The 114,460-nt window shown below is 72.2% G+C and carries 94 protein-coding genes, 6 tRNA genes, 2 pseudogenes and 1 riboswitch (1 of these 103 running past the window's edge); of the genes and pseudogenes, 58 read left to right on the forward strand and 44 right to left on the reverse strand.

The annotated features are described in order from the left end of the window. The first annotated feature begins 815 nt into the window (after positions 1-815). A complete protein-coding gene (locus AB0G10_RS04740) occupies positions 816-1,265 on the forward strand; it encodes a YdeI/OmpD-associated family protein (RefSeq protein ID WP_360916477.1) in 450 nt (149 codons plus the stop codon). Between the two features lie 4 nt (positions 1,266-1,269). On the opposite strand, the gene AB0G10_RS04745 is transcribed toward AB0G10_RS04740, so the two are convergent. Then, positions 1,270-2,421 carry a hypothetical protein gene (locus AB0G10_RS04745; RefSeq protein ID WP_360916480.1) on the reverse strand — a complete coding sequence of 384 codons (1,152 nt, stop codon included), beginning with the start codon at positions 2,419-2,421 and terminating at the stop codon, positions 1,270-1,272. 153 nt (positions 2,422-2,574) lie between these two features. On the opposite strand from AB0G10_RS04745, the gene AB0G10_RS04750 reads away from it, so the two are divergent. Continuing rightward, positions 2,575-3,279 carry a SemiSWEET transporter gene (locus tag AB0G10_RS04750; RefSeq protein WP_360916482.1) on the forward strand — a complete coding sequence of 235 codons (705 nt, stop codon included), beginning with the start codon at positions 2,575-2,577 and terminating at the stop codon, positions 3,277-3,279. Between the two features lie 47 nt (positions 3,280-3,326). Here AB0G10_RS04750 and AB0G10_RS04755 read toward each other — a convergent pair whose 3' ends face one another. From AB0G10_RS04755 to cbiE, 6 genes are all read right to left on the reverse strand, one after another. Then, a complete protein-coding gene (locus tag AB0G10_RS04755) occupies positions 3,327-3,992 on the reverse strand; it encodes an NAD(P)H-binding protein (protein WP_360916485.1) in 666 nt (221 codons plus the stop codon). 115 nt (positions 3,993-4,107) lie between these two features. Then, entirely contained in the window at positions 4,108-4,644 is a 537-nt protein-coding gene (locus tag AB0G10_RS04760) for a hypothetical protein (RefSeq protein WP_360916488.1), read from the reverse strand. A 36-nt stretch (positions 4,645-4,680) separates the two neighbouring features. Next, positions 4,681-5,286 (reverse strand): hypothetical protein, encoded by a 606-nt coding sequence (locus AB0G10_RS04765; protein ID WP_360916491.1) that lies wholly within the window; start codon positions 5,284-5,286, stop codon positions 4,681-4,683. Positions 5,287-5,379: 93 nt separating this feature from the next. Next, complete coding sequence (locus AB0G10_RS04770; protein WP_360916494.1) at positions 5,380-6,096, reverse strand: cobalt-precorrin-6A reductase; 717 nt, start codon at positions 6,094-6,096, stop codon at positions 5,380-5,382. Positions 6,097-6,121: 25 nt separating this feature from the next. Beyond that, positions 6,122-6,871: a precorrin-4 C(11)-methyltransferase gene (cobM, locus tag AB0G10_RS04775; RefSeq protein WP_360916497.1), complete on the reverse strand. Its 750-nt coding sequence runs from the start codon at positions 6,869-6,871 to the stop codon at positions 6,122-6,124. A 43-nt stretch (positions 6,872-6,914) separates the two neighbouring features. Beyond that, entirely contained in the window at positions 6,915-8,123 is a 1,209-nt protein-coding gene (cbiE, locus tag AB0G10_RS04780) for a precorrin-6y C5,15-methyltransferase (decarboxylating) subunit CbiE (RefSeq protein ID WP_360916500.1), read from the reverse strand. 139 nt (positions 8,124-8,262) lie between these two features. Here cbiE and AB0G10_RS04785 point away from each other — a divergent pair, with 139 nt between their 5' ends. The 4 genes from AB0G10_RS04785 to AB0G10_RS04800 are packed head-to-tail and all read left to right on the forward strand — an operon-like array spanning position 8,263 to position 11,710. Next, entirely contained in the window at positions 8,263-9,888 is a 1,626-nt protein-coding gene (locus AB0G10_RS04785) for a ferric reductase-like transmembrane domain-containing protein (protein ID WP_360916503.1), read from the forward strand. 18 nt (positions 9,889-9,906) lie between these two features. Further along, on the forward strand, positions 9,907-10,464 hold the full coding sequence (locus AB0G10_RS04790) for an FMN-binding protein (protein ID WP_360916506.1): 558 nt from the start codon (positions 9,907-9,909) through the stop codon (positions 10,462-10,464). A gap of 30 nt (positions 10,465-10,494) precedes the next feature. Further along, positions 10,495-11,226, forward strand: coding sequence for an FAD:protein FMN transferase (locus AB0G10_RS04795; RefSeq protein WP_360917963.1), 732 nt, complete (start codon positions 10,495-10,497; stop codon positions 11,224-11,226). 58 nt (positions 11,227-11,284) lie between these two features. After that, positions 11,285-11,710 carry a GNAT family N-acetyltransferase gene (locus tag AB0G10_RS04800; RefSeq protein ID WP_360916509.1) on the forward strand — a complete coding sequence of 142 codons (426 nt, stop codon included), beginning with the start codon at positions 11,285-11,287 and terminating at the stop codon, positions 11,708-11,710. On the opposite strand, the gene AB0G10_RS04805 is transcribed toward AB0G10_RS04800, so the two are convergent. Continuing rightward, positions 11,700-12,272, reverse strand: a complete 573-nt coding sequence (locus AB0G10_RS04805; protein WP_360916512.1) for a GNAT family N-acetyltransferase — start codon at positions 12,270-12,272, stop codon at positions 11,700-11,702. The genes AB0G10_RS04800 and AB0G10_RS04805 overlap by 11 nt on opposite strands. 114 nt (positions 12,273-12,386) lie before the next feature. On the opposite strand from AB0G10_RS04805, the gene AB0G10_RS04810 reads away from it, so the two are divergent. The 3 genes from AB0G10_RS04810 to AB0G10_RS04820 all read left to right on the forward strand — a co-directional run bounded on the left by AB0G10_RS04810 (position 12,387) and on the right by AB0G10_RS04820 (position 12,654). Further along, positions 12,387-12,459: transfer RNA gene (locus AB0G10_RS04810), tRNA-Gly, on the forward strand. Positions 12,460-12,489: 30 nt separating this feature from the next. After that, a tRNA-Cys gene (locus AB0G10_RS04815) sits at positions 12,490-12,560 on the forward strand. 22 nt (positions 12,561-12,582) lie between these two features. Beyond that, positions 12,583-12,654, forward strand: a tRNA-Val gene (locus tag AB0G10_RS04820). A 513-nt stretch (positions 12,655-13,167) separates the two neighbouring features. On the opposite strand, the gene AB0G10_RS04825 is transcribed toward AB0G10_RS04820, so the two are convergent. Both AB0G10_RS04825 and AB0G10_RS04830 read right to left on the reverse strand, forming a co-directional pair. Beyond that, on the reverse strand, positions 13,168-13,581 hold the full coding sequence (locus tag AB0G10_RS04825; RefSeq protein WP_360916515.1) for a PIN domain-containing protein: 414 nt from the start codon (positions 13,579-13,581) through the stop codon (positions 13,168-13,170). Next, positions 13,578-13,799, reverse strand: coding sequence for a type II toxin-antitoxin system VapB family antitoxin (locus tag AB0G10_RS04830; protein ID WP_239164851.1), 222 nt, complete (start codon positions 13,797-13,799; stop codon positions 13,578-13,580). The genes AB0G10_RS04825 and AB0G10_RS04830 overlap by 4 nt, the downstream gene beginning before the upstream one ends. A gap of 256 nt (positions 13,800-14,055) precedes the next feature. Between AB0G10_RS04830 and AB0G10_RS04835 the strand changes: the two genes are divergently transcribed. Genes AB0G10_RS04835 through AB0G10_RS04860 form a run of 6 tightly spaced genes read left to right on the forward strand, consistent with a single transcriptional unit; the run spans position 14,056 to position 19,834 of the window. Continuing rightward, positions 14,056-15,186: a trypsin-like peptidase domain-containing protein gene (locus AB0G10_RS04835; RefSeq protein ID WP_360916519.1), complete on the forward strand. Its 1,131-nt coding sequence runs from the start codon at positions 14,056-14,058 to the stop codon at positions 15,184-15,186. A 26-nt stretch (positions 15,187-15,212) separates the two neighbouring features. Beyond that, positions 15,213-16,535 (forward strand): TetR/AcrR family transcriptional regulator, encoded by a 1,323-nt coding sequence (locus AB0G10_RS04840; RefSeq protein ID WP_360916522.1) that lies wholly within the window; start codon positions 15,213-15,215, stop codon positions 16,533-16,535. After that, on the forward strand, positions 16,535-17,110 hold the full coding sequence (locus AB0G10_RS04845; protein ID WP_360916524.1) for a transcriptional regulator: 576 nt from the start codon (positions 16,535-16,537) through the stop codon (positions 17,108-17,110). Before AB0G10_RS04840 ends, AB0G10_RS04845 begins: the two co-directional genes overlap by 1 nt. Further along, positions 17,107-18,315: a PEP/pyruvate-binding domain-containing protein gene (locus AB0G10_RS04850; protein ID WP_360916527.1), complete on the forward strand. Its 1,209-nt coding sequence runs from the start codon at positions 17,107-17,109 to the stop codon at positions 18,313-18,315. Before AB0G10_RS04845 ends, AB0G10_RS04850 begins: the two co-directional genes overlap by 4 nt. Then, positions 18,312-19,412 carry an oxygenase MpaB family protein gene (locus AB0G10_RS04855; RefSeq protein ID WP_360916530.1) on the forward strand — a complete coding sequence of 367 codons (1,101 nt, stop codon included), beginning with the start codon at positions 18,312-18,314 and terminating at the stop codon, positions 19,410-19,412. The genes AB0G10_RS04850 and AB0G10_RS04855 overlap by 4 nt, the downstream gene beginning before the upstream one ends. A 5-nt stretch (positions 19,413-19,417) precedes the next feature. Next, the gene (locus AB0G10_RS04860) at positions 19,418-19,834 is read left to right on the forward strand and encodes an acyl-CoA thioesterase (RefSeq protein ID WP_360916534.1); all 417 of its coding nucleotides are present in this window, start codon (positions 19,418-19,420) and stop codon (positions 19,832-19,834) included. Between the two features lie 76 nt (positions 19,835-19,910). Here the strand turns inward: AB0G10_RS04860 and AB0G10_RS04865 are convergent, their stop codons facing one another. Beyond that, a complete protein-coding gene (locus AB0G10_RS04865; RefSeq protein ID WP_360916537.1) occupies positions 19,911-20,714 on the reverse strand; it encodes a hypothetical protein in 804 nt (267 codons plus the stop codon). Positions 20,715-20,916: 202 nt separating this feature from the next. Here AB0G10_RS04865 and AB0G10_RS04870 point away from each other — a divergent pair, with 202 nt between their 5' ends. The 4 genes from AB0G10_RS04870 (at position 20,917) to AB0G10_RS04885 (ending at position 21,482) form a co-directional block, all read left to right on the forward strand. Beyond that, complete coding sequence (locus AB0G10_RS04870; RefSeq protein WP_360916541.1) at positions 20,917-21,108, forward strand: hypothetical protein; 192 nt, start codon at positions 20,917-20,919, stop codon at positions 21,106-21,108. A 97-nt stretch (positions 21,109-21,205) separates the two neighbouring features. After that, positions 21,206-21,278: transfer RNA gene (locus AB0G10_RS04875), tRNA-Gly, on the forward strand. Between the two features lie 41 nt (positions 21,279-21,319). Further along, positions 21,320-21,390 (forward strand) — tRNA-Cys (locus AB0G10_RS04880). A 20-nt stretch (positions 21,391-21,410) separates the two neighbouring features. Further along, positions 21,411-21,482 (forward strand) — tRNA-Val (locus AB0G10_RS04885). Between the two features lie 253 nt (positions 21,483-21,735). On the opposite strand, the gene AB0G10_RS04890 is transcribed toward AB0G10_RS04885, so the two are convergent. Beyond that, positions 21,736-22,152 carry a hypothetical protein gene (locus AB0G10_RS04890; RefSeq protein ID WP_360916544.1) on the reverse strand — a complete coding sequence of 139 codons (417 nt, stop codon included), beginning with the start codon at positions 22,150-22,152 and terminating at the stop codon, positions 21,736-21,738. Between the two features lie 396 nt (positions 22,153-22,548). Between AB0G10_RS04890 and AB0G10_RS04895 the strand changes: the two genes are divergently transcribed. The 7 genes from AB0G10_RS04895 to AB0G10_RS04925 all read left to right on the forward strand — a co-directional run bounded on the left by AB0G10_RS04895 (position 22,549) and on the right by AB0G10_RS04925 (position 36,742). After that, positions 22,549-27,243, forward strand: a complete 4,695-nt coding sequence (locus AB0G10_RS04895) for an aminotransferase class I/II-fold pyridoxal phosphate-dependent enzyme (RefSeq protein ID WP_360916547.1) — start codon at positions 22,549-22,551, stop codon at positions 27,241-27,243. A 7-nt stretch (positions 27,244-27,250) separates the two neighbouring features. Then, positions 27,251-29,506 (forward strand): MMPL family transporter, encoded by a 2,256-nt coding sequence (locus AB0G10_RS04900; protein ID WP_360916550.1) that lies wholly within the window; start codon positions 27,251-27,253, stop codon positions 29,504-29,506. A gap of 92 nt (positions 29,507-29,598) precedes the next feature. Continuing rightward, entirely contained in the window at positions 29,599-30,084 is a 486-nt protein-coding gene (locus AB0G10_RS04905; RefSeq protein WP_360916553.1) for a hypothetical protein, read from the forward strand. Then, positions 30,084-31,430 (forward strand): hypothetical protein, encoded by a 1,347-nt coding sequence (locus AB0G10_RS04910; protein ID WP_360916556.1) that lies wholly within the window; start codon positions 30,084-30,086, stop codon positions 31,428-31,430. The genes AB0G10_RS04905 and AB0G10_RS04910 overlap by 1 nt, the downstream gene beginning before the upstream one ends. Then, entirely contained in the window at positions 31,427-32,833 is a 1,407-nt protein-coding gene (locus AB0G10_RS04915; protein ID WP_360916558.1) for a VWA domain-containing protein, read from the forward strand. The genes AB0G10_RS04910 and AB0G10_RS04915 overlap by 4 nt, the downstream gene beginning before the upstream one ends. A 10-nt stretch (positions 32,834-32,843) precedes the next feature. Next, a complete protein-coding gene (locus tag AB0G10_RS04920) occupies positions 32,844-33,956 on the forward strand; it encodes an AAA family ATPase (protein WP_360916560.1) in 1,113 nt (370 codons plus the stop codon). Then, entirely contained in the window at positions 33,953-36,742 is a 2,790-nt protein-coding gene (locus tag AB0G10_RS04925; RefSeq protein WP_360916563.1) for a DUF5682 family protein, read from the forward strand. Before AB0G10_RS04920 ends, AB0G10_RS04925 begins: the two co-directional genes overlap by 4 nt. Positions 36,743-36,962: 220 nt before the next feature. Here the strand turns inward: AB0G10_RS04925 and AB0G10_RS04930 are convergent, their stop codons facing one another. Beyond that, positions 36,963-38,951, reverse strand: a complete 1,989-nt coding sequence (locus tag AB0G10_RS04930) for an endo-1,4-beta-xylanase (protein ID WP_360916566.1) — start codon at positions 38,949-38,951, stop codon at positions 36,963-36,965. A 264-nt stretch (positions 38,952-39,215) separates the two neighbouring features. Here AB0G10_RS04930 and AB0G10_RS04935 point away from each other — a divergent pair, with 264 nt between their 5' ends. From AB0G10_RS04935 to AB0G10_RS04965, 7 genes are all read left to right on the forward strand, one after another. Continuing rightward, complete coding sequence (locus AB0G10_RS04935) at positions 39,216-40,136, forward strand: trypsin-like peptidase domain-containing protein (protein ID WP_360916569.1); 921 nt, start codon at positions 39,216-39,218, stop codon at positions 40,134-40,136. 17 nt (positions 40,137-40,153) lie between these two features. Then, positions 40,154-41,143: a MoxR family ATPase gene (locus AB0G10_RS04940; protein ID WP_360916572.1), complete on the forward strand. Its 990-nt coding sequence runs from the start codon at positions 40,154-40,156 to the stop codon at positions 41,141-41,143. A gap of 3 nt (positions 41,144-41,146) precedes the next feature. Continuing rightward, positions 41,147-42,025 (forward strand): DUF58 domain-containing protein, encoded by an 879-nt coding sequence (locus AB0G10_RS04945; RefSeq protein WP_360916575.1) that lies wholly within the window; start codon positions 41,147-41,149, stop codon positions 42,023-42,025. Then, complete coding sequence (locus AB0G10_RS04950; RefSeq protein ID WP_360916578.1) at positions 42,022-42,975, forward strand: VWA domain-containing protein; 954 nt, start codon at positions 42,022-42,024, stop codon at positions 42,973-42,975. Before AB0G10_RS04945 ends, AB0G10_RS04950 begins: the two co-directional genes overlap by 4 nt. Continuing rightward, the gene (locus AB0G10_RS04955; RefSeq protein ID WP_360916581.1) at positions 42,975-44,063 is read left to right on the forward strand and encodes a VWA domain-containing protein; all 1,089 of its coding nucleotides are present in this window, start codon (positions 42,975-42,977) and stop codon (positions 44,061-44,063) included. Before AB0G10_RS04950 ends, AB0G10_RS04955 begins: the two co-directional genes overlap by 1 nt. Before the next feature lie 507 nt (positions 44,064-44,570). Next, positions 44,571-45,917: a VWA domain-containing protein gene (locus AB0G10_RS04960; RefSeq protein WP_360916584.1), complete on the forward strand. Its 1,347-nt coding sequence runs from the start codon at positions 44,571-44,573 to the stop codon at positions 45,915-45,917. Position 45,918: 1 nt separating this feature from the next. Next, positions 45,919-46,794 (forward strand): peptidase, encoded by an 876-nt coding sequence (locus AB0G10_RS04965; RefSeq protein WP_360916587.1) that lies wholly within the window; start codon positions 45,919-45,921, stop codon positions 46,792-46,794. Positions 46,795-47,037: 243 nt separating this feature from the next. On the opposite strand, the gene AB0G10_RS04970 is transcribed toward AB0G10_RS04965, so the two are convergent. Together AB0G10_RS04970 and AB0G10_RS04975 are read right to left on the reverse strand one after the other, a co-directional pair. After that, positions 47,038-48,423, reverse strand: coding sequence for an Nramp family divalent metal transporter (locus AB0G10_RS04970; protein WP_360916590.1), 1,386 nt, complete (start codon positions 48,421-48,423; stop codon positions 47,038-47,040). Between the two features lie 65 nt (positions 48,424-48,488). Next, a complete protein-coding gene (locus AB0G10_RS04975) occupies positions 48,489-49,301 on the reverse strand; it encodes a shikimate dehydrogenase (RefSeq protein ID WP_360916593.1) in 813 nt (270 codons plus the stop codon). A gap of 92 nt (positions 49,302-49,393) precedes the next feature. On the opposite strand from AB0G10_RS04975, the gene AB0G10_RS04980 reads away from it, so the two are divergent. Together AB0G10_RS04980 and AB0G10_RS04985 are read left to right on the forward strand one after the other, a co-directional pair. After that, complete coding sequence (locus tag AB0G10_RS04980) at positions 49,394-50,050, forward strand: TetR/AcrR family transcriptional regulator (RefSeq protein WP_360916596.1); 657 nt, start codon at positions 49,394-49,396, stop codon at positions 50,048-50,050. 8 nt (positions 50,051-50,058) lie between these two features. Continuing rightward, positions 50,059-51,840 (forward strand): TIM barrel protein, encoded by a 1,782-nt coding sequence (locus AB0G10_RS04985; protein WP_360916599.1) that lies wholly within the window; start codon positions 50,059-50,061, stop codon positions 51,838-51,840. Between the two features lie 279 nt (positions 51,841-52,119). Here AB0G10_RS04985 and AB0G10_RS04990 read toward each other — a convergent pair whose 3' ends face one another. Continuing rightward, entirely contained in the window at positions 52,120-52,809 is a 690-nt protein-coding gene (locus AB0G10_RS04990; RefSeq protein ID WP_360916602.1) for a DUF998 domain-containing protein, read from the reverse strand. 127 nt (positions 52,810-52,936) lie between these two features. Here AB0G10_RS04990 and AB0G10_RS04995 point away from each other — a divergent pair, with 127 nt between their 5' ends. Together AB0G10_RS04995 and AB0G10_RS05000 are read left to right on the forward strand one after the other, a co-directional pair. Next, the gene (locus AB0G10_RS04995) at positions 52,937-53,260 is read left to right on the forward strand and encodes a YciI family protein (RefSeq protein WP_360916605.1); all 324 of its coding nucleotides are present in this window, start codon (positions 52,937-52,939) and stop codon (positions 53,258-53,260) included. Further along, the gene (locus tag AB0G10_RS05000) at positions 53,257-55,245 is read left to right on the forward strand and encodes a DUF6596 domain-containing protein (RefSeq protein WP_360916608.1); all 1,989 of its coding nucleotides are present in this window, start codon (positions 53,257-53,259) and stop codon (positions 55,243-55,245) included. The genes AB0G10_RS04995 and AB0G10_RS05000 overlap by 4 nt, the downstream gene beginning before the upstream one ends. A gap of 27 nt (positions 55,246-55,272) precedes the next feature. Here AB0G10_RS05000 and AB0G10_RS05005 read toward each other — a convergent pair whose 3' ends face one another. Next, positions 55,273-56,433 carry an acyl-CoA dehydrogenase family protein gene (locus AB0G10_RS05005; RefSeq protein ID WP_360916611.1) on the reverse strand — a complete coding sequence of 387 codons (1,161 nt, stop codon included), beginning with the start codon at positions 56,431-56,433 and terminating at the stop codon, positions 55,273-55,275. 76 nt (positions 56,434-56,509) lie between these two features. Here AB0G10_RS05005 and AB0G10_RS05010 point away from each other — a divergent pair, with 76 nt between their 5' ends. Both AB0G10_RS05010 and AB0G10_RS05015 read left to right on the forward strand, forming a co-directional pair. Beyond that, positions 56,510-57,502, forward strand: coding sequence for a polyprenyl synthetase family protein (locus tag AB0G10_RS05010; RefSeq protein ID WP_360916613.1), 993 nt, complete (start codon positions 56,510-56,512; stop codon positions 57,500-57,502). Positions 57,503-57,558: 56 nt separating this feature from the next. Further along, positions 57,559-58,398 (forward strand): MEDS domain-containing protein, encoded by an 840-nt coding sequence (locus tag AB0G10_RS05015; protein WP_360916616.1) that lies wholly within the window; start codon positions 57,559-57,561, stop codon positions 58,396-58,398. On the opposite strand, the gene AB0G10_RS05020 is transcribed toward AB0G10_RS05015, so the two are convergent. Next, positions 58,395-58,634 carry a hypothetical protein gene (locus AB0G10_RS05020; RefSeq protein WP_360916619.1) on the reverse strand — a complete coding sequence of 80 codons (240 nt, stop codon included), beginning with the start codon at positions 58,632-58,634 and terminating at the stop codon, positions 58,395-58,397. The two genes, AB0G10_RS05015 and AB0G10_RS05020, sit on opposite strands and share 4 nt — an antisense overlap. A gap of 379 nt (positions 58,635-59,013) precedes the next feature. Beyond that, a pseudogene (locus AB0G10_RS05025) lies at positions 59,014-59,220 on the reverse strand (alcohol dehydrogenase catalytic domain-containing protein); the annotation flags it as partial. 45 nt (positions 59,221-59,265) lie between these two features. Between AB0G10_RS05025 and AB0G10_RS05030 the strand changes: the two are divergent. Beyond that, on the forward strand, positions 59,266-60,153 hold the full coding sequence (locus AB0G10_RS05030) for a LacI family DNA-binding transcriptional regulator (RefSeq protein WP_360916622.1): 888 nt from the start codon (positions 59,266-59,268) through the stop codon (positions 60,151-60,153). Here AB0G10_RS05030 and AB0G10_RS05035 read toward each other — a convergent pair. The 3 genes from AB0G10_RS05035 to AB0G10_RS05045 form a co-directional block, all read right to left on the reverse strand. Further along, complete coding sequence (locus tag AB0G10_RS05035) at positions 60,150-60,914, reverse strand: hypothetical protein (protein WP_360916625.1); 765 nt, start codon at positions 60,912-60,914, stop codon at positions 60,150-60,152. The genes AB0G10_RS05030 and AB0G10_RS05035 overlap by 4 nt on opposite strands. Then, entirely contained in the window at positions 60,911-61,420 is a 510-nt protein-coding gene (locus AB0G10_RS05040; protein WP_360916628.1) for a SigE family RNA polymerase sigma factor, read from the reverse strand. Before AB0G10_RS05040 ends, AB0G10_RS05035 begins: the two co-directional genes overlap by 4 nt. Positions 61,421-61,544: 124 nt before the next feature. Next, positions 61,545-63,983 (reverse strand): glycogen/starch/alpha-glucan phosphorylase, encoded by a 2,439-nt coding sequence (locus tag AB0G10_RS05045; protein WP_360916631.1) that lies wholly within the window; start codon positions 63,981-63,983, stop codon positions 61,545-61,547. Positions 63,984-64,127: 144 nt separating this feature from the next. Between AB0G10_RS05045 and AB0G10_RS05050 the strand changes: the two genes are divergently transcribed. Further along, positions 64,128-64,757: a 4'-phosphopantetheinyl transferase superfamily protein gene (locus AB0G10_RS05050; RefSeq protein ID WP_360916634.1), complete on the forward strand. Its 630-nt coding sequence runs from the start codon at positions 64,128-64,130 to the stop codon at positions 64,755-64,757. A 5-nt stretch (positions 64,758-64,762) separates the two neighbouring features. Here AB0G10_RS05050 and AB0G10_RS05055 read toward each other — a convergent pair whose 3' ends face one another. Next, the gene (locus AB0G10_RS05055) at positions 64,763-68,824 is read right to left on the reverse strand and encodes an AAA family ATPase (protein ID WP_360916636.1); all 4,062 of its coding nucleotides are present in this window, start codon (positions 68,822-68,824) and stop codon (positions 64,763-64,765) included. 91 nt (positions 68,825-68,915) lie between these two features. On the opposite strand from AB0G10_RS05055, the gene AB0G10_RS05060 reads away from it, so the two are divergent. After that, positions 68,916-70,412 (forward strand): glycosyltransferase family 39 protein, encoded by a 1,497-nt coding sequence (locus AB0G10_RS05060; RefSeq protein ID WP_360916639.1) that lies wholly within the window; start codon positions 68,916-68,918, stop codon positions 70,410-70,412. Positions 70,413-70,417: 5 nt separating this feature from the next. Here AB0G10_RS05060 and AB0G10_RS05065 read toward each other — a convergent pair whose 3' ends face one another. The 4 genes and pseudogenes from AB0G10_RS05065 to AB0G10_RS05080 form a co-directional block, all read right to left on the reverse strand. Further along, positions 70,418-71,608: an MFS transporter gene (locus tag AB0G10_RS05065; protein WP_360916641.1), complete on the reverse strand. Its 1,191-nt coding sequence runs from the start codon at positions 71,606-71,608 to the stop codon at positions 70,418-70,420. Positions 71,609-71,680: 72 nt separating this feature from the next. Then, a complete protein-coding gene (locus AB0G10_RS05070; RefSeq protein ID WP_360916644.1) occupies positions 71,681-72,520 on the reverse strand; it encodes a siderophore-interacting protein in 840 nt (279 codons plus the stop codon). 936 nt (positions 72,521-73,456) lie between these two features. Then, positions 73,457-73,987 (reverse strand): annotated as a pseudogene (locus AB0G10_RS05075) (Pecanex-like protein 1); the annotation flags it as partial. 413 nt (positions 73,988-74,400) lie between these two features. After that, positions 74,401-75,192, reverse strand: a complete 792-nt coding sequence (locus AB0G10_RS05080) for a glycerophosphodiester phosphodiesterase (protein ID WP_360916647.1) — start codon at positions 75,190-75,192, stop codon at positions 74,401-74,403. A 115-nt stretch (positions 75,193-75,307) separates the two neighbouring features. On the opposite strand from AB0G10_RS05080, the gene AB0G10_RS05085 reads away from it, so the two are divergent. The 10 genes from AB0G10_RS05085 to AB0G10_RS05130 all read left to right on the forward strand — a co-directional run bounded on the left by AB0G10_RS05085 (position 75,308) and on the right by AB0G10_RS05130 (position 87,537). Next, positions 75,308-75,451: a hypothetical protein gene (locus tag AB0G10_RS05085; protein WP_360916650.1), complete on the forward strand. Its 144-nt coding sequence runs from the start codon at positions 75,308-75,310 to the stop codon at positions 75,449-75,451. 2 nt (positions 75,452-75,453) lie between these two features. Then, entirely contained in the window at positions 75,454-77,745 is a 2,292-nt protein-coding gene (locus AB0G10_RS05090; protein ID WP_360916653.1) for an FAD-dependent oxidoreductase, read from the forward strand. 102 nt (positions 77,746-77,847) lie between these two features. After that, positions 77,848-78,600, forward strand: a complete 753-nt coding sequence (locus AB0G10_RS05095) for an L-type lectin-domain containing protein (RefSeq protein ID WP_360916656.1) — start codon at positions 77,848-77,850, stop codon at positions 78,598-78,600. Between the two features lie 49 nt (positions 78,601-78,649). Then, on the forward strand, positions 78,650-79,477 hold the full coding sequence (locus AB0G10_RS05100; RefSeq protein WP_360916659.1) for a glycosyltransferase family 2 protein: 828 nt from the start codon (positions 78,650-78,652) through the stop codon (positions 79,475-79,477). Beyond that, the gene (locus tag AB0G10_RS05105; RefSeq protein ID WP_360916662.1) at positions 79,474-80,688 is read left to right on the forward strand and encodes a glycosyltransferase family 4 protein; all 1,215 of its coding nucleotides are present in this window, start codon (positions 79,474-79,476) and stop codon (positions 80,686-80,688) included. The genes AB0G10_RS05100 and AB0G10_RS05105 overlap by 4 nt, the downstream gene beginning before the upstream one ends. Next, the gene (locus tag AB0G10_RS05110; RefSeq protein WP_360916665.1) at positions 80,688-82,613 is read left to right on the forward strand and encodes a hypothetical protein; all 1,926 of its coding nucleotides are present in this window, start codon (positions 80,688-80,690) and stop codon (positions 82,611-82,613) included. Before AB0G10_RS05105 ends, AB0G10_RS05110 begins: the two co-directional genes overlap by 1 nt. Then, on the forward strand, positions 82,610-83,611 hold the full coding sequence (locus tag AB0G10_RS05115; RefSeq protein ID WP_360916668.1) for a hypothetical protein: 1,002 nt from the start codon (positions 82,610-82,612) through the stop codon (positions 83,609-83,611). Before AB0G10_RS05110 ends, AB0G10_RS05115 begins: the two co-directional genes overlap by 4 nt. Continuing rightward, complete coding sequence (locus tag AB0G10_RS05120) at positions 83,605-85,125, forward strand: sugar transporter (protein ID WP_360916671.1); 1,521 nt, start codon at positions 83,605-83,607, stop codon at positions 85,123-85,125. Before AB0G10_RS05115 ends, AB0G10_RS05120 begins: the two co-directional genes overlap by 7 nt. Continuing rightward, positions 85,122-86,357, forward strand: a complete 1,236-nt coding sequence (locus tag AB0G10_RS05125) for a glycosyltransferase family 4 protein (RefSeq protein ID WP_360916674.1) — start codon at positions 85,122-85,124, stop codon at positions 86,355-86,357. The genes AB0G10_RS05120 and AB0G10_RS05125 overlap by 4 nt, the downstream gene beginning before the upstream one ends. After that, positions 86,332-87,537, forward strand: a complete 1,206-nt coding sequence (locus AB0G10_RS05130) for a glycosyltransferase (protein WP_360916676.1) — start codon at positions 86,332-86,334, stop codon at positions 87,535-87,537. The genes AB0G10_RS05125 and AB0G10_RS05130 overlap by 26 nt, the downstream gene beginning before the upstream one ends. Here AB0G10_RS05130 and AB0G10_RS05135 read toward each other — a convergent pair. The 4 genes from AB0G10_RS05135 to AB0G10_RS05150 all read right to left on the reverse strand — a co-directional run bounded on the left by AB0G10_RS05135 (position 87,474) and on the right by AB0G10_RS05150 (position 92,987). Continuing rightward, positions 87,474-89,024 (reverse strand): cellulase family glycosylhydrolase, encoded by a 1,551-nt coding sequence (locus AB0G10_RS05135; RefSeq protein WP_360916679.1) that lies wholly within the window; start codon positions 89,022-89,024, stop codon positions 87,474-87,476. The genes AB0G10_RS05130 and AB0G10_RS05135 overlap by 64 nt on opposite strands. Positions 89,025-89,218: 194 nt before the next feature. Further along, positions 89,219-90,814, reverse strand: a complete 1,596-nt coding sequence (locus AB0G10_RS05140) for a precorrin-2 C(20)-methyltransferase (protein WP_360916682.1) — start codon at positions 90,812-90,814, stop codon at positions 89,219-89,221. Between the two features lie 5 nt (positions 90,815-90,819). Beyond that, positions 90,820-91,440, reverse strand: coding sequence for a precorrin-8X methylmutase (locus AB0G10_RS05145; RefSeq protein ID WP_360916685.1), 621 nt, complete (start codon positions 91,438-91,440; stop codon positions 90,820-90,822). After that, a complete protein-coding gene (locus tag AB0G10_RS05150; RefSeq protein ID WP_360916688.1) occupies positions 91,437-92,987 on the reverse strand; it encodes a precorrin-3B synthase in 1,551 nt (516 codons plus the stop codon). The genes AB0G10_RS05145 and AB0G10_RS05150 overlap by 4 nt, the downstream gene beginning before the upstream one ends. 120 nt (positions 92,988-93,107) lie before the next feature. Further along, positions 93,108-93,180, forward strand: a riboswitch (cobalamin riboswitch). A gap of 56 nt (positions 93,181-93,236) precedes the next feature. On the opposite strand from AB0G10_RS05150, the gene cobN reads away from it, so the two are divergent. Together cobN and AB0G10_RS05160 are read left to right on the forward strand one after the other, a co-directional pair. Next, positions 93,237-96,812 (forward strand): cobaltochelatase subunit CobN, encoded by a 3,576-nt coding sequence (cobN, locus tag AB0G10_RS05155; RefSeq protein ID WP_360916691.1) that lies wholly within the window; start codon positions 93,237-93,239, stop codon positions 96,810-96,812. A gap of 26 nt (positions 96,813-96,838) precedes the next feature. Further along, positions 96,839-97,357, forward strand: a complete 519-nt coding sequence (locus tag AB0G10_RS05160; RefSeq protein WP_360916695.1) for an N-acetyltransferase — start codon at positions 96,839-96,841, stop codon at positions 97,355-97,357. On the opposite strand, the gene cobF is transcribed toward AB0G10_RS05160, so the two are convergent. Together cobF and dinB are read right to left on the reverse strand one after the other, a co-directional pair. Continuing rightward, positions 97,304-98,092 carry a precorrin-6A synthase (deacetylating) gene (cobF, locus tag AB0G10_RS05165; protein WP_360916698.1) on the reverse strand — a complete coding sequence of 263 codons (789 nt, stop codon included), beginning with the start codon at positions 98,090-98,092 and terminating at the stop codon, positions 97,304-97,306. The two genes, AB0G10_RS05160 and cobF, sit on opposite strands and share 54 nt — an antisense overlap. Positions 98,093-98,120: 28 nt before the next feature. Next, positions 98,121-99,299, reverse strand: a complete 1,179-nt coding sequence (gene dinB / locus AB0G10_RS05170; RefSeq protein ID WP_360916701.1) for a DNA polymerase IV — start codon at positions 99,297-99,299, stop codon at positions 98,121-98,123. A gap of 150 nt (positions 99,300-99,449) precedes the next feature. Between dinB and AB0G10_RS05175 the strand changes: the two genes are divergently transcribed. Continuing rightward, positions 99,450-99,821, forward strand: a complete 372-nt coding sequence (locus tag AB0G10_RS05175) for an Hsp20/alpha crystallin family protein (protein ID WP_360916704.1) — start codon at positions 99,450-99,452, stop codon at positions 99,819-99,821. A 638-nt stretch (positions 99,822-100,459) separates the two neighbouring features. Here AB0G10_RS05175 and AB0G10_RS05180 read toward each other — a convergent pair. From AB0G10_RS05180 to AB0G10_RS05215, 8 genes are all read right to left on the reverse strand, one after another. Continuing rightward, a complete protein-coding gene (locus AB0G10_RS05180; protein WP_360916707.1) occupies positions 100,460-101,110 on the reverse strand; it encodes a carbohydrate-binding protein in 651 nt (216 codons plus the stop codon). A gap of 17 nt (positions 101,111-101,127) precedes the next feature. Continuing rightward, positions 101,128-102,012 carry a TIGR03619 family F420-dependent LLM class oxidoreductase gene (locus AB0G10_RS05185; protein WP_360916710.1) on the reverse strand — a complete coding sequence of 295 codons (885 nt, stop codon included), beginning with the start codon at positions 102,010-102,012 and terminating at the stop codon, positions 101,128-101,130. A gap of 9 nt (positions 102,013-102,021) precedes the next feature. Beyond that, positions 102,022-102,750, reverse strand: coding sequence for a hypothetical protein (locus tag AB0G10_RS05190; protein WP_360916712.1), 729 nt, complete (start codon positions 102,748-102,750; stop codon positions 102,022-102,024). 302 nt (positions 102,751-103,052) lie between these two features. Next, positions 103,053-103,493 carry a TIGR03618 family F420-dependent PPOX class oxidoreductase gene (locus tag AB0G10_RS05195; RefSeq protein ID WP_360916715.1) on the reverse strand — a complete coding sequence of 147 codons (441 nt, stop codon included), beginning with the start codon at positions 103,491-103,493 and terminating at the stop codon, positions 103,053-103,055. Between the two features lie 20 nt (positions 103,494-103,513). Next, complete coding sequence (locus tag AB0G10_RS05200; protein WP_360916718.1) at positions 103,514-104,464, reverse strand: SGNH/GDSL hydrolase family protein; 951 nt, start codon at positions 104,462-104,464, stop codon at positions 103,514-103,516. 71 nt (positions 104,465-104,535) lie between these two features. Then, positions 104,536-107,217 carry a bifunctional diguanylate cyclase/phosphodiesterase gene (locus AB0G10_RS05205; RefSeq protein ID WP_360916721.1) on the reverse strand — a complete coding sequence of 894 codons (2,682 nt, stop codon included), beginning with the start codon at positions 107,215-107,217 and terminating at the stop codon, positions 104,536-104,538. 63 nt (positions 107,218-107,280) lie between these two features. Beyond that, the gene (locus AB0G10_RS05210; RefSeq protein WP_360916724.1) at positions 107,281-107,931 is read right to left on the reverse strand and encodes a response regulator transcription factor; all 651 of its coding nucleotides are present in this window, start codon (positions 107,929-107,931) and stop codon (positions 107,281-107,283) included. A 4-nt stretch (positions 107,932-107,935) separates the two neighbouring features. After that, positions 107,936-109,039 carry a histidine kinase gene (locus AB0G10_RS05215; RefSeq protein ID WP_360916727.1) on the reverse strand — a complete coding sequence of 368 codons (1,104 nt, stop codon included), beginning with the start codon at positions 109,037-109,039 and terminating at the stop codon, positions 107,936-107,938. Between the two features lie 124 nt (positions 109,040-109,163). On the opposite strand from AB0G10_RS05215, the gene AB0G10_RS05220 reads away from it, so the two are divergent. After that, the gene (locus AB0G10_RS05220) at positions 109,164-109,688 is read left to right on the forward strand and encodes a hypothetical protein (protein WP_360916730.1); all 525 of its coding nucleotides are present in this window, start codon (positions 109,164-109,166) and stop codon (positions 109,686-109,688) included. Between the two features lie 427 nt (positions 109,689-110,115). On the opposite strand, the gene AB0G10_RS05225 is transcribed toward AB0G10_RS05220, so the two are convergent. Both AB0G10_RS05225 and AB0G10_RS05230 read right to left on the reverse strand, forming a co-directional pair. Next, on the reverse strand, positions 110,116-111,108 hold the full coding sequence (locus tag AB0G10_RS05225) for an ATP-dependent DNA ligase (protein WP_360916733.1): 993 nt from the start codon (positions 111,106-111,108) through the stop codon (positions 110,116-110,118). A gap of 46 nt (positions 111,109-111,154) precedes the next feature. Next, positions 111,155-112,432: an ABC transporter substrate-binding protein gene (locus AB0G10_RS05230; RefSeq protein WP_360916736.1), complete on the reverse strand. Its 1,278-nt coding sequence runs from the start codon at positions 112,430-112,432 to the stop codon at positions 111,155-111,157. 289 nt (positions 112,433-112,721) lie between these two features. Here AB0G10_RS05230 and AB0G10_RS05235 point away from each other — a divergent pair, with 289 nt between their 5' ends. After that, positions 112,722-113,288: a hypothetical protein gene (locus AB0G10_RS05235; protein WP_360916738.1), complete on the forward strand. Its 567-nt coding sequence runs from the start codon at positions 112,722-112,724 to the stop codon at positions 113,286-113,288. Here the strand turns inward: AB0G10_RS05235 and rnhA are convergent. After that, positions 113,272-113,736 (reverse strand): ribonuclease HI, encoded by a 465-nt coding sequence (gene rnhA, locus AB0G10_RS05240; RefSeq protein WP_360916741.1) that lies wholly within the window; start codon positions 113,734-113,736, stop codon positions 113,272-113,274. The genes AB0G10_RS05235 and rnhA overlap by 17 nt on opposite strands. A gap of 111 nt (positions 113,737-113,847) precedes the next feature. Between rnhA and AB0G10_RS05245 the strand changes: the two genes are divergently transcribed. Next, positions 113,848-114,460 carry the 5' portion of an ABC transporter ATP-binding protein gene (locus AB0G10_RS05245; RefSeq protein WP_360916744.1) on the forward strand. Its footprint extends 311 nt past the window's final position, so the window shows 613 of its 924 coding nt (coding positions 1-613); it begins with the start codon at positions 113,848-113,850; its stop codon lies off the right edge, out of view.

Raw genomic sequence — 114,460 nt, forward strand, 5'->3', positions numbered from 1 at the left:
GTACCGTCCAAGATCGGCTCGGTCCGTGTGGTGCGGCGACGCTTCGCCTGTTGTCCGCGATCTTGGACGCTTTGCCGCCGATGTGGGTGGTGGCCCGTCCAAGATCGGCTCGGTCCGTGTGGTGCAGCGATGCTTTGCCTGTTGTCCGCGATCTTGGACGCTTTGCCGCCGATGTGGGTGGTGGCCCGTCCAAGATCGGCTCGGTCCGTGTGGTGCGGCGACGCTTCGCCTGTTGTCCGCGATCTTGGACGCTTTGCCGCCGATGTGGGTGGTGGCCCGTTCAAGATCGGCTCGGTCCGTGTGGTGCAGCGATGCTTTGCCTGTTGTCCGCGATCTTGGACGCTTTGCCGCCGATGTGGGTGGTGGCCCGTTCAAGATCGGCTCGGTGCGTGTGGTGTGGCGACGCTTCGCCTGTCGTCCCCGATCTTGATGATCCGCGCAGGAATGTCTGTGGGTGGTCGGTCGTCCAAGATCGGTCCGGTTCGGGCGGCGAAGCGTCCGTTGTCCGGGATCTTGGACGCTTTGCCGCCGGATCCGGTAGTGGATCGTCCAAGATCGCGGGGAGGGTGGGCTCGACCGCTGGGGCTCGGTCGGTGTGGGGGCGGCTGCGGCGGGCGGCAGGGCGAAGGCGGCAGGGCGAGGGCGGCAGGACGAGGGCGGCAGGACGAGGGCGGCAGGACGACGAGGGCGGGGCGAAGCGGCAGGACGGGGGCGGTTGCTGCGGGGCGGCGTGGCGGGGTTTGTGGCGCTGGGTCGTGATGAGTTCGGGTGGTTGGTGGGGTTCGCGGAGCGGGCTGAGGCTCTAGGGTGGCGGCATGGAGTTCCGGGCGGAGTTGCAGCGTACGGGCGGGACCACCACCGGCTTCCAGGTCGCCGACGCGATCGTGGAGGGGCTCGGCGGCGGCGGGCGGCCCAAGGTCGTCGTGCGGGTGAACGGCTACGAGTTCCGGTCGTCGATCGCCCGGATGGGCGGGGACTACTGGCTCGGCGTGAGCGCGGAGCGGCGCCGGGAGGGGAATCTCGAAGGCGGGGAGACGTACGACGTCGCGGTGGAGCTGGACAGCACTCCCCGCACCGTCGAGGTGCCGGCGGATCTCGACGCGGCGCTGACCGTGGAGCCGCACGTCAAGGCGTTCTGGGACAGCCTCTCCTTCAGCAACCAACGCTGGCACGCCGACCAGCTGACCTCGGCGAAGACCCCGGAGACCCGGGCCCGCCGGCTCGCGAAGTCCCTGGAGCTGCTCCGGGCCGGCAAGGCGCGCTGACCTTTCAGCGCTTCGTCGGGCGGTACGCCACCTCCGGGTCCAGCAGCGCCACCCAGGCGGGACGATAGGCGGGCAGCCGCCCCTCCATCTCGTCCTGCAGATTGGTGCGCCACGGCCCGGACACCCCGTCGTCGTGCCACCAGGCCGGCCACGAGTCGTAGCGGCGTTCCACCTGGACGCCGCTTGCGCTCGTCTCGACACGCAGGTAGAGCCACCGGCCGTAGCGCGGGTCCGACTCGGCCCGGCGCAGGGCCCGGACCAGCTCGGTCAGGCGCCGGAACCCGGCGAAGCGCTCCTCGCCGGGTTCGTCGGCGGGCGGGTGCTCGCCGGGCTGGGAGCTGAAGCTGGTGGCGTCGGCGTAGGCGAGCAGTGTGCAGCGGCCGTCCCGGGACGGGGAGCGTTCCTGGAGCCAGGCGATCAGCGCGTCCAGCTCGTCGGTGTGCGGCGGGGCGGGGCGCCGCAGCTCGGTGGCGTCCTGCATGGCGGCCCAGACGAGCCGGTCGTGTTCGCCCTGGCTGAGCCGGCGGACCCGGCGCATCGGGGGCCGTTTGCCGGGCGGGATGCGCGGGGCCTGTGAGCCGGGGACCAGCCCGGCCCGGGTCGCCACGTCGAGGGCGGCCCCGGCGTCGGCCGCCCCGCCCAGTAGTTCGGTGAACGACGAGCCGGTGAGCTCCGCCCGTACGGATGAGGCAAGCAGGCGGGAAGCCGCCTCGCGCGACCCACCGGGGATCATGGCGGTGAGGGCCGTGATCGTGTTGTCAGCGGTGAGCAGCGGCTCGAGCAGGTCGATCATGCCGTCGAGGTGGCCGTCGCGGTAGCGGACCCGGGACCAGCGGCCGTTCTCGTGCCAGATCACGAAGCCCAAATGGAGCGGGTCGAGATCGTCCCAGGGCAGCCAGTCGGGGGCGCCGGTGAGCAGGTCGAGCATCGGGTCGATCGGCTCGCCGGAGGACGGGTCGCGGTGGCCGTAGAGCACGGCGCGCCGTCCGTCGAGCAGAGCGAAACGGGCCCAGCCGCCGTCGCGGTCGTCGAGTGCGGCGCCACGGTCGTCGATCGACCACACGCCGGCGTGGCCGAGGCCGGTGAGGACGGCGCCCAACGTGGCCCAGCGGGTCCAGAGCAGTCCGGGCGCGGGCAGGTCCACGTCGGTCAGCATCCGTCCACTGTGCCAAACGTTGATGGGTGGTCGTCACCCCGGCTGTCGGTTGCGGCTTCGTTGTGCCGGGGTGCGATGCGGGTGCCGTCCGTCAGCGCGCCGATGACCAGGCCGAACGGATCGGTGTCACTGACACCGACTCGGAAACGGATCATGCTGCTCCACGTCTTCGGCACTCTCGGCGCCGCCCTGTCCATGTCCATCGCCTGGCCCCAGGTCTACCGCTCCTGCGTGCGCCGCCGCACCAGCGGTCTGTCCGCCACGGCATGCATGCTCGGAGTTGCGATGCCGCTGGGGTGGGTCACCTACGGTCTGCTGATCGGCGACCCGTTCCAGGTGGTCACCAACGTGGTTGCGTCCAGCACCGGGCTCGCGATCCTGATGGCACTGCTTTTGACCCAACCCCATCTTCGTACGCGGAAAGCTCTGCTGACGAGCGCCGGGACGGCAGCGGGCGTGCTCACGGCCATCGTGGTGATCGCCTCGCTCGCGGCGCTGCCGCAGATCTCCGGCCCGGCCGCCGCCGCCACCCTCGGCACGGTTCTGGCCTGCGTCTCGTTCGTCTCGGCGATCCCGCAGCCGCTGGCTCTGCTCCGCGACCGCACCCAGGACCTGTCCGGCCTGTCCCCGCTGCGCTGGCGGCTCGCCGCGGCGGCCTGCGCCTCGTGGCTGCTCTACGGTCTCGGCGCCGGGCAGCCGGCCGTCTGGGCGTCCGCGCTCGTCGGCCTGACCAGCGCCCTGATCGTCAACGGCGTGCTGATCGCCCGTACCCCGCGCCGCGCCAAGGCGCCGTCGGCCGCCGCGGTGACGTGGCGCCACGAGGTGGTCACCCGCAACCTGGCGACCGCCGGAATCTGATCATCTGGAAGGCCGGCCCCGGACTCGGGGCCGGCCTTCTCCTATTCCTATGCTGCTCTCCATGCGGCCAGGGTCGTCGAGCCGAGGCGTGCGCCGGGACCGGCCACCAGGGCGCCGGCCGGGATGTCGACGCCCATCCAGCCGCGGCCGGCCGTGGAACCGATCTCGCCGAGCGTGAGCACCTCCGGGCCGGCGACCTCCACGATGCCGTTGACCGGCGCGCCCTCGACGACCTCGACCAGATAGGCCACGAGATCGGACAGGGCGACCGGCTGCATCCGGAGGTCGGGCGCGCTGGTACCCATGCCGATGATCGTGTCCAGGAACTCGAAGAACTGCGTGGCCCGCACGATCGTGTAGTCCACGCCGCCGGCCTTCACGGCCGCCTCCTGCGCGAGCTTCGCCTGGTAGTACGGGTGCCCGCCGGCCGGCTCCAACCCGACGATGGAGAGCACGACGTGGTGCCGGACGCCGGCCGCCCGCTCGGCCGCCGCGAGGTTCTCGGACAGCGGAGCGAAGAGCGCCGGGTCGGACGGATTAGTCACGTCCACCACGACGTCGGCGCCGTCCAGCGCCCCGGCCAGCCCCTCACCCGTGACCGCGTCCACCCCGGTCGACGGCGACGCCGGGATCACCTCGTGCCCCCGCTCCCGCAACGCCTCGACCAGCAGCTTCCCGCTCTGGCCGGTGCCGCCTACGACTACTGCCTTCATGGTTGCTCCCTCGTGTGTCGGTCATGGGGAGGACGAGGCTGCTCCCGGAGATGTGACAGTGAGGGCGCTCACAGCACAGCTCCCACCGCGCTGGTCCCGCGGCGGCGCGGCCACCTCAGCGCGGGAGTTGCTCCTGGGCGGCGGCCAGCCAGTCGAGGGCGTATTCCAGGTCGGTGGCCGCGGCGCGGCGGCGGTGGGAGCGGTCGGCCCGGGCGGCGACGGCGCAGGCTTCGAGGCGGGGGCGGAGGGAGGCGTAGAGGTACGGGTCGTCGATCGCGGCCACCCCGAGCCGGGCGCGGCGGGCGGCGTCGAGGCGCAGGCGGCGGACCACGGCCAGGACGGCGAACCCGATCCCCACCCCGGCGGCGGCCGCCAGAGCGAGGATGACCGGGCCTGCCCCACCGACCACCAGAACGGCAATAATCCCGAAAAAGGTGGGAGATATGGTGGTCGGCCACGTCCGCCGGTGCCGCCCTCGCGCCCGGGATACGTCGGCCAGGACCTGCCCGAGCCGGGCGAACCCCACCCGATCCGGCCGATCCGCGGACCAGTCCCGTACCTGAGCATCGACCACGGCCGAGGCCAGCTCCCGCTCGATCCGCGCGAGCCGGGGCGCCAGCCGCCCGGCGAAGGGATCGTCACGCGACGGCACGGTCACCTCCCGAAGGCCGAAAGCCGGGCAAGATCCTCATCCCTTCGCCAGGTCGTCGAGGTAGCGCTCCAAACAGTCGACCGCCTGGCACAGCAGCAGATCGGCCTCGGCGAGCCGCCTCGTGACCGGGTCGGTGCGGGCTGCGAGCCTCAGTTCCGGCGATGTCCAGCGGCCCGAGCCGACGTGCCGGAGGGCGGCCGAGACGAGCCGTACCCGGGCCCGGGCCAGCAGCTCCGGCACGCTGATCAGAACCGGACCGGTAAGGGCGGGGATCGGGCCGAGGCGCCGCCGTCCGAGCGCGATCCGGAGGCGGCGGCCGGCCCAGGGGGTCAGGCAGGCGAGGATCACGAGGGTCAGCACGACGACGATCAGGGTGCCGGCCGTGGCGAGGCCGGCGGCGCGGGCGGCCGAGGCGGAGAGCAGCACCGCCGCGAACGAGACGGCGCCCATGGCGAGGGCCTGGACCGGGAGGGAGACCACGCCGGCGGCTTCGGTCAGCACGGCGTCGACGGCGGCGAGCCGGGCGGCCGCCGACCGGACCCAGAACTGGCCGGCCTCGGCGGCCGTGCCCACCTCGGCGAGGCCGTGCGACACCAGCGCACGCACCGCGTTCAACTCGGCGTGCAGCGCTGGCCCCGGCATGTCCCGAGCCTCGCACCGATCAGCGCCGATGCGGATCCCCTGGAGGGTGTCAGTTTTCGGCAGCGAGGCCGAGCCGCGAATCAGGGCAGCGAGTCAGGGCAGCGCGGCGAGCGCTTCCTCGGGGGTGGACACCACGGGGCCGGGCGGCAGTGCGGGACGGTCCACCATGACCACCGGGATGCCGAGCCCGCGGGCCGCCACCAGTTTGGCGTCGGCGCCGCCGCTGTCCTTGGTGACCAGCACGCCGATCCGGTGCGCGGCCATCAGTTCCCGCTCGCCGTCCACGGTGAACGGTCCCCGGTCGAGCAGCACCTCGAGGTGTCGCGGCAGGGTGCCGGAGGGCGGTTCGACCGAGCGCGCCAGGAACCAGCATTCGTCGAGTTCCGCGAACGCCGCGATGGTCTGCCGCCCGGTCGTCAGGAACACGCGGCGGCCCAGCCCCGGGATGAGCGCGGCGGCCTCGCGGGGCGACGCGACGCGGTGCCACTCGTCGCCCGGCGAGGCCGTCCAGCCCGGTCGGCGCAAGACCATGCGGGGTACGAGGGAAGCGGCGCACGCCAGCGCCGCATGGCCGGTCATCCGCGCGGCGAACGGATGGGTCGCGTCGACGAGCACGTCGATCCGCTCGTCCCGCAGGTAGGCGGTGAGCCCGTCCACCCCGCCGAACCCGCCGATCCGCACCCGGCCGGCCGGCAGCAGCGGATCCCGGGTGCGGCCGGCCAGCGAGCTGACCACGTCGTGGCCCGCGTCGGTGAGCAGCGTGGCGAGCCGCCGGGCGTCCGAGGTGCCGCCCAGCAGCAGGATCCTCATGGGGTGCCGCCCAGCAGCAGGATCCTCATGACGAGGACCGGCAGCGGTCGGCCGAGTAGAGGTGGCTGTCCGGGAACTGGCCGGCCGTCAGCGCGGCGCCGACCACGATCACGGCGGTCCGCTTGATGCCCGCCTCCTCGACCCGGGCCGCGATGTCGGCGAGCGTCCCGCGCACGATCAGCTCGTCCGGCCGGCTGGCCCGCGCCACCACGGCGACCGGGCAGTCCGCGCCGTAGTTCCCGACGAGTTCCGCGACCACGGCGCGGATCCGCTGGACGGCGAGATGAAGCACCATCGTGGAGCGGCTCGCGCCGAGTGTCGCGAGGTCCTCGCCGGGAGGCATGGCGGTGGCGCGTTCCGCGGTCCGGGTGAGGATCACGGTCTGCGCCACGCCGGGGACGGTGAACTCCCGCCCGAGCGAGGCCGCCGCCGCGGCGAAGGCCGGCACCCCGGGCGTCACGTCGTACGGCACGCCGGCCGCGTCGAGCCGCCGCATCTGCTCGGCCACCGCGCTGAACACCGACGGGTCGCCGGAGTGCAACCGGGCCACGTCGTGACCGGCCTCGTGGGCGGCGACCATCTCGGCGACGATCTGGTCGAGGTTCAGGTTCGCGGTGTCGATCAGGCGGGCGCCGGGCGGGCACGCCTCCAGCAGCTCGGCCGGGACCAGGCTGCCGGCGTAGAGGCAGACCGGCGCCGCGGCGATGAGCCGGTGCCCGCGCAGCGTGACGAGGTCGGCCGCGCCCGGTCCGGCGCCGATGAAGTGCACTGTCATGGGAGGACCACCGGCCGGATCGTGACGGGGATGGAGTGCGCTGTCATGGGAGGACCACCGACCAGATCGTGACGGGCATGAACGAGCGCCAGCCGGTGAAGCCGCCGACCGGCGAGCCGCGCTGCACGGTGAGCCGGGTCAGCTCGCCGCCGTGCTTCGCGTACGCGGCCGCGAGCACCGCCTCGGATTCGACGGTGACCGCGTTCGCGACCAGCCGGCCACCGGGGCGCAGCGCCGCGAGGCAGCGGTCCAGGACCCCGTCCCGGGTCACGCCGCCGCCTATGAAGATCGTGTCGGGCGTGGGGAGCCCGTCGAGGGCCTCCGGCGCGCGCCCGTGCACCACGCGCAGGCCGGGTACGCCGAGAGCCGCGGCGTTCGCGGTGATGGTGGCGACCCGCTCGGCGGACGACTCGACGCCGATCGCCCGGCAGGCCGGGTGGCTGCGCATCCACTCGATGCCGACGCTGCCCGATCCGGCGCCGACGTCCCAGAGCAGCTGTCCCGGCGCGGGCGCCAGCGCGGCCAGGGTCACGGCCCGCACCTCACGTTTCGTGAGCTGGCCGTCCCCCTCGTACGCATCGTCGCGGAGCCCGGGCACGCACGCGGCCGCAGGCCCGCCGCCCAGCTCGGCCGCCACCACATTGAGCGGATCGCCCGGCGGGACCACCCACGAGCCGGCGGTGCCGGCGACGACCCGCTCGGCCGGACCGCCCAGCTGTTCCAGAACGGTCAGCGACGCCGACCCGTAACCGCGCGCGGTAAGCAGCCCGGCCACCTCGGCGGGGGTGTCCGCGCCGGTGGAGAGGACGAGCAGCCGGCGGTTCGGGTTGATCCACCGGTTCAGCGCCGAGACCGGCGCGGTGACCAAGCTCACTACGTCCACGCCGGTCAGGTCCCAGCCCATCCGGGCGGCCGCGAGCGAGACCGACGACGGGTGCGGCAGGACCCGGATCCGGTCCGGGCCGATCAGCCGGGCCAGCGTCGCGCCGATCCCGTGGAACATCGGGTCGCCGCTCGCGAGCACGCAGACGGTCCGGCCGCGCTCCGCCTCCAGCAGCCCGGGCAGGGCCGGGACCAGCGGCGACGGCCACGGCACCCGGCGGGCGGCGACCGCGTCCGGCAGCAGGCCGAGCTGCCGCGGGCTGCCGAAGATCACATCGGCTCCGGTGAGCGTGCGTCGCGACGTACCCGAAAGGTCTGACCACCCGCCGGCGCCGACGCCGACCACCGTGACCACCTCGGGGTTCTCCATGCGGGCAACCTATCCCGATCCCGCGGATCGGAATTTTCCGGAGGGTCGTTGAGCCAACCGGCTGCGTGGCGCGTACCCATCCCTGACGGCTCCTCGCCGACCGGGGTCGTCACGTCAGCCGCAGGGGGTGGCAGACGCCGTGAGACGACTGCTGGCAGGTGAGGACGACATGGCCATACCGGCCTACCAGGACCAACGCGAGCTGCCCGACGACGACGGATACTTCGCGGATCTGCGCGACGACCGGTCCGATTTCGATCGGCGGCCTGATTTCGGGCAGCCTGAATTCGGGCGACCGAGCTGGGACAACCCTTCGATGCCGCCCTGGCCGGCTTCTTCGCAGGCCGACCCCTATCGGCGTGGCGAAGTCGTCGTGGAGTCGCTCACCGACCCGACCGGCTGGAAGGCCGGCACCGGCGTCCCGATCCCGGACGACCGTCCGCCCGCCGAGGCGACCAGTGGCAACCGGCTGCTCACCGTGCTGCTGTTCTTCTCGGGCCTGGCGACCAGCATCTCGCTCTGGCTCTTCAACACCCAGGCCGGCGCGGTCAGCGACACCACCAGCATGATGCTGGCGGCCGGCCGGATCACCGGGGTGGTCGGCGGCTACCTGCTCTTCATCCAGCTCCTGATGATGAGCCGGGTCTCCTGGCTGGAGGAGTGGGTCGGCTCCCGGGACCTCCTGCGCTGGCACCGCTGGCTCGGGACCTCGCTGCTCGCCGCGGTCGTCGGCCACGTCGTCTTCATCGTCTACGGCTATGCGCTCACCGCCGGGACCGGCGTCGTCGAGCAGGGCTGGACCGTCATCACCACGTTCCCCGACATGATCAGCGCCACCGTCGCGACCGTGCTGCTCGTCGTGATCGCGCTGACGTCGATCCGGTTCGTCCGCAACGTCCTGCCGTACGAGCTCTGGCACCTGCTGCACCTGTCCAGCTACGCCGTCCTGCTCCTCGGGTACGCCCACCAGATCTCCGCAGGCGCCGACATGAGCGGGAAGTTCGCCTCGGTCTTCTGGCCGGCCCTCGGCTGCCTCACCATCGCGGCGCTCTTCTGGGGCCGAGTCGTCGAGCCGGTCTGGCTCAACGCCCGGCACCGGTTCACCGTGGCCGAGGTGGTCGGCGAGGGCGCCAACACGTTCTCGATCTACATCGAGGGCAAGCGGCTCGACAGGATCCCGGTGCAGGCCGGCCAGTTCATGCGGTGGCGGTTCCTCACCGCGAACGGCTGGTGGCAGTCGCACCCGTTCTCGCTCTCGGCCGCCCCGAACGGCCAGTGGCTGCGGCTCACCGTGACGATCGCGGGCGGGCACACCGCGAAGCTCGCCACCATGCGGCCGGGCACGCCGGTCTGGGCCGAGGGCCCGTTCGGCACGTTCACGGCCCAGCGCCGTACCCGCCGCCGCGCCCTGCTGATCGCCGGCGGCAGCGGCATCGCGCCGATCCGGGCCCTGCTCGAGGACATGCCGCCGGACACCATCGTGATCTACCGCGCCAGCCGGCCTGACGAGCTGGTCTTCCGGGCCGAGCTCGAGGACCTGGCCGAGCAGCGGGACGCGTGGGTGCGGTACATCGTCGGCGGCCGCAACGACCCGGGCCCGCGGCGGCTCTTCACCCCCGAGGGCCTGCGCGGCCTGGTGCCGGACGTGAACCGGCGCGACGTCTACCTCTGCGGCCCGCCCGGGCTCGTCAACGCGGCGGTCGGCACGCTGCACGACCTCGACGTGCCGCAGAGCCAGATCCACCTCGATCCCTTCGAGTTCTAGTCCCCAGGGAGAATCGCGATGCGACGCAGTACCGCAGCAGCTGTCGGCACCCTCACCGGCGCGGCCCTGATCCTCGGGGTGCGCCTGAGCGTGCAGCCGCCGGACGCGCCGGTGGCGACCGCGCCGGTCGCGCAGGAGGCGGCGGCCGAGGGGGAGCCTTCGGAGGAGGGCACTGACGAGCCCGCTCCCGCTGAGAGCAAGAAGCCTTCCAAGAAGGAGTCCTCCGAGTCGGACAAATCGGACTCATCGGAGTCGTCGGATTCGTCGGAGTCGTCGGACAAGAAGGAAGAGGAAGCCGGGCTCAAGGCCGGCACCTACAAGGGCAAGGCCGCGCAGAACGAGTACGGCACCGTCCAGGTCACCATCAAGGTCAGCGGCGGCAAGATCTCGGCGGCCGACGCGACGTACCCGACCGAGGGCTTCAGCGGGACGATCAACCCGAACGCGGTGAAGAAGCTCGCCGCCGCGACGCTCCAGGCGCAGAGCGCCGAGGTCGACGGGGTGTCCGGCGCCACCTACACGAGCCAGTCCTACGTCGAGTCGCTCCAGGCCGCCTTGGACAAGGCGGGCGCGTAGGGTTGCGGCGTGCGTCATGTCGAGCAGGTCATGGGTACGGTCGTCAGCATCGAGCTGGCCGACTCCCGGCCCGAATCCGAGTTGTCGGATCTGGTGGACATGACCTGCTCGTGGCTGCATGAGGTGGACGCCCGCTTCAGCACCTACAAGCCGGACAGCGAGGTCTGCCGGTTCCGCCGTCACGAGGTCGCCCTGGCCGACACGTCGGATGACTTCCGGCACGTCCTGGACCGCTGCGCCGACCTGTGGCGGGACACCGACGGCTACTTCGACGCGTACGCCGGCGGGGCCCTCGACCCGTCCGGGTACGTCAAGGGCTGGTCGGTCGAGGTGGCGTCGCAGCGGCTCCTCGCGGCCGGCTCGCGGCGGCACTACATCAACGCGGGCGGCGACATCCGGATGCGCGGGGCCGGGCCGTCCGGGCGGCCGTGGCGGGTCGGGGTGCGGCACCCGTGGGAGGCCGGCAAGCTGAGCTGGGTGCTCGAACTCACCGAGGGCGCGGTCGCCACCTCCGGGACGTACGAGCGGGGTGCGCACGTCTTCGACCCTCGTACCGGGAAGCCGGCCACCGGCCTGCGCTCGGTCACCGTGGCCGGGCCCGACCTGGCCGTCGCCGACGCCTACGCGACGGCGGCGCTGGCCATGGGCGAGGCCGGGCTGGCGTGGCTCGCGAAGCGGGTGGACGAGGGATACGAGTCGGCCGCCGTGACCGACGACGGCCGGGCCTTCACCTCGCCCGGCCTCCCGATCGCCCTCACCTGACCGGCCCCCGGGCCTTCCGCGTCCCCTCTTCCCCTCGGCCTCGGCGATCATTGCCGTCATGACCAGCCTTGCGCCGGGATACCGGCTCGCCGACGGACCGCCCTCGCTCGACGCCTACCTGGCGCTGCGCACCGAGTCCGGCCTCACCCCGCCGACCCGGGAGCAGGCGGAAGCAGGCCTGGCCGGCGCCTGGGCGGCCGTACACGTGATCCACGAGGACAGCGGCGAGGCCGTCGGCATGGGCCGCGTCCTCGGCGACGGCGGCTGGTACTTCCACATCATCGACATGGCCGTCCTCCCCGCCCACCAGCGCCGCGGCCTCGGCGATGCGGTCCTCACCGCCCTGCTCGACCGGATCCGCCGCGACGCCCCGCCCGGGGCCTACGTGAACCTGCTCGGCGACCCGCCCGGCCGCCGCCTCTACCAGCGCCACGGCTTCCAGGAGACCGCGCCGCACTCGCTCGGGATGTTCCTCAAGCTGTGACCCCGCGGGCGCCCGGCCACGGTCCGGGCGTCTCCGCCGCGTCCTCCCGGGCCGTCACCTCGGTCCGGTACAGCTCCATGCCCCGGGCCCGGTAGTTCGCCAGCGCCGCCGGCCCGTCGAGGCTGCACGTGTGCACCCACACCCGGCGGATCGGCGTCTGGTGCTCCCAGCGCTCCGCGAGACCCCACGCGCGCCGCAGCCCCTCGGTGAGCAGGTGACCCCCGATGCCCAGGCCGGCGAACGAGGGCAGCAGGCCGAAATACGCGATCTCCACCTCGCCGGGGTTCCGGCCGTCCAGCTCGATGTAGCCGGCGGGCGTTCCGCGCACCGACGCCATCCACGTCTCCACGCCCGGCGCGGCCAGCCAGTCGTGCCACTGCTGCCACGTCCACGGCAACCGATCCGTCCAGAACCAGTCCCCGCCCACCGCGGTGTAGAGGAACCGGCTCAACTCCGGGCTCGGCACCTCGGCCCGGCGCACCTCCACCTCCTCGGACGGCCCCCGCCCCGGGCGGATCTGCGCGGCGGCGGTCTGTTCCAGGTACCAGGTAGTCAGCTCCACACCCCGGATCCTGGCGTGTTTTCCCAGGTGACGACACGCCGGGGTACCCCGGTTTGGCGGCGGGCGGCATGACCGGCTAATGTTTTGTCCGTCGCCGGGACACACCGGAGACACGCGGACGTAGCGCAGCTGGTAGCGCATCACCTTGCCAAGGTGAGGGTCGCGGGTTCGAATCCCGTCGTCCGCTCGGAGCGGCCTGTTACACAGGGGCCACCTCGGTGGAGTGGCCGAGAGGCGAGGCAACGGCCTGCAAAGCCGTGTACACGGGTTCAAATCCCGTCTCCACCTCGCACGAGAGCACCACATGCCAGGGCGATTGGCGCAGCGGGAGCGCGCTTCCTTGACACGGAAGAGGTCACTGGTTCGATCCCAGTATCGCCCACGAGACCGGGGCCGGAGTGTGTCAGCGGAACGCGCTGACCATTCCGGCCTCGTTTTGTTTGCGCGACTTCGTCGCGCGAGGCGGGGGCTTCGCCACCCGCACCCCCTCTGCCGGTCGTCAGCGCGATCGTGTGCTGGTTCGAGGTGAGCTGAGCGAGCGCAGGCCAAGCACACGCCCGCTGCGGTGCCCTGGCACAGGTGGCTGGATCGCCGTTCCATCGGTACCAGCCAAGCCCAGTGATTCCGGCCGCCCGGCCGGATGGAGGGACCTGTGCGAGAAGAGCATCCCGTCGACCGGCTCGTTGTCGCGCTGGAGGGAGACCCCACGGCATCGCGCCCCATTCCTCGATCAATCCAACGGGGCCGGCACACGCTGGGTCGGATTCGGATCGCAGCTCTACACAGCCCTAGCGCCATGGGGTGACGAGATCGACGAGTTCATCACCGGCAGCAGGCGGTCGCCGCGCTTGCCGTTCTGCCACGTGTGGTCCAACCGTGGTTCTGGTCCTTCGCGTCAAGGAAGGTTGAGGACCCGGCGTTCGGAAAGGTCGGGCAGGTGTCGAGCTGCGGTGATGAAGTCGTTGTCGTCATGCAGGACCGTCAGGCCGCCGACGGCGGCGCAGGCGCAGATCAAAAGATCCACGCAGGACAGTGCTCGGTGCGCGCCGGCTCGAAGCAGGCGGTACTGCGCTGAGTCCACCCATTGCCATGCGCTCTTGGGCACCGCGACGTCCGGGTACAGATCGGCGAACATCGAGGTCATTTCTTCGTACTCGTCCACTCCGCGAGCCGAGCGGCGGAACTCTGTGCGCTGCGGGCGGCACGATCCGATGGCGTGGTCCGAGATGACATCGGCCCATGACTCGCGGAGCGCATCGTCGCGTAGGATCCGCCAGGCCGCGGACGAGTCGATCAGATACTTGATCACTCTGCTGGCGTCTTGCTCGCGCGGTGCAGGTCCTGCCAGCCTTCGTAGTCCCAGCCCCGGGCGGCCGTCGCGTGATGATCGAGCGCCGCGATCCGCCGATGGCGGGCCGCGTACTCGCGTAGTGCCAGGTTGACCGTTTCCTTCTTGCTCTTGGCTCCGGACAGTCGCATCGCCTCGGCGAGGGCCTCATCATCCAGGTCGATTTGAGTGATCGCCATGTGCGCCCCCTTGTTGGTGATGTGTGGGCCCGTTAAACATTACCAACATCCGCGGACCGTGATGATGGGATGTACGTCGTTCGCGACGGCCGAGGACGCGTCACCACTGCTGCTCCTCGCACCCCCTGTCTTCTCCATCTCCTTGATTCCGTTCATCTCTTCGTCTCTGCGGTGGGCGGGTCATTCTCTGCGGGGGATGTCTTCGCGTGGGGTCGGGCCTTTGCTGGGGTGATGGCTTCGGCGTAGGGAGTGGGCTGTGGAGAGCGACGGCGGGGTGGGGCGGACCGGCGACGGCGAGGTGGGGCGGGCCGGCGGTGGCGGTGTCGGCCGGGGATGGGTGTCCTGGGTCGGGATGGCTGTTGCGGCTGCTCTGGGGGCCGTGGTGGGCGGGCTTGCGGTGTCGAACAACGACGGGGTGTCGGGCAGCCCTCAGGCCGTTCCGCTGCCGGACACCGCGGAGACCTGTGCCGCCACCGAAGTGGCGGCCAAGGCCCTGCCCAGCGTCGTGACCATCTCGGCCCGGGGTGAGCAGGCGGCGGGCACCGGGTCGGGGGAGATCATCCGGGAGGACGGGTACATCCTCACGAACAACCACGTGATCTCGCTGGCTGCTGACGGTGGCGAGGTCAGCGTGCTGTTCAACGACGGCCGGACCGTGCCCGCGGTGATCACCGGGCGGGATCCGAAGTCGGACCTCGCCGTGATCAAGGTGGACGGCCAGTCGGATCTGCCGGTGATCGCTTTCGGTAAGTCGGAGGACGTTCAGGTCGGCCAGCCGGTGGTGGCGCTCGGCGCGCCGCTGGGGCTGTCCAACACGGTGACCTCGGGAATCGTCAGCGCGCGGGACCGGACCATCGAGGTGCCCGGTGACGACGGGCAGACGGCGCTGCTGGTCTCGGCCGTGCAGACCGACGCGGCGATCAACCCGGGCAACAGCGGCGGCGCGCTGGTCAACTGCGCGGCCGAGCTGATCGGGGTGCCGTCCGCGGGCGCCAGCATCCCGGACTCGTCCGGCGGCAGCAGCGGCGGCGACATCGGCCTCGGGTTCGCCATCCCGGTGGATCACGCGAAGGCGGTGTCCGACGAGATCATCGCGACCGGGACGGTCACGCACGCGTTCTTCGGGTTCAGCCTCATCACGGTTCCGCCCACCCAGAACCAGCAGGGCGGCGTCTTCGTCCGGTCGGTGGTGCCCGGCGGTCCGGCCGCGCAGGCCGGCATCCAGGCCGGCGACGTCATCACGTCGATCGACGGCACGCCGGTCACGACGACCAACGACGTAGCGGCCGTGACGCTGATCAAGAACCCCGGGGACACCGTGAAGGTCGACTACACGCGCGGGGGCAAGACCGGAAGTGCACAGGTCAAGCTCGGTGCCCAGCAATAATCGGATGTTCCTAACATCCGGATGATGTGAGTATCCTGGTGGGCATGGTCCGGCTCACCAGGGTGGAACAGCAGGCCCGCACACGTTCGGCAGTGCTCGCGGCGGCGGCCGAGGAGTTCCGCGAGCACGGGTTCGCCGAGGCCAAGGTCGACCGGATCGCGGCCCGGGCCGAGCTCACCCGCGGGGCGGTGTACTCGAACTTCCCCAGCAAGCGGTCGCTCTATCTGGCGGTTCTGCTGGAGGCGGAGCGGCCGCTCACCCCGTACCCGGCAATGATGGACATGGATGGCCCGGCGGATGCCGCCGGAGAGTTCGCCCGCGCCTGGCTCGATCGTCTGCCGCTCGCCGGTGACTCGCCCGCCGACGGGAGGCTGCGTTCGCAGTCGCTTGCCGGGGTCTTCGAGGATGAGCCCGGACGGACTGCCATGACCGAAACGGCCCATCTGGAGGCCCTGCTCCTGGCCACGGTTCTGGATCATTCCGTACGCCGGGCGGCGCTGCTCCTGACGATGTTGCACGGCGCGCGGGATCTGGCCCGGTCGGCGCCGGGGTTCGGTGATCCCTTCGACGTGGTGGCCGCCTGCCGGCATCTCGCCGCGATGGACGTCGCCGACGTGTGGGATCCGCCTCATCTGCCGTTCGTCAGGCCGGCGTCCCCGGTCGCCGAGGCCTGGAGCCCGCCGGAGGGTTTGCTCGACGCGCTGACCGGCGAGCCCGCCGACCTCACCGCCGACGGTCTCGTGACGGTCCTCGGTTCCGCCCGTCTGAGCGCCGCCGAGGAGGCCGTCCGCGCCGCCGAACGAATGCCACCGTCCGAAAAGGCCCAGCCGAGCATCTTCGGCCCCTACGTCTCGCCGGCCAACACCTCGCCGGCCAACACCTCGCCGGCCAACACCTCGCCGGCCAACACCTCGCCGGCCAACACCTCGCCGGCCAACACCTCGCCGGACCGCAGCTCGCCGGCCGGCAGCGATCGGGTGGCGGCGTCCGGGAAGGCCGGGCCGAGGCAGCCGAGCGTCACGATCGCCGTGGTGACCGCCGATCCGGCCGAGACCGGCGCCCTGATCCGCCTCCGGATCGCCGAACTGGTCGGATGCCTGAGAGCGTCGGGCGCGGTGACGGCGGGGCAAGGCATGGCCGGGCAGGGCACGGCGGGGCAGGCGGCCACGTTCCCCTTCCGGCTGGTCATCGACGAGGAGGGCGCCGTGGCCGCCGCGATCGGCGCCGAGGTGGGGGAGGGCACCGAGACCGCGGTCCGGATCCGATCAGGCGAGATCGTGGCGAGGGCGAGCGGCCGGGGCGCCTCCTACGCGGCGGCCGGCCTGGTGACCGAGGGGGAGAGCCGCTGATGGACACCACCACCGACCTGCTCGTGCTGCACACCCTCCGCTGCATCGGATACGCCGAACTGCCCCGTGTCGCCCACGTCGCCGGCCTGAGCGAGTCCGACACCGAGTCGGAGCTCATCGACCTGGCCGTCGGCGGATGGGTCACCCGGGAGTTCGGCGGGTGGGGGCTGACCGAGAAGGGTCATGCCGAGGACGCCCGCCGGATCGCCGGGCAGCTCGACGTGAGCGGCGCGCGGGCGACGGTCACCCGGGCCTACGAGCGGTTCCTGCTGCTCAACCCGGAGCTGCTCGACCTCTGCTCGGCCTGGCAGATGCGCGGCGCCCAGGTGAACGACCACACCGACCCGGACTACGACGAGCGGGTCCTCCGGCGCTTCGAGGACCTGGACGGCCGGGTGGACGAGGTGCTCGCCGCGCTGCCCCGGTTCGCCCGGTACCGGACCCGGCTCAGCGAGGCCCTCACCATGGTCAGAAACGGTCAGCGAGAACATCTCGCGGACAGCCTCGAGTCCTATCACTCGATCTGGTTCCAGCTGCACGAGGACCTGCTGGCGACGCTCGGGATCCCGCGGTGAGATCCGCGAAGGAGGAGGGCCTCCGCACCCTCCGCGACCTCGGCCTGCCGGTCCCGCCGTGGATCGCGATCGGCCCCCGCGACCCGATCCCCGCCGGGTTGCGAGAGCTGAGCGAACGGATGGAGGGTGCGCCTGACCTGGGCGATCTCGTCTCGGTCCGCTCCGGCGCGGCCGTCTCGATGCCCGGCATGATGGACACGATCCTCGGCGTCGGCAGCGCCGGCCTCGCCGACGCCGTGCGCGCGGTCCGGGCCTCCTGGGACAGCCCGCGCGCCGTCACCTACCGCGAGCTTCACGAGATCCCGCACGACCTGGGCACCTGGGTGATCGTCCAGCGGATGGTGCACGGCGACCGGGATGACGACAGCTACGCCGGCGTCGCGTTCAGCCGGGACCCGAACACCGGTGAGCCGGAGCTGTTCGGGGAGGTGGTGCGCCGGGCGCGGGGCGACGCCGTGGTGGCCGGCGAGTCGCCCACGGACCCCCTCACCACGCTGCCCGGACACCTCCGCGACGAGCTGCGGTCCGCCCTGCGCGCCACCGAGCGGCACTACCGGGACGTCTGCCACGTCGAGTTCACTGTGGAGTCCGGGAGGCTCTGGTTCCTCCAGGTCCGGTCCGGCGGCCTGGCCGGCGCGGCGGCGGTGCGGGCCGCCGTCGACCTCGCCGACGAAGGGGTGATCAGCCGGGCGGAGGCGGTCCGGCGGGCGCGGCCCTCGCACGGGCGGGTCGCCCGTACCCAAGAAGTGATCAGAACCGGCCACGGCCTGGACGTGATCGCCAGAGGCCGGGGCGCCAGCCCCGGGGTCGCCGCCGGACGGATCGCGGTGACCTCCGACGAGGCGGTGCGGATGGCGCGGGAGGGATCGGTAGTCCTGGTCAGGCCGCATACATCACCGCTCGACATGCACGGATTGGCGGCCGCGGCGGGCGTCGTGACCAGCCAGGGCGGGCCGACCAGTCACGCGGCGGTCGTGGCGCGCTCGATGGGCAAACCCGCGGTGGTCCGGGCAGGCGTCCTGGTCACGCCTTCGGGGGTACGGGTGAATGACCGTTTCCTATCAGCAGGGAGCGTCATCACCATCGATGGCACGAGCGGCGCGGTGGTCCTCGGCGAGGCCCCGGTCGGCCGGCTCGGGTCGGACGATCACCTGCGCCGGCTGCTGGAGTGGTCGACTTCCCTGGATCTATCGTCGGAGGCATGACGACGACGCCCACCCGGTTCGGCCTCGACCGGGCGTGGTCCGAGCGGGCCGCCCGCCCACTGCGTCTGGTGGCCGGGCCGGACGCGGCGCCGACCCCGGACGAGCTCGCGTCCCTCGCCGCCGGCCTGAACCGCCGGGACGACCTCGCCGCGGCGCTGGTCCGATCGCGCAGGCCCGCCGAGCTGCACCGGATCCTCGCCTCGGGGCCGCTGGAGGAGCTCGGCGAGTTCTACGAGGCCGTCCGCCGGAGGCCCGCCTGGGTCGACGACGACCTGCTCCGCGAGGGCGCCGAGGCCTGCCGGATCTTCGGGCTGGACGCCGGGCTGGTCCTCGCCTACGGCTCGCTGCTCGGCGGTTACCGCACCGCGGCCGCCCTCGAACCGCTGGTGCGCACCGGGCGGCTGGCCGGCGGGGAGACGCTGCGCCGGATCCGGGAGACCACGACGTGGTGGCGGGCCGTGACCGCGCCCGGCGGCCTCGAACCGGGCGCCGGGGGGTTCCGGCTCACCCTGCACGTCCGGGTCATGCACGCCCTGCTCAACGCGAAGCTGGAGGCCGACCCGACCTGGGATCACGAGCTGCGCGGCCTGCCGATCAACCAGTACGACCAGGCCAGCACGCTCGGCGTCTTCAGCACCAGCTTCCTGCTGCACCTGCGGCTGCTCGGCGTCCGCGTCTCCGGCGCCGACTCCCGGGCCGTCATGCACCTGTGGAGCTACGTCGGCTGGCTCATGGGCGTCGACGAGGAGTGGCTGCCGCACACCGAACGCCGGGGCCGCCGCCTGCTCTACCACTTCCTCTCGAACGACCCGCCGCCCGACGGCAACAGCAGGGCCCTGGCGCGGGCGCTCATCCACATGTCCGACGACGTGCCCGGGTGGCGCGGCGTCTACGAACGCGAGCGGGCCCTCTCGGTCGCCTGCTGGCTGCTCGGGCCGGCCGCCCTGCGCGATCTCGGCCTGCCCTACCGGCTCCCGTGGTACGGGGCCGGCCGCCTCCTCGCCAACCTGGTGCTCAGCCACGGGGTGGGCCGGCTCCCGGGCGGGCGCTCCTTCCTGCTCGCCCGGAGCGCGCGGCAGGCGCCGCTCTGGGGTTGAATCGGATGATGTATCAGGTGCGGATCGCGGTACGCGGATACGAACTCGACCTCCAGGGACACGTCAACCAGGCCGTCTACCTGCAATACGGCGAGCACGCCCGCTGGCAGTGCTTCATGGCCGCCGGCGTCTCCCCGGACGTGCTCCTCGGCGCCGGCTTCGGGCCGGTGGTCCTGGAGACGACGATCCGCTATCTCAAAGAGCTGCGGGCGGGTGACGAGGTCGACGTGAGCTGCGTGTTCACGTGGGGTTCGGGGAAGACGTTCCGGGTGTCCCAGGACTTCGTGCGGCTCGACGGGACGCCGGTCGCGGCCGTCACGGGGGTGGCGGGCCTGCTGGACCGTCAGACGCGGCGCCTGCTCCCCGACCCGGTGGAACGGTTGCGGGCGGTGGCGAAGGACCCGGCGATCCTGGGCCTCTGAAGGCTTTCCGGAGCCCATGGCGAAGGCGGCGCGACCGGGGAAGTCACGCCGCCTCCGGGCTCTGCGGGGCGAATCGTCAGGTTCCGGTGCCCTGGCCGGCCTGCGTCTGGTTCTGAGCCGTGCCGCCCTGCGTCGTGCCGCCCTGCGTCGTGCCGTCTTGCGTCGTGCCGTCTTGCGTCGTGCCTTGGTCGGTGCCGCCGCCGAAGCCTCCTCCCTGGCCCAGGCCCTGACCTTGACCCTGACCACCGAAGCCGCCGCCGAACCCGCCTCCGCGCATGCCACCACCGCTGCCGGGACCGCCCTGCTGAACCGTCACGCCCGCGGCAGGCGCGCCATCCCCACCCGTGGCCGCCATGATCCCGGCGGTGAGGCCGGAACTCGCGACCGCGGTGACGAGTACCGCCGCGGCGAGCACCGCCTTGGGGCTCTTCGCGAGCCGGTCCTTCAGCGAGGCCTTGACCGGCGCCGGACCCGGCCCCGGAGGCGTCCAGGGCGGCGGAGCTCCGGCGCCGGAAGCGGCCGGCTCCCCACCGGCCTGCGCCCTGCCGGCCTGCTCCCCACCGGCCTGCTCCCCACCGGCCTGCGCCCCACCGGCCGCCGCCCCACCACCAGGCGCCGCCCCACCACCGGCCGGCGGCTCACCGGGCGTCCCACCGCCGGAGCCGTCCGAGGCCACCGACGCGACCGGTCCGGGAGGCGAGGCGGGCGTGCTGCTCACCTCCATGAACTGCCCGGTGCTCGCCCACTCCGGCGGCGTGGGCACTACTTCGGCGGGCGTCACCGGCACGGCCGCTGTCGGCTCGTCCCCGGCGGGCGGCGGGGTGGCCGGGAAGGCCATGGTCGCCGGTTCGGTGTCTACGGACTTCTCGTGCGTGCTCATCAAGGCTCCTCGACTGGTCACCGGCGACAAGCATCGGCAGCGCGCATGTGCGGAGTCTGTGACGGCGATGAGTTCCGACTGTGGCCCCGCCTGATCCTCCGAGTCGCCTCCGCCGTCTGGCCACAGTCCCGCTATATCGGACTTTTTCGTCTCACTGGTCGGCCGGTGGGCGAGGCCGCGGCGAGGTGGGAGATTGTGTCCCGTGATCGACGATTCTTTGCAGGCGTATACCGCCGGCCACGCCGACGGAGCCCTCCGGCACTGCGACCCCGCCCGGGCCGACCACCCCGAGACCGGACCCGACTACCGCATGGGCGTCACCGACGGAGAGATCGCCGCCTTCCAGGCCGAGCTCCTCGCCGCCGTCCGCCGGATCATCGGCGACCCGAGGTGACGAGAGCGGAGCGCCGACCCCGGTAGGGGACCCGCTTTGCGGCCGGTGGCAGCACTCAGCTAATGTTTCATCCGTCGCCGGGAAGTTCCGGGGGCGTGCGGACGTAGCGCAGCTGGTAGCGCATCACCTTGCCAAGGTGAGGGTCGCGGGTTCGAATCCCGTCGTCCGCTCGGAGAAGGCTGTTGCTGATCGACGGAGCACCGGCCGCCACGGTGGAGTGGCCGAGAGGCGAGGCAACGGCCTGCAAAGCCGTGTACACGGGTTCAAATCCCGTCTCCACCTCGCAGGGTTTTGCACCGCACGGGCGATTGGCGCAGCGGGAGCGCGCTTCCTTGACACGGAAGAGGTCACTGGTTCGATCCCAGTATCGCCCACGAGACTGGGGCTGGTCTGCGCTCGCAAGCTTCGCTTGCTCGCATGCCAGCCTCGTTTTGTTTTGCGCGACTTCGTCGCGCTTGGCGGGGGCTTCGCCACCCGCACCCCCTCTGCCGGGTGCCTGCTCAGCGGGTGGTTGCTGTGGAAAGTGCCACACCCCCGTTCGATCAACCCCCATCGACCCCATTGCTTTTGTACGGCTGAAAGCCCCGTCCAGGTGGACGGGGCTTTTTCGCCGCGCTGGGGTTGGGGTCAGCCGATGCCGATGTTGTTGTGGGCCGCTACCGGGTAGTAGTAGCGGTTGCCGTCGAAGACGGCGTCGTAACCGTTGACCAGGAGGTTGGCCAGGGACTGCGGCGGCGGGATCGGGCCGTTGCGGCACTCGGCCCAGCCGTTGAGGTCCGTGGTGGCCTCGCACATCGGGAAGCGCTCACCCGTCGTCACGAAGTTGACGATCAGGTTGGGGACGGGACGGCCGCCGACCGTGACGAACCGGGCCTTCAGGCCGAGGGTCTCGCGGGCGATGATGTCCATGGTGCCGTAGTACGCGGTCGCGATCAGACGCTGCCGCTGGAAGTTCGGTGCCGCCTGGGCCGGCGCCGGGTTGACAGCGACGAAAGCCGCCACCGCGGCCACCGCGGCCAGCCACCGCTTGGTCGTTTGCTTCATGGCGCAGAAAGCTAGGCGGTTCGCAGCCGTTCGGCAAAACGCCGCACTCACGAGTAGTCAATCGCCACCGGAACGGGTTGAAGTTCGTAACCTATTCCGGATCGGCGCGTTTCCCCGCGCGTCGACGATTTCCGCCACGATGCCTGCGGAGGCGTCCGGGGCAGTGTGCTGCGGATCATCGAACTCGCCCGACACCTTCCGATTCCCGCTCCGTTGATTAGGAGTGCGTGAAGTGTGGAGGGGGGATCGAGATTGGTATCAGGAATGAATTGACAGACGTGGTGAATTCGAGCGGGTGGCAGACGCATATTCGCAGCTCAGAGTAGGGCTGATATGCAGAGGCCGCTGCCTGCTCTCCGGCCGGGCCGTCAGGCACCGTAAGCATGGGGATTTCCAGTGGATATAGCGATCGTCGGCCTTTCCTGCCGTTTTCCGGGCGCTCGCGACGTTACCGAGTTCTGGGCCAACTCGTTGAACGCTGCCCACCAATTCCGGCCGGTTCCGGCGGACCGCTGGAATCACGAGACCTTTTACTCGACCGACTTCCGCGAGAAGTACGCGACGTACACCGACCGGGTGGCATTCATCCAGGACGTGGAGCGGTTCGCGGCCCTGCACCACCGCATTCCGCCGCGCCGGGCGAAGGCCATGGACCCGCAGCACCGGTTGCTTGTCGACCTGGCGCGCGAGGCGGTCCAGGACGCCGGGTGGGAGCGGGACGGCGCCTTCGACAGGTCCCGCAGCGGCGTGTTCGTGGGCCTCAGCTCCTCCGACTACCGGGAGATCGCCGGCGCCCGGGTCATCGCGACCATGCTGGCCGACGGTTCGCTCCCGGCCGGCGGGCACGACCCCGCGCTGATCGAGGCGGTGGCGGAGGCGGCCGCCGCGATCGAGCCGGCCCAGTCCTTCTCGCTCGCCGGCAACCTGCTCAACATGGCGCCGTGCACGGTGTCCGAGCTGCTCGACCTGGGCGGCCCGGCGTTCGCCGTGGACGCCGCCTGCTCGTCCGCCATGGTGGCGCTGCACGAGGCGGTCAACCACCTGCGTACCGGGTCGTGCACCACCGCGCTGGTCGGCGGCGTGTTCGTCAACATGACCCCGAACGCGCTGATCGGCTTCTCCCGGGTCGGCGCGCTCTCCCCGGCCGGTGTCTGCCGGCCGTTCGACACCCGCGCCGACGGCTTCGTGCTCGGTGAGGGCGGCGCCATCGCGGTGCTGCGCCCGCTCGAGGACGCCGTGGCGGCGGGCGACCGCATCTACGCGGTGCTCAACGGCATCGGCACCGCCAACGACGGCCGCGGCGCCGGCCCGATGACGCCGAAGGCCGAGGGCCAGGAGGCGGCCATGCGGGCCGCGTACGTGGACGCCGGGCTGGAGCCGGGCGCCATCGACTTCCTGGAGGCGCACGGCACCGGCACCTCGGTCGGCGACCGGGTCGAGGTGGAGGCGATCCGCCGGGTCCGGCAGGGCAGCGCGAGCCGGCCCTGCTACCTCTCCTCCGGCAAGGCGATCATCGGGCACACGCTGCCGGCCGCCGGCGCCGCCGGGATCCTCCGCGCGTCGCTGGCCCTGCACCACAGCACGGTCCCGCCGCAGCCGGCGATCACCGAGAACGCCGACCTGCCGCTGGCCGAGGCCGGCCTGCAGATCACGACCGAGCCGCAGGAGTGGCCGGAGGTCGGCGACGACCGGCGGCGTGCCGGGGTCAACTCGTTCGGGTTCGGCGGCACCAACGTGCACGCCGTGCTCAGCGAGGCCCCGGAGCCGAAGGCCGAGCCGGACGGCCCCGAGGCTGACGGGCGACCCTGGCTGGTCCTGGTCACGGCAGGCTCCACGGAGCTGCTCTCCTCGTACGCGAAACGCCTCTCCACCATGGTCTCCACCGACCCGGCCCTGACCCCCGCCGCGGTGGCCCGGACCATGGCCACCCGCCAGGCGCTCCCGGCACGCCTCGCCGTCATGTGCCGCACGCGAGCGGAGCTCGCGGCCCGGCTGGCCCTCGCCGCGCAGGAGCTCTCGGCGGGCACGCTGGGCAGGCTCGGACCCGGCCTGTACGCCTCGGACGCGCCGCTCGACGAGGAGCGGCGCCGGCTGGCCTTCCTCTTCCCGGGCCAGGGCTCGCTGCGCCCCGGCGTGCTGCGCGACCTGGTGGAACGCTTCCCGCTCTTCGCCCGGTACGCGGGACCGCTCGCCGAGACCGTGGACAAGCGCACCGGTGTGGCCGTCTCCGACCTGCTCTGCGAGAACCCGGGTCCGGGCGCCGAGGAGCAGGTCAGCGCCACCCGGATCTGCCAGCCGGGCCTCGGCGTCACCGGCATCGGCATGACCCGGCTGCTCGCCGACTGCGGCGTCACGCCGGACGTCACCCTCGGGCACAGCGTGGGCGAGCTCGTCGCGGCCGTCGCGGCCGGCGCGCTCACCCCGGAGGACGGCCTCGACTTCCTGATCGAGCGCGGCGCCGCGGTGACCGCCGGCCAGGAGCCGCCGCCCGGCACGATGGCCGCGATCAAGGCGGACGCGAGCTCGTTCGAGGAGCTGCGGTCCGGGATCCGGGGCGTCTGGGCGGGCTGCTACAACCACCCAGCGCAGACCGTCGCGAGCGGTCACCGCGACGCCGTGGCGCACCTGGTGGAGCGCTGCCGTACCCGGGGTGTCCCGGCGGTCGAGCTGCGGGTGTCGCACGCGTTCCACTCGCCGCTGCTCAGCGAGGTGGACGACCGGGTCGCCGCGTACGCCGCCGATCTGGCGGTGCGGACCCCGGAGGTCCGGTTCGTGTCCAGCGTGGACCCGCAGGCGCCGGCCGAGCCGGCCCAGCTGCGCACGCTCTGGGGACGGCAGACCTCGTCGCCGGTGTTCTTCACCGACGCCGTCGGCAAGGCGGTCGAGGCGGGCGCCCGGATCCTGGTGCAGGTGTCGTCCGGTGACGCCCTGCTCGGGATGGCCGCGCAGATCCCGTCGTCGGCGCCGCTCGACAAGATCATGCTGATGCCGGCCGAGCCGGACGGCGGATACGCCCTGCTCGAAGGCCTGGGGCGGCTCGCCGTCGCGGGTGTGCCGGTCGATCTCACCCCGCTGTTCGAGGGCCTCGGCGTGCCGCTGCTCACGCTGCCGCCGTCGCCGCTCGCCACCCAGCACTACTCGATCCGCCGCGCCGCCCGTGAGGACGGGCCGCGGCGGGCCGCCACCCGGGCCGGACGCCCGGCGGCCCCGGCCGGGCCGGCGGCACAGATCGCCGAGATCGAGGTCCGCGAGCCTGCGCGCGTGGCGCTGCCGGTCGCCAGAAGGAATGGAGATTCCACGCCAGTGAACGACGTCATTTCGCTGATGCGGGAGCAGCTCGAGGTTCTGCGTGGTCTCGGCGCCGCTCCCGAGCTGCCCTTCGCGGAGGCCGCGCCCGCTCTCGAAGCGGCTCCCGCCGTTCCCGCTCCCGCTCCCGCTCCGCCGGCGCCGGCGCCGATCCTGCCGGAGCCGAAACCCCGTGCCGCCGTCCCGGCGCAGAAGGCCGCGCCGAACGACACCGGGCAGATCGTCGCCGAGATCGCGGTGATGGTCGGCAGGATCAGCGCGTACCCGTCCGACCTGGTCCGGGCGGACCAGACGTTCAGCGCCGACCTGGGCTTTGACTCGATCATGACGGCCGAGCTGGTCTCCGCGGTGAAGCGCCGCTGGCCCGACCTCGAGCTGGACCCGGCCGAGGTGTTCGAGGTGACCACGGTCGGCGAGCTGGCCCAGGTGCTGTCCGGGGCCCTCGGCGGATCGCCCGCCCCGGCCGCTGCTCCCGAGCCGGTCCCGGTCCCGGCGCACGCCGCCCCGGCCCACGCCGCGCCGGTCGTCCCGTCGGCCGAGCGGGCGCTCGCGGTCCCGACCCGCAAGGAGGTCGCCGACGTGGCGTACCTGCCCGAGGTCGTCGAGTTCCAGCGCCGTGGCGTGATGCTCGACCGGGTCGGCGTGACCAACCCGTACTACCTCGTGCACGACAGCGTGATCGGTCGCGGCACCAAGGTCGGCGGGCGTCAGCTGATCTCCTTCTCCAGCTACAACTACCTGGGGCTGACCGGGCACCCGATGGTGGCGTACGCGGTGAAGGAGGCCGTCGAGCGGTACGGCTCCTCGGTCTCCGCGGCCCGCATCCTCTCCGGCAACCGGGCGCTGCACGACGAGCTCGACCGGGCCCTCGCCGAGCTGGTCGGGGCGGAGGACGCGATCACCCTGATCGGCGGCCACTCCACCAACGTCAGCGTGATCGGCCACCTGGTCGGCCCGGACGACCTGATCGTGCACGACGCGCTCGCGCACGACAGCATCCTGCAGGGCTGCCGCCTCTCCGGGGCGAGCCGCCAGCCGTTCGCCCACCAGGACTACGCGGCCCTGGACGCGCTGCTCACCCAGACGCGCGACCGGTACCGCCGGGTGCTGATCATCGTCGAGGGCGTCTACAGCATGGACGGCGACATCTGCGACCTGCCGGCCCTGATCGCCCTGAAGAAGAAGCACGGCGCGCTGCTCATGGTCGACGAGGCGCACAGCATCGGCGTGCTCGGCGCCCGCGGCGGCGGCGTCGGCGAGCACTTCGGCGTGGACCGGGCCGACGTGGACGTCTGGATGGGCACCCTCTCCAAGTCCCTGGCGAGCTGCGGCGGGTACATCGCCGGCCGGCACGAGCTGATCGAGTACATGCGGTACACGCTGCCCGGCTTCATCTTCAGCGCCGGCATGAGCCCGGCCAACGCGGCCGCGGCGCTGGCCGCCCTGCACATCCTCCGCGAGGAGCCGCAGCGGCTGGCCGCGCTGCACAACAACTCGGCGACCTTCCTCCGGCTGGCCCGGCAGGCCGGCGTCGACACCGGGACGAGTGAGGGCACGCCGGTCGTGCCGGCCATCACCGGCGACTCGATCAAGGCGCTGCGGCTCTCCGACACGCTGCTGAAGAACGGCGTGAGCGCCAACCCGATCCTCTATCCGGCGGTCAAGGAGAAGCTGGCCCGGCTGCGGTTCTTCATCACCGCCGAGCACACCACGGAGGACATCGAGAACACCGTGGACCTGCTGGCCCGCCACCTCGACCCGGCGACAATGCCACAACCCGCGTGAGCCTGCGATGACATCGGTTACCCCTCGCCGGGCGAAGATCGCCCGGCCCACCGCGACCACCGGCCCGGCTACCGGGCCGGTGGTCCGGCTCGTCACGCGCCGTCCCAAGTCCGTGCTGGTCACCGCCCTGCTGCTGGCGGTGGCCGCGATCGTGTTCAGCGGCGACCTGATCGGGTCGCTCAAGACCGGCGGCTTCGACGATCCGAGCTCGGAGTCGGTGAAGGGCCGGCACGGGCTGGCCCAGCACTTCCACGCGGCCGATCCGAACCTGGTCGTGATGGTCTCGAAGCCCGGCGGGTCGGTCGACGACGCCGACGTGGTGGCGGCCGCCTCCCGGGTGATGCAGCGGCTGTCCGCGACCGGCGGGGTGACCGTGGTCGGGTCGTACTGGAATCCGAAGAAGCCGGTGCCGCAGCTGGCCGGCCGGGACCGGGACAAGGGGGTCATCCTCGCCCGGGTCGACGGCGACGAGGACGTCAGCGCCGACCGCGTCCTGGCGTTGCATGATCAATTAGCCGCGCCCACCGCCGGCGTCAAGATCGAATTCGGCGGCCTCACCCAAGTCAACAACGACATCAACGAGCAGGTGACGACCGACCTCGCCCACGCCGAGGCGATCGCCATCCCGATCACGCTGGTGCTGTTGCTGCTGGTCTTCGGCACGGTCTGGGCGGCCGGCGCGCCGCTGCTGATCGGCATCTTCTCGATCCTCACCACCCTGGGGACGCTGCGCCTGCTGGCGGTCTTCACCGACGTGTCGGTCTTTGCCGTCAACATGGCGACCGCGCTCGGGCTCGGCCTGGCCGTCGACTACAGCCTGCTCTTCGTCTCCCGGTACCGGGAACAGCGGCTCCGCGACCCGGACAAGTACGCCGCGCTGGCCACGACGATGCGGACGGCCGGGTCCACCGTCGTGTTCAGCGCGGCCACCGTGGCGGTCGCGCTCTGCAGCCTGCTGGTCTTCCCGCAGTACTTCCTGCGCTCGTTCGCCTACGCCGGCATCGCCGTGGTGATCGCCACGGTCTGCGCCGCCCTGATGGTCCTGCCGGCCCTGCTCGTGCTGCTCGGGGACCGGATTGACAAGTGGCCGGTGCTGCGCCGGCGGACCTCCGCGGGCGGGCACGCGCCGTTCTGGGGACGGGTCGCCGGGCACGTGATGCGGCGGCCGTTCCGTACCGCCGTACCCGTGATCTTGATCTTGCTCGCGCTCGCCGCGCCCTTCGCCCACATCAAGTTCGGCATCGCCGACGACCGGGTGCTGCCGAAGGACGCGGAGAGCCGGGTGGTCGCCGACGCGATGCGCACCGAGTTCGCCGGTACCGGCAGCGGAGCCACCGTCGTGGTCGCCGAGCGGTGGGGCACCGGCACGAACGGCATCGGGCGGGCCGCCGTCTACGCGGCGCGGCTCTCCCAGGTCGACGGGGTCGCCCGGGTGGACAGCATGGCCGGGACGTTCGTGCACGGGACCGCCGTGCCCGGCGCGATGACCGCGCATCCGCGGACCTTCGCCTCGGGGAAGTGGGCGACCTATTTCTCGGTGCTCAGCGACGTCGAGCCGTACTCGGCGAAGGGGGCCGAACTGGCGCGCGCGATCCGGGACGTCCCGGTGCCGGCCGAGGTGCCGGTCATGGTGACCGGACCGGCCGCCCAGCTCGTCGACATCACCGGCTCGATCGGCGGCCGGCTCCCGCACGCGCTGATCCTCATCGCGATCACCACGTTCGCGCTGCTCTTCCTGCTGACCGGCAGCGTCCTCCTGCCGATCAAGGCGCTCGTCTTCAACCTGCTCACGATGAGCTCGGTCTTCGGGGTGGCCGTCTGGATCTTCCAGGACGGGCATCTCTCCGGCGTGCTCGGCTTCACCGCGACACCGCTGACCGTGGCGATCCCGGTGCTGCTGTTCTGCGTGGCGTTCGGGCTGTCGATGGACTACGAGGTCTTCGTGCTGTCCCGGGTGATCGAGCGGCATCGCCAGGGGGCGGACCTGCGTACCGCGGTGGTGGAGGGCCTGTCGCACAGCGGCCGGGTGATCAGCGCGGCCGCCGCGATCCTCTCGGTGTCGTTCCTGGCCATGCTCGTCTCCGGGGTGTCGTTCATCCAGTTCTTCGGCCTCTGCGCGGCGCTCGCGATCATCCTGGACGCGCTGCTGGTGCGCCCGGTGCTGGTGCCCGCGTTCATGCGCCTGCTGGGCCGGTGGAACTGGTGGGCGCCCAAGCCGCTGCGCGCCTTGCACGCACGACTGGGTCTGCGCGAGCACGTCTGATCGACGCCGGTCGGTTGGTCGCGCCGGGTGCGCGACCAGCCGGCCCCTTCCGGGTACGTTTTTGTCGGACCCCTCCGATACAACTACGCCCCATGAGCATCCCCTACGAGCGCCGCAGCTCGGCCCCGGTCATCGAGCCGGTCCGGCCGCGCAAACTGGCGAAGGTGCCCTTCCTCGAGCTCGCCGAGGGCCGGCTGCAGGGCGTGGTGTCGAGCGGCTCCGACGTCTCCCGGGTCTACGTCTCCTCGATCACCGCGGGCGACCACGGCCTGAGCTGCAACACCAACAACAACCGTCCCTGCGGCGGCCTGAGCGGGTCCTACCCGTGCAACCACCTGCGCTCGCTGCTCGCCGAGGCCACCCTGCAGTACGGGTCCGGCCGGGTCGCGCGTTACCTGCGCATCGAGGTGGCCGACGACGCCGACCTGATCACCGGGCTGCACCCGGTCGCCGCCCCCGGCCGGGCGGCCGAGGTGTTCAGCAGCTTCCTGCGCCACCTGTCCTATCTCGAGCTGCCGCCCACCACCGACCCGCTGCCCGAGCTGCAGTGGTTCCCGGCTCCGGGGGTGGCGCGCTGATGCTCGCCGACGCCCTGCGCGCCCGGCCCGCCGGCCTGACCGAGACGCTCGCCCTGGCCGACGGCCTCGACGACGCCCTCGTCCACGGCCTGGCCCGGATCGACGAGGAACGCGCCGCCTCGCTCGAGGCGCTGACCGGCGCGTTCGCCGGATCGCCGCTCGGCGACCGGGTGGCCGACTCGATCGGCAAGCTGATCGCCGGGACGGTGACCGACGAGCACCTGGCCGTGCTGGCCGGCTGCCGGGCCGCCCTCTTCGGCGCGGCCCACGACGCGCTGCTCGCCCCGTTCGGCCGCGAGCGCCGGCCCGCGCCGGCTCCGGCGCCCGGCCCGGTCCTGGTGGCCGCCGGCAGCCGGTCCTGGCTGCGGGAGCTGGCGATCGCCGGCTGGCACGGCGTCGACCACGAGCTGGCCGCGGCCGGCTCGCCGACCGTGCAGGCGCTGCTCGCCGACCCGGCCGCCGCCCGCCTCGCGGTCCTGCTCGACGGGTTCGCCGCCGAGCTGCGGGCCGCCGCGCCGGTCGCCACGCTGGAGCGGATCCCGGTCCGCCGCTGGGCCGACCTCTGGTCCCGCGCGCTGCTCCTCTCGCAGGAGGGCTTTCCGGCCGCCGCGGGTGAGACCGTCGACGGCCGGCTGCTGTTCCTCGGCGCCGACCTGCACGAGCACCCCACGGTCTTCCGGGTCCAGGCGCACGGCCTGCTCGAGACGGCCGGGGGAGAGGCGCGCGTGGTGCGCGTCTCGGTGGCCGCTCCCAAGGTCGAGACGATCACCGGGCCGTCCGCCTGGCGGATGCTCGGAGCCTTCCCGGTCCTCCGGGCCGTGCTGGCCGGGCAGCGCTCGGCCGAGGTCAGCGGCCTGACCCTGATCGGCGGCGACCTGATCTGGGACGAGTCCCGGGCCGCCGCGGGCGAGCCGGCCGAGGTGTTCGCGACCGCCCGGGTGCTGCTCGGCGCCGCGACCGCCGCGGCCGTCCCGCCGCTCGACAGGCACCCGGCCCTGATCGCCGAGCCGGTCCTGCTGGAGGGTTACACGCCGGGTGCCGACGCGCTCGTCGTGGACGGCGTCACCCTCCCGGTCGACCTCGACCGCCTGCCCGCCGCCGGTCCGCTCACCCCGGCCCTGATCGCCGCGTCCACCGCCTGCGTCGGGCTGCTGCGCTGGGACGCCGGGAGCTGGTCGGTGCAGCCACTCGCCGTGCAGGCCACGGTGAAACGCAAGGCGGTCACGGTGTCCACCGCCGACTGGGCCCTCGGCCCCACCGAGGCGAAAGCCGCGAAGGCGGAGGCGGTCGCCGGCACGGCCGTCGACGTGCTGCGCGAGCGCGCGGGAAGGCTGCTGCGCCGATGACCGCCACCGAGAACCGCCGCCAGGTCCTCTACTGGCGCCTGCTGGCCCGGCTCTTCGACCCCGACGAGCAGCCCGCGCTCGAGTCCGGCAGCATGGCGATCGTCGACGACCTCGGCCTGCCCGCCGCGCTGCTCGACCCGTCCGTCTCGCTGGACACCGTGGTGCAGCGGTTCCCGCAGCTCGAGGCGGAGTTCGACGGTCTGCTCAGCGGCGCCGGCGACGACCCGGGCGACGAGGTCCGCCGCGCCGCCCTCGTCTCCAAGCTGCTGCTCAACGTCTTCGGCACCGGTCAGGGCGACGTCACGGCCGGTCAGCTGGCCCGCTGGCAGGCCGACGCCGGCTGGTTCGAGCGGGCGCTCGGCTGCCGGCCCGGCACCCTGCGCGGCCGTCCCGGCGGTTCCTCCTCCTCGTCCTCCCCGTCCTCCTCCTCCGGCGGCGGTCCCGGTGGCTCTCCGTCCGGGACGGGTGGCGGGCGCGCGGCCGGCACCGGGCCGGGCAGCGGCTTCCACGCCGACCTCGGGCCGTGCCTCGCGGCGATCGAGGCCGACCTGGTCAGCCGCATGCGGCTGCGCGAGGTGCTGGCCGACCCGCGGCTGGCGAGACAGCTCACCCCGAGCATGTCGCTGATCGAGCAGCTGCTGCGCGACAAGGACAATCTGGACGGCGTGGCCCTCGCCAACGCGAAAGCGCTGATCCGGCGCTTCGTCGACGAGGTGGCCGAGGTGCTGCGCACCCAGGTGGCGCAGGCGAGCACCGGCACGATCGACAGGTCGATCCCGCCGAAACGCGTCTACCGCAACCTCGACATCGACCGCACGATCTGGAAGAACCTGCCCAACTGGGACCCCGAGGAGGAACGCCTCCTCGTCGACCGGCTCTATTACAAGCAGACCGCGAAACGGGTCACCCCGGCCCGGCTCATCGTGGTGGTCGACCAGTCCGGCTCGATGGTCGACGCGATGGTGAACTGCACGATCCTCGCCTCGATCTTCACGGGCCTGCCGAAGGTCGACGTCCACCTGGTGGCCTACGACACCCGGGCGCTCGACCTGACCCCGTGGGTGCACGACCCGTTCGAGGTGCTGCTCCGCACCCGGCTGGGCGGCGGCACCGACGGCACCGCCGCGCTCGACCTCGCCCGGCCGAAGATCGCCGACCCGCGCAACACCGTGGTCGTCTGGATCTCCGACTTCTACGAGTGGAAGGAGCAGGCCGTCTTCGACGGGATGGCCGCCATCCACCGCTCCGGCGCCCGCTTCATCCCGGTCGGCTCGGTGAGCAGCGGCGGGCAGCAGAGCGTCAACCCCTGGTTCCGCCAGCGGTTCAAGGACCAGGGCACCCCGGTCCTCTCCGGCCGCATCCAGAAGCTCGTGATCGAGCTCAAGAACTTCCTCGCCTTCTAGGAGACACCCCATGACCGACATGCTGCGCGCCCCCGCCGAACTCAAGTACGCCGACGAGCTGGACTGGCTCGAGTCGATCGACGACGGCCCGAAGCCGTTCTCCTGGCGGCTCAGCCCGAAGATGGTGCGCCTGTTCATCCTCGGCTCGGAGCGCGCCGACGGCCTCGACCGCGAGATCAGCCCGAAGTGGTTCGGCGACCGGAGTTTCGTCGAGCGCTCCATCGTCACCCTCGCCTCCGACCGCGGCCTGCTGCTGATCGGCGACCCGGGCACCGGCAAGAGCTGGCTCGCCGAGCTGCTCGCCGCCGCGATCAGCCGCAACTCGACGCTCGTGGTGCAGGGCACCGCCGGCACCACCGAGGACCACATCAAATACTCGTGGAACGTCTCGATGGTCATCGCAAAAGGACAGTCCCGCGCCTCGATGATCCCGTCGCCGATCATGACGGCGATGGAGACCGGCGTGATCGGCCGCTTCGAGGAGCTGACCCGGTCCACCAGCGACGTGCAGGACGCGCTCATCTCGATCCTGTCGGAGAAGTACGTCTCGATCCCCGAGCTCGACTCCGACAACATCGTCTTCGCGAAGCCCGGCTTCTCGATCATCGCGACGGCGAACAGCCGGGACCGCGGCGTCAACGACCTCTCGTCCGCGCTCAAGCGGCGGTTCAACTTCGTACGCATCCCGGTCGTCACCAACAAGAAGAGCGAGGCGGAGATCGTCCGCTTCCGCACCGAGGAGCTGCTGCGCCGGCACAACATCGAGCTGGAAGTCCCGCCGACCCTGCTCGACGTGCTGCTGCAGAGCTTCGCCGACCTGCGCGCCGCGGCCGGCTCGGCCACCAGCGACGACGAGCGCCTCGAGTCGGCGCTCTCCACGGCCGAGCAGATCGGCGTGCTGGAGGACGCGATCCTGCACAGCAACTTCTTCGGCGCCGCGACGCTCACCGCCGAGACGCTGGCCGGCTCGCTCGTCGGCTCGCTGGCCCGGCGCAGCCCGGAAGACCTGGCGATCCTCAACAAGTACTGGCACGGCGTGGTCGAGCCGCGCAGCCGGGAGAACGGCGGCGAGTGGGACGGCTTCCTCGAGGGCGGCCGCCAGGCGATCGCGACCCTCTCGTGAGCGGATCCCTCGTCTCCCCGGCCGGCGGCGGGCCGTTCGGCGCGCTCCGGGATCAGCTGCTCGGCGCGGCCGAGTCGCTGGCCGGCGGCCCGGCCGCGCTGCCCGAGATCCTGACCGGGATGGTCGACGACGTCGCGCTCGCCCTGCGCGAGCCGCTCGAGATCTTCCCGGTCTGCCACCACTCGCCGGCCTCGGCGCTGGCGATGGCCCGGCGGCTGCGCGAGAAACAGCCCAAGGTGATCTATCTCGAACTCTGCGAGGACCTCGCGCCGCTCCTCACCGAGCTGCGCAACTGCCGGCTGCCGGTGGCGCTCCAGGCGTTCGCGTCCGAACTCGACGGTTTCCCGGTCGAGTCGGCGCCGCTCAGCGTCGTCGCGCCGATCACCGAGGCGTCCGCGGAATACCAGGCGATCGCGTACGCCCTGCAGACCCCGGGCGTCGAACTGGTCCTGGTCGACCGCTCCACCGACCACGTCTTCCAGTGGCAGCCCTCGGTCGAGGCGCACCCCGGCGAGGAGCCCGAGGACGACCTGCACGGCGACGCGGTCGGCGTGGAGATCGGCGACCTGCGGCCGCGCTTCGCCGAGCTGGAGGAGCACCTGCTGCACCACGGCCGGGTCCGGCACTGGTCGGAGTGGTGGGACCAATACGTCGAACAGCCGCTGGCCGGGGCCGACCACGAGACGTACCGGCAGGTCATGTTCATGGTCGGCAGCCTCTTCCGCCGGCTCGACCCGCACGACACCCGGCGGTTCGCGACCGACGAGGACCGCGAGCGCTACATGTGGACCCGGATCCGCGAGCACCTCGCGGCCTCCGGCGCCGACCGGGCCGACTGCCTCTTCATCTGCGGCGCCTTCCACGCGTCGAGCCGGGTCGCCGAGGCGGGCTCCGAGCCGGGCACCCCGGACTTCGCGATCACCGGGCGGACCGCGACGAAGTGGCTCTACGGGCTCATCCCGTCCAGCCACTCGGCGATCGAGGCGCAGTTCGGCCTGGCGCCGGGCTCGGTCTCGATCGCGGCGGCGACCTGGCGGAAATCGCTGCTACGCGGTGGGGTGAAGCCGTTCGCGCTGGGCGGTCGCAAGAGCAGCCGCGGCAAGACCCCGGCGCCGGTCGCCGCGGGCCCGGTCACCGACCAGCTCAGCGGCTACCTCTCCGGGCCGCCGGCGCTCGACGGGCTCGACGAGGAGGAGCTGCGCACCTGGTGCGTCGACATCGTCCGGCTGGCCCGCCGCAACGGCTACCTCGCCAGCACGGCCGACGCCATCGCGGTGTTCGAGACGTCGGTGCTGCTCGCCGGGATGCGGGGGAGGCGGCGGCCCACGCCGTACGACTTCCAGGACGCGGCGGTCACCTGCATCGAGAAGGACACCGTCCCGGGCCGCCGCGACGTGCGCCGGCTCTGCGAGATCCTGCTCGGCGGCGACCGGATCGGCCAGGTGGGCTACGACGCCCTGCCGCCGCTGGCCCGCGACGTCTACGACCGGCTCGCCCCGCTCGGGCTCAACCTCGAACAGCGGACGATCCAGCGCGCCCTGCTCGACCTCGCCGCCCGCCCCGAGCTGGCGGCCTGCTCCCGGCTGCTCTGGATGCTGCGCTACCTGCTCCCCGACCAGGCGGTCCGGCCCATCATGGGGTCGCGGCGGCTCGGCGAGAAGCACATCCAGGAGAGCTGGGACCTCGACCTCGGCCGGCACCAGCGGACCATCATCGAGCTGGGCTACGAGGGCGTCACCGTCGAGCAGGTGCTGGAGCAGCGCCTGCGCCGGTCCGCCTGGGACCCGAAGGCGACGGCCGCGACGGCGCTCAAGGCCGTCGAGGACTCCCTGCTCTTCCTGCAGAGTCCGCGGCTCACCGAGGAGCTCGGCGCCCGGGCGGTGGAGCTGCTCGCCGCCGAGCGCACTGTCGACGAGGCGCCGGCCGTGCTCCGCCGGATCCGCCGGCTGATGGCGCACTACCGCGCCACCCGCCCGGAGCTGCCGGGCTGGTGCGAGCGGTTCGTGACCGAGGGGTACGCGCACTACTGCACCCTGCTGCCGACAGCCTTCGTCGACGACGACACCGGGGTGCGTCAGGTCGGGGCGATGCTGGGCTTCCTGTTCAGCATGGAGAGCCTCGCGTTGTCGCTGGGCTGTGACCGTACGCAACTCGAGCTGGCGGTCCGCCAGTCCCACCCGGAGGCGCCGGCCAAGCTCGCCCTGCTCTGGGCCGCCCGTCACCAGCTCGGCGACCTGCCGATGGCCGACCTCCGCGCCCGCGTCGACGACCTGCTCGCCAACCCGCTGGTGGTGCCGGCGTTCCCGCAGTACGTCAGCGGTTTCGTGCAGGCGCTCGAACCGGTGCCGAGGCTCGCGCCGTTCGTCGTGGAGACCCTGTCGAAGGCGTTCGGCCGGCTGCCCGACCCGGTGCTGCTGCCATGGCTGCCCACGCTGATCACCACCCTGAAATCCCAGGCGGCCGAGCTCATCCCGGTGCTGACCAGGGAGGCGGGGCGCACCTTCCCGGCCGCCCTGCCCGCCCTCGACGCGTGGACCCCGCCCTGGCTGGCCCGCCCCGCCAGGCCCCGCCCCGGCCCCTCACCCGCCGGCGCGGGCCGGCCGAGCCCGGTGTTCGCACTGCTGGCAACCCACCCGGCCACCACCGACGCGGTGGCGGCCCTGCTCGGCGGCGCCCCGGGCACCTGGTCCGAGGCGGCCGAGCCCGGACCCTCCGACGCGGTGGCCGCTTTCCTGGCCGCCCATCCCGGCACGGCAGAGGCGGTGGCCCACCTGATCACAGCCTGAGGAGAGAGAACCCACGCCTCGCCGAGGCCGCCCCGAACACCAGCGACGGCGGCGGCCTCGGCGAGGCTGCGGTCCCGCCCGTGCCGCGGTGATGCCGGCCGTGTGTGACCCGGCGGTGGGGGAGGGGCTGCTCCTCGTCCCACCGCCGGGAGCGGTAGTTGGTGCGGGGCCGGGCCGAACCCCCCTGGCCGGGCCGGCCCCGCACCTGTGGAGTGGTGGACTAGAGGACCGCGCAGGTGGTGCCGTTGAGGGTGAAGGCGGTCGGGGCGTGGTTGCTGCCCGTCCAGCTCGCCAGGAAACCGACCGAGGTTGAGGCGTTCGGGGCGAGGGTGCCGTTCCAGGAGGCGTTCGCGACGGTCACGGCGGCGCCGGACTGGGTCGCCGTGCCGTTCCAGAGCTGGGCCACCTGTTGGCCGCCGGTGAACTGCCAGGCCAGCTTCCAGCCGCTGACCGCCGAGGAGCCGGTGTTGGTGAGCTTGACGTCGCCCTGGAAGCCGCCCGGCCAGCTGCCCGTCACGCGATAGGTGACAGCGCACCCGCCATTCCCTGAGGAAGAAGACGGCGAAGAAGACGGCGACGAGGAGGGCGAGGACGAGACCGACGGGGACGGGGACACCGACGAAGACGACGGGGACGGGGAGACGCCGATCTTCGACGGGTCGACGACGCCCCAGTACGCCTGCTTCGCCTGGAGGCGGGTGTCGAAGAGCAACGGCGCGTCCTTGCGGGTGACCGGGAAGGTGTCGAGCCAGGTGTTGTCGTCGGCGAGGCCCCACAGCGTCACCGAGGTGATCTCCGAGGCGTAGCGGGTGAAGAGCGCGAACATGTCGCGGTAGACGTACGCCTGCTGCAGCAGCCGGTCGGCGGGCGGGGCCGGGAAGCTCTCGCCGTTGTTCGTGTAGATGCTGACGTCCATCTCGGTGACCTGCTGCTCGACGCCGAGCGGGACGAACTTCTGGATCATCGCCTCGGTCTCGGCGATCGACGGCCAGCTCACGTTGATGTGCATCTGGTGGCCGACGCCGTCGATCGGCACGCCTTCGGCCTTGAGCTGCGCGACCAGGTTGTAGAGCTTGTCCCGCTTGGCCGGCACGTTGGTGTTGTAGTCGTTGATGAACAGCTTCGCGTCCGGCAGCACCTCGCGGGCCACCCGGAAGGCGGTACGGATGTAGTCGAGCCCGGCCACGGTGTACCAGGTCGACCGCCGCAGGCCGTCCGCCTGGTTCTCGTCGATCACCTCGTTGACGACGTCCCAGACGCCGATCGAGGAGCCGTAGTGCCCGGCCACGTTGCGGATGTGGTTCTCCAACCGGGACAGCAGCAGCGCCTTGTCCTCGGCCGTCGCGGTCATCGGCTGCCCGTCGGCGCCGGTGAACACCCAGGACGGCGTCTGGTTGTGCCACACCAGCGTGTGCCCGCGGACGGCCAGCCCGTTCGTCTTCGCGAACGCGATCAGCGGGTCGGCCTGGGCGTACGTGAAGGTGTTCTCGGACGGCTCGGTGGCGTCCCACTTGAGGGCGTTGCCGGGCGTCACCGAGTCGAAGTGCCGGCGGAGCAGCGCGCCGTGGTCGGTGACGATCTCGGCGCCGGTGATCGCGGCGCCGACCGGGAACGCGGTGACCGCGTCGCGGACCGCCGGGATGTCCGTCTGGATCGGCAGTGACGGCACGTAGGAGGCGGTCACGTCGTCGAGGAAGAACGAGCCGGTCGTCGACGCCGTCTCCACGTAGACCCGGAGGAAGTCGACGTCGGTGGCGAGCGTGTACCGGCCGGTCAGGTTGGTCCAGCCGCCCGCCGTGACGGCCGTGTTGCCGACCACCTGGTCGTAGGAGGCGACCTCGCCGGTGCGGCGCTCCACGCTGAGCCGGGCGTTGTCCGAGCCGGACTCCATCCGTACCCAAGCGGAGATCGTGTAGGCGGTGCCCTTCTCGAACGTCCCGAGCACGTCGTGCGACGGGCCCTGCCAGGCGGCGGTCCGCCCGGAGACGGCGAGGCTGCCGGTCCCGCCGTGCGCGACGGCGGTGCTGTGGGCGATCGTCTCGGCGGACCGCCCGGCCCAGCCCTGGGCGGTGCCGTCCTCGAAGTCGCTGGTGAACACCGTGATCGGGGCGGGATCTTCGGCGGCGCTCGCGGTGGTGGCGACGGTGACGGCGGCGACGGGGGCCGCGACCAGGAGGGTGGCCGCGGCGAGTCGCGCGAGAGCGCGCATCTGCGTGGTCCTTCGCGTGAGGGGGGTACGAAGAAAAGTGACGCTCATCGTTACATGGGAGCGCTCCCATTACAACGCGGTGACGGAACTGTTTCCGGCCCCGCTGAGAACGGTGAGGAGGGCCTGCTCCCATTGGTGGCGGCGTCGCCGTTTTTAAGTCGATTTGGAACTATCTGCGTTCGGGAAACCATTAGAACTCTCATGGCGAATTCTTAGAAATCGCTTCTAGGTTTGAGTAATGCAGACTGTGGCGGTCGTGCCGTGATGACGGTTCTCCGCCCGGGGGGCGAGCAGGATCCGCCTCCGGGGGAGAGAGCGCCGGGCGCGATGGGGGCGACGGCGCCGGGCACGACGGGGGAGCAGGCGCCGGACACGACCGGGGAGGCGCCGCGGGCCAGGAGACGGTGGAACACGCCGGAACGGCGTCGCCGCATCCTCGTGGCGGTCGTCGTCGTGTGGGCGGTCGCCCTCACGGCGCTGGTCCTCGTACAGAATCGGGGTGAAACCACCGACCCCGCCGCAGCCGCCCCCTCGGCCTCGCCCTCCGCCTCGGACGCGCCCCTCACCGTCGCCGAGGTCTCGCAGGCGCTGACGCCGTCGGTCGTGGTGATCGAGACGGCCGGCCACGACTCGCAGAACCACCTCGAGGCCGGCACCGGCACCGGCGTGATCGCCAACGCCGACGGCACCATCATGACGGCGGCGCACGTGATCGACGGCGCCGAATCGATCAAGGTCACCTACGCGGACGGGAGCAGTTCCTCCGCGGCGATCGTCGGTCAGGACGACGAGCAGGACATCGCCACGATCAGGCCGCAGAAGCTGCCCGAGACGCTCGTGCCGGCCGTGCTCGGCGGCGGCGTGGCGGTCGGCGACGACGTCGTGGCGATCGGCAACCCGCTCGGTCTCGCCTGGAGCACCAGCAGCGGCGTCGTCTCCGGGCTGGACCGCAAGCTCGACCGCGACGACTCCGCCGACATCGCGGGCCTCATCCAGTTCGACGCGGCGGTCAACCCGGGCAACTCCGGCGGGCCGCTGATCAACACGCGCGGGCAGGTGGTCGGCATCGTCGTGGCGCTGGCCAACCCGACCGACGCGGGCACCTTCATCGGCATCGGCTTCGCAGTGCCGATCGGCGCGGCCCTCGGCGGCGGCGACGGCGACGGGCAAGCACCTCCTCTCTGAGCACAAAGGACGGTTTCATGAGCTGGACCGACGCGCCGGCGGCCTCCGCCGGGCCGATCGAGAAGGTGCTCTACGAGGTCAAGAAGACCATCGTGGGCCAGGACATCCTGCTCGAACGGCTGATCGTGGCGCTGCTGGCCCGCGGGCACATCCTGGTCGAGGGCGTCCCCGGCCTGGCCAAGACGCTCGCCGTGAAGTCCCTGGCCGAGGCGATCGGCGGCGACTTCCACCGCGTCCAGTTCACCCCCGACCTGGTGCCCGCCGACATCGTCGGCACCCGGGTCTACCACCAGCCGACCGGCGCGTTCCAGGTGCAGCTCGGGCCGGTCTTCACCAACCTGCTGCTCGCCGACGAGATCAACCGCGCGCCCGCGAAGGTGCAGTCGGCGCTCCTCGAGACCATGCAGGAACGCCAGGTCACGATCGGCCGCGAGACGCACAAGCTGCCGAACCCGTTCCTCGTGATGGCGACCCAGAACCCGATCGAGAACGAGGGCGTCTACCCGCTCCCCGAGGCGCAGGTCGACCGCTTCATGATGAAGGTGGTCGTCGGCTACCCGTCGCTGACCGAGGAGTTCGTGGTGGTCGAGCGGGCGCTCGCCCCGGCCGCCGCGATCCAGAAGATCATCAATCCGGAGACGCTGGTCGCGCTGCAGCAGGAAGCCGACCGGGTCTACGTCGATCCCTCGCTCATCGACTTCGCCGTGCAGCTCGCGCACGCCACCCGTGAGCCCGGCCGGGTCGGGCTCACCGACCTGGCGCGCTACGTCACGTTCGGCGCGAGCCCCCGGTCGTCGATCAGCCTGGTGCTCGCCGGGCGGGCCCTCGCCTACATTCGCGGCCGGGAATACGTCGTGCCGGAAGACCTCAGCGACCTCGCCCTCGACGTGCTGCGGCACCGGCTCGTGCTCTCCTACGAGGCGCTCTCCGACGAGGTCACCCCCGACCTGATCATCTCGAAGATCCTGGCGAACCTGTCGTTCCCCGAGCCGCGCGGGGGCCGCTGAGACATGGTGACCGCCCCCGACCGTCTGCTGCGGCGTCTCGAGTGGAAGCTCGGGCGCCGGCTGGACGGGCGCCTGCAGGGCGCGTACCGCACGGTGTGGCACGGCACCGGGCTCGACTTCACCGATCTCCGGTCGTACACGCCGGAGGACGACGTCCGGCACATCGACTGGAACGTGACGGCCCGGCTCGACGAGCCGCACGTCCGGCAGTACACCGAAGACCGCGAGATGACCGCCTGGTTCGTCGTCGACCGGTCGGCGTCGATGCGGTTCGGAGGTCATGAGGGCAAGCAGTCGATCGCCGCCGAGCTCGCGATCGGCCTGGCGCGACTGATCTCCCAGGGCGGCAACAAGGTGGGTGCGGTCCTCTTCGACAATGTCGACAGAAAGGTCGTTCCGCCTCGCGGAGGCCGGGATCAGATTCTGCGGATCGCGCGCGAGTTGACCCGTACGGATGGGGTGTCTTCAAAAGGCGCAACCACTGATTTGTCGGAAATGCTCCGCCTAGCAGCGACCACCACCTCGCGTCGCCGCAGTCTCATCTTCGTGATGTCCGACTTCATCGGCGACCCGGGCTGGGAGCGGCCGCTCGCGATGCTCACCCACCGGCACGAGGTCGTGGTGATCCGGGTCGTCGACCCGGCCGAGCTGGAACTACCCGACCTCGGCCTCGTGCTCGTCGAGGACGCCGAGACCGGCGAGCAGATCCTCGTCGACACGAGCGACCCGCTGCTCCGCGGCCGGCTCGCCGAGCAGGTCGGCGCCCGCGAGGACGCGCTCGCCGCCGCGATGCGGAAGGCCGGCGTGCGGCCGCACCGGGTCACCACCGATCAGGACCTGCTCGCCGTGCTGATCGACATGGTGAGGCGGTCCGGCCGATGAGCTTCCTGAACCCCCTCGTCCTGGTCGCCGCCGTGCTGGTGACCGCCGGGGCGGTCTACGGCTACGTCGCGCTGCAGCGGCGCCGAGCTGCGGCCCTGAGCGCCGCCGGATTCGGGTCGATGGTCGGCGGCGGACTGCGCCGGCACCTGCCCTACGCCCTGCTGCTCGCGGCGCTGCCGGTCATGCTGATCGGCCTGGCCCGGCCGCAGGCGCAGGTCGCGGTGCCGCGCGTCTCCGGAACCGTGCTGCTCGCCTTCGACGTCTCCAACAGCATGTCGGCGACCGACGTGGCGCCGAGCCGGCTCGCCGCGGCGCAGGCCGCCGCCACCGGATTCGTCGAGGAGCAGCCCGACACGGTCGACGTCGGCGTGCTCGTCTTCGGCGACCAGGCACTGCTGACCCAGGAGCCCACCGACGACCACGCCGCCGCCGTGGCCGCGATCCAGCGGGTGAAAGCGAGCGGCGGAACCTCGCTCGGGCAGGCCATCCTGGTCGGGCTCGGGACGATAACGGGCAAGCCGGTGTCGCTGGAGTCGACGCAGGCCGATCTCGGCTACTGGCCCTCCGCCACCATGGTCGTCTTCTCCGACGGCGAGGAGACCGGCGGACCCGACGTGCAGGCCGCGGCCGAGCTCGCCGCCGCGGCCGGAGTCCACATCCAGACCGTCGGCGTCGGCACGGCCCAGGGCGGGACCGTCGAGGTCGACGGCTTCCAGCTGGGCACCGCGCTCGACGAGTCGCTGCTCACCGCGGTCGCGCAGGTCACCGGCGGCACCTACCACGCGGCCGGGGACGCGGCCGTGCTCGCCGACACCACCAAGTCGATCGACCTGCGCCTCACCACCGAGAAGGAGCCGCTCGAGCTGACCGCGCCGTTCGCCGCGGCCGCCCTGCTCCTGCTCACGCTGGGCGGGCTGCTCGGCACCCGCTGGCACGGAAGGATCGTCTGATGTCGCTGAGCTGGCCGTGGGCGCTGCTCGCGCTGCTGATCGTTCCGTTGCTACTGGCCGCGCGCTGGTTCCTGAACAGGCGTCGCAAGCGGAGCGCCGTGACGGTCTCGAGTGTCGCGCTGATCCGGGCCGCGTTGCCGGGTCGGACGGCATGGAGGCGGCGCATCCCGATATTTCTGTTTTTATCCGGATTAATCGCCCTGGCTGGCGCTGTCGCGCGTCCTCAGGCCTCGGTCGCCGTGCCCTCCAACAACACGACGATCCTGCTCGCCATCGACGTCTCCGGTTCGATGTGCAACACCGACATCGCCCCCAACCGTCTCGCCGTGGCCGCCGACGCCGCCCGCGAATTCGTCGAGGCCCAGGAAGGCGAGACGAAGATCGGTCTGGTCGCCTTCTCCGGCATCGCCGGCCTGCTCGTGCCGCCGACCACCGACAAGCAGCCGCTGCTCGACGCCATCTCCACCCTGAAGACGGCCCGCGGCACCGCTATCGGCCAGGCCATCCTCACCTCCGTCGACGCGATCGCCGAGACCAACCCGGACGTGGCCGCCACCGGCGTCGACCTCGGCGACACGGTGCCGCAGACCGGCGACTACGAGGCCGACACGATCGTCGTCCTGACCGACGGCTCCAACACGACAGGCGTCGACCCGGTCACCGCCGCCCAGGAGGCCGCGGCCCGGCGCCTGCGCGTCTACACGATCGGCTTCGGCACCACCGACCCGCAACAACTCGTCTGCACGGCCGAACAGGTGAACGGCGACTCCCCCTTCGGCGGCGGCAACGGCTTCGGAGGCAACGGCTTCGGAGGCGGCGGCTTCGGCGGCGGCGCCCGAGGCGGCGCCCGCGACCTCGACGAGGAGGCGCTCACCCAGGTCGCCGATCTCACCGGCGGCCGCTACTTCAAGGCCGAAGACGCCGAACAGCTCACCGGCGTCCTCGCCGACCTGCCCAGCGAATTCGGCCTCACCAGGCAGAACGTCGAGATCTCCTCCTGGTTCCTGCTGGCCGGCTTCCTCCTCGTCGGCTCGGGCATCGGCCTGTCGCTCTGGTGGAACAGAGGTCCGACGATCCGTCGCGCTTAACCCCATTCTTGTACGAACCACACCTCCCCAACCGCATCAACGACAGTCCCCTGGCGCACCACACCTGCGGCCACCTTCCGCCGGCTCACGCCGCCGCCGGCCCCGGCGTGCCCGCACGCCCCACCCGGCCGTCCCGGTTTTCCGAAGCCGGCCGCGCGCTGTATCGCCGTCCCGCCCGCCCGCCCGTCCCGCCGCTGTCTCGCCCGCCGTCCCGCCGGCAATGGACCGCAGCCGGTGGCCGGGCGGGCTGCAGCCTGTGGTTGTTCGCGCGGCGTGTCGGGAGCTATGGGCTGCAGCCGGTTGGGGGTGTTTGGGGTCTGTTCGGGTGGCTGGTGGGGTTGGCTGGCGCTGAGGGCTGGGTTGGCGGTCGATTTGTGGCTCTGTGGTGCAGCTGGTGGGCGTTGGCTGGCGCTGAGGGCTGGGTTGGCGGTCGATTTGTCGCTCTGTGGTGCAGCCGGTGGGGGTTGGGGAGTCGTGGGGGCGGGGCGGTGTTTATGATCTTGCCGCGTGATCCACAGGAAACTGTCCATTGTGGCAGCAATAGGATTGATCGCCGCTAATGTAGCGTTGGGTGCTTCGCCCGCCACGGCCGATGAGGTTCCGGAGACTCGGGTGGAGCCGCCGCGGGTCGAGCTCGTCCTGGACGTCAGCGGGTCCATGCGGGCGGACGACATCGACGGCGAGACGCGGATCTCGGTCGCGAAGCAGGCCTTCAACGATGTCGTCGACGCGTTGCCGGAGACCACGCAGCTCGGTATCCGGGTGCTCGGGGCCACGTACGGCGGCGAGAACAAGAAGGTGGGTTGCAAGGACACCCAGCAGATCGTCGAGGTCGGGCCGGTCAACCGGGTGGCCGCCAAGAACGCGATCGCGACGCTGAAGCCGACCGGGTTCACGCCGATCGGGCTGGCGCTGCGCAAGGCGGCCGAGGACCTGGGGGACACCGGTTCGGTACGCCGGATCGTCCTGATCACCGACGGCGAGGACACGTGCACCCCGCCCGACCCCTGTACGGTCGCCCGCGAACTGGCGGCGCAGGGCACCAGCCTCGTGGTCGACACGCTCGGCCTCACCCCGGACGAGAAGACCCGCAAGCAGCTGGTGTGCATCTCGACGGCGACCGGCGGGACGTACGCGTCGGCGGACAGCGAGGAACAGCTCACCGAACGGATCAAGCAGGTGGTCGACCGGGCCGCACTGCCGCCACCGGTCGTGCCGGCCACCGTCGCCGGCGCCGAGGATTGCACGAAGGCGCCGTGGCTGGCGGCCGGGGTGTACACGGACCGGGAACTGATCGGGGAACACCGGTACTACCGGGTCGCCGTGCGGCCGGGACAGGAACTGCGGGCGTCGGTGAGCATCGCGCTCGACCGGGAACTGAACCGTGACTACGGGGTGCTGCTGAAGGCCTCCACCGAGGGCGGGCGTGAGCTGGTCCGGGGCGTCGACGCCGGGAGTGGGCGGGCGGACGTGCTGTCCACGGGCCTGAGATGGTCTGGTGATGATAAATCCGAAAAGTCGGGCGGCGAGGAGGAAGGCGATGAGGAAGGCGAGGAGGAAGGCGATGACGGAGGGCGTGCCGAGGGCGACGATGCGGGACGCGGTGAGCGTGACGCCGTGGAGAGCGTCTGCCTGATCGTCAGCAACTCGTTCGCCTCGAAGACCGCGGCCGGTGCGCCCGGCATGCCCCTCGAACTGAGCATCGACCTCGTCGACGCCTCGCAGACCCCGGACGCGCCCGGCCTCGGGCGCGGCTGGCTGCTGCTCTTCGTGCTCGCGATCGCGGGCCTCGTCGCCGGTGTCCTGGCCGGCTGGCTGACCCGCTGGTGGGTCGCCACCTGGAGGGAGAACTGACATGCGGGCCGTTCGACTGATCGCCACCGCGAGCCTGACCGCCGCCGTGGCACTGACCCTGGCCGGCCTTCCGGAAGAGCCTGCCCAGGCCGGCCTTCCGGAAGGGCCTGCCCAGGCCGGCCTTCCGGAAGGGCCTGCCCAGGCCGGCCTCGCAGAAGAGCCGGCTACCCTGGCGGGCCCGGCGACGAGACTCGCCACCCCCTCGCCGGCGCCGGCCGTGAGCAGCGCCGGCACCTCGTTCCTCACCGCCGTCGGGATCTCGCCTGATCAGCCGGCGCGTGTGAGTGCGGTGACCGGTGACTATCTCTACTGGTCGTTCACCGCCTCGGCCGGGCAGAACCCGACGCTGGCGGCGACCGTGGCGCTGCCCGATTCCGGCCGTACGGGTGCGCAGGCGTGGACCGTCGAGGTGTTCGACGGGTTGCGCCGGCGGCAGGCGTGTGTGGCGGGGGAGCAGAGTCCGGTGGCCGATACCGGGGCGTCGTCGCTGACGCTCGGCTGCCGGTTGCGGCAGGTACGTTCGTGGGCCGAGCCGTGGGACTCCGACCCGCTGCCGGGGACCTACTATGTGCGGCTCTCCAGCACCGAACTGCCCGAACAGGATCTCGGTCTGCCGATCGACGTCGACCTCACGCTGACCGCGCCGGAGGGGGACACCGGCGCCGACCAGGGTGAGCTGGAGGCGCCGCTGGTTCCGGTCAACCGTCCGGGTCAGGTTCTGACCGCGGCGCCTCCGGTGGAGGAGGCCGAGGAGACCGGGAGCGGTTTCTCGGTGCCGGAGTTCTCGTCCCGCTGGGTGTGGACGGTCGGCGGTGGCGTGCTGGCCGCGATCGCCGGTCTGGTCGGCTTCTCCTGGACCCGCAGGCGCCGGCCCTGAGCGACGCGGCACGCGCGGGCGCCGGCCCTGAGCGACGTGGCACGCGCGGGCGCCGGCTCTGACCGACGCGGCTGCCCTTGATCCCGGCGAGAGGTCGGGATCAAGGGCAGCGCGTGTGAAGAAGCGTGCGGGAACGCCGGTGCCGGCGGCGGCGTGAGCCGGCGGAAGGTGGCCGCAGGTGTGGTGCGCCACGGGACTGCCGCCGATGCGGTCGGGGCGGTGTGGTTCGTACGAATGATGGTTTTAAAGGCGCTGGAGTTGAGTGACGACCATGGCGATCGCGAAGAAGCCGTAGAAACCGATCGCTATGAGCATGCCGCCCAGGCGCCAGCCCCGCATGCGGATCGGGGCCGGGAGGTCGCGCGTGTTGAGGCGGACCAGCAGGATCGAGTAGAGCAGTGTCACGACCGAGGCGGCGCAGGTCGAGACGATCAGCAGGCCGAGCGGCTGGTCGAAGCCGGCCAGCAGGATGGCGGAACCGAGGACGATCTCGGCCCAGACGACGGCTAGGTAGAGGCGGGGCTCGGTCCAGCGGGCGGAATCGGTCAGGTAGTTGCGACGCAGGAAGTCAGAGGCGAGCCGTCCGATGATGTCGAGCAGGCCCATCGCCGCCGCCCAGAGGGAGACTGCCGCGACCGCGAGGAAGAGCAGGCGCAGCCAGCCGCCCACCTCGGAGGAGAAGATCTCGCCCTGGATCCGGAGGAAGGACGGGTCCGACTTGAGATCGTCGCGACCGAAGAGCGTCTCGTAGGCGAGCAGGCTCATGATGCTGATCGTCACGAAGCAGACCGCCACGAACGTGACCAGGTGCTCGGTGTTCGCCCGCTTCCACCACACCTTCCAGCGGCCGAGTGAGGTGTCGTCGAGCGGGAACTCGTAGCGGTCGGCGCCGGCCGCCTCCTCCTGACCGGTGATCGGGGAGATCAGCCGGGGCACGTGCGCCCCCATGCCGTAGCGCTTGTCCCGGATCCAGTTGCTGAGGACCAGATTGTGTACGCCACCCGCACCGGCAGCCCCGATCGCGCTGAGGATGAGGGTGAACGTGATGCCGTCGGGGATCTGACCGAACTCGGTCACGGTGGCCTTGGCACCCTCGCCCCACGTGCCCAGCGAGATCACGAAGATCACGACGACGACGAGGAAGAAGAGGGTGAGCGCGACCTTGACGAACTCGACGCGCTCCACCGTCGTGTAGATCACTTTGGACACGGTCAGCAGCAGGCCGACGACCACCAGGGTGGCCACCGTGATCCAGACCGGGTCGCCGCCGCCGATCAGGTAGGTGAAGACCGTCGAGCCGCTCGTGGCCCAGCCCGGCCAGACGTACTGGAAGGCGCCGGCCAGGCAGATGATGATGCCCCAGCCCTTCCACCAGCGGGAGAAGCCGGCGAGCGCGGTCTGCCCGGTCGCCAGGGTGTACCGCTCGATCTCCATGTTGATGACGAACTGCACGGCCAGCGTGGTGAAGGCGAGCCAGAGCAGGCCGAGACCGCCGATCGCGGTGAGGTAGGGCCACAGGATGATCTCGCCGGCGGCCATGCCGATGCCCACGGCCACGATGCCGGGACCGATCATGCGACGGAGGGAGAGGGGTTCCGGGAGTTCCCGGGTCGTCGTGTCGGTGATCATGGGAACGCTCCCTTTCAGGTGCGTTGCAGGGAGGAGGGGTGCGGTGCGATTCGGGAAGAGCGGATTCAGGTGCGTTGCAGGAGGAGGACGTCCAGGTGGCGCAGCATTCGTGGGATGTCCGGGGCTATGCCGGTGAAGAGCTGGAACGCGGCGGCCGCCTGGTAGGCGCACATCGCCGTGCCGCCGAGGGTTCGCAGGCCGGCCGCGCGGGCCGCGCGCAGCAGTTCCGTCTCGACCGGCATGTAGACGATGTCGGCCACCCACAGGCCGGGGTGGAGCAGCTCGGCGGGCAGCGGGATCCCCGGGTGGTGGTGCATGCCGATCGGGCTGGTGTTGATGAGGCCGTCGGCGGTTCCGATCGCTCGGCGCAGGTCACGGACGGGTTTCTGGCCGACTTGGACCGATAGATCGTGGCTTCTCGTCTCGTCGGGGTCGACGATGGAGAGGGTCTCGGTGCCGAGCTCCAGCAGCGCGTGTGCCACGGCCGCACCCGCCCCGCCGGCTCCGAGCTGCACGACATGCCTCAGCGGGACATCGGGCAGATGGGCGCGAAACGACCGGAAGAATCCGTACGCATCGGTGTTGTGACCGAACCGCCTGCCGTCGCGGAAGACCACGGTGTTGACCGCCCCGATCGCCCGGGCCTGCGGGGAGAGGTCGTCGAGCAGCGAGATGACCCGCTGCTTGTAGGGATGGGTCACGTTGACCCCGGCGAATCCGTCGCGCTCGGCCCCGGCCAGGGCCGCGTCGAGATCGGGTGAGTCGAAGAGCGTGTACGTGAGGTCGAGCCCCTGTGACCGGCCCTCCGCCTCGTGCAGCGCCGGGGACAGCGACGTGCCGATCCCCGCCCCGATCAGTCCGCACCGGCACTCCGCCACGTCACACCCCTGTGCTCATCAATGTACTAACTGGTACGTTAGTTATCGGGTGTGACGGGGACCACTGTCAAGGCCCACGGCAGACTTGCCTCATGGCGCAGGAGAAGACGCAGGAGAAGACGATGCTCGGAGTCCGGCGGCGGGATGCCGGGCGAACCCGGGCCGAGTTGCTCGACGTGGCCACCGAGGAGTTCGCCGAGCGGGGCTACAGCGGCGCCCGCGTCGACGAGATCGCCGACCGGACGCGCACCACCAAACGGATGATCTATTACTACTTCGGCGGGAAGGAGCAGCTCTACCTCGCGGTGCTGGAGAGGGCGTACGCCGAGATCCGCGCCGCCGAGCGGGCCGTCGACGTCGACCACCTCGACCCGGTCGCCGCGGTCCGCCGGCTCGCCGAGGTCACCTTCGACCACCACGAGGCGCACCCGGCCTTCATCAAGCTGGTCGGGGTGGAGAACGCGCAGCAGGCCAAGCACATGAACCACGTGGCCGGCCTGGTCGACCTCAACAGCTCGGCGGTCGCGCTGCTCGAAGGGGTGCTCGAGCGCGGCGCCGCCGACGGGGTGTTCCGGTCCGGCGTGGACGCTCTCGACGTACACATGCTGATCAGCTCTTTCTGTTTCTTCCGGGTCGCCAACCGGCACACGTTCGGGGCGCTCTTCGACCGGGATCTGCTCGACCCGGCGCGGCGCGAGTTCTACCGGACCATGCTCGGCGATCTCGTCACCGGATATCTACGCATATAGGAGGATTTATGCGGCGCTCGATCGCGACCGTCTGCGTCTCCGGGACGCTCGACGACAAACTCACGGCGGCCGCCGCGGCCGGCTTCGACGGCATCGAGATCTTCGAGAACGATCTCGTGGTGTCGCCCTGGTCGCCGCGGGAGATCCGGCAGCGCTGTGACGACCTCGGGTTGACGATCGAGCTCTATCAGCCGTTCCGCGATTTCGAGGCGGTTCCGCCCGCGCTGCTCAAGGAGAACCTCGCCCGGGCGCAGCGCAAGTTCGACGTGATGTCGGCGCTGGGTGTGGGGACGATGCTGGTCTGCTCGTCGGTGCATCCGGCCGCCATGGACGACGACGAGCTGGCGGCGGAACAGCTCTCCGACTTGTCGGATTCAGCGCGAGATAATGGTGTGCGAATCGCCTATGAAGCCCTCGCCTGGGGCCGGCACGTCTCCACCTGGGACCACTCCTGGCGGATCGTCCAGCTCGCCGATCACCCCTCTCTCGGGCTCTGCCTCGACTCCTTCCACGTGCTCTCCCGCGACGTGCCACCGGACGGCATCGCGGACATCACGCCCGGGAAGATCTTCTTCTTGCAGCTCGCCGACGCGCCCTATCTGCGGATGGACGTTCTGCAGTGGAGCCGCCACCACCGGCTCTTCCCCGGTCAGGGCAGCTTCGACCTGGCCGGATTCGTGGCGCTGACCCGGGCCGCGGGTTACGACGGGCCGCTGTCGCTGGAGGTCTTCAACGACGTGTTCCGGCAGTCGGACCCGGCGCGTACGGCCGTCGACGCGATGCGTTCGCTGATCGCGCTGGAAGGGTCCATCCCACCTAATCCCGAAATTTCGGGTTATGCCTTTACGGAGCTCGCCGTCGACGGCAACTCCGGCCCGTCGCTGCGCACCGCCCTGCGCGGCCTCGGCTTCGCGCACACCGGCCAGCACCGCACCAAGCCGGTCGAGCTCTGGGAACAGTCCGGCTGCCGCATCGTGCTGAACAGCGCCGTCACCCGCCCGCAGGCCGCCACGATCAGCGCCTTCGCCGTGACCTCCGCCGATCCTTCCCAGTCACTCCAGCGTGCCGAGGCCCTGCTCGCCCCGGCCCGCCCGAACGCCCGCGAACCCGGCGAAGCGGAACTCGCGGCGATCACCGCCCCGGACGGCACCAGCATCTTCGTGACCGATCCCGGCAACGACTGGCGCAACGACTTCCTGCCGACCGGCTCGGCGTCCCCGGGCGCCGGCCTGCTGACGACCGACCATCTGGGCCTGGCGCAGCCGTTCGACAACTTCGACGAGGCCGGCCTCTTCTACCGCACGGTGCTGGGCCTCGAACCGCTCGCCACCGAGGAGTACGCCGCCCCCTTCGGCCTGATGCGTTCCCGCTCGCTGACCGGCGACGGCCGCCACCTCCGCCTGGCGCTCACCACGGCCCTGCTCCGCCGCGGCGACTGGGCCCCCGCCGTGTCCGATCCCCAACACGTAGCCTTCAGCACCGCCGACATCTTCGCGACGGCCGCAAAACTGACCCTGCCGCCCCTATCAGTTCCAGACAACTACTACGAGGACCTGGCGGCCCGCTTCGCCCTCCCCGACGCCGTCGTCGCCGCACTCCGCCGGCACGGCATCCTCTACGACCGCGACCCCGCCGGCGGCGAACTGCTGCACCTCTACACCCCGGTCCTCGGCGGCCGCGTCTTCTTCGAGATCGTCGAGCGCCGCGCCGGCTACGACCGATTCGGCGAGCCCAACGCCCCGGTCCGGATGGCAGCCCAGCGCCACAGCCGCCTGCTCTCCGGTGGTTGATCTTCCTTTTCGGTACGAAGACGAGCGCCCGTCCCGGCCGGATCCCTCCGCCCCCGATCGTCCCCCGCGAGCCCCTGCCCGGTCCGGGCCACCGCGCGAGCTGCGGGATAGGTGCCGGGTCAGGCCCGCGACCACCGCGCCCGTCCCGCTCCGCGGGGCGGCTCCGGCAGGACGTCCGGTCCCGCTCACGATCCCCCACCCGGGCGATGGGTCGCGCTCCCGGCGAGGCTCACGCCGGGCGCTCCCGTCGAGGCTCACGCCGGGCGCTCCCGCCGAGGCTCACGCCGGGCGGGTGCTCGCGGCCGCCACGGTGAGGAAGCACATCGCGGTGATGGCGCCGACGGCCAGGGTCAGGGTGCCGGCCGGGGCGCCGGACATGGCCCAGGCGTCGCCGGCGAGCAGGGCCGTTCCGGAAATCGCCGCGGTGACGGCGAGACAGCGGGAGCCGGCTGCCGCATAGCGACGGGAGCCGGCTGTCGCATTGCGGCGGGAGCCGGCTGTCGCGTAGCGGTGGGCCAGCACGTAACAGGTGGCGATCAGCGCGGCGAACGTGATCGAGCCGGCGGCCATGTGGCCCATCGCGGAGGGGCTCATCGTGGTGGGGACGGTGTCCGGGGTACCGGCCGGGAAGCCGCTGCCCGGGTCCATCACCAGTACACCGGCGGCGACCATGCCGAGGCCGGCGAGACGTACCAGCCGGGGCGCCCATCGTCCGGGCAGCGCACCGGCGCCGGCGATCAGCAGGCCGCCGGCCAGCACGAAGTTCGCGATCTGGATCCAGCCCAGCGAACCGGTGCTGAGCAGGCTGAGCGGGTGCCGCATCAGATCGAAGCCGTCCCGGGTGGCGACCTGCGCCAGCGAGACGACCGCCCAGAGCGGACCGGCGACGGCGAGCGCGATCCGGGTGCGGCCGGCGGCGGTGGCGGTGGTGGCGGTGGTGGTGGCGGGGTGGCTGGTCGTGGTGGTCATCGGAGGACTCCTTCGCTGGTGGGTTCCGACCGGACGTCGTCTGGTGGCATGTGACAGGTAATGCTTCGATTACCTGTCACATGGGCCGGGGCGACGCCGTGGCGACGATCCACCGAAAGGGAGAACGATGCGCTACCTGATGCTGCAGAAGTCGCACGCCGGCGAGCCCGACGAGAAGCTGTACGCCGAGATGGGCGCGTTCATCGAGGAGTTGACGGCGTCCGGTGTCCTGCTCGCCACCGGCGGGCTCGACGCGGCCGGCTTCAAGATGACCTCCGCGGGCGACGACCTGACCATCACCGACGGGCCGTTCACCGAGGCCAAGGAGGCGATCGGCGGGTTCGCGCTGGTCGAGGTCCGCTCGAAGGAGGAGGCGGTCGAACTGGCCCGCCGCTTCCGGAAGATCGTCGGTGACGGCGAGACGCTGGTCCACCAGGTCTTCGGCCCGTGACCGAACCCTCGGCCGAGCCCGGCGCCGCGCCGCGAGAGGTGGATCCCGGCGCCGCGCCGCGAGAGGTGGAGCCCGGCGCCGCGCCGCGAGAGGTGGAGCCCGGCGCCTCACCCCGAGAGGTGGAGGCCGCGAGCGTCGCCGGGGCGGTGTGGAAGCAGGAGTCCGCCCGGATCGTGGGCGGGCTCCTGCGGATGGTCCACGACGTCGGGCTGGCCGAGGAGTTCGCGCAGGACGCGCTGGTCGCCGCCTTGGAGCAGTGGCCGGTGGGCGGGATTCCGGACAACCCGGGCGCCTGGCTCATGACGATCGCGAAGCGGCGGGCCGTCGACCACCTGCGCCGCGAGGAACGGTCCGGCCGGGCGCGGGATCAAGCGGCCAGGGAGGAGGAGCCTGCCGGACCGGGCGGCGACGACGTGCTGCGGCTCATGTTCACCGCTTGTCACCCCGTACTCGAAACCCAAGCTCGAGTGGCACTCACCCTGCGCGTCGTCGCGGGCTTGACCACCGCGGAGATCGCGCGGGCTTTCCTGGTCGGCGAACAGGTGATCGTCCGGCGGATCGCCGACGCGAAACGGACGCTCGCCGAGGCCGGGGTGGCCTACGAGCCGAGCGGATCGCTGGCGTCGGTGCTCGAAGTCGTCTACCTGATCTTCAACGAGGGGTACGCGGCCACGTCCGGCCATGATCTGATCCGGTCGGAGCTGACGCTGGAGGCGTTGCGGCTCGGTCGGCTGCTGGCCGGACTGGCGCCGGACGAGGCCGAGGCGCACGGGCTCGTCGCGCTCATGGAGATCCAGCAGTCGCGGTCGGCGGCGCGTACCGGGCCGCGCGGTGAGCCGGTCCCGCTGCACGAGCAGAACCGGGGCCGCTGGGACCGGCTGCTGATCAGGCGAGGGTTCGCGGCGATGCTGCGGGCCAGGGCGGCGGGCGGCTCGCCCGGACCGTACGTCCTCCAGGCCGCGATCGCGGTCTGTCACGCGCAGGCCCGGACCGCCGGGGAGACCGACTGGCCGCGGATCGCGTCCCTCTACGACGCGCTGGTCCACCTGCTCCCGACGCCGGTGGTCAGGCTGAATCGGGCGGTGGCGGTCGGTTTCGCCCGCGGTCCACAGGCCGGGTTGGATCTCATCGACGAGTTGCGCGCCGATCCGAGGCTCTCCCGATATCACTTACTGCCCAGCGTACGAGGGGACCTCCTGTGGCGGCTGGGCCGGACACCGGAGGCACGGCGCGAACTGGAACGGGCCGCTGGGCTGGCCGCCAACGCCGCCGAGCGGGAGTTCCTGCTCACCCGGGCCGCGGCGCTCACCGTTCCGGAGGAGCCGGCCGGGCCGCCGCTCGGCGCCGCGATCACGGCGTTCCTGGAGCCGTTGACCGCGAGCACGGGCCGCGCCTACGGCCAGTCGCTGCACCGGGTCGCCGAACTCCTCGGCGAACGCACGCCGCTGCCGGAACTGACCGCGGACCGGGTGGCCGAGGCGTGCGGGTCGCTCTGGGCGGACGTGATGCCCCGGACCTGGAACCGGCACGTCGCGGCGGTCCGCTCGTTCACGGCCCACGCCGGCTTCCCGGATCTGGCCGCCGGCCTGAAGAACCGGGCAGCGGCGAACACGGGCGTGGGAGGAGATGTGGCGCTTCCCGCTGACGCCCCGCTCAGGGAGAGGGCACTGTGGACGCTGGTTCGGGAGTCGCGGGCGCCGATCGGGGTGATTCTGCGCATCGACGTCGAGGACATCCGGGATGGGCGGACTGCCGACGGGCTGGTCAGGTGGAGTGCCGGGACCGGTGGGTTGGTGGAGGCACTGTGCTCCGGCCGTACGCATGGGCCGTTGTTCCTCTCCGAACGACGGACCGGACCCGGCCGCCCGCCTGCCGCGCGGGACCTCTGCCCGATCACCGGCAGGCGGCGGCTGTCCTATGAGCGCGCCGCCTATCTGTGCAAACGGCTGACCGGGCAGACTCTGAGCCGCCTGCGGCCCGGCTGAACAGAGCGGCGGTCACGAGACCCGGGATCAGCGGAAGGCGGCGTGGCCGGTCAGCTTCTGGCCGATCACCAGGGTGTGGATCTCGGAGGTGCCCTCGTAGGTCAGCACCGACTCCAGGTTGTTGGCGTGCCGGAGAGGGGAGTACTCCAGGGTGATCCCGCTGCCGCCGAGGATGGTGCGGCACTCGCGGGCGATCGCGAGCGCGGTCCGGACGTTGTTGAGTTTGCCGACGCTCACCTGGTGCGCTTTCAGGGCGCCGGCGTCCTTGAGCCGTCCCAGGTGGAGGGCCAGCAGCAGCGACGTGTTGAGGTCGACCGCCATGTTCGCGAGCTTCTCCTGGGTCAGCTGGAAAGCGGCGATCGGCCGGTCGAACTGGATGCGGCTCCCGGCGTAGTCGAGGGCGGCGCGCAGGCTGTCCCGGGCCGCGCCGGCCGAGCCGAAGACGATGCCGAAGCGGGCCTCGCCGAGGCAGCTCAGCGGGGCGCCGAGGCCCTCGGCCAGGGGGAGCCGCGCGGAGGCGGGCAGCCGGACCTCGTCGAGGATCAGCTCGCCGGTGATCGAGGCGCGCAGCGAGAGCTTCTGCTTGACGGTGCGGCTGGTGAAGCCGGGGGTGCCGCGCGGGACCAGGAAGCCGCGGATGCCGTCCTCGGTCCGCGCCCACACCGTGGCGACGTCGGCGATGCTGCCGTTCGTGATCCACATCTTGGTGCCGGTGAGGATCCAGTCGTCGCCGTCGCGGACGGCCCGGGTGCGCATGTTCGCCGGGTCGCTGCCGAAGTCCGGCTCGGTCAGGCCGAAGCAGCCGATCGCCTCGCCGGCCGCCATCCGGGGCAGCCACTCCTGCTTCTGTTCCTCGGAGCCGAAGCGGTGGATCGAGTACATGGCGAGCGAGCCCTGCACCGAGACGAAGCTGCGCAGCCCGGAGTCGCCGGCCTCCAGTTCGAGGCAGGCCAGCCCGTAGGCGACCGCGCTCGTGCCGGCGCAGCCGTAACCCTCGAGGTGCATGCCGAGGAGGCCCAGTTTGCCGAGCTCCGGCGCCAGTTCGCGGGGGAACGTACCCTGCTCGAACCAATCCGCGATGTGGGGACGCACGTGGTCGGCCACGAACCGGGCCACCGTCTCCTGGATGTGCCGCTCCTCCTCGCTGAGCAGGCCGGCGACATCGAGGAGATCGAGTTGGTCAGTCATACCAGGATTGTGCACCCCCGGTAACCGAATCGGGGGAATCAGCGACCTCTCAGCGAGATGATCTAGCCTCAAGATCATGACGGTGGTGAACGACTTCATCGATCCGGAGGTGCGGGAAGCGGTCTCCGGCTTCCTGGGTGACGTGGAGGTCGGGCTGCGCGCCGCGGTGGTCAGCCCGGAGCCGCTGATCTCCGAGGTCGCCGCGCACCTCGTCGAGGCCGGCGGCAAGCGGTTCCGCCCGCTCGTCGTGGCGCTCGCGTGCCAGTTCGGCGACGAGGGAGATACCCGCGGCCGCGACGAGGCCGTCGTCATGGAGCTGACCCACCTGGCGACGCTGTACCACGACGACGTCATGGACGAGGCGCCGATGCGCCGGGGCGCCGCCAGCGCCAATTCGCGCTGGACCAACTCGATCGCCGTGTACGTCGGCGACTACCTGCTGGCCCGGGCCGCGGCCATCGCGGCCGGGCTCGGCGAGGAGGCGGTGCGGCTCCAGGCCCGTACGCTGGCCCAGCTCGTCCGGGGGCAGCTCGCCGAGACCGTCGGGCCGCGCGGCGCCGACCCGATCCGGCACCACCTGCGGGTCATCGAGGACAAGACGGCCTGCCTCATCGCCACCTCGGCCCGGCTCGGCGGGATGGCGGCCGGCCTGCCCGCCGATCAGATCGCCGCGCTGGAGGCGTTCGGCACCTCGATCGGGATCGCCTTCCAGCTCTCCGACGACCTGCTCGACATCGCGTCGGAGTCCGCGCAGTCCGGCAAGACGCCCGGCACCGACCTGCGCGAGGGCGTGCCGACGCTGCCGGTCCTCTACGCGCTCGCGGCCGGCGACACCGGCGCCGACTCGCAGCGGCTCAAGGAGCTGCTCACGTCCGGCCCGCTCACCGACGACGCCCTGCACGCCGAGGCGCTCTTCCTGCTGCGCGAGTCGGCGGCGCTGAAGCAGGCCCGGGAGACCGTGCACGGGTACGCCGAGGACGCCCGCCGGCACGCTCGCGCGCTGCCTGCGGGGGCGCCGCGGCGGACCCTGGAGACGTTGTGCCACTTCATGGCCGAGCGCACCGGGTAACCCGTACGCCGTTTCAGTGATACCCGTCACCGGATGACGTCAGTACCGTGTCGGGCATGGTCGGCCTGCTCGAGCGGCTCAGCCCGGGCGACCACGCCTGCCTGGTCGCCGGTGACGAACCCGCCCTGACCCGCAGCGTGGCCGCGTACGTCCGGGCGGGCCTGCGCGCCCGGCACCGGGTGCTCTACCTCGGCCGGGGTGAGCGGGTCGTCTCCGAGCTAGCCGCGCTCGGCGTCGACGTGCGGTCCGCGCTCGCGGCCGGCCGGCTGCGGATCGAGTCGGCCGCCGGGGAGTACGTGCACGGCGGCGCGTTCGACGTGGAGGCCTCGGTGGCGCACTTCCGGGCCCAGGCCGAGCAGGCCCGGTCCGAGGGGTTCCGCGGGTTCCGTGCCTTCGGCGACATGTCCTGGGCGGCCCGGACCGGCCGGACCGCGCTGCTGCCGCACTACGAGGCCCGGGTCAACCGGCTCTTCGCCGAGGGGTTCGCCATGGGCGTCTGCCTCTACGACCGGCGGCTGTTCGGGGCGGTCGAACTACGCGACATCATCCGCTCGCACCCCTGCACCATCACGGCGCAGACCGACCCGGAGGCGGTGCCGCTGCTGCGGGCCGTGCGGATCGCCACGCCGGACGGCGCCGGCGTCCGGCTCGAGGGCGAGGCCGACCTGTCGAACCGGAACGCCCTGCGCACCGTCCTCGAGCACCTGGCCGAGGAGTCCGGTGAGACGCTGACGGTCGAGGTCACGGCACTGCGGTTCGCCGACTCGGCGGCGGCGCGCACGCTGCTGGGGGTCTCCGGGCCGGGCCGCCGGAAGCTGCGGGTGGTGGGCTGCTCGGCCACGCTGCGCCGGCTGTTGCTGCTGCACGGGGCCGGCGCCGAGGTGGAGTTCGCCTAGAGGATCACCACTACCTTCTCCGCGGCGCCGGGCGTCGAGCCCAGTTCCAGGGCGCGCTGCGCGTCGGCGAACGGAATCCGGTCGCTGATCAGCAGTTCGTACCGTTCCCAGTGCTCGACCAGGTCCTTGGTGACCTCGAAGATCTCGGTGGGGTAGCCCATCGACAGCACCACTGTCAGCTCGGTGGTGAGCAGGCCGCCGAAGTCGACCGGCACCGGCTTCTTGTGCACGGCCACGATGCCGAGGGTCGCGCCGTGCTTCGCGGCCGCGAGCGCCGTCTCGAGGACCGCCGGGGCGCCGGCCGCGTCGAGGTAGATGTCGGTGTCCGGGCGCTCGCCCCGGACCGGCGCCGAAGACCACCACCTTGTCGCCGGGCTCCGGCGCGGTCCGGTTCACCGCGTGGCCGGCCACCGCCATCGGCTCGTTGAGCGCGAGCACCTCGAACGGGATGTGCTTCGGCACGGTGACCAGGTGCGTGCCGGCCACGGCACCGCGGACCAGCACGAACTCGGCGAGGCCGCCCTGCGCGCCGCCGCTGCCGATGATCCCGTCGCTCGACGCCATCGGGTTGAGCACCACGTGGTCGCCGGCCGCGATGCCGGTGACCTCCGATCCGACCTCGACGACCTCGCCGGCCGGCTCGTGGCCGAGCGGGGTGGCGCCCTGCCGCGGCGGGATGCCGCCGACGGCGATGTAGAGCCCGTCCGAGCCGCAGATGCCGCACGCGCGGATCCGGACCAGGACGTCGGCCGGCCCGGGCACCGGCTTCTCGATCTCCACGAACGCGGTCCGGCCCGGCCCGGTGACCTGTACTGATTGCATGGCGACCTCACTAATTCGTATAAGTTGACGAGTACGATAGCTCGCGTGACGACCTCGGCGCGAGTGACGATGCGCGACGTCGCGCGGGCCAGCGGGGTCTCCCAGGCCACCGTGAGCTTCGTGCTGAACGACACGGCGAACCAGACGATCCCGGAGGCCACCCGCGAGAAGGTGCGCCGGGCCGCCGCCGAGCTGGGGTACGTGCCGAACTCGATCGCCCGGGCGCTGCGCGAGGGCGCGTCCCGGATCGTCGTGCTGGAGGTGGGCGGCCTGCCGCCGGGCCGCAGCCTGGACGCCTTCATCGCCGGGATGGACGCCGAGCTCGCCGCGGCCGGGCACGGCCTGCTGGTCTCCTACGGCTCGGCCGCCACGGCGATCGACGCGGTCTCGCCGCGGGCGGTGATCGACCTGCCGGCGATTAACGCGACGCCGGACGGCAGCATGCACGGGATGGCCGCGCACGCCCGTGTCCAGATCGGACATCTGGCGGCCCGCGGTCACCGGTCGATCGCGGTCGCCGTGCCCGAGGAGGGCGGTCTGGTCTTCGACGCGACGGCCGGCCACGTGCGGGCCGCGGCGACGGCACTGGATCTGCCCGAGCCGGCGACCCTGCTGGTGGGGGCGGCCGAGACGACGGCCGAGCGGTTGCGGGCCCTGCTCGGCGAGGGGACCACGGCGGTCGCGGGCCTCGACGACGACCTGGCGATCAGCGTGCTGGCCGCCCTGATCGATCTCGGTCTGCGCGCTCCCGATGATCTCGCGGTGATCGGTTTCGGCGACACCGCTCAGGGCGCTCTCTGGCGTCCGAGGCTCACCACGGTGCGGATCGATGCCCATATGTACGGGCGGAGAACCGCGCGCCAGGTGCTGGGCCTGTCCACGGCCGACGTCAAACCCGCCCCGGCCGAGGTGGTCGGCCGGGACTCCGCCTAGGAGAAGTCGCCCCGGACGCTCAGGTCCGGCGACGACGCCGTGGACGCCGTGGCCTCGTACGTGTCGGCGCCCGCGTCCCGGCCCTCACCCGGATGCGTGTACTTCGCCGTGAACGTGTACTCGCCCGGCGCGAGCGTGTCGGCCGAGGAGAGCACGAACCGGTAGAGGAACACGTCGCCCTGCTCGGTGACCGAGGTGGTGACGCTGCCGCCGGGCGTCCGCTTCGTGGCGCCGCGCGGGGCGAACCCCTCGGTGCGGGCCACCCGGATGACCACGTCGAGGGCGGTCAGCTCCTCGGTCGTCGTGAGCGTCACGACGCTGGAGCCGTCGACGACCGAGCCGTCCGCCCGGAGCGGCGTCGGGTCCTCTTCCGGCGCCTTCGTCCTCGGCTCCTCCGGCGCCGTCGTCCTCGGTGCGGGCTTCCGCGACGGTGACTTCGGGGAGGCCGGCGACGGCGCCGCGCTGCTCGGCGCGGCCGACGGGATCGCCGGCGGAGTGGTCACGCTCGGCGTCGGAGGGGGCGTGTCGTCGTCCCCGGCCAGCGCCCAGTTCGCGACGCCGCCCCCGGCGAAGAGGGCGGCCACGGCCGCCGCGGCGGCGGCCGTCCGGATCCGGGAACCCCGCTGCGGCGCCCGCCGCCGGGTGACCGGCTCCCCGGTCGCGGCCATGGTGATCCGGTCGAGCATCGCCTCGCGGTCCGGCCGGTGCGCGTCCGCCTCGGCGCGCAGTGCCGCGCGCAGCTCGTCGTCGGAGAGTCTCATCGCGCCGCCTCCCACCCGTCGATCCGTGTCACGCCGCTGTCACCGAGCAGTTCGGCGAGTTGCTTCGCGCCGCGAGAGGTGGCGCTCTTCACCGCGCCGACGGAGATGCCGAGGATCGCCGCGACCTCGCGTTCCGGCAGGTCGAAGGCGTACCGCAGGACCACGCAGGCGCGGCGGCGGTGCGGGAGCCGGCGCAGCGCCCCGCGGACGTCGAGCACCGCCGGGACGTCGCTATCGGTGCGGCCGCGCCGGAAGCCGTCGAGCGTGAGCAGCCGCTCCCGGCCCCGGCGGCGGACCCACTGCCGGGCCAGGTTCATGAGGATGCCGTGCCCGTACGCGGCCGGGTCGTCGGCGGCCGTGACCCGGTCCCAGTGCCGCCAGCACTCGGTCAGGGCGTCGGCCGCGAGGTCGTCCGCGGCGTCCGCCTCGCCGGTCATCAGGAAGGCCAGCCGGGACAGGGAGGCGTGATGCCGCTCGAAATACGCATGGAACGCGCTTTCGCGCATGAGTGAACACCTCCCTGGACCGGGAGACGTTAGAGATCCGAGCCGCCGGAACGCAAGGCGATGAGACCGGATTATCAGAGGGGGAAGCCGGCGGGAAGCGGCTCCCCCCGTACGCGGCAGGGGTCTAATGCTCTTCGGGAACCGGAACCGGGGAGACCCGCCAGATGCGGGCGGCGTAGTCGGCCACCGTGCGGTCGGCGGAGAAGAAGCCGCTGTGCGCGGTGTTCAGGATCGACATCCGGGTCCAGCGATCCGGGTCGCGCCAGGCCTGCTCCACCGAATCCTGACATTCCAGGTATGCCCGGTAGTCCGCCAGCGTCAGGTACTCGTCGTGGCCGAGCAGGGAGTCCGCCACCTCGTGCCCGACGCCGCCGAACACGCCCGCGTTGATGGCGTCGACGGCCTGGCGCAACTCCTCGTCCCGGTCGTAGAACTCGCGTGGACGGTACCCGGCGATCCTGGCCTCCGCCGCCTCGAACGCGTCCAGGCCGAAGAGGAAGAAGTTCTCCTCGCCGACCCGGGCCCGGATCTCGATGTTCGCGCCGTCGAGTGTGCCGATCGTGAGCGCGCCGTTGAGGGCCAGCTTCATGTTGCCGGTGCCGGACGCCTCCTTGCCGGCCAGCGAGATCTGCTCGCTCAGGTCGGCGGCCGGGATGATCCGCTCGGCGAGGGTGACGTTGTAGTTCTCGGCGAAGACCACCTTGAGGTACGGCGAGACGACCGGATCCGCCGCGACCGTGGCCGCCACCGCGTTGATCAGCCGGATGATGTTCTTCGCGGCGTGGTAGGCCGGCGCCGCCTTGCCCGCGAACAGGATCGTGCGCGGCACCCAGTCGGCGCCCGGGTTCGCCCGGATCCGGTGGTAGAGCGTGATGATGTGCAGCAGTTTGAGCTGCTGGCGCTTGTACTCGTGGAAGCGCTTGATCATCACGTCGTGCAGCGAGTCCGGATCGCCGGCGGCCAGGTCGACCTTGTTGGCCCGCTTGATCGCCCGCCAGCGCTCCTGGAATGCGGCGTCACCGGCGAACGCCTCCAGCTCGGCGAGGCGTTCCAGGTCGGTGAGCCAGCCGTCGTCGCCGAGCGACTCGGTGATCAGGTCGGAGAGGCGCGGATTGGCGAGCCTCATGAACCGGCGCGGCGAGATGCCGTTCGTGACGTTCTGGAACTTGGCCGGCCACAGGTCGGCGAAGTCGTCGAGCACGGTCTCGCGCAGCAGCTTCGAGTGCAGCTCCGCGACGCCGTTGACGGCCTCGGTGCCGACCACCGCGAGGTTCGCCATCCGCACCCGGCGCTCGCCCTCCTCGCCGATGATCGACATCCGGCGGATGCGGTCGGTGTCGCCGGGGAACCGGTCCTCGACCTCGCGCAGGAACAGCATGTTGATCAGGTAGATGATCTCGAGGTGGCGGGGCAGCAGCCGCTCGAAGACGTGCACCGGCCACGTCTCGAGGGCCTCCGGGAGCAGGGTGTGGCAGGTGTACGCGAACGTGCGCCGGGTGATCGACCAGGCCCGGTCCCAGTCGACGTCGTATTCGTCCACGAGCAGCCGCATCAGCTCCGGGATCGCGATCGTCGGGTGCGTGTCGTTGAGCTGGATGACCGTCTTCTCGGCGAAGTCGTCCCAGTTCTCGTTGCGCAGCCGGAACCGGCGGATGATGTCCCGCAGCGAGCAGGAGACCAGGAAGTACTGCTGCTTGAGCCGCAGCTCGCGGCCGAGTTCGGTGCTGTCGTCGGGGTAGAGGACCTTGCTGATGTTCTCGGCGCGGACCGCCTCCTGCACGGCCTCGGCGTATTGCCCCGCGGAGAACCGGCTCAGGTCGAACGAGGCCTCACTGCCCCGGGCCCGCCACAGCCGGACGATGTTCACGGTCTCGGTGCCGTACCCGGGGACCAGCATGTGGCTGGGCTCGCCGAGCACGATCTCGCCGGGGACCCACCTCTTCCGGGTGTCCGAACCGGGAACCGGCTCGGTGTGCCCGTAGAACCCGACGGTCTGCCGGTCGTCCGGCGCCGGGAACTCCCACGGGTTGCCCTGGAACGCCCAGTCGTCCGGCCGCTCGGCCTGCCCGGCCTCGCCGATCGACTGCTTGAAGATGCCGAAGTCGTAGCGGATGCCGTAGCCCACGGCCGGGATGTCCCGGGTCGCCATCGAGTCGACGAGGCAGGCCGCGAGCCGGCCCAGGCCGCCGTTGCCGAGGCCCGGCTCGATGTCCAGGTCCTCGATCTCCTCGAGCGTCAGCCCGAAGTACTTGACCGCCTGGGCGGCGATCTCGCCGGTGCCGGAGTATAGGAGGTTCTGCTCCAGCTGGGCGCCGAGCAGGTACTCGGCGGAGAGGTAGTAGACCCAGCGGGGGTTGCTGGCGTAGTGCGCGGCCGCGGTCCGGGCCCGCCGTTCGGCCAGGTGGTCGCGAACCGTGAGGGACAACGTCTCGTAGGCGTCCCGCATGCTCGCCGACTCGACCGTGGTGCCGCGCCGGAAGTAGAGGTTGCTCAACAGGTCCTGCTGGAACTCATCGACGGTCTTGCCAAGCTTGCGAAGACCGATGCCCTGTCGAAGATCCATGCCGCCATTGTGCCGCGTTCAGGTTTCCGATTGCCCAGCTTCCGCGTTTGTCGGCTTTCCGGCATTCATTCGTACGGGATGACGGCCGTGCCCGGTGTGCCGGTGGGGAACGGGGGCGGGCAGGATACTGCGCGGGAGGTGCTCGTGCTCGAGAAGTTGCTGCCGGACGAGGTCCGCAGCGCCGAGGCGTTCAGTGACGATCCGGGCGAACCGTGCTTTCCGGGCGAGGAGGATCTGGTCGCCACGGCGGTGCCGGGGCGGCGCCGCGAGTTCGTGACGGCGCGGCGGTGTGCGCGGGAGGCGCTCGCGCTGCTGGGGGAGCCGCCGGTGGCGATCCGGCCGGGTGCCCGGCGGGAGCCACTGTGGCCGGACGGCGTCGCGGGGAGCATCACGCACTGCACCGGCTACCGGGCGGCGGCCGTGGCGCGGCGCAGCGAGATCGCCAGTGTCGGCATCGACGCCGAGCCGCATGCGCCGCTGCCGGCGAGGGTGCTGCCGGCCGTGACGACCGAAGCCGATAGACGGCATTTGTCGCAGATGTCCAATGTGGCGCACTGGGATCGACTGCTCTTCAGCGCCAAGGAATCGATCTACAAGGCGTGGTACCCCCTGACCGCCCGCTGGCTCGGATTCGAGGACGTGTCGCTCACGATCGACCCGGTGGCCGGCACGTTCACCGGCCGCATCCACATCGACGCCCCGTTCGACGAGATGCACGGGCGGTTCGTGATCGACCACGGCCTCGTCGTCACGGCGGTGCTGGTCCCGGCGTGACGCCGTCAGGAGCAGAGGGGCGAGGGCTCGCTGCCTTCGGTCCGGCTGAGTGGGATCTCGATGCGGCAGAGCCTGCGTACGGCGGCAGCCGGGTCCAGCGGCCAGACGCCGACCTGGCTGTCCGTCCCCGCGGTGGCGAGGAGCTGCCCGTCCGGGGAGAACGCGAGGCCGGCCGGCGGCTCGGTGTGGCCCTCGAGGGTGGCCGTCACGGTCCGGCTCCGGCCGTCCCAGAGCTGGACGTCGCCCCGGACGCCGGTGACCGCCAGCGTCCGCGCGTCCGGTGAGAAGGCGATCCGGTCGACCTGGCCGAGCTGTACCGGCGACTGCCAGATCGTCCGCTCGCCGCCGGCGCTGCGGACGTCGACGACCCGGTTCGTGCCGGTGACCGCGAGCTGCCTGCCGTCCGGGGAGACCGCGAGGTCGAGGGCCTGGTAGCGGCCGAGGTGCTGGCCGCCGATCTCGGTGAGCCCGGGCACCCGCCAGGAGCGCAGCACCGACTGCACGGCGGGCCGGCCGGTGCCGAAGTCGGTGGTCGTGGTGGTGACCGCGGTGTGCAGGACCGCGCCGTCGGCGGAGAAGGCGATCGCGTACGCCGTGTCGTCCCCGAGACCGGCCGTCCCCACCGGCTTCCGCCCGGCCACGTCGTAGACCAGCACCCCGGACGGCACGGTCCCGGGCTCGTCCTCCAGCCGGCTGCCGGTGGAGACCGCGAGCAGCCGGCGGTCCGGGGAGAGGACCAGGTCGCGCGGTTCGCCGGGGAGCGGGACCCGGGCGAGGCGGCCGCCGTCGGCGTCCCAGATCTCCAGGGTGCCGGCGAACGTGGCGACGCCGAGGACGCCGCCGTCCGCGTGGACGAGGCCGCTCACCCCGCCGGCCGGCCGGAACGCGCGCACCAGCTCGCGGGAGGCGGTGTCCCAGATCCGGACCGTGCCGTCGAGCCCGCCGGCGGCCAGCGTGCGCCCGTCCGGGGAGAACGCGACGTCGTAGACCGCGCGGTCGTTGTTCAGGAAGTTCACCGCCCGCCGGAAGACCACTGTGGGATCCTCCGGCCCGGTCACCACGACGACCTGGCCGTTCGCCGAGGACGCGGCCGCGCCGTAGGCCCACAGCCCGGTGTCGAGCGTGCCGGGGATGTCGTTGGTGAGCGACGAGATGTTCGCGGTGCGGCGGATCCCGTTGGAGATCACCATGCCGTCGCCGGTCACCGCGATCCTGCCGGGCGCCGACGAGCCGGACGATCCGGAGGCGACGGTGCGGAGGCGGCGGCCGGACGGCACCTCCCACTGCGCGACGTCGCCGCCGCGGCCCGCGGTGATCAGGGTTCCGTCCGGGGCGAACGCGAGGTAGACCGCCTCGGGCAGGGTCGTCACCGGTCTGCCCTCGCTCACCGACCAGAGCTGGGGCCGGTCGTTCGCGCCCCGCTCGGCGACGAACCGGCCGTCCGGGCTCGCGGCGATGTCCCAGCCGGTGCCGGGGTCGGCCGCGAACGCGCGGGTGAGCCGGCCGGTGGCCGCGTCGAAGAGACCGAGCCGCAGGTCCGCGCCGGACTTCGGGGCGTGCGCCGCCACCACGGTCGCCGACCCGGGCAGCCAGGTGGCCGCGCCGAGCGCCTCGAGGGTGCGCAGCGGCCGCCCGGTCGCGGCGTCCCAGATCCGCACCCCCGGGTTGACGAAGGCCCCGGAGAGCAGGAACCGGCCGTCCGGCGAGAACGCCAGCGAGGTCACCTGGGTCTGCTGCGGATAGGCGAGCGGCTCGCCCTGCGGCGTGAGGGTGGTGGCGTTCCAGAGCCGGATGGTCCCGTCGGTGTGCCCCACCGCTATCCGGGAGCCGTCCGGGCTGACCGCTGCCGACCATCCGCCGGGCGCGGTGCCGAGCCGGCCCGCGAAGCGGGTCATCTGGGCGGAGAGCAGCGCGCTCCGGGCCTCGGTGGTCGGGGCCGTGTGCCAGCCGGCCAGGGCCTTGCGGACCGCGCGGCCCTCGTCCTGGCGCAGGGCGCCCACCGACTCGGCCGCGTACTGGCGGGAGAGCGAGTCGCGGCTCTGCCGCTCGGACTCCTCGCGCTGGTCGAGGGCGTAGAGTCCGCCGCCCACGGCCAGCAGCAGGGCCGCGGCCAGGCCGGCCGCCAGGCGGCGGAGGCGGTTCGTGCCCCGGCGGCGGTCGGCCTCCCGCTGGTCGGCGGCGGCCCGGCCGGCGGCCAGGTAGGCGCCCACGACGCCGTCCGGGCCGGTCAGGGACTCCCGGGCCGCGAGCAGCCGGGAGCCGCGAGGGAGCAGGTCGGGGTCGCGGCCGGACCGGTCCCAGTCCTCGGCCGCCTCGGTGATCCGGCGCCGGAGCAGCAGGTCCTCGCGGGCCTCGGCCACCCAGCCGGCCAGCCGCGGCCAGCCGGTCAGCAGGGCCTCGTGGCTGATCTCCACGGTGTCCGCGCCGACCGTGACGAGCCGGGCCCGGACCAGGCGGCGCAGGACCCGGGAGTCGGCGGCGGCGCGCTCGCCCCGGCGGCGCGCCACGGTGCCGTCCTCGGTCACCGTGACCAGGGCGAGCAGCGCCTCGCGGAGGCGTTCCCGGTCGTCCGGCGGCTGTTCCAGGTAGATCCGCTCGGCGGTGTCGGCGACGGCGTGCCGGATCCCGCCGGTGGCCCGGTACGCCCCGATCGTCAGCCGGACGCCTTCGCGCTGGTCCCAGGTGGCGCGCAGGGCGTGGGCGAGCAGCGGGAGGGCGCCCGGCTCGTAGCCGTGGTGGTCGTCCGCGCCGAGGTCGCGCAGCAGCAGGTCGGGCAGCCCGGGCTCGACGCTGAGACCGGAGTGCTCGGCCGGCTCGACGACGGCCCGGCGGATCGCGTCCGGGGTGAGCGGGCCGATCACCACGTGCCCGGCGGCCAGCACCCCGGCGAGCGGGGGCAGCGCGACGCAGGCCGGGTAGAAGTCGGAGCGGACCGCGATCACCACGAGGGCCGGGGCCGCGGTGGTCAGCTCGGTGGCGTAGGCGAGCCGCTCGGCCGGGTCGGGGCACTGCGTGAACAGCTCCTCGAACTGGTCGACCACGATGACCGGCCGGTTGCCGTCCGCGGCGGCCTTCGCGGCGAGCTCCCCCAGCGAGCGGCCGGCCGCGCCCCCGGCCAGGGCGCGGACCTTCTCCCGGAGACGAGCGAGGGGACGTACCCCCGGGCTTGTCACCACCCACGGCCAGGCCGCCGCCTGCGCGCCCAGCGCGCCCCCCGCCAAGCCGGGCAGAAGTCCCGCCCGGACCAGCGATGATTTGCCCGCGCCGGAGACCCCGGTGACGATCAGCGGCGGACCGCCGACCGCCTGCTCGGCCAGACGGCCCAGCAGCTCGGCCACCTCCGGCTCCCGGCCGCGGAACCACGGCGCGTCCTCGGGTTCGAAGTGGACCAGGCCGGGATAGGGCGGCACGGCGCCGCCCGGCACGTCGGCCGGCACGCCGTCCCCGGCCGGAAGCTGCTCGCGGGTGAAGGCGACCAGGTGGCGGCGCACCTCGTCGAGCTCCCGGTGCAGCCGCAGGCTCTGCGTCGCGAGCTGCCGGCCCAGGCGGTCCACGCTCTCCCGGACGTCGGTGAGCATCCAGCGCAGCTCGCGGACGCCGAGGCCGAGCTCCTGGAACGCCGCCTCCAGGGTGTGCCGCAGCTCCTCGTCGACGACCGCGGCCTCGCCGATCGCCGTGTTGACCGCGTCGACCTCGCGCAGCACGCGCGAGATCTCCTCGTGCAGCGCGCGGCCGTCCTCGCCGGCGGCGGCCAGGCGGGGGAGGAGGTCGGCGGCGAGGGCCTCCCGCCACTCGTCGGCCGTGGGGTTCCTGAGCCTCTTCGCGGTGTCGGCCATGGCGTCGGCGAGGAAGTTGCTCCCCATCCCGCCCAGCTGATCAAGAGCGGTCGTGAACTCCGACGGCGCGCCGAGCCCGGCGCCCGCGATCGGCGCCACCGCCGAGGCGGTGAGGAATGCCAGGATCGCGTACGGGCCGGCCGACCGCACCCGGGACCCGGCACGTCGCACCCAGGCGCGCACACCCGCCCTGGCCTGCTCGGCCGCGGCCTCCGGATCGGGTTCGCGCACGTCTGCCGTCCCTCATGGACATCGACACCCTTGAAGGCTCCATGATGGCACCGGCGTGCGAGGGTGGCGCCGTCCTCGTACGGTGGGGAGCGTGGCGAACACGCTGAGCGATGCGGCCGACACGGAACGTATGGATGCTCTCGGCCGGCGGCCCGTGGCCTGGTGGCCGGTCGGCCTGATCGCCTCCGGGACGACGCTGCTTCTCCTGATCACCGCGGGCCGGTACGACTACCACCGCGACGAGCTCTACTTCCGGATGCTCGGCATGCGCCCGCAATGGGGATACGTGGACCAGCCGCCGTTCACCCCGCTGCTGGGCCGCCTCGGCATCGAGGTCTTCGGCGACACGGTGTGGGCCATGCGGGTCCCGTTCGCGATCATTCTCGGACTCGTCGTGGTGCTGACCGCCCTCATCGCCCGGGAGGCCGGCGGCGGCGCGGGCGCTCAGTCGCTCGCGGCGGCCGGGGTGGTCAGCGTCTTCCCGCTCACCGCCGCGCACGTGGGCTCGACCGCCGCGCCCGACCTGCTCGTCTGGCTCGGCGTGATCTTCTTCGTGATGCGGGCGCTGCTGGCCGGCCGGGAGCGGGCCTGGCTCGCCGCCGGCGTGACGGCCGGCCTGGGCCTCTACAACAAGCACCTCGTCGTGCTCCTGCTGCTCTGCCTCGGCGCCGGGCTCCTGATCGCCGGCCCCCGGGAGGTGTTCCGGTCGCGGTGGCTCTGGGCCGGGGTGGCCGCGTGTCTCGTCGCCGGCCTGCCCAACCTGATCTACCAGCTGGTCAACGGGTTCCCGCAGGCGGCGATGGCCGCCGCCATCAAGGCGAACAAGGGTGACGAGTCGCGGGCCCTGCTCATCCCGCTGCAGTTCGTGCTGCTCATCCTGCCGCCGGTGTGGATCGCCGGGATCGTGGTGCTGCTGCGGGACGCCCGGCTGCGGGCGGTCCGGTCGCTGGCCGTGGCGTACCCGCTCATGCTGATCCTGGTGCTGGCCATGGCCGGGCAGCCCTACTACCCGCTCGGCCTGCTGCTGGCGCTTTTCGCGATCGGCGCGGTCCCGGTCGCCCGGTGGGCGCGAGGCTGGCGGCGGCACCTCCTCGCGATCGGGGTCGCGGCCTTCGCGCTGCTCGCCGTCCTGTCGTCGCTGCCGGTCGTCCCGGAGGACCGGCTCGCCGAGAGCGGGATCGCCGAGATGAACGAGACCGTCGCCGACCAGATCGGCTGGCGGGACTACGTCTGGCAGGTCGGCAGCGTCCACGCCGGGCTCTCCGAGGCCGATCGGCGCAGGGCGGTGCTCTTCACCGGCAACTACGGCGAGGCCGGCGCCCTCGACCGGTACGGGCGTGCGCTCGGCCTGCCGGACGTCTACAGCGGGCACAACGAGCTGCACCACTTCGGCCCGCCGCCGGCCGGCCGCACCGTGGTGATCGCGGTCCTCCAGGTGCCGCCGCGCCTGCTCGGCGACTGCTCGCCGAAGGCCCGGCTGCGCAACGCGGCCGGGGTGGAGAACGAGGAGCTCGAGGCGCGCGTCTACGTGTGCCGCCTGGACCGGCCGTGGACCGCGATCTGGCCGGAGCTGCAGCACTACGACTGACGGGTCTAGATCTGGCGGTTCCGGCCGGCCAGGGCGCCGGCGATCATCTGGGGGACGGTGAGGGCGACCATCACGGCGAGCGGCGCCTTCCAGCTGTCCGTGGCGTCGTGCAGGGCGCCCACCACGAACGGGCCCGGGATGGCGATCAGGTAGCCGACGCTCTGCGCGAAGGCGGACAGCTTCACCACCGTCGCGGGTGAGCTGCCGCGCAGCGCGATCATCGTGAGGACCAGCGGGAACGCGGTGTTCGCCACGCCCAGCAGGATCGCCCAGAGCCAGGGCGCGCCGGACGGCGACAGGAGCAGGCCGCCCCAGCCGGCGATGCCGAACAGGCCCAGCGCCACCGCGATGGCGCTCTGGCTGCGGATCCGGCCGGCCAGCGAGGAGAGCGCGAAGCCGAGCGGCACCCCGAGGAACGAGGTGGTCGCGAAGAGCAGGCCCGCCATCTCCGCCGAGATCCCGGCGTCACGGAAGATCTGCGGGAGCCATCCGATGATCACGTAGGCGGCCGTCGACTGCATGCCGAAGTAGACCGCGAGTGCCCACGCGACGGGGTGGCGGGTCACCCGTACCGAAGAAGGCTTCTGCCCTGGATCGTGGGTCTTCGCGCCGTCCCGGGCGATCATCAGCCAGGGCGGGAGCGCGACCACCGCGGCCAGCGCCCAGCAGGCCAGCCCGAGCCGCCAGTCGTCGCCGAACGCGCCGGTCAGCGGCACGGTGGCCGCCGCCGCCGCGGTCGCGCCGATGTTGAGCGCCACCGTGTAGAGGCCGGTCACGGTGCCGACCTGGTGCGGGAAGTGGTCTTTCACCACCGAGGGCAGCAGCACGTTCACGAGCGCGATGCCGGCCAGCGCCACCGCACTGAGCAGCAGGAACGTCACCGAGTCCGGCGCGAAGGACCGGGTGGCGAGACCCGCCGTGAGCAGGGCGATACCGCCGAGGATCACGCGAGCGGCGCCGAAGCGCCGGGCCAGGCGGGGCGCGGCCAGGCCGATCGCCGCGAAACACACCACGGGTACGGAGGTGAGCAGGCCCGCCACGGTGGTGGACATCCCGAGGCCGGTGCGGAGTTCGGTGAGCACCGGGCCGACGCTGGTGACCGCCAGGCGCAGGTTGACCGCGGCCAGCAGCAGCGCGATCAGAATGAACAGCCGACCCTGGCGGCGCGCGACCGCCCGTTCCTCGAGTAACACCACGGAAACATCATGACCCCTGGTCAGGGGCCGGTGCCCGGCCGCGTGTGTACGGTCACAGCGGCCGGTCGCTGCTTACACCGCCGCGGACGTCTCCTGCTGGCGCTCGGTCTGCTCGTTGAACTCGCGCTTGCTCGACTGCCAGCCGTCCTCGTTCATCCCGTTGCGCCAGTAGCCGGAGATGGAGAGCTGGTCCATCGTGAGGCCGCGGTCGAGACGCAGGTGGCCGCGGAGATCCCGGACGAAGTTGGCCTCGCCGTGCACGAACGCCTGCACCCGGCCCTCGGGGAAGGTCAGGCCGCGGACCGCCGGGCAGAGCAGCGAGCCGACCGGGCGGCCGCCGCGGTGCAGCCAGGTGATCTCGGCGTCCGCCGGGGTGTCCAGCTTCTGCTCCTCGTCCGCCCCCTCGACCTCGAGGAACGCGCGCACCCGGGCGCCCGCCGGCATGCCCTCCAGCGCCGCGGCGATGGCCGGCAGGGCGCTCTCGTCGCCGGCGAGCAGGTGCCAGGAGGCGTCGCCGTCCGGCGCGTAGCCGCCGCCGGGGCCCATGAACCGGAACGGGTCGCCGGGCTTGGCCCGCGCGGCCCACGGGCCGGCGATGCCGCTGTCGCCGTGCACCACGAAGTCGACCCACATCTCCGGGACCTCGGGCAGCCATCTGCGCACCGTGTAGGTCCGCACCACCGGCCAGGTCTCGCGCGGCATCGTCTCGCGGATGACGCCCATGTCGAAGGGCTCCGGGTAGTCGGCGCCGGGCTGCGGGAAGAGCACCTTGATGTAGTGGTCGGTGAACTCCCCGGCCGTGATGCCGGCGAGAGCGTCACCGCCGACGACCACGCGGACCATGTGCGGGGTCAGCTGCTCGACCCGGGTGACCACGCCCTCGTGGGCCGGTCGCGGTGGTCTGTTCGCCATTACTGCACCTCACTGCCCTGGGAACCGCATACCGGCAGGTAAGGCTACCCTTAATTTCCCTGATGTAACGGGTCGCACCCCGGTGAATGTGACTTATCCCGGCGAAAAAAGCGGCCGCGGAAGTCCGCGGCCGCTTCTCTCAGTCGTTCGTCAGCGCCAGGAGTTGCGGGGGCGGTTGCGCATCAGCGCCGCCGCGACGAGGCCCACCAGCAGGAGCACCGCGCCACCGCCGACCCAGGCGATGTTGTTCGCGATCAGGCTGATCGGGCCGCTCTCCTCGGCGACCGGCGGCTCGGCCTGCGGGTTCGTGTCGGCCGGGACGTACTCGATCTCGTCGGGAGCGCCGTCGTCGCCCGCGCCGGTTCCGGTCGAGTCCTCGTCGGTCGTGGCGTCGGTCGCGGCATCGGCGGCGGGGGAGGACTTCGGCTTGGCGGCCTTGGTGGTCGCCTTCGGAGTCGCCTCGTCCTCGGCCGTCGATTCCTCGGTCGAGGACTCGGTGCTCTCGGTGCTCTCGTTGTTGTTGTTGTTGTTGTTGTTGTTGTTGTTGTTGTTGTTGTTGTTGTTGCTGCTCGCGCTCTCCTCGCTCTCCTCGTCGGAAGAGCCGGAGTTGTTGTTCGCCGAGACGTCGTCGTCCGACTTCGTGGTGGCCTTGGTGGTCGCGTTCGTGCGCGGCGTCGCCGTGGTGGTGTCCGGCTTCGGCTCGACAGTCGCGTTCGGCTTGGCGGTCGCGGTGGCCGCGGGCTTCGTGGCGGCCGGCTTGGTCGGCTTCACGGCGCCGCTGTTGGTGTTGTTCCCGCCACCGTTGTTGCCGCCGCCGGCGTTGTTGCCACCGCCGTTGTTGCCACCGCCGTTGTTGCCGCCGCCGGCGTTGTCTCCGCCGCCGCCGTTGTTGCCGCCGCCGCCGTTGTTGCCGCCGCCGTCGTTGCCGCCGGCGGCCTGGACGGTGACGCGGACCGAGTCGAGGGCGGGCGTCTGGTTGGCGCGCTCCATCATCGGGATGCGGTGCGAGCCGTCACCGGCCCACGACGAGCACTGGGCGGTGCCCTCCTGCGGCAGCCCCGGCACCTGGATCGTCACGGTGTCCGGCTCGGCGCCGCCGCGGCTGTCCTCGGTCGCCACGAAGAAGGCCGGGACCGGTTCGGGCGCGGGCGCCTCGTCGGTGCTGGTCAGCATCCGGCACGCGGTGTGGAAGTGACCGCGGACCAGGCCGTTCTGCAGGACCGAGCTCTCCACGTAGTACCCGCCCTGGCCGGCCGCGAGGAAGCGGTCCCGGATCAGGTTGCGGGTGCTGACCCGCAGCGTGAACGGCGTGGCGACGGCGACCTCGCGGGGCGCCTCGGTGATCAGCAGCGTCGGGTTGTTCGCGGCCGCGCCGACCTCACCGAACTCGGTGGAGACGCACCGGTTGCCCTTCTGGAAGCCGTCGTGCGCTTCGAGCTGACTGTCCACGCAGGTGTCGGTCAGGATCGTGAGGTTGTTGCCCACGACCTTGCCGGCGCCGCTCTCGCCGGCGCGCGTGGCCGGAGTGTCCTCGGCGTACGAGAACTGGGTGAAACCGATGACACCGCCGACCGCGGCTAGAACTGCTCCGGCGGCCAGAAGCCGGGTGCGTCGCATGACGTGACCTTCTTTTCCCCGAGTTCCCGGTAATCGTGAGCGCGGGTTGCGCGCCGACGCCCAGACGTTAAGAGGCGCTTCCACGGAAATCAATTCCGCGCAGGAAATTCAGGGATTCTTATGCCGAACTTAAAGAAAAAATATGGGGTGATCCTTGAACCCCCGGCATCATCCGTTCGGATGATGTCCCCGGTTCACGCGATCTTGGGCGATAACTCGCTGAGCTGGAAGGTTACAACAACAGCCGGTGAGCCGGTAGTTCCTCACCGGAGCGGGAGGCCCCGGGCCGAGAATACGTCTTTCAGGACGTCGATGCGGTCGGTCATGATGCCGTCGACGCCCATATCCAGCAGCGTATTCATCATTTCCGGATCGTCTATCGTCCAGATGTGCACGGCCAGGCCGAGGCGGTGCAGATAGGCGAGGAATCGCGGCGTGAGCACGGTGAATCGGCCGTGCCGCACCGGGATCTGGGCGGCGATCGCCGCGACGGGCGGCCGCAGCGGCAGACCGGCGCTCGCGGCGACCCGCAGCCGGGCCACCTCGCCCATCCCGAGCGAGGTCGCCACCCGGGGGCCGGCCAGCCGGCGGACCCTCGCCAGCCGGCGGTCGCTGAACGAGGCGAGCAGGACCCGGTCCTCGCTGCCGGTCCGGCGGACCGCCTCGACGGCCGGCCCGACGACCGGATCGGCCTTCACGTCCACGTTGAAACGGATCTCCGGCCAGGCGGTCAGGACGTCCTCGAGCCGGGGGACCGCCGCGGCGCCGCCGACCCGGACGGTCGCGAGGTCGGCCCAGGTCAGATCGGCGACCCGGCCGGGACGGCCGGCCACCCGGTCCAGTGCCGGATCGTGGATGACGACCGGTACGCCGTCCGCCGTGGCGTGCACGTCGGTCTCCACGTACCGATAGCCCAGCCCGACCGCCCGCTGGAAGGCGGCCGCCGTGTTCTCGTCGCCCTCGGCGGCGCCGCCCCGGTGCGCGAAGGCGAGCGGCCGCGGCGCGTCCAGGTACGGATGATCCACGCGACGAGTATGCCGGGCTTTGTTGCGCATCGGTAAAAGACCTGTAGGCCCATTGACCGGCGCCGGTCCCGTGAAGATCCTGTCTTCGCGAAGCGACCACGGTCGCCTCCGCGCAAGGCGAGACACGGGAAGGAGGTGGGTTGCGGTGAGAACCTGTGCGGTGCGCCGGAGCACCATCAAGCGCCGTCACGTCACCCGGCGGTTCGGGGCGCGCCCGCGGGCCCGGCTGCGGATCGTCCCGCGCTGGCCCCGGCTGCGCTGGTCCGCCCGGCTCTCGCAGACCCGCTGACGATGCCGGGACCGAAGGTCGTCGTGATCGGGGCCGGCATCGTCGGCTGCGCGCTCGCCGACGAGCTCACCGGTCAGGGCTGGACCGACGTCACGGTCCTGGAGCAGGGCCCGCTCTTCGCCACCGGCGGATCCAGCTCGCACTCGGCGGGCCTGGTCGTGCAGACCAGCCCGTCCCGGACGCTGTCCCGGCTCGCCCGCTACACCGCCGACAAATACACCGAGCTCGGCTGTTTCGCCCCGGTCGGCAGCCTCGAGGTGGCGACCACCCCGGAGCGGCTGGCCGAGCTGCACCGGCGGTTCGGCTTCGGCCAGGCGTGGGGGATCGGCGCGGCGGTGCTCGACCCGATCGCCTGCCGGCAGCTCTTCCCGCTGCTCGACCCCGGCCGGATCCTCGGCGGGCTGCACGTCCCGTCGGACGGCGTGGCCGCGCCGGTCCGGGCCGCCGAGGCGCAGGCCGCGCGGGCCGCGTCGCGGGGCGCCCGGTTCATCGGCGACGAACGGGTGGTCGCGATCCTGCGGCAGGGCGACCAGGTCAGCGGCGTGCGCAGCGCGGACGCCACCTACCCGGCCGACGTCGTGATCAGCTGCGCCGGGTTCTGGGGGCCGGCGATCGGCGAGCTGGCCGGGGTCACCGTGCCGATGCTGCCGATGGCCCACCAGTTCGTCCGCACCACCGCGGTCGGCGCCCCCGACGGCCTGCCGGTGCTGCGCCACCCGGACCGCGGGCTCTACCTCCGGGCGTACGGCGACCGGCTCGGCGTCGGCTCCTGCCTGCACGAGCCGATCCCGGTGGACCTCGGCGACGTGCCCGGCGACGCGCACCCGGCGATGCTGCCGTTCACGTCCGGCACCTTCAAGCAGTCCTGGTCGGCGGTGGCCGAGCTGATCCCGAGCCTGTCCCGCACCGCTCTCGAGGAGGCCTTCAACGGCGTGCTCGCGGTGACCGCGGACGGCTTCCCGCTGCTCGGCGAGTCCCGGGAGCTGCGCGGCCTCTGGATCGCCGGCGCCGTCTCGGTCACCCACTCGGCCGGGGCGGCGAAGGCCCTCGCCGAGTGGCTCGTCGACGGCTATCCCGGCATCGACCTGCACGAGTGCGACCTGAACCGGTTCGACGAGTCCCGGCTGTCCCCGGCCTACGTGCGCCGGCGGGCGATCCGGACCTACGCCGACACGTTCGGCATCGTCCACCCGCAGGACCCGCCCGCGGTCCGCAACCTGCGCCTCAGCCCGTTCCATCCGCGCCAGGCCGAGCTGGGCGCGGTCTTCGGCGAGGTCTCCGGGTGGGAGCGACCTCTCTGGTACGGGACCAACCCGCCCCCCGAGGAGATCGGGTCGCGGGACGACTGGTCGGCGCGGCACTGGTCGCCGATCGCCGAGACCGAGGCCCGGCAGACCCGCCGCCGGGCCGGCGTCTTCGACCTGACCGGGCAGACCCGGATCGAGGTGACCGGCCCGGCCTCCTTCCTGGCGGGCCTGGTCAGCGGCGACCTGCCCGGCCCGGGATCGGTGACGCACACCCTGCTGCTCGACCCGGCCGGCGGCATCCGCGGCGACATCCGGGTGGCCCGGCTCGCCGAGCAGCGGTTCCTCGTCATCGGCGGCCCGCTCGACTTCGATCATCTGGTGCGCCGGGCGCCGGCCGGCGTCACGGTCCGCGACGTCACCGGCGGGACCTGCGGCCTCGGCGTCTGGGGCCCGCGAGCGCCGGAGTTGCTCGCCTCGATCCACTCCGGCGGCTACCTCGGCATGGTCCCGGTGACGGTGCTGCGGTGCTCGGACGTCGGCGAGCCGGGCGGCGAGGTCTACGCCGAGGCCCAGTACGGGGTGCGTCTCTGGGACACGATCTGGGAGGCCGGCCAGGAGTCGGGGCTGGTGGCGGCCGGGTGGCTGGCGTACGAGAGCTTGCGGATCGAGCACGGGCGCCGGGTCTGGGGCGTCGACATGACCGGTGAGGACGATCCGTACCAGGCCGGGCTCGAGGCGGCGGTGCGGCCGGGCGCGCGGCCGGCGACCCTGCCCGACCGGCGGCTCGCCTGCCTGCGGATCGGGGACACCGGCGAGGTCCCGGTCGGTGGTGAGCCGGTCTACGCCGGCGGCTTCGTGGTCGGCCACGTGACGAGCGCCGCGTACGGGTGGGCGGCCGGCGCCCCGCTGGCGTTCGCCTGGCTGCCCGCCGCCCTCTCGGTCCCGGGCACCCAGGTGGAGATCGGCTACTTCGATCGCCGGCTGCTCGCCACCGTCGCGGCCGAGCCGGTCGTGGAGCCGGAGCAGGAGCAACGACCCCGCCGGTGAACAAACGGGGGTAATTACCCAAGACTCGGACACATGACTCCATGGTCTGCCCTACCTTAAGCCAGGTTCTACTCGGGCAAATCAACTGAAATGGAGCATCTCGTGCGTTCGTCAAGATTCGCGCGGGGCGGCCTCCTGGCCTCTGCCCTGCTTTCGATACTGGCGGCGGTGCACGCCGGCGGGGCTCAGGCCGCCGACGAGACGATCAAGCCGATCGACGCCGGTTACGCCGACTCGCTCGCGCTCAACGGCACCGCGACGGTCGCCTCCGACCGCGGCGCCCACCGGGTCATCGAGCTGACCGGCGGCGGCTTCAAGCAGGCCGGTTCGGCCTGGTCCACCGGCCGGGTCGACCTCACCGCGTCCTTCGAGACGTCGTTCACGGCGCACCTGCACCACGGCCGGCCCGGCGCGGACGGCATCGCGTTCCTCGCCCAGGCCGCCGGGCCGCGGGCGCTCGGCGGCTGGGGTGGCGGCCTCGGATACCGGGGCATCGCCAAGAGCGTGGCGGTCGAGTTCGACACCTACCAGAACACGCCCGACCCCAGCAGCAACCACCTCGCCGTGGTGCTCGGCGGCAACCCGGACCGGCACGCCGCCATCGCCGAGTCGTCGATCCCGCTGTTCGGCAGGCCGTTCCACGCCCGGATCCGCTACGACGCGGCCGCGCACACCCTGAAGGTCTACGTGAAGGCGAAGGGCTCGCCCGAGGAGCTGCTGCTCGACCACCGCGTCGACATCGCCCGGAGCGCCGGCGCCACCAGCGGATGGGTCGGCTTCACCGCGGCCACCGGCGACGTCACCGCGCGCCAGGACGTCTACGACTGGACGGTCGACGCGCCACTCGCTGACTGAACCAATTTATGTCTTTATTTCGAGAATTGCCCGATCGGAGACAAAGCTGATGCCCACGGTCGACCGTGTGCTGTCCGACGAGACCGACGCCACCGCTCCCACCCGGACCGCACCGTCCGAGAAGGAGCCGACAGTCAGCGTGATCGTTCCGGCGCTGAACGAGGCCCGCAACCTGCCGCACGTCTTCGCGCGGCTCCCGCAGGTGGACGAGCTGGTGCTGGTGGACGGGGGGTCCACCGACGACACCGTGGCCGTCGCCCGCCGGCTGCGCCCCGACATCCGGGTGGTCCGGCAGAACCGCCGCGGCAAGGGCAACGCCCTGGCCTGCGGGTTCGCCGCCGCCACCGGCGACATCATCGTCATGATCGACGCCGACGGGTCGACCGACCCGCTCGAGATCCCGAGCTTCGTCGAGACGCTGCGCTCCGGCGCCGACTTCGCGAAGGGCTCCCGCTTCGGCGCGAGCGGCGGCAGCGCCGACATCACCCGGCTGCGGCGGGCCGGCAACAGGTGCCTGAGCCTGCTGGTGAACGCGCTGTTCGGAACCCGGTACAGCGACCTCTGCTACGGCTACAACGCCTTCTGGGCCCGGCACCTCGACGTCTTCGACCTCGACCACACCTCGCCGGCGCCGGACCGCGCGGACGGCCGGCTCTGGGGCGACGGCTTCGAGATCGAGACCCTGCTGAACCTGCGCGCGGCCCGGGCCCGGCTGGAGATCGTGGAGGTGCCGAGCTTCGAGCACTCCCGCATCCACGGCGTCAGCAACCTCAACGCGTTCACCGACGGCATGCGCGTGCTGCGCACCATCGCCCGCGAGTGGCGTCCGCGCCGCCGCACCGCCACGACCTCCCGGAACGGGGCACGCGTCGGATGAGGATCGGCATCGTCGCGAACGCGTACCACCCGGACATCGGCGGGGTGGAGACCCATGTGAAGCGTCTCTGCGCCGGTCTCCTCGCCGCCGGGGACGAGGTCGAGGTGATCACCCAGCACCGGTCGCGCTCCGAGGAGACCGTCGACGGCGTGCTGGTCCGGCGATTCCCGCTCACGGTTCCGGCCGGCAACTACCGCCTTTCGCTTCCGCTCTGGCGGTGGTTGCGGCGTCATGCCGACGAGTACGACGTGCTGCACGTGCACAGCTATCACGCGCTGGCCTCGCTCGGCGCGGCGCAGGCGGGCACCCGTACCCCGATGGTCTTCACGCCGCACTACCACGGGACCGGGCACAGCAGGTTCCGCGCCGCGCTGCACCCGCTCTACCGCCCGCTCGGCCGGACCATCCTGACCCGCTCCAGCGCTGTCGTCTGCGTGACCGCCGCCGAACGCGAGCTGCTCCTGCGGCACTTCCCCGAGGTCGGCGACCGCACCGTGGTCATCCCGAACGGCACCGATCCGCGCCCGGCCGTCCCGGTCGTGCCCGCCCAGTCCCGCCGGATCCTCTGCGTCGGGCGGCTGGAGCAGTACAAGCGGGTGGACCGGGTGATCCGGGCGATGGCGCACCTCGGCCCGGACCACCGGCTCGACGTGGTCGGCACCGGTCCGGCGGCCGACCGGTGGCGGCAGCTCGCCGCCCGGCTCGGCCTGGCCGGCCAGGTCGTCTTCCACGGCCGGCTCGACGACGCCGCGTTCGCGTCCTGCCTCGCGCAGGCCTCGGCCGCGGTCTCCGCCTCGGCGCACGAGGCGTTCGGCATGGCGGTGGCCGACGCGCTCGCCGCCGGCCTGCCCACTGTCGCCGCGCCTATCCCGGCGCACCAGGAGGTCGCCCGGCTGGCCGGGGACGGGGTGTGGCTGCGCTACGCCGACCCGGACGACGAGGCCGACCTGGCCGCCGCGATCATCGAGGCGACCTCGGCCGGTCGCAAGCGTCCCGCCACCCTCCCGACCTGGGACGACGTGGTCGGCGGCATCCGGGACGTCTACGCCGCGGTGACCGCCCGGCCGGCCGCGCAGATCCCCCAGCCGGCGGCGGCGCTCTCTCAGCCGGCGGCGGCTCCCTCCCAGCAGGCAGCTGCGCTCAGTCAGCAGGCGGCGGCTCTCTCTCAGCCGGCAGCGGCGCGGACGCAGCCCGCGGAGGCCGTCGGCTGATGAGTGCCACGACGGCCGGGGTCGACGCCGGCCGGTTCCTTCGAGTCCGTCCTCCCGGCGGCCGCTCCGGCGGCTGGGGGACGGCCGGGTGCGCGCTCACGCTCACGGCCGCGGCGGCGGCGGGCGCCGCCGCCCTGGTGGTCGCGTACCGCCGGGCCGAGTGGGGCGAGGAGGGCCAGTTCGCCTTCTTCTGGGCGGGCATGTTGCTCTTCGTGCTCCCCGCGGCCTTCTTCGGGGTACGCCGGGCCGCCGGCGCCCGGACCCGTCTCGCCGTGCTGACGGGGTACGCGTGCTTCACCTACCTGCCGAAACTGCTCCGCAATCCCTCCGGCCCGCTCTACCACGACGAGTACGCGCACTGGGGTCAGGCGCACGACATCCTCCTGGACGGCCGGCTGTTCGAGCAGAACCCGATCGTCCGGGTCGTCGGCGACTACCCGGGCCTGCACGCGACGGTCTCCTCCCTCGCCGCGCTGACCGGCCTCACCGTCTGGCACGCCGCCCTGCTGCTGCTCGTCACCGCGCACGTGCTCGTCGTCCTCGGCGTCGCGGTCGTCGCCGGTCAGCTCTGGCCGGACCCGCGGATCGGCGTGGCGGCCGCGCTCGTCTACGGCCTGAACAGCTCGTTCCTCTTCTTCGACACCCAGCTCGGGTACGAGTCGCTCGCGATCGCGGTGCTCGTCTGGTCGCTCGCCGGCGCCCTGCGCGCGATGCGGGCGGACACCCGTGGCACCCGGGCCGGCTGGACCGCCTTCGCGCTGCTGCTCGCCGTCGCGACCGTGGCGACCCACCACCTCACCGCGCTCTGGCTCACCGGCATCCTCGGCCTGCTCGCGCTGACCTGCTCGGCCGTCTCGCTGCGCCGCCGCACCCGGGCGATCGGCACGGCGGCCCGGACGGCGTGGGCGCTCACCTCCGGCGCCGCGCTGATCGTCGCCTTCTGGATGGGCGCGGTCGCCCCGCGCACCGGGAGCTACCTCGACCCGTACCTGGGCCGGGCGCTCGGCCAGTTCGGTGGTCTGGCCGGCGGCGGCTCGGGCGGGCGCACCCTGTTCAGCCAGTCGATCGCGCCCTGGTGGGAGCAGTACACCGCGTACGCGGCGCCGGGCTTCGCGCTCGCCGCCATGGCCGGCGCGGCCGCGCTCTGGTGGCGCCGCCGATCGGTGGCGGACCCGTTCACCTCGGCCGGCGTCGCCGCGTTCCTGCTGGTCGGAGCGCTCTACTTCCCGGCCACCCTGCTGATCCTCACCCCGGCCGGGGCGGAGGGCGCACGGCGGTCGTGGGCGTTCAGCTACCTCGGCCTCGCGCTGGCCGCCGCCCCCCTGATCATCGCACTGCTGGACCGCTCGCGCCCGCGGTTCCGCCCGCTCACCGGTGCCCTGCTGCTGCTCGCGTGCGCGCTCGTGCTGGTCGGCAACAACGCGGCCGGGATGAACCCGTCGTACCGCTTCCCCGGACCGCCGGTCTTCGGCTCGGACACCCGGGCCGCCACCCCCGAGGTGCTCGCGGCGGCCGCCTGGCTGCGCGAGACCCAGGGACGGGAGACCCGGCTCGTCGCCGACCGCTACTCCGGACTGATCTTCGGCTCGTACGGGGAGCAGGAGCCGACCACCGGCTCCGCCACGTTCCCGGCGTACGACCTCTACCTCGCCCGGCCCGGCGAGCCGATCGCGCCGGCGCTGCTGGAACAGCTGCGCAGCTGGCGGTTCGAGTTCCTCGTGGTGGACCGGCGGATGGCCGAACAGGTGCCCGACATCAAGATCTATTTCGAGACGAACGAGCCGATCCCGCACGACGGCCGGCCGGCGTTCACGAAGGCCCAGCTCACCAAGTTCGACACGATGCCCTGGCTGATCAAGATGTACGACGGCCCGAACGTGGCGATCTACCGCTTCGACTTCGCCCGGCTCGGGAGCGCGCGATGAGGACGATCCGCCTGGCCTGGCTCGCCGTCGTCTGCCTGGCCGGCGCCCTCGGGGTCGAGGGCCGGGCCTGGGCCGCCGTGCCTCTGTGCCTGGTCGCCCTGGTGATCGTGGGGGAGTTGCTGCTGCGCGCCCTGCCGGGAGTCCCGGCGGAATCGGGCGTGCCGGCGGCCCGGGCCGGGATGGCAGCGGTGGCCGGCCTGGTGACGCTGCCCCTCGTGGCGCTTCTTCTGCACGCCGCCGGCTCTCCGGTCCGCAGCGTCCCGCTCGTGATCGGCGAGTCCGCGGTCGTTCTCCTCGCGGCGCTGGCGGCGCTGCTGCGTGATCGGGGTAGGCCGGCGTCGACGGTTCGAAGTGCCGGCCTGCCGGCCCAGCGATCGGCGAAGACGAGCCTGGCGATGGAGTGGCCGGCCGGGGATGGCTCGGCCGCGGGAACCGCCGGCGTGGGCACCCCGGCGGCGGACGGTCTCGCCGCGGGCGGCCATGCCGCGGCGAGCCTGGCCGTCGCGGAGACGGTCCCGGCCGCTTCCCCAAGTGCCGAAATTTCAGGACAAAAGGTGGGATTGGCGGCGGTCTGGCTCGCTGGTGCTCTTCCGGTGGTTCTCGTCGGGGTGATCGGTGCGGTGGCGGCGAAGGTCTATCTGGAGTCGCCGCGGCCTGCGGAACCCGGGTATCTCAGCGTGGCGCTGGGCGGGTGGGCGGCCGGGATCGAGGCGCCGGTGACGGTTCCGGTGCGGGGGCTCGCCGTGCCGGTGCGGGTCACGAGTGCCGGGCTCGGGGACGTCACGACGATGGTGCGGCTGCGGATCGGCGGCCGGATCGTGGCGGCCAAGCGGGTGACCGTCGCGGCCGACACGGTGCGGTCCTTCACGATCCGCGTTCCGGCCGTGCCGCCGGACGGCTGCCTGCACCCGGTGAACATCAGCGTCGGCAGGATGAGCGCCGGCTTCTACGCCCGCGGCCCGGTCACGAGCCGTCTCGAGAGGCGCTCGGCGTGCTGATCGGGGCGGTCCGGCGGCTCGGGCATGATTCGCTGGCCCGGAACAGCCTGCTCATCATGGCCACCACCGTGGCGAACGGCGGGTTCGGCTATCTCTACTGGATGCTCGCGGCCCGGTGCGTCCCGGCCTCGGAGATCGGCACGGCGACGGCGCTGATCTCGGCGGCCACGGCGGTCAGCATGATGGCGAACCTGGGCGCCGGGCACATGTTCATCCAGCGGCTGCCCGGCAGCGACCCGGCCGGCTGGTCGCGGATCGTCTCCGGCGGACTGATCTTCGCGGTGGCCGCGACCGCCGCCGTGGCGACCGCGGCCGCGCTGGTCGTGCCGCCGGTGGCGGGCAACTTCGGGTTCCTGGCCGGGGCCGGGGGTGCGGCCGCGCTGGTCTGCGCCGCGGTCGCGGTCACGCTCACGACGTTGCTGGACAGCGTCTACGTGGCGCACCGGGCCGGGCACGGCATGCTCGTCCGCAATCTGACGGTGGCGCTCGGGAAGATCCTCGTGCTCTTCGTGATCCTGGCCGTCCCGCGGGTGGCCGGGCTGGACTGGGCCGAAGCCGTCCTGGTCTCCTGGACCCTGCCGGCGCTGCTGGTGAGCGCGCTGACCGTGGTGGTCGGCCCGAGCCGGTTGCTGCCGGGCGCGCGGCTGCTGCCCCGGTTCCGGTCGCCGGCCGGGATCCGGTCGGAGCTTCCTCATCTGTGGACGGCGCTGACCGGGCATCACCTGATCAATCTGGCGCAGGCCGGGCCCGCCGCGCTGTTGCCGGTCCTGGTGACGGCGCGGCTCGGGCCGGATGCGAACGCGCACTTCTACCTCGCCTGGATGACCGCGTCGATGCTGTTCATGGTGTCGCCCGCGGTGGCGTCGGCGCTCTATGCCGAGCGGACCAACGCGGGGCGGACCAATGCGGGGCGGACCAACGCGGGGCGGACCAGCGCGGGGCGGACCAGCGCGGGGCGGGCCGGGATCGCTCGCGCTTCGGTCGTGGTGGTGACCGTGGTGGGCGGGCCGGCGGCCGTGCTGCTGGTGGCCGGGGACGCGATCCTCGGGCTGTTCAGCGCCGGGTACGCGGCCGAGGGCGGACTGCTTCTCAAGATCCTCGTAGTGGCGGCGCTTCCGGACGCGGTCACCAATCTGGCGGTGGCGCACTGGCGGTCGCAGGGGCGGTTCCGGCTCTGCCGGCGGCTCAACGCCGTCCGCGCCGGGGCGTGCCTGCTGCTCACCTGGATGCTGCTGCCGTCGCTCGGGGTGACCGGGGCCGGGGTCGCGTGGCTGGCCGGGCAGGCGACGAGTGCCCTGGTCGTCGGCGTTCTGGCGATCCGGGGATCCGGCGCGCACGTGTTGCGACCCCTGGTGTTCCGGCCACGAGCAGGGTCCGGAGCCTACGAATCAGCATCCGTGCGTCACCGCCGTCACGGGACCGCCGCCGATGCGGTTGGGGAGCAGTGGGTCGTACATGTCGGAAATGAGACTGACCGGCGCGAAGCCGGCGGCAAGCCGGGGGGTTTCCGATGAGGATCCTGCACCTGTCCAATCTGTATGCGCCGGTGATCGGTGGGCTGGAACGCAGCATCGCGACCAGCAGCGAGGAGATGGTGCGGCGCGGCCACGAGGTCACCGTGCTGACGCTCGCGACCCCGGCGGCGCCCGACGACGAGGAGATCAACGGGGTACGGGTGCTGCGGGTGCGCAGCATCGCGAACACCATGCTGCCGGGACTCAACGCCGACGCGGCGAAACCGTTCCACCCGACCGTGCCGGACCCGCTCACCACCTCGGACATCGCCCGGACGCTGCGTGCACACACGTTCGACCTGGTGCACAGCCACGACTGGCTGATGTACAGCTACCTGCCGCTGCGGTTCGGCCGGCTCGGCCTGCCGCACGTGCACACCGCGCACGACTTCGGGCTGGCCTGCGTGCGCAAGACGTTCTCCCGCAACGGGCGCCGCTGCACCTCGGGGCCGAGCCTGGCCCGTTGCGTCGGCTGCGCCACCGGCCAGTACGGACGCCCGCGCTCGGCCGTGCTCACCGCCGGGCTGCGCAGCCAGCGGCACCGGGGCATCGACGCGCTCACCGCGATCTCGTCCTCGGTGGCGTCGGCGCTGAACCTGGCCCGGCTCCCCGGTGACCTGCCGGTCCGGGTGCTCTCCAGTCTCGTCCCGGACGGCCTCGACGACCTGGCCCGGGACACGCCCCGGCCGGACTGGCTGCCGGACCAGCCCTACCTGCTCTTCGTCGGCCAGCTCGGCCCGCACAAGGGCATCGACGTGCTGTTCACGGCCTACCGGCGGCTGGTCGCGACCGTGCCGGACGCGCCCCGGCTGGTCTGCCTCGGCACCCGCCGCGACGACACCCCGCCGATCCCGCCCGGCGTCGTGGTCCGGCACGACGTGCCGCACGCGCAGGTGATGGCGGCCTGGCACGGTGCGGCGGCCGGGGTCGTGCCGTCGCTGCTGGAGGGGATGGGCCAGGTCGCGGTCGAGGCGATGCTGGCCGGCGCGCCCCTGGTCGCCTCGGCCTCCGGCGGCCTGCTCGACGTGGTGTGCGACGGCGTGAACGGCCTGCTCGTCCCGCCCGGCGACCCCGACCTGCTGCACACCGCGCTGCTGCGCGTGCTCACCGACCGTGACCTGGCCGGGCGGCTGCGGGACGCCGGCCTGGAACGCGGACTCGACTTCACCGCGGCGCGCGTCGTCCCCCAGATCGAGGAGGTCTACCGTGAGTGCATCGCCCACGCATCCTGACCAGCGGATCCGTGTTCTCGTCGTCGGCTCGGGCTGGCGGTTCCTCTCCGGGATCAGCTACTACACCTGCCGGCTCAGCAACGCGCTCTCGTCACGCTACGAAGTCGGCGCGCTTCTGATGCGCCGGCTGCTGCCGGCGCGCCTCTATCCCGGGCGTGAGCGCGTCGGTCACTCGCTTGCCGACTTGCGCTATGCGTCTTCGGTACGGGTGTTCGACGGCGTCGACTGGTTCGCCGTGCCGTCGCTGTTCCGCGCCGTGCGATTCCTGCGCTCGTTCCGGCCGGACGTCCTGGTCCTCCAGTGGTGGACCGGGGCGGTGCTGCACTCGTACCTCGCCCTGGTCCTCGCCGCGCGCTCGCTCGGGATCAAGGTGGTGGTGGAGTTCCACGAGGTGCAGGACACCGGGGAGGCGCGGCACGCGTGGGCGGCCCGGTACGTCCGCCGCTGCATCCGGCCGCTGCTGTCCCGGACCGACGGGGTGGTCGTGCACTCGCGGTTCGACCTCGCGGCCGTCTCGGACATCTACGGCATCGCCGGCGTGCCGGCCGAGATCGCCCTGCACGGGCCGTTCGACCATCACGAGCCGGTGGCGCGGCGGCCCGGCCCGGACGGGGTCTGCCGGCTGCTGTTCTTCGGGACGATCCGGCCGTACAAGGGGCTCGAGGACCTGATCGAGGCGTTCGCCGGGCTCGGGCCGGGATACCACCTCACGGTCGTCGGCGAGACCTGGGAGGGCTGGACGCTGCCCGGCGAGATGATCGTCGACTCGCCGGTGCGGGACCGGATCACGTTCGTCAACCGGTACGTCGCGGACGCCGAGGTGAACGACTTCTTCGCCGGGGCGGACGTGGTGGTGCTGCCGTACCGCCGGAGTTCGGCGAGCGGGCCGCTGCACATCGCGATGAGTCACGGGGTTCCGGTCGTGGTGACCGGGGTGGGCGGGCTGGTCGAGGCGGCCTCGGACTACAGCGGGACGGTGTTCGTACCGCCCGCGTCGCCGGCCGAGCTGGCCCTCGGCATCGCGAAAGCCGCCGGCCTGGCAGGCCGGCGGCACGCGGATCCGTCATCGTGGGCGAAGACCGTCGACGCCTACTCCCGGTTGTTCGCTCAGTTCTCTCAGTTGGAGAGCACGACGTCGTCGAACCAGACCGAGCCGGAGTTGTCGCCCGACTTGAGGTGAAGCTGGACGCTGGCGGCGCCGGCCGGGGCCGTCGCGTCGACGGTCAGCTTCGTCCAGTTGCTGGTGCCCTTCGCGACCTGCTTCGAGCTGCTCTGGCCGAGCCACTTGTCGTTGGCGTCGAACCAGCTCAGCGCGATCTCGTTGGAGCCGGTCACGCCGGTGCCCTTGGCCCAGGCCTCGGCGTGCCACTTCTGGCCGGGCAGCACCGGGTTGACCGGGGAGGTACGGACCGACGGCAGGCCGGCGGAGGTGCGGCCGGTGCCCGAGAAGCGGGCCGAGCCGGAACCGGTGTGCGCCACGTCGCGGACCCGGACGGCGGAACCCTGCTCGGCCAGGTACGGACGCCACGGCGAGTTGCCGGCCGCCGCCTCGAAGCCGAGGTCGAGCACGCTGTTCGTGAGCTTGCCGCCGGTCCACGCGGTGCGGACCACGGCGGCGGCCGGCTTCGCGGTGCCGTCCGCCCGGTACAGGCCGAACCGGTACTGTGCCGCCAGCTTCGACACCTGCGAGTTCGACGGGATCGCGCCGTCGCTGAAGTCGTTCAGCGTCCACGGCGCCACCGAGCCGACCTTGGCGACCTGCGCGGCCTGGAAGACCCGGGCCAGGAACGCGGCCTGCTCGCCCTCGCTGCCCGAACCGGCCGCGGTGGTCACGCCGGTCTCGCCGATCACGATCGGGGAGGGGCTGACCGCCGACTGCGCCTTGCGGATCTCGGCGAGCGAACGCTCCGAGGAGCCGTAGAAGTGGAAGTCGTAGTAGTCGAGCGGGGTCGCCGACAGCAGGGACTTGATCTTCGCCATCGCGGGGGCGCCGCTCTGGCCGTCGACGCTCAGCGTCAGCGGCATCTGCGGGACGGCCGCGCGGACCGCCGGGATGATCCGCTTCACCCAGGCCACGGCGGCCGGGTCGTTCGGGTTGAACTCGTTCTTCAGCTCCACCGAGATGACGCGGGGGTCGTTCGCGTACGGGCTGAGCACGGCCTTCGCCCAGGCGGCGCTGCCGGTCGCGTCGTTGTAGCCGGCCCACCAGTCGAAGAGCGTGAACTTCACGGTGAGGCCGTACGAGTCGGCGATGTTGACGAACTTGCGGAGGCGCTCGGTGTACTCGGCCTTCGGGGTGGGGTAGCCGAACGCCTGCGGAAAGACGATCACGCGGACGTTGTCGGCGCCGAGCGCGGCGGCCTTCGCCATGTCCGCGTCGATCCGGGCGGCGTCGAACGAGGTCCACATCGCGGACCAGCCGGCGTCCGACGGGTAGTAGTTGATCGTCTTGGCGGAGAGGGTGGCGTCGAGGCGGCTCGCCTTCGTCGCCACTACCGAACCCTGCACCTTCACGGCCCCGGCCTGCATGCCGCTCTTCACGGCCACCGCCTTGCTCTTCGGGGTGGGCGTCGGCTTGGTCGCGGCCGTGGCCTCCCCGGCCGGCGTCACGACGGCGAGGAGGAGCGAGGATGCCAGGATCGCCGCGCGGCTGCGAACAGTCTTCACGGAAGCTTGAGCCCTTCATTCGAACGTTCTGCGGTGTGGCCCCTCCATTCGGCTCATGGGGCGGCCCACCTCAGGCTTCCGTCGATGCAGTGCGGTTGCCGGTGGGGAGCGGAAAGGTGCACAGCCTTCATTCCCCGGACGGCGGCCGATGGTGCGCCGGCTCACCGCCCGGGAAACTTCGGACTTTTGCCTGGTCAGGCGGGGTAGTGCCGAGGTGTGTAGACCGAACGGCCACCCTTCGACACCCGAGTCTGCGACGAACCGACGATGAGCAGGCAGCGCATGTCGACAGTGGCCGGGTCGAGCTCGGCCAGCGTGGTGATCCGCACCTCCTCGGCCGGGCCGCCGACATCCCGGCCGACCACCACCGGGGTCTCGCCGGCCCGGTGCTCCAGCAGCAGCTTGCGGGCCCGGACCAGCTGCTCGGTCCGGGACTTCGACGCCGGGTTGTAGACGGCGATCACCAGGTCGGCCGCGGCAGCCGCCTCCAGCCGCCTCTCGATCACCGACCAGGGCTTGAGCCGGTCGGAGAGGGACAGGATGCAGAAGTCGTGCCCGAGCGGGGCGCCGGCCCGGCTCGCCACGGCCTGCGCCGCGGTCAGCCCCGGCACGATCCGGACCGGGACCTCCCGCCACTGCGCGTCCTCGGCGGTCTCCAGCACGGCTGCGGCCATGGCGAACACCCCCGGATCCCCGGACGAGACCACGGCCACCCGCCGGCCGCGCTTCGCCAGGTCGAGCGCGAAGGCGGCGCGCTCGGCCTCGACCTTGTTGTCCGAGGGATGGCGGCGCTGCCGGGGGTTCGCCGGCACCCGATCCACATAGGTGGTGTACCCGATCACGTCGTCGGCTGCTGCCAGGGCGGCGGCGGCCTCGGGCGTGAGCCAGTCCCGGGGGCCCGGCCCCAGCCCGATGACGGTGACGCTCCCGAGCCCAGGCTGTACCTCCCCGTCACTCGGCGCTGCGCTCCAGCTCAGCCGCTCACCGGACGCCGGCACCTCACCGGACGCCAACGGCTCCGCGGTGTCGGCCGCCACCCCTTCCTGGCCTGACATAACCGACGTGGCGGCCGGGCTCGGGAGGAGGGCGAGGGAGAAGTACGGCACCGACTCCGGATCCACCTCGCTCAGCGGCGCTGACCGTTCCCGATCAGTGGTGGCGCGTTCGACGTACCACGCGTCGTCGAGGCGGCCGGCCTGTTCGAGTGCTTCCCGCACGCCGGGGAAGGTACGGCCCAGCTTCATCACGGCCGCCGAGTCGGTGGTGGCGAGGCGGGCCGCCAGCTCGGCCGGCGGGAGGGTGCCGGGCAGGACCGTGAGCACCTCGTCGCGTTCCATGAGCGGCCGGCCGAGGACGGCCGAGGCGGCGCTCACCGAGGTGACGCCCGGGACGACGGTGGTCTCGTACCGGTCGGCGAGACGCTTGTGCATGTGCATGTAGGAGCCGTAGAAGAACGGGTCGCCCTCGGCCAGCACCACCACGTCGCGGCCGGCGTCGAGGTGCGCGGCCAGGCGGGCGGCGGCCTCGGCGTAGAACTCGTCGATCGCCCCCTGGTAGCCGCCCGGGTGATCGGTCGTCTCGGTGGTGACCGGGTAGATCAGCGGCTCCTCGATCTGCCCCTCACGGAGGTAGCCCGCCGCGATCGCCCGGGCGTTGCTGCGGCCGTGCCGGGCGGCGTGGTACGCGATGACCCCGGCCTCCGCGATGAGCCGGGCCGCCTTCACGGTGACCAGTTCGGGGTCGCCGGGGCCGAGCCCGACACCGTAGAGCCGGCCTTTCCTGTTCTCCACGTTCGTCACTCTTTTTCCGAGGCGATGGCGTTGATCGCGGCAGCCGTCATGGCACTCCCGCCGCGGCGTCCGCGAACGATCAGATATTCCAGGTCCGAGCCGGCGAGCGCCTCCTTGGACTCGGCCGCCCCGATGAACCCGACCGGGATCCCGAGCACCGCGGCCGGCCGGGGCGCGCCCGCCTCGATCATCTCCAGCAGCCGGAACAGCGCGGTCGGCGCGTTGCCGATCGCCACGACCGCGCCGCCGAGCCGGTCGCCCCACAGGTCGAGGGCGGCGGCGCTGCGGGTGTTGCCGACCCTCTCGGCGAGCTCCGGGACGGCCGGGTCGCGCAGCGTGCAGACCACGTCGTTCGCCCGCGGCAGCCGGGCGCGGGTCACCCCGGACGCCACCATCTCGGCGTCGCACAGGATCGGCGCGCCGTCGAGCAGCGCCTTCCGGGCGGCCGTCACCACGCCCGGGCTGAACCGCACGTCCCCCACGAGATCAACCTGCCCGCACGCGTGGATCATCCGAACCACGACGCGGGCCACATCATCCGGCAGCCCGCTCAGATCGGCCTCGGCGCGGATCGTGGCGAACGACCGCCGATAGATCTCAGCGCCGTCGCGCACGTACTCCATCAAGCCCTCCTCGCCGCCGCCACCACGTCTCCCAGCTCACCCGAGCCGAAAGCGAGGGCGACAGCCTCATGACCGACATTTCCGATATGTCCGGCGAAACCGGCACCATATTCCCGCTCCGGCCCGGCGCCCCGCTCCGGCTGGGCGGCCCGCTCCGCCTGGCCGCCCCGCTCCGCCTGGCCGCCCCGCTCCGCCTGGCCGCCCCGCTCCGGCTGGGTGACGCGATAGCCCGCCGGAGTGGCCAGTACCTGCACATGGCGTCCCGCCGGACTGCCGCAAGCTCTCTCGCACCCGACCCAGTGCACCGGCGACCCATCGACGAAACGGGATGTTCTGGTGGCGTCAGAACGCACGTCAGCCAGGGATTTGGCGCAGCCCGGACGCCCGGCACAGGCGGTCACACCCACCCACGGCGAATCGGGCGCCAGGGCCAGGCCCGCGTCGGCGAGGCGTTCGATCCAGCCAGGAGCCTCGTCGGGCCGCAGGTCGGTCACGAGCACCCCACGCCCCGGAGTGATCACCAGGCGGGCCGCTTTTTCCAGGACCTTCATGTGTACGGGACCAAGCCTCCCCAACGGCACCAACGCCCCGACCGCGACGAGCGGACTACCCGGCTGTTCCAAAATCCCGAGCAGATCACCCCGCTCCCCACGCTCCTCCCCGCGCCCCTCCCCACGCTCCTCCCCGCGCCCCTCCCCGCGCTCCTCCCCACGCCCGTCCGCGCGATCTTGTGACTCTTCGCAGGACCGTTCCTGCGCGAATTCACAAGATCGGGGAAAGGGGGGTCGCGGGGAGGCGGGTCGCGGGGAGGCGGGTGGCGTGGAGGCGGGTGGCGGGGAGGCGGGTGGCGTGGAGGAAGGCTGCGGGAGGCTCAGTGCTGCTGTGACGCGGGCGGACACTCGGGTGGGGCCGTCGGTCAGTTCGCGGAGGCGCCAGGCTTTTGACTGCTGGGAATCCCGTTCGGCGAGGAAGGCGTGTGCCGCCGCGATCAGTGCCTCGACCACGCGATCCGGGCCGACGCGCAGGCCGGTGTCGTGGCCGCCCAGCAGGATGGCGAAGGAGTCGCCCGAGGACGACCCGGTCCCGGAGGAGCCATCCGGGATGGGGACGGCCGCTACGTCGGTTGCCAGCGGGACCTCGCCCAGGGCGAAGAGGAATTTGCCTGGTAGGCGGGGTAGTTCCGGATCGGCGAGGAGGGCGGCGTCCAACTGGGGGAGTAGGGCGCGGAGCTCGGGTCCGGCCAGTGGGGGCGCCGCTATGTTGCGTACGGGATCGTGGGTTTGTGAAGGCAGGAGGCCCGCGGCGCGCAAGCGGGCCGCCAAGGTCTCCGCCGCCTCGGCTCGCACGCCTCTGATTTGGAGATTCGCTCGCGAGGTGAGTTCGAGGGAACCGTCGCCGGCCTGCTCGGTGAGCTCGCGGAGCGCGCGCATCTGATCGCCGGTGAGGACGCCCGCGGGCAGCCGGACACGCGCCAGGAGCCCGTCGGCCGCGGCATGCAACCGCAGCGCTCCGGGGCAGGCGTCGGTGTCGGACTGCCGGAGGGGTGCCACGGCCCGGATACTACGGGCGGCCCCCGACAGCGTCGCATCCTCGGGTCGGGAGCGTCACCCCGCCTTGACGGCGAGCGGGGCGTTCGGAAAGGTGGGAGGTCTACCAGCGGCGAAGCCGCGGAGGAAGCCGGTGCGATTCCGGCGCGGTCCCGCCACTGTGACCGGGTCAGCACGACCCGGAAGTCAGGAACTCCGTTCGCCGTGATCTCGACGACCACGGGGCGCGGACCCCGAGGGGGAGCGCTACGCGTGTTTCTGCTGCTGTCCACGTCCGACACCGATCTGCTCAGTGCCCGGGCCAGTGGCTCCGCGTGGCGACTCGGCAACCCGGCCCGGACCGCCGTCTCCGATCTGCCCGCCCTGCTCGACGGCGTCGACCTGGTGGTCGTGCGCATCCTCGGTGGGCGCCGCGCCTGGGAGGAGGGCCTCGACGCGCTGCTCGACAGCGAGCAGCGCGTGCCGGTCGTCGTCCTCGGCGGTGAGCAGGCCCCCGACGCCGACCTCATGAAACTGTCCACGGTGCCGGCCGGTGTCGCCGCGGACGCGCACGTCTACCTGGCCCAGGGCGGCGGGGAGAACCTGGCGTCGCTGCACGACTTCCTCTCCGACACGGTGCTGCTGACCGGCAACGGCTTCGCGCCGGCCGTCGAGGCGCCGCAGTGGGGCGTGCTGCCGCGTCCTTCCACAGAGGCCGAGACCACGGTCGCGGTCCTCTACTACCGGGCCCACCACATGGCCGGGAACACCGCGTTCGTCGAGGCGCTCTGCCAGGCGATCGAGGCGAAGGGCGCCCGGGCGCTGCCGATCTTCACGGCTTCGCTGCGTACCGCGCCGCCCGAGCTGCTGGCCGAGCTGCGCAAGGCGGACGCCCTGGTGGTGACCGTGCTGGCAGCCGGCGGCACCAAGCCGGCCACCGCCGGTGCGGGCGGCGACGACGAGGCGTGGGACGTCGGTGTGCTCGCCGACCTGGACGTGCCGATCCTCCAGGGACTCTGCCTGACCAGTTCGCGGGCGGCCTGGGAGGAGAGCGACGACGGCCTGTCCCCGCTCGACGCTGCCACGCAGGTGGCGATCCCGGAGTTCGACGGGCGGATCATCACGGTGCCGTTCTCGTTCAAGGAGATCGACCCGGAAGGGCTCTCGGTCTACGTGGCCGACCCGGAGCGGGCGCTGCGGGTCGCCGGGATCGCGGTGGCGCACGCCCGGCTCCGGCACGTCCCGCCGGCCGACCGCAGGATCGTGCTGATGCTGTCGGCGTACCCGACCAAGCACTCGCGGATCGGCAACGCCGTCGGCCTGGACACCCCGGCCTCGACGGTCGCGCTGCTGGCCGCCCTGGCCGATCGGGGATATCGGGTCGGCGACTTCACGTCCTACGACGGCGACGGTCTCATCCACGCGCTGATCGCGGCCGGCGGTCAGGACCCGGACTGGCTCACCGAGGAGCAGCTCGCCGGAAACCCGGTGCGCATCTCCGGCGCCTCGTACAAATCATGGTTCGACACCATGCCGGAGGACTTCCGGGAGAACGTCGAGCGGCACTGGGGGCCGGCGCCGGGCGAGCTCTACGTGGACGGTGGCGACATCGTGCTGGCCGCCCTCCGCGACGCGAACATCGTGGTCATGGTGCAGCCGCCGCGCGGTTTCGGCGCGAACCCGGTCGCGATCTACCACGACCCGGACCTGCCGCCGTCGCACCACTACCTGGCCGCCTACCGGTGGATCGCCGACGACTTCCGGGCCGACGCCGTGGTGCACGTCGGCAAGCACGGCAACCTGGAATGGCTGCCCGGCAAGAACGTCGGCATGTCCGCCTCGGACGGCACCGACGCGGCGCTCGGCGACCTGCCGCTGATCTACCCGTTCCTGGTGAACGACCCGGGCGAGGGCACCCAGGCGAAGCGCCGGGCGCACGCCACGCTCGTCGACCACCTCATCCCGCCGATGGCGCGGGCCGAGTCGTACGGCGACATCGCCCGCCTGGAGCAACTCCTCGACGAGCACGCGAACATCGCGGCGCTCGACCCGGCGAAGCTGCCCGCCATCCGGGCGCAGATCTGGACGCTGATCCAGGCCGCGAAGATGGACCACGACCTCGGCCAGGCGCACCGCCCGGACGACGAGGAGTTCGACGACTTCATCATGCACATCGACGGATGGCTGTGTGAGGTCAAGGACGTCCAGATCCGGGACGGCCTGCACGTACTCGGCGCCGCGCCGGTCGGCGAGCCGCGGATCAACCTGGTTCTCGCGATGCTCCGGGCCCGGCAGATGTGGGCCGGCAAGGTGGCGGCCCTGCCGGGGCTGCGGGAGGCGCTCGGCCTGGCCGAGAACGCGTCGACGGCCGAGACCGACGCGGTCGAGGAGCAGGCGAGGGCCCTCGTCACGGCGATGGAGGAGCGGGGCTGGCCGGCGTCGGTTCCGGCGGACCTCCTCACCGACATTCCCGACATTTCGGATTTTTCCGAAATGTCGGAGGCGGTGACCCGCGTGCTCGAATTCGCCGCCACCGAGATCGTCCCCCGGCTCGCCCGGACCACTGATGAGATCACCCACGTGCTGCACGCCCTCGACGGCGGCTACGTCCCGGCCGGCCCGAGCGGCTCCCCGCTCCGCGGCCTCATCAACGTCCTGCCGACCGGCCGCAACTTCTACTCGGTCGACCCGAAGGCCATCCCCAGCGCGCTCGCCTGGGAGACCGGCCAGGCCATGGCCGAGTCGCTGCTCGACCGGTACCGGGCCGACCACGGCGGGACCTGGCCCAAGTCGATCGGCATCTCGGCCTGGGGCACGAGCGCCATGCGGACGGCCGGCGACGACATCGCGGAGATCCTCGCGCTGATCGGTGTCCGGCCGGTCTGGGACCCGGCCTCCCGCCGCGTCACCGGCCTGGAGCCGATCTCCCGGGAGGAGCTGGGCCGGCCCCGGATCGACGTGACGGTCCGCATCTCGGGTTTCTTCCGGGACGCCTTCCCGCACGTCGTGGCGATGCTCGACGACGCGTTCGCCATGGTGGCGGCGCTGGACGAGCCGGACAACCACGTCCGCGAGCACGCGCTGCGCGACCAGGCGGAGCACGGCGACTGGCGGCGGGCCACCATGCGGATCTTCGGGTCGCGGCCGGGGGCGTACGGCGCCGGCATCCTGCCACTGATCGACAGCCGGAACTGGCGGGACGACGCCGATCTGGCCGAGGTCTACGCCGTGTGGGGCGGGTTCGCGTACGGCCGGGACCTGGACGGCGTCCCGGCGCGGCCGGACATGGAGAACGCCTACCGCCGGATCGACGTGGCCGCCAAGAACATCGACACCCGCGAGCACGACATCGCCGACTCGGACGACTACTTCCAGTACCACGGCGGGATGATCGCGACCGTGCGGGCGCTCACGGGGAAGGCGCCCGCGGCGTACATCGGTGATTCCACCAACCCGGACCAGGCACGGACCCGCAGCCTGACCGAGGAGACCGCGCGGATCTTCCGCGCCCGCGTGGTGAACCCGCGCTGGATCGCCGCGATGCGGCGGCACGGCTACAAGGGCGCGTTCGAGCTGGCCGCGACCGTGGACTACCTCTTCGGGTACGACGCCACCGCCGGCGTGGTGACCGACTGGATGTACGAGCAACTGGCCGCCAGCTACGTGCTCGACCCGGAGAACCAGAAGTTCATGCGGCAGTCGAACCCGTGGGCGCTGCACGGCATCAGCGAGCGCCTGCTCGAAGCGGCCGAGCGCAACCTCTGGGAGTCGCCGGATCCGTCGACGATCGCCGCGTTGCAGCAGCTCTACCTGGAGACCGAGGGCGAGCTGGAGGACGGCCCGGCCTAATTCGCTTGTGTTCATGGGGGCCGGTCGTGAGGCTGGCTCCCATGATCGTGGAGCGGGAGCAGCCCGGGCAGGAAGCCGAGATCCGCGCGGTGACGCTGGCGGCGTTCGGCCGTGCCGCCGAGGCCGACCTGGTCGATGCGTTGCGCGCAGACGAGGGCCGGATCCCGGAATTGTCGCTTATAGCTAGACAAAACGGGCAGATCACCGGGCACGTGGTGTGCTCGCGCGGCTATGTGGAGACGGCGCCCGCTCTCGGACTCGGCCCGCTCAGTGTCCATCCCGATCACCAGAAACGCGGCGTCGGCTCGGCGCTCGTGCACGCCGTCCTCGGCGCGGCCGACGCCCTCGGCGAACCGGTCGTGATCCTGCTCGGCGACCCCCGGTATTACGCCCGGTTCGGCTTCCGGTTCGCCGGCGAGTTCGGCATCACGGCCCCGGTGGCCGAGTGGGCGCCCTATTTCCAGGCGCGCCCTCTCACGAGCTGCAGCCCCTCACTGCGGGGCGGCTTCACCTACGCCGCCCCCTTCGACGCCGTTCCGGCGTAGCAGGTAGGTGTCCATGATCCAGCCGTGCCGGGCGCGGGCCTCGGCGCGCGTCTTCACGATCTCCTCGGCCACCTCACCGACCCGGCCCGCGGCGAGCAGCTCGTCCTCGGTGCCGACGTAGGCGCCCCAGTAGATCTCGGCGTCCGGGTGGGCGGTGAACGCCTGCTGGGCGTCGAGCATCACGACCACGTCGTCGACGCCCTCCGGCCAGCCCTCGTCGGTGAGCCGCCGGCCGGTCGTGACCTGGAACGGACGGCCCACCCGGTTCAGGCCGATCCGGTGCTTGGCGGCCAGTGCCGACACGCTGCTGATGCCGGGGATCACCTCGTACTCGAAGGTGGTCTCGCCGCGGCCCAGGATCTCCTCGAGGATCGCGATCGTGGAGTCGTAGAGCGACGGATCGCCCCAGACCAGCAGCGCGCCGATCTCGTCGTCCCTGAGGTGCTCGCCGATCAGGCCCTCGAGCATGAGACCCCGCTCGTGCCGCCAGCCCGCGATGGTGCCGGTGTAGTCGGACGGGGTGCGGTCGCGGTCGGGGTCGCGGCCCTCGACGATCCGCTTGTGCGGGTGCGAGTAGCCCCGGATGATGCGTTCCCGCAGGTCGATGAGGCTCTGCTTGGTCTCGCCCTTGTCGATCAGGAAGAACACGTTGGTCCGGCCGATCGCCTTGGCCGCCTGGAGGGTGAGATGGTCCGGGTCGCCGGCGCCGATCCCGATCACGTAGATCTTCCGCATGAGGAGAAAGTCTGCCTCAGCCGCTGCTTCAATCGCTCAGCAGGGGAACCGAGGGGGACATCGTCCGGCCGATCATCGCGGCCCGGCGCAGCGCGTCATTGCCGAAGCGCTCCCGGACCTGGTCCATCGCGGCGTCGAGACGATCCACATCCGGCGCCTCTTCAAAAGGCAATTCCATCTGTACGTTGCCGTCGCCGTCGAGATTGCTCACGGCGACGCCGACCAGCGTGAGGCCGCGCTCAGCGATCAATGGCCGGGCCTCGCGCAGCAGATCGCCGGCCGTCCGGGAGATCGCCTCGGTCTGCATGGTGGCCTTCAGCAGGCTCCGCGAGCGGGTCGCCCGGGTGAAGTCGCCGAACCGGAGCCGCAGCGTGACGGTCCGCCCGGCTCGATGGGCCCGTCGCATCCGGCGGGTCACCCGGTCGACGAGGGCGTCGAGGGTGGCCTCGACCTGCTCGGTGCTGTGCGCGCCGCGGCCGAGGGCGCACTGCGCGCCGATCGAGCCCCGCCGGTGCCCGGTGCTGACCCGGCGCGGGTCCCGGTTGTGGGCGAGGGCGTGCAGGTGCCGGCCGGCGTTGCCGCCGAGGATGGAGACGAGCGCGGCCTCGCCGATCCGGGCCACGTGACCGACCGTGTGGATCTGGCGATCCCGCAGCTTGGCCGCGGTGACCGGGCCGACGCCCCAGAGCTTCTCCACCGGCAGCGGGTGCAGGAACGCGAGCTCCTCGCCGGGCGGGACGACGAGCAGCCCGTCCGGCTTGCCGGCGCCGCTCGCCACCTTGGCGAGGAACTTCGTCCCGGCCACGCCCACCGTGATCGGCAGCCCGGCCCGCTCGCGGACGTCGGCGCGCAGCCGGTGGGCGATCTCCACGGGCGTACCCCGGATCTTCCGCAGCCCGTCGACGTCGAGGAACGCCTCGTCGATCGAGAGCGGCTCGACGATCGGCGTGGTGTCCTCGAAGATCTCGAACACCAGGCGGCTGGCCTTCGTGTAGGCCGACATCCGCGGCGGGACCACGATGGCCTGCGGGCAGAGCGCCCGGGCCTTGCTCAGCGACATCGGCGTCCGCACCCCGAACGCCTTCGCCTCATAGCTCGCGGCCAGCACCACCCCGCCGCCGACCAGCACCGGGCGCCCCCGCAACGAGGGGTCGTCGCGTTGCTCGACCGAAGCGTAGAAGGAGTCGAGGTCGGCGTGCAGGATCACAGCCGCAGCATAGTACACATGTTCTAATCATGGCGGCCGTCACGATGGCTGGAAGCGGCACAGCGGGCTGAGTAATTTGAGGGAATCCCGAGGCGAGATTCTCGGTTTCTGAAGTTGAGTCACCCACGCTCAAGCCTTGGAGCCACCACCATGTTGCTCAGTACCCCCACCGTGCGCGAGCTCGAGCACCTCACCGCCCGCGTCGTCGCCACCCGCGAATCCGGTGCCCGGCTCGACGCGTACCGCCGGGACGAGACGTTCTTCATCGACATCGACCTGCCCGGCGTCGACCCTGCCTCGATCGACATCACGGTCGACGGCAAGGTACTGACGATCCGCGCCGAGCGCCGCCGCGCCGACGACGTCCAGCTGCTCGTGGCCGAGCGTTCGATGGGCGACTTCTCCCGCCGGCTCTCCGAGAAGCTCGACGTGGACCGGCTGGAAGCCCGCTGCGAGAACGGCGTGCTCACCCTCCGCATCCCGGTGCTGGAGTCCCGCGAGGCCCTGCTGGCGAACGCCTGATCCCGGCCGCAGGCCCTCCGTCCCGCGCTCGCTCTCCCTCGCGCTCGCTCTCCCTCTCGCGCTCGCTCTCGCGCTCTCCCTCCCGCGCTCGCTCTCCCGGCGGATCTTGGACGCCTGCCCACCCCCTCAAAGATCTTGGACGCCTGACCACCGAAAACGGTTGTGGATCGTTCAAGATCGCAAAGAGGGGGCAATCGTCCAAGATCGCGAAGAGGTGGGCAATCGTCCAAGATCCGCAGCGGCCGGAGCGCGAGGGCGGTGAGTCCGCGAGGGCGGCGAAGGTGCGCTGGCGGCCCCGGCGGTCAATCCGCGAGGGCGCGGTGACGGCGAGAGTGCGGCGACGCTAGGGCGCGGCGACGGCGAGGGGCGGCGACGCGAGGGTGCGGCGACGCGAGGGCGCGGCGACGCGAGGGCGCGGCGACGCGCGGGCGCGCGGCAGCGAGGGCGCAGCAGGCGGCCATGTTGCGCAGGCGGCGGGACGCTCGGATGGCGAGAATGCGGCCGACGGCAGTGCTGCGCGGGCGGCGGAGGTGCGGCCGGCGGCAGGGTGCTGCTGGGGGCGGGGTGCTGCTGGGGGCGGGGTGCTGCGGCGGGCGGCACGGGCCTGATCCGGGCGGGCAGGCGGGCTGGGCCGGCGGTCAGTGGGCGAACTGGATCCAGTTCACGTTGACGAACTCGGTGTCGTCCGGGGCCGCGAACGTCACGAACACCGTGTGCACTCCGGTGATCGGCTGGAGTGCCGCCACGGTGGTGACGTACTTCTGCCAGTCCCCGGTGTCCGCCACCGACACCTCGCCGACCGGCGCGTTCGCCCTGCTGTCGAGGCGGATCTCGACCCGCCCGCCGGTGACCCCGGAGGCGGCCGAGATCCGCAGTCTCGCCTTCGTCGCGGGCACCTCGCCGAAGTCCAGGTTGTCGAACCGCAGGTGATCGCTCCGGGTGATCCAGGCTGTGTTCAGCCCGCCGCCCTCGTCCCCGGTCTCCTGCGTCTGGATGCCGGCCAGCTCGGTCGCGTTCTCGGCCTGGATGACCGGGTAGTCGACGGCTCGGGGAGCGGCCGATGCCGGAGCGTCCGAGGTGGGAGTGGCCGGAACCGGGGCGGCCGCGGAAGTGACAGCCGGCGAAGGGACGGCCGGTGCAGAGACCGGCACGACCGCGGCCGGCGTGTCCTGCCAGCGGCCGATCGCGTATCCCAGCAGCACCAGCGCGACCCCGCCGAGCGAGGTCAGCACCCGCCGGCGGGTCGTCCAGGAGCGTGTCCGGTAGACGTTCGGAGATCGGTGGTCCACGGGCAGAATGTAGCGGCTCAGCCCGGCGCCAGTTCGGTGAGGATCTCTTCGCCCAGCTCGGCGGCCCGGACCGGGTCGGCGTCCGGGGCGCCGATCCGCGGGTCCCAGTTCGGGTCGTAGAAGAGCTCGGTGGCGCCGGCCTCGGCGTAGCGCTGCGCGCCGTCCCGGATCTGCGCCCAGGTCCCGGACAGCGCCCCGCTCTGCAGGGCCCCGCGCACGACGACCCGTACGGATGAGGGGTCCTTCCCGGCCTCCTCGGCCGCCTGCCGGACGACGCGCGCGCCCCGCGCGATGTCCTCGAGGCTCGCCCGGCTGCTGCTCACCCATCCGCCGGCGATCCGGCCGGCCCGCCGCAGCGCGACCTCGGCCGTGCCGCCGAGCAGGATCGGAGGCCCACCCGCCTGGACGGGCAGGGGTGACATGAGGCCGGGCGGAACCTCGTACAGATCGCCCTTGAATCCGGACTCGTCGCCCGCCCACAGAGCCCGCAGCGCCGCCAGGTACTCCTCGATCCTGCGGCCGCGGGGCCGGGGATCAGAACCGGTCGCCACGAACTCCGGCTCGGACCACCCGCTGCCCAGCCCCAGGTCGAACCGGCCGCCGGACAGCACGTCGAGCGTGCCCACCTGCTTGGCCAGGTAGGCGGGCGAGAGGTAGGGCAGGTTGATCACCGAGACGCCGATCCGGATCCGGCTCGTGGCGGCCGCCGCCCAGGTCAGCGCCACGGTCGGGTCGAGCACGCTGCGATAGACCGGCGCGAGGTCCTGGTCGCGGCCGGCGAGCAGCCGCTGGAACGCCCACAGACCGTGGTAGCCGAGTTCCTCGGCCCGCCGCGCGACCGTGGTGAGCGTCTCCGGCCGCGCCCAGGCGCCGGACACCGGCAGTCCGAAACTGATCAGCATCCCCACAACCTAGCCGGGGTTCTGACCCTTCAGTAGTTCGTCCACCTTCGCCCGGATCTCGTAGCCGAGCATCGCCGCGACGGCCGCCCGGTTCAGCGCGAACGAGCCGGTGATCGTCGGGTTGCCCGGCGCGTCCGAGCCCGGGTTGACGATCCCGCCCGCGGGGATCTTGCCGCTCGCGTCCTTGCCGGGGTCGTAGGTGAGCACGGCCTGCGCGATCGCCTCCCGCCCGGCCTTGCTCCGCGCCCACTCGGTCATCCACGCGGTGAACTCGCTCTTCGTCACGTCTGCCTCCAGCAGCCCCCACGGGCCGGTGTCGTCCTCCTGCGCGGTCGTGTACCGGCTGGAGAAGTGGGCGTGCTCGGTGTGTGCGCTGGCGCCGGTGTACTCCCGGGCCGTCCATCCCCAGGACCGCGACCAGATGCGGCGGTTGTAGATGACGTTCTGCAGCCGGTCGTCCCGCCCCTCCCGGTGCCGGATCACGATGATCTCGACGGCCCGGAGCATGGTCCAGCCGGGTTTCCGGAGGTCGGCGTCGACGTCGACGGCGTGTACCTCGTTGCGGCTGTCGGCGTCCTCGTAGGGCGTCGCGCCGGTCTCGTCCGGGTTGTGGTCGGATCTCTGCCCGGCGTGCGAGCTGTCCCCGATCGATCCGTCGCTGCCCTTGTCCCGGTTCGGCGCGAGCGCGTTGAACTCGCTACGCAGACTCTTCAGGCACGGGACCAGGATCCAGGCCATCCGCCCCCTCCTCCCACGGATCGGGGACGTCCGCGCCGGCCCAGTCCTCGCCGGCGCCGGGATCGTGCGGCCCGGCCGGTCGCTCCTCCTCGTACTCCTCTGCCATGGCCTGATGGTCCACCGGAACGACGGCTATCAATAGCCGGAATCAGACAAACTTAAAGAAGATGTCGCAGCGGGGTGGGGGGTGCGGACCGCTGCTCACGCCGAGGGCGCGGCTTCGCCCGCCGGCCGCTGCGCGTCCGAAGCGCGAGCGACAGCCACGCGGCCTGCGGGAGCGGTTGCGCTCCTCTTCTCTCAGTTCACGCCGTCGGATAGATGCGGTCCGGCGTCACCAGGACCGCGGTCCGGCGCTGCTCGGCCATCGTGCGGTCGTAGGCCGCCCAGTCGTCGTGCGTCCCGCCGGCCGCCGTGAAGATCTCGCGCAGCAGCAGGCGCAGGCGTTCCGGGTCGAGCCACGGCTGCGGGTCGTCCGGGCCGGCCAGCAGCGCCCGCCCCTCGACCGTGGCGTAGCGCCAGCCGCTCCGGAACGCGACGGCGAGCCGCGGCCGCTCCCGGAGATTCCGCAGCTTGACCGCCCCGTAGGTGACGAACGCGAGCACCGGCGACCCGTCCACCGGGTGCGCGATCAGCCCGGTGTTCACGAGCGTGGACTGCACGGTCAGGTCGGCGCGGACCGTCGACACGATGGCGAGCCCGGTCTCGGCGCGGCTCAGCTCCCAGGCATCCTCCAGAGCACCCATGCGTCCGACCATAGTGGTCGTCAGCGCCACGTGCTGGACCACACCGTGACCCGGCGGGTGCGGACCTCCGCGCGGCCGGCCACCCGTACCCGGAAGGTCTCGACGGCCGGGCGCCGCGTCTGCCAGATCTCCTCCGACGCGCCGGCGGGGGTCACGACGGTGCGCAGATACCACCAGGCGCAGACCCGGCGGGTGAGATGGCGGCAGAGGAGTTTCCGCTTCGCGGCGGACGGGTCGGCCGTGGCGGGCCAGTCCGGGCGCAGGGTGGCACGCATGGCCCGGTACCAGGCGTAGGCCATCTTGCTGTACCCGAAGCCGTTCGGATGGTGGTTGTCATAGAGGTCGAGCCCGGCCACCGAGGCCTGGTCCACGAGGTGCACGTTCGCGTCCTTGCCGGCCACGACGCCGGGGATGAGCCGGTTGAAGGCCCGGTTCGCCAGGTCCTCGGCCGGGACCGCGGTGCCGACGATGGTGGACACGAAGATCGCCGCGCGCGGGGCGCCGGACCGGACCCGGTCGATCAGCCGGGACAGCTTCGCGGCGGTGACCGCCGGCCGTTCGAGGCGGGTGACGTCGTTCGTGCCGGCGTGCAGCAGGACCACGTCCGGCTTCGCGGCCGCCACCCAGACGTCGGCATCGACCGCGAGCTGGTCGATGGTCCAGCCGCCGTGCCCCTCGTGGTCGGCGTCGCCGCGGCTGGTGCCGGTGGTCTGCGAGCCCACGAAGTCGAAGGCGAGGCCCGCCTCGGCGAGCCGGCTCTGCAGCTCGATCCGGTATCCGTTGCGCCCCGGCGACCCGGTGCCGACCGTGATGCTGTCTCCGAACGGCATGATCCGTACGACCCCGGACCCGGCCGCCGCCACCTCGGCCTCGGCCGGCTCCTGACGGCCCGGCATGACCACCCCGGCCAGCACCGCGACCCCCGCCGCGACGTGCGGCAGATACCGCACCACTCTCGTACCAGCAGACACCCGCCCACCCCGCCATAGCCATCCCTGTACTTGAGAGGAACGCTCGTTTCGCGTTTTGGCTACGGCTGATCTCAGGCGACGGCCCCCTCCAGGAACAGGCGGCCCGCCTCGGCGGCCGGGACCGGGCGCGAGAAGTAGTAGCCCTGCGCGAACCCGCAGCCCATCTCGCGGAGCGCGGCGAGCTGGCCGAACTCCTCGATGCCTTCGGCCACGGTCGCCATGCCCAGGCTCTTGCCGAGCCGGACGATCGTGTCGGTGAGCGCCGTGTCGTCGGCGAGCACCCCGAGCCGCTCGACGAACGAGCGGTCGATCTTCAGGGTGTCGACCGGGAACCGGCGCAGGTAGGCGAGGGACGAGTAGCCGGTGCCGAAGTCGTCGATCGCCAGGGTGAGGCCGAGCGCCTTGAGCCGGACCAGCTGCTCGAGGTTCGACTCGGTGTCGGTCATCAGGACGCTCTCGGTCATCTCCAGGCACAGCCGGTCGGCGGGCATGCCGGTCTCGGCGAGGATGGCCGCCACCGTCTCCGGGAGGCCGGCCTGGTCGAACTGGCGGACGGACACGTTGACCGACATCTTCAGCGGCCGCCCGCCGGCCGCCGCGCTCCACTCGACGGCCTGCCGGCACGCCTCGTGCAGCACCCACCGGCCGAGCGGCACGATCAGCCCGGTGGCCTCGGCGATCGGGATGAAGTCCAGCGGGTTGATCATCCCGCGGGTCGGGTGCGGCCAGCGGACCAGCGCCTCGAAGCCGACCACCTCGTGCGTCTCCAGGTCGACCGTGGGCTGGTAGTGCAGCCGCAGCTCACCCCGCTCGAGGGCGCCGCGCAGGTCGTTCTCCAGCTCGAGCCGCTCGATCAGCCCATCCCGCATCCGCGGCCGGTACTCGGCGAACACCCCGCCGCCGGCCGCCTTGGCGTGGTGCATCGCGAGGTCGGCGTTCCGCATGATCTGCTCGGCGCGCTCCCCGGCCGGCAGCGCCGCGTCGCCGTCGGGGCCCGCGGAACCGATGCTCGCCCGCGCGTGGATCAGCCGCTCACCCACGACGATCGGCTCCTCCAGATCGTCCAGGATCCGCCGGGCCACCGCCTCGGCGCCGTCCCCGGTCACCAGCACCCCGAATTCGTCCGCCCCGAACCGCGCCACCACGTCCGAGTCCCGCACGCACGCCGTGATCCGGTCGGCCACCTGCACCAGGAGCTGATCGCCGGCGAGGTGCCCGAGGCTGTCGTTGACCCGCTTGAATCCGTCGAGGTCGAGGTGCAGCACCGTCACGTCGGTGGAGGCCTCCAGCGCGGCGGCGGTCCGATCCCGGAAGAGGGCCCGGTTCGCCAGCTGGGTCAGCGAGTCGTGGTAGGCCTCGTACACGAGCTGCTCCTGCAACTCCATCCGCTCGCTGATGTCCCGGGTGTTCAGCACGAGGCCGCCGACGTGCGGGTCGTCCAGCAGATTCGTGATCGTCATCTCGGCCTCGCGGGTCCGGCCGTCGCGGTGCTGGACGGTCAGCTCGAGGACGGTCGTGGCGTGCGGGCGGCCGGTGACCTGGCGCAGTGCCTGGGCGAGCCGGTGCGCCGACGCGGGGTCGAGCAGCTGGGTGAGCCGGCGGCCGGTGAGGAACCGCGGCGCGTACCCGAAGATCCGCTGGACCGACTCGCTCTGGTAGATCACGTCGGCGTCCGGGCTGACCACCGTCACCACGTCGGAGCTCTGCTGGACGAGGGCGTGGAACTGCTGCTCCCGGACGTAGAGCTCGGCGGTCCGGTCGGCGACGCGCTTCTCCAGGTGCCGGGTGAGGCTGCGGTTCTCCAGCTGGGTGAGCAGCTGGCGGCCGACGATCAGCAGGATCAGGAACGAGCGGGCGTACGCCACGAAGGGGTGGCTGTGCCCGGTGGAGACGTGGAACAGCACGCTGGACGCGAGGGCGGCGAGGACCGCGAGGTACGGCAGCATCACGGCGCCGCCGAGGACGCCGCGCGGCAGGTCCATCGGCGGGACGGCGGGCACCCGCGGACGCAGGGCACCCGCGATGATCAGGCCGTATCCGGCGAGCCAGCCCAGGTCGAGCAGCCGGCCGATGCCGTCGTCGTGCACCAGTCCGAGGTAGGCGTACCCGATGTCGGAGACCGCGAAGGCGAGCATGCCGGCGGCGAAGAAGGCCAGGTCGGCGCCGCAGCCGTGGCGGCGGCGCAGCTGCGGGAGCATGTACGCGGCCATCGTCGCGATCACGATGTCGCCGACCGGGAACGCCAGCGTCAGATAGAACGGCAGGCCCACCCCGGCGCCGGTGATCAGCTCGGCGGCGGCGACCCAGGCGACCAGGATCAGCGAGGTCGCGATCATGAGGCCGTCGAGGATGCTGCGGATCCGGTTGACCAGCGGCTGCGAGCTGCTCGGCATGATCAGCAGGCCGGCCGGGACGAGGACGGCCATCCCGAGGAGGGTGAGGCTCGGGTCGATCGGCCCGGGCTCGACGCTCGGCCCGGTGCCGAGCAGGAAGCGGAACTGGCCGGCGCCCCATAAGGCGATGCCCGCCGCGAGGGTGGCCCAGCCCCAGCGGGCCCGCCCGGTGAACTGCCGGGACCGCCACAGGCAGGCGGCGGCCGCGGCGACCGCGGCGAGCGGCAGCGCCGTGAGCGCGACGATCCGGTCGGTGTCCGGCGCGCCGCCGGTGAGCAGCACGACGACCACGACGAGGAGCGACACGATCAGGGCGCAGGCGCGCAGCCAGCGGCGTCCTGCGGTGGAGCTCGGTGCCATCGCGCCTCCATATCCCGTGGTCATCGGGGACATCGGGCGGCCGGACCCCGGCCTTAGAGAAACTCAGATGAGACCGTCCTCGTACGCCACGATGACGAGCTGCACCCGGTCCCGGACGCCGAGCTTCGCGATCGCCCGGGTCACGTGGGTCTTCGCGGTCAGCGGGCTGATCACCAGCCGGGCGGCGATCTCGTCGTTGGAGAGCCCGGTGGCGACGAGCCGGACCACCTCGCGCTCCCGCTCGGTCAGCACGGCCAGCCGGTCGCCCCCGGGCTTCGCGGCGGCGGGCACCGGGCGGTGCGCGAACTGGCCGACGACCCGGCGGGTGACGCTGGGGGAGAGCAGGGCGTCGCCGGCCGCCACGACCCGGACCGCGGTGCGCAGACCGTCCGGGTCGATCTCCTTGGTGAGGAAACCGCTGGCCCCGGCGGCGAGCGCCGAGAAGACGTACTCATCGGTCTCGAACGTCGTCAGAATGATGACCTTGCTCTTCTCCGAACGGAGGATGGCCCTGGTGGCGGTGATGCCGTCCATCCCCGGCATCCGGATGTCCATGAGGATCACGTCGGGCGCCAGGGTCCGCGCGGCCCGGACCGCCTCGTCGCCGGTGGACGCCTCGCCGACGACCTCGATGTCCCGCCCGCGGCGCAGCAGGCTGCGGAATCCGGCGCGGACCAGGTGCTGGTCGTCGGCGAGGAGAACGGTGATCGGCACTGGGTCAACTCCCGACGGGGATGCTCGCTCGCACCACGAATCCGGATTTGTCGGGACCGGCCGTCAGCGCCCCGCCCAGCGCCGCCACCCGCTCCCGCATCCCGGCGATCCCGTGCCCGTCGACGACCGCCTCCACCGGGAGTGTCCCGTCGTCGCGCACGTCCACCACCACCCGGCTCGGCGAATACCGCAGGGTCACCACGGCTCGGGTCGCCTGCGGCGCGTGCCGGACCGTGTTCGTGAGCGACTCCTGCACCACGCGGTAGACGGCGGTGGCGACCGGCGCCGGCACGTCGACCGGGTCGCCGAACTCGTTGAGCGACACCCGCAGGCCGGCCGTGCGTACCTGATCGACCAGGCCGTCCAGGCTCTCCAGGGCCGGGACCGACCCCTCGCGCAGCACGCCGACCAGGGCTTTCAGGTCGGTCATGGCCCGGTTGCGCACCTCCTGGGCCAGCTTCAGCGACGACCGCGCCTCCTCCGGTTCGGCGTCGAAGGCGTCCAGCGCCACGTTCAGGTGGACGCCCACGACGGCCAGCGTGTGCGAGACCACGTCGTGCAGGTCGCGGGCTATCTCGACGCGCTCCTCGGCCCGCCTGCGGCGGGCGTCGATCTCTCGCTGCAACTCGTCCTGGGTGATCCGGTGGGCCATCTCGGTGCGCCAGCCCAGAGCATTCCGGTACGCCGTGACGCCCGCGAGCGCGGCTCCCAGCCAGAGCGCCTCGCCCCCGGAGTGGGCGAAGATCCAGTCCACGGGCCGTTCGGCGACCGTCGCATCCCAGTTCGTCCAGAAGAGCAGGGCCAGCGATCCGGCGACGACGGCGAACCGGGTCCGCCCGGCCAGCGCCGCCCCGACGAACGCGGCGGTCGCCGGCCAGATGCCGCCGGCCTCGATGAGGAACGAGGTGCGCTGGGTGAACACGCAGAGGAGGGAGAGCACGAGGATCGTGCGCGGCCAGCGGCGGATGCCGAGGGCCAGCAGGGCGAGGGTGACCGCGAGCGGGCCGGTGAAGACGCCGTCGACGTTGCCCCCGGTCATCGCCAGCCCGGCCGGGACGCCGACCAGGGTGAGCGCGGAGGCCGCATAGGTGAACTTCGTGGTGACCATGTCCGGAACGCTAGGGACTTCCGGCAGGCCGGCGCGTCGTCCCGCCGCTGGCAACCGCATGGACTCCTCCCGCGTACGGCGTACATCGTTCGATGTATGCCGCCCCGCTCGATAAGGTAGCCCAGTGACCGCCGCGGAACTGCTCGCCGCCTCCGGCCGCTTCACCATCGCGCCCGGCTTGTCCGAAACGGAACTCTCCGGCATCGAGCGGGAGTTCGGCTTCACCTTCGCGCCCGACCACCGCGAATTCCTCGCGGCCGGCCTGCCCACCGGCGTCGGCTGGCCGGACTGGCGATCACCCGACCGGGCCGCCCTGCGCGCCGCACTCACCGCGCCGGTCGAGGGCGTGCTCTTCGACGTGGCCGAGAACGACTTCTGGTACGAGGGCTGGGGCCCGGCCTTCGGCGACCGCCTCGCCGCCGCCCGCACCGGCCTGCTGATCGCGCCCCGGATGATTCCGCTCTACGCCCACCGCTACCTCCCGGCCGGCCTGCCGGACCACCCGGTGCTCTCGATCTACCAGACCGACGTGATCGTGTACGGCGCCGACCTGCCGGACTGGCTGAACCGCGAGTTCGCCATCGGCGAGCCCGCCACCCGCCATGTCCGCCCCACGGTCCCGTTCTGGAGCGCCCTGGCCACCGCCTGAAATCCCGGCTGTACGCCAGGGCTGTCCCCGCGCCCGAATTGCCGCTCTGTTGTGCAGCCGGTCGCCGGCTGTACGCCAGGGCTGTCCCCGCGCCCGAATTGCCGCTCTGTTGTGCAGCCGGTCGCCGGCTGTACGCCAGGGTCGTCTTCGCGCCCGAATTGCCGCTCTGTTGTGCAGCCGGTCGCCGGCTGTACGCCAGGGTCGTCTTCGCGCCCGTTTTGCCGCTCTCCCGTACAGCCACTCGTCATTGGCTGTACGCCAGGGCTGTCTCCGCGCCCGAATTGTCGCTCTGTCGTGCAGCCGGCCGCCGGCTGTACGCCAGGGTCGTTCTCGCGCCCGTTTTGTCGCTCTCCCGTACAGCCAACCGTCATTGGCTGTACGCCAGGGCTGTCCCCGCGCCCGAATTGCCGCTCTCCTGTGCAGCCGGTCAGGACTCGGCTTCGCGTTTGGCCCTGGCTCGGCGTTTGCCCTCGTGCATGGCCTGGACACGGGCGACGGGGATGGTGTGCCCCTCGTCGATCACGTCCTGGGGGAGCGGTTGCGGACCGGGCAGCGCCTCCGCCCAGGGGTCGCGGTCGCCGAGCAGGCCGGGCGCCGTGTGGATGGTGAAGTCGGCCGGGACCACGTCGTCGAGGTCGTCCCAGCCGAGCGGGTACGAGACCGGGACGCCGGGCCGGATCCGCGGGCTGTAGGCGGCCGCCACGGTGGCCCCGCCGGCCCGGGTCGCGTCGAGGAAGACCTTGCCGTGCCGGTCCTCGCGGATGAACGCGGTGGTGGCGAGCTCCGGGTCGAGCCGTTCGGCGCGGGCGGCCACGGCACGCTGGGCGGCGGCCACGTCCTCCGGGGCGGCGTCCGGCTCGAGCGGCACGAAGACGTGGACGCCCTTCGAGCCGGAGGTCTTCACGGCGCCGGTCATGCCGGCGTCGGCGAGCACCTGCCGGACCAGGCGCGCGGCCGCGACGGCGAGCCGGAAGCCCTTCGCGCCGTCCTCGCCCTCGGGCGGGTCCAGGTCCATGATCAGGTGGGTCGGGTGGTGGGAGCCGGCGAGGGTGAGGCCGGGGTGGTACTCGACGGCCCGCTGGTTGCCGAACCAGATCAGCGTCCGCCGGTCGTTGCCGAGCCCGTAGGTCACCTCACGATGCGACGCGTCGGCCCAGATGGCGGTCCGCGGAACCCAGTCCGGCGTGTACTTCGGCAGGTTCTTCTGCATGAACCGTTCCGGCTCGCCCTTGCCCTTGGCGAGGATCCGGATGACCGAGAGCGGGCGGTCGCGCAGCACCGGGATCATCCGCCCGGCCATGGCGTCCAGGTAGTCGACGAGGTCCCGCTTCGTCGCCCCCGCCTCGGGGAAGAGCTCCTGGTCCAGGTTGGTCAGCTTCACGCCGTCGCGCTCTTCGCCCGCGCCCTTCGCAGCAGCCATGGCCCCATCGTGCCGGAAACCCGGCTGCGGCGCATCGCTGCCGGTTCTACTCCTGCTTGACGAACTGGGTGGCGGCCGCGGCCAGGGCCTTCTGCAGGGCCACCACGCTGTGGTGGGTCGTCGAGTAGGCGCTCAGCGCGGTGTTCACGGCGTTCTGCCACGCCTGCGAGCAGGCCGAGCCGTGCGCGCAGGACGGGACCGGGGTGGCGGCCTTCCAGTCCTCGACGGCGGCGAGCTGGTAGGCGGAGAAGCCGTCGGTCGGGGTGTCGGTCCGGGCCGGGATCGACCCCTTGGCCGCGTTGAACGCCCGCTGGCCCTCGGCCGAGGCGACCGTGGAGAGCCAGCACTTCGTGCCGTCCGGGTTCGGGGCGCCGGTCGCCAGCACGAACGAGTCGGCCAGCCACTGGAAGGCGTCGCCGTTGCCGGGGAAGGTGAACCAGTCGTACGCCGGGAAGCCCTTGGCCGTGAGGTCGGCCGCCTCCCAGTCGCCCATCAGCTGGTAGCCGGCCCGGCCGTCGATGAGCAGACGCTCGGCGTCCGGCCAGTCCATCGAGTCGCGGTCGGCGTTGCTGTACTTCACCAGCTTGTCGAAGTCGCGGATGCCGGCCGAGACGGCGCTGCTGTTCCAGCTGGTCGCGCCGGTGAAGAGGCCGGCGAACCTCTCCGCGCCGAGCTTGGTGATGAGCACGGCCTCGAGCAGCATGAGCTGGGTCCAGTCGCGGCCGAGCGCGAGCGGCGCCTCGATGCCCGCCTTCCGCAGCTTCTCCAGGTCGCCCAGGAACGCGGTGATGGTCTTCGGTTCGGCGTGGATGCCCGCTTCGGAGAGGACCTGCGGGTTGGACCAGACCACGTTGGCGCGGTGCACGTTCGCCGGGATCGAGTAGATCTTGCCGTCGACCGTGAGGTCGTCGATGAGTCCCTGTGGCAGCGCGTCGCGGAGACCCCACTCGTCGTACTCGCCGGTCAGGTCCTCGACCCGGCCCGCGTCGATGTAGTCGGTGAGCTCGGCGCCGGCGTGCGCCTGGAACGTGTCCGGCGGGTCGTTCTGCGCGAGCCGGGCGGTGAGCACCTGCTTCGCGTTGATGCCGGCGCCGCCGGCCACCGCCGCGTCGGTGAACTGCTGGCCGGCGCAGTCCGCGGTGAACCGGCTGACCAGCGCGTCCATGCCGGCCTTCTCGCCGCCCTCGGCCCACCACGTGAAGACCTCGACCCGCGCGGCCTCCGGGTCGTCGTCACCGCCGGTGCAGGCGGAGGCCGCCAGCAGCAGGACGACCCCGGCGGCCGCCAGGGCGCGTCGCGTACGACGTCCGGCCAACCCGCGCATGACGGCCCCCATCATCCAAGTTCGTCGTTGCCCTGCAGGCGAATGGGAGTACCGTGCCGCTCAATGCGCAAAAGTGTCAACTCGTGACCTACCGTGGCACTCACCCGCAGAGCGGCCCATATAGATCTTGACCTCGGCGGACGCCTTCCGACGCCTGGTTACCCTGCAGTAGAGATCACAATCCACCGGAGAATCCAGGTGACGATCGGTTGAGCTTTGGAGCTAATTCCTTCGGGGTACGTCAAACGGGCCATAGCTCGCGGTCTATCAACATAGCCACAATCGAGGCATGACCGCACCGGGCGACCTAGTGATCATCGCCGTCCTGCTCTCGCTCTTCGTGGCCTGCTGCGGGTACGCCGCGGGCCGGATCCACCAGCGGCGGCAGAACGGCGCGGACCGGGCCGAGGCCTACCGGGACGGGTATGCGACCGGCACCCGCAGCGTGTTCAGCATGGCGGCGCGCGCGGCCGGCCGGCGGCGGGAGAGGGCGACGGCGCGGGTGGCCGTCCCGCGCCCGGTGCCACCCCGCGGCCCGGAACAAAGGCCCGAACAGAAGCCGGGACAAGCGCCGGAACAGGGGCCGGCACCAGCTTCGGCGGACGGGACGGACGGCGTACCGAAAGAGGGTTTTCCCGCTCCTCCGCCGCATGCCGGGCCGGGGATTCCGGAACCGGCCGCGCCCGGTGGGGTGGCCTATTCGACGCTGCCCGATCCTCGATGGGCGGCGCAGCCGTGGATACCGGAGCAGCGGGAGGGGAAGCACAGCGTGCCGGAGGAGCTGGTCAGGGCGGCGACCTATCGGCTGCCCCCGGATCGCGTGGCCCGGGCGAAAGTGATCAGGCCGGACGAGTAGCGGCCTCCACGGCCTCCTTGAGGCCCCGTGCCGCCAGGCGGTCGGCGCGCTCGTTCTCCGGGTGGCCGGCGTGCCCCTTCACCCAGTGCCAGCTCACCTCGTGCCGCCGGACCGCCGCGTCGAGGCGCTGCCAGAGGTCGACGTTCTTGACCGGCTGCCGGGACGCGGTCTGCCAGCCGTTGGCGCGCCAGCGGGGCAGCCACTTCGTGATGCCGTCCCGGACGTAGACGCTGTCGGTGTAGATGTCGACGGTGAGCGGCGCCCGGTTCAGCGTCTCCAGGGCCCGGATCGGCGCCATCAGCTCCATCCGGTTGTTCGTCGTCGGGTTCGCCTCGCCGCCGCAGAGATCCTTCTCGGCCCTGCCGTAGCGCAGCACCGCGCCCCAGCCGCCCGGGCCGGGGTTCGGCGCGCAGGCGCCGTCCGTGTAGATCTCCACGACCGTGCTCATGGTCAGTGAGAATAAGGGTGAGGCATTGCATCCTGTGGGACTGCCGTGGCGAGTGCCGGGAGGTCCGCGCCGTATGGTTGCAAGGGCGGCGGCGATTCCAAGGGGAGCTCAATGGTGGGTGGCGACGTGGCCGCGGCGGTTGATGTCCGAGACGTCGTGGTGCGCTACGGCGAGAAGACCGCCGTCGACGGGGTGTCCCTGACCGTGCCCCGGGGACGGGTTCTGGCGCTGCTCGGCCACAACGGCGCGGGCAAGACCAGCCTCCTCCAGGTGTGTGAGGGCTTCCGGCGCCCGGACGGCGGCGCGGCCACCGTGCTCGGGCTCGACCCGGTCGGCGACCACGACGAGCTCATGCCCCGGCTCGGGATCATGCTGCAGTCCGGCGGGGTCTACCCGTGGGCGGCGGCCGGCGAGATCCTCGAGCTCTTCGCGTCGTTCGCGGCGAACCCGCTCGACACCGGCATGCTGATGGACCGGCTCGGGCTGACGAAGTTCGCCCGTACCCGCTTCCGCCGCCTCTCCGGCGGCGAGCAGCAGCGGCTCAGCCTCGCGGTGGCCCTGGTCGGCCGTCCCGAGCTGGTCTTCCTCGACGAGCCGACGGCCGGGATGGACACCGAGGCCCGGCACACCACCTGGCAGCTGATCGAGGAGCTGCGCGCCGACGGCGTCTCGGTGCTGCTCACGACGCACCTGCTCGACGAGGCCGAGCGCCTCGCCGACGACG

Origin of the sequence: Actinoplanes sp. NPDC023714 (assembly GCF_040639855.1) — a bacterium.
In the GTDB taxonomy this organism is placed as follows: domain Bacteria; phylum Actinomycetota; class Actinomycetes; order Mycobacteriales; family Micromonosporaceae; genus Actinoplanes.

What these genes read in the sequence shown, in the direction of transcription:
- AB0G10_RS04740 (WP_360916477.1), top strand. Translation starts at nt 816, where the DNA reads ATGGAGTTCCGGGCGGAGTTGCAGCGTACGGGCGGGACCACCACCGGC.
- AB0G10_RS04745 (WP_360916480.1), bottom strand. Translation starts at nt 2,421, where the DNA reads ATGCTGACCGACGTGGACCTGCCCGCGCCCGGACTGCTCTGGACCCGC.
- AB0G10_RS04750 (WP_360916482.1), top strand. Translation starts at nt 2,575, where the DNA reads ATGCTGCTCCACGTCTTCGGCACTCTCGGCGCCGCCCTGTCCATGTCC.
- AB0G10_RS04755 (WP_360916485.1), bottom strand. Translation starts at nt 3,992, where the DNA reads ATGAAGGCAGTAGTCGTAGGCGGCACCGGCCAGAGCGGGAAGCTGCTG.
- AB0G10_RS04765 (WP_360916491.1), bottom strand. Translation starts at nt 5,286, where the DNA reads ATGCCGGGGCCAGCGCTGCACGCCGAGTTGAACGCGGTGCGTGCGCTG.
- AB0G10_RS04770 (WP_360916494.1), bottom strand. Translation starts at nt 6,096, where the DNA reads ATGAGGATCCTGCTGCTGGGCGGCACCTCGGACGCCCGGCGGCTCGCC.
- cobM (WP_360916497.1), bottom strand. Translation starts at nt 6,871, where the DNA reads ATGACAGTGCACTTCATCGGCGCCGGACCGGGCGCGGCCGACCTCGTC.
- cbiE (WP_360916500.1), bottom strand. Translation starts at nt 8,123, where the DNA reads ATGGAGAACCCCGAGGTGGTCACGGTGGTCGGCGTCGGCGCCGGCGGG.
- AB0G10_RS04790 (WP_360916506.1), top strand. Translation starts at nt 9,907, where the DNA reads ATGCGACGCAGTACCGCAGCAGCTGTCGGCACCCTCACCGGCGCGGCC.
- AB0G10_RS04795 (WP_360917963.1), top strand. Translation starts at nt 10,495, where the DNA reads ATGGGTACGGTCGTCAGCATCGAGCTGGCCGACTCCCGGCCCGAATCC.
- AB0G10_RS04800 (WP_360916509.1), top strand. Translation starts at nt 11,285, where the DNA reads ATGACCAGCCTTGCGCCGGGATACCGGCTCGCCGACGGACCGCCCTCG.
- AB0G10_RS04830 (WP_239164851.1), bottom strand. Translation starts at nt 13,799, where the DNA reads ATGGCGATCACTCAAATCGACCTGGATGATGAGGCCCTCGCCGAGGCG.
- AB0G10_RS04845 (WP_360916524.1), top strand. Translation starts at nt 16,535, where the DNA reads ATGGACACCACCACCGACCTGCTCGTGCTGCACACCCTCCGCTGCATC.
- AB0G10_RS04855 (WP_360916530.1), top strand. Translation starts at nt 18,312, where the DNA reads ATGACGACGACGCCCACCCGGTTCGGCCTCGACCGGGCGTGGTCCGAG.
- AB0G10_RS04860 (WP_360916534.1), top strand. Translation starts at nt 19,418, where the DNA reads ATGATGTATCAGGTGCGGATCGCGGTACGCGGATACGAACTCGACCTC.
- AB0G10_RS04865 (WP_360916537.1), bottom strand. Translation starts at nt 20,714, where the DNA reads ATGAGCACGCACGAGAAGTCCGTAGACACCGAACCGGCGACCATGGCC.
- AB0G10_RS04890 (WP_360916544.1), bottom strand. Translation starts at nt 22,152, where the DNA reads ATGAAGCAAACGACCAAGCGGTGGCTGGCCGCGGTGGCCGCGGTGGCG.
- AB0G10_RS04900 (WP_360916550.1), top strand. Translation starts at nt 27,251, where the DNA reads ATGACATCGGTTACCCCTCGCCGGGCGAAGATCGCCCGGCCCACCGCG.
- AB0G10_RS04905 (WP_360916553.1), top strand. Translation starts at nt 29,599, where the DNA reads ATGAGCATCCCCTACGAGCGCCGCAGCTCGGCCCCGGTCATCGAGCCG.
- AB0G10_RS04910 (WP_360916556.1), top strand. Translation starts at nt 30,084, where the DNA reads ATGCTCGCCGACGCCCTGCGCGCCCGGCCCGCCGGCCTGACCGAGACG.
- AB0G10_RS04915 (WP_360916558.1), top strand. Translation starts at nt 31,427, where the DNA reads ATGACCGCCACCGAGAACCGCCGCCAGGTCCTCTACTGGCGCCTGCTG.
- AB0G10_RS04920 (WP_360916560.1), top strand. Translation starts at nt 32,844, where the DNA reads ATGACCGACATGCTGCGCGCCCCCGCCGAACTCAAGTACGCCGACGAG.
- AB0G10_RS04930 (WP_360916566.1), bottom strand. Translation starts at nt 38,951, where the DNA reads ATGCGCGCTCTCGCGCGACTCGCCGCGGCCACCCTCCTGGTCGCGGCC.
- AB0G10_RS04935 (WP_360916569.1), top strand. Translation starts at nt 39,216, where the DNA reads ATGACGGTTCTCCGCCCGGGGGGCGAGCAGGATCCGCCTCCGGGGGAG.
- AB0G10_RS04940 (WP_360916572.1), top strand. Translation starts at nt 40,154, where the DNA reads ATGAGCTGGACCGACGCGCCGGCGGCCTCCGCCGGGCCGATCGAGAAG.
- AB0G10_RS04945 (WP_360916575.1), top strand. Translation starts at nt 41,147, where the DNA reads ATGGTGACCGCCCCCGACCGTCTGCTGCGGCGTCTCGAGTGGAAGCTC.
- AB0G10_RS04950 (WP_360916578.1), top strand. Translation starts at nt 42,022, where the DNA reads ATGAGCTTCCTGAACCCCCTCGTCCTGGTCGCCGCCGTGCTGGTGACC.
- AB0G10_RS04955 (WP_360916581.1), top strand. Translation starts at nt 42,975, where the DNA reads ATGTCGCTGAGCTGGCCGTGGGCGCTGCTCGCGCTGCTGATCGTTCCG.
- AB0G10_RS04965 (WP_360916587.1), top strand. Translation starts at nt 45,919, where the DNA reads ATGCGGGCCGTTCGACTGATCGCCACCGCGAGCCTGACCGCCGCCGTG.
- AB0G10_RS04970 (WP_360916590.1), bottom strand. Translation starts at nt 48,423, where the DNA reads ATGATCACCGACACGACGACCCGGGAACTCCCGGAACCCCTCTCCCTC.
- AB0G10_RS04980 (WP_360916596.1), top strand. Translation starts at nt 49,394, where the DNA reads ATGGCGCAGGAGAAGACGCAGGAGAAGACGATGCTCGGAGTCCGGCGG.
- AB0G10_RS04985 (WP_360916599.1), top strand. Translation starts at nt 50,059, where the DNA reads ATGCGGCGCTCGATCGCGACCGTCTGCGTCTCCGGGACGCTCGACGAC.
- AB0G10_RS04990 (WP_360916602.1), bottom strand. Translation starts at nt 52,809, where the DNA reads ATGACCACCACGACCAGCCACCCCGCCACCACCACCGCCACCACCGCC.
- AB0G10_RS04995 (WP_360916605.1), top strand. Translation starts at nt 52,937, where the DNA reads ATGCGCTACCTGATGCTGCAGAAGTCGCACGCCGGCGAGCCCGACGAG.
- AB0G10_RS05005 (WP_360916611.1), bottom strand. Translation starts at nt 56,433, where the DNA reads ATGACTGACCAACTCGATCTCCTCGATGTCGCCGGCCTGCTCAGCGAG.
- AB0G10_RS05010 (WP_360916613.1), top strand. Translation starts at nt 56,510, where the DNA reads ATGACGGTGGTGAACGACTTCATCGATCCGGAGGTGCGGGAAGCGGTC.
- AB0G10_RS05015 (WP_360916616.1), top strand. Translation starts at nt 57,559, where the DNA reads ATGGTCGGCCTGCTCGAGCGGCTCAGCCCGGGCGACCACGCCTGCCTG.
- AB0G10_RS05035 (WP_360916625.1), bottom strand. Translation starts at nt 60,914, where the DNA reads ATGAGACTCTCCGACGACGAGCTGCGCGCGGCACTGCGCGCCGAGGCG.
- AB0G10_RS05040 (WP_360916628.1), bottom strand. Translation starts at nt 61,420, where the DNA reads ATGCGCGAAAGCGCGTTCCATGCGTATTTCGAGCGGCATCACGCCTCC.
- AB0G10_RS05045 (WP_360916631.1), bottom strand. Translation starts at nt 63,983, where the DNA reads ATGGATCTTCGACAGGGCATCGGTCTTCGCAAGCTTGGCAAGACCGTC.
- AB0G10_RS05070 (WP_360916644.1), bottom strand. Translation starts at nt 72,520, where the DNA reads ATGGCGAACAGACCACCGCGACCGGCCCACGAGGGCGTGGTCACCCGG.
- AB0G10_RS05080 (WP_360916647.1), bottom strand. Translation starts at nt 75,192, where the DNA reads ATGCGCAACAAAGCCCGGCATACTCGTCGCGTGGATCATCCGTACCTG.
- AB0G10_RS05090 (WP_360916653.1), top strand. Translation starts at nt 75,454, where the DNA reads ATGCCGGGACCGAAGGTCGTCGTGATCGGGGCCGGCATCGTCGGCTGC.
- AB0G10_RS05100 (WP_360916659.1), top strand. Translation starts at nt 78,650, where the DNA reads ATGCCCACGGTCGACCGTGTGCTGTCCGACGAGACCGACGCCACCGCT.
- AB0G10_RS05105 (WP_360916662.1), top strand. Translation starts at nt 79,474, where the DNA reads ATGAGGATCGGCATCGTCGCGAACGCGTACCACCCGGACATCGGCGGG.
- AB0G10_RS05110 (WP_360916665.1), top strand. Translation starts at nt 80,688, where the DNA reads ATGAGTGCCACGACGGCCGGGGTCGACGCCGGCCGGTTCCTTCGAGTC.
- AB0G10_RS05115 (WP_360916668.1), top strand. Translation starts at nt 82,610, where the DNA reads ATGAGGACGATCCGCCTGGCCTGGCTCGCCGTCGTCTGCCTGGCCGGC.
- AB0G10_RS05125 (WP_360916674.1), top strand. Translation starts at nt 85,122, where the DNA reads ATGAGGATCCTGCACCTGTCCAATCTGTATGCGCCGGTGATCGGTGGG.
- cobF (WP_360916698.1), bottom strand. Translation starts at nt 98,092, where the DNA reads ATGCGGAAGATCTACGTGATCGGGATCGGCGCCGGCGACCCGGACCAT.
- AB0G10_RS05175 (WP_360916704.1), top strand. Translation starts at nt 99,450, where the DNA reads ATGTTGCTCAGTACCCCCACCGTGCGCGAGCTCGAGCACCTCACCGCC.
- AB0G10_RS05185 (WP_360916710.1), bottom strand. Translation starts at nt 102,012, where the DNA reads ATGCTGATCAGTTTCGGACTGCCGGTGTCCGGCGCCTGGGCGCGGCCG.
- AB0G10_RS05190 (WP_360916712.1), bottom strand. Translation starts at nt 102,750, where the DNA reads ATGGCCTGGATCCTGGTCCCGTGCCTGAAGAGTCTGCGTAGCGAGTTC.
- AB0G10_RS05195 (WP_360916715.1), bottom strand. Translation starts at nt 103,493, where the DNA reads ATGGGTGCTCTGGAGGATGCCTGGGAGCTGAGCCGCGCCGAGACCGGG.
- AB0G10_RS05205 (WP_360916721.1), bottom strand. Translation starts at nt 107,217, where the DNA reads ATGGCACCGAGCTCCACCGCAGGACGCCGCTGGCTGCGCGCCTGCGCC.
- AB0G10_RS05215 (WP_360916727.1), bottom strand. Translation starts at nt 109,039, where the DNA reads ATGGTCACCACGAAGTTCACCTATGCGGCCTCCGCGCTCACCCTGGTC.
- AB0G10_RS05225 (WP_360916733.1), bottom strand. Translation starts at nt 111,108, where the DNA reads ATGGCTGCTGCGAAGGGCGCGGGCGAAGAGCGCGACGGCGTGAAGCTG.
- AB0G10_RS05230 (WP_360916736.1), bottom strand. Translation starts at nt 112,432, where the DNA reads ATGCGCGGGTTGGCCGGACGTCGTACGCGACGCGCCCTGGCGGCCGCC.
- AB0G10_RS05235 (WP_360916738.1), top strand. Translation starts at nt 112,722, where the DNA reads ATGACCGCACCGGGCGACCTAGTGATCATCGCCGTCCTGCTCTCGCTC.
- rnhA (WP_360916741.1), bottom strand. Translation starts at nt 113,736, where the DNA reads ATGAGCACGGTCGTGGAGATCTACACGGACGGCGCCTGCGCGCCGAAC.